Here is a 115,343-nt window from a genome sequence, read left to right as displayed (position 1 = left end):
CCATCATTGCTGCGTAGTTACCTTGGTTATGTGTGACAGATTTTTCTAATCCATAGGCTTTTAAATGATTATTGATCGCTTCTTCACAACCCCATCCCGGATTACAACCGGTTAAATCGGCTTTACCATCACCATTGGCATCAAACAATTTAGCAATTTTAGGATCTTTAAGTTGCTCAATATTCGTAATGTTATATTTCTCTGCCGTTTTCTTATCAATCAAGTAACCTTGAGCGGCATTAACGACATAATCCCCTTTACGATAAAAGGTATTATCACCTCCTGCCGCTGCATATTGTGAATTATGAAGAGGAACCCAACTGACAGCCATAAAGGTGGCATCACCATTGGCGATAGAAGAATAAGCAACGTTATAATCGACTTCTTTAATTGGCTGAACGGTGTAACCTAATTGTTCGAGTGCTTTATTAACGATTAAAGTTTGAAAGGTTTCTTCAGAAATCGTACTTTGCACGGGTTGAACCGAAATCCCTTTTCCAGGTAAATCAGCAGCGGATAACTGAGTGCTTATCAGTGTGGCGGACAATACTGTTGCCCAGATAACTGGATTACGCATAGTTTTTCCTTCTGTTGTTATGGTAGAGATAAATAGCGACAGCGAACTGTTGCCTCTATTTCTTATATTGATTGAACGTGGTGTTCTTTAGTGATTTTTAATTAATAGCAAAAATATTTATTACGATGCTTTTTTGCCAAAGAGTCGACAAATTAAGCCGATAGGCCCTGTCATATACCAGCATCTATTGCCTTTATGACGGCTGTTTTGACCTAAAGATTGTGTTAATCGGTCAAGGATTATGGCGAGGATAACAATACCGGCCCCCCCTACGGCAGCCAGTCCCATATCAAGACGACCTATACCGCGTAATACCATTTGACCTAATCCACCAACGGCAATCATTGATGCAATAACAACCATTGAAAGTGCCAACATTAGTGTTTGGTTTACACCTGCCATAATTGTTGGCATGGCGAGTGGTAATTGTACTTTAAACAGCATTTGACGAGGATTTGCACCAAATGATTGTGCTGCTTCGATTAAATCTTCAGGAACTTGTTTGATCCCTAAAATGGTCAATCTGACAATTGGAGGTAAGGCAAAAATAATAGTGACCACAACACCGGGGACGTTACCAATACCAAATAACATGACGATAGGAACTAAGTAGACAAATGCAGGCGTTGTCTGCATCGCATCGAGTAAAGGCCGAACAATTTTGGATGCTCTATCACTATTAGCCAGCCATATTCCTAATGGAAGCCCGATAATAAGACAAAACAGTAACGAGGTGAGTACCAATGCCAGGGTAACCATAGCTTCAGACCAAGCACCAATTGCACCAATTAATATTAATGAGATAAAAGAAGCGATACCCATAGCTTTGCCTGAAAGCTGCCATGCAATCAGAGAAAACAGAATAATGGCGATAGGTGCTGGCATTGAGGTTAAGAAATTTTCAAAACCACTTAAGACCAAATCGACCGGTACACGGATACCTTGGAAAACAGGGCGAAAATGCAACACAATCCAGTCAATCGCATCAGTAACCCATGAATCTAAGGGGATCAGCGTATTATGAAACGGATCCATTAGATTGAATGAATCAGGTGCTACATCCGTTGGTGTTGCATCTAACCAATCACTGCCAGCGGATGAGGTATCAATATTTTCAGTACCACTGCCAGCACCCCATGGATCGGCATCTGTTGATGAACTGTCAGTACTACTCCAAGGATCACTTTCTGTTGTAGTGGTATCAGTTGCTGCCCAAGGATCATCATTTACGTTATTGGTTGTCTCTGGCGTAGTATCGCTTGTCGCGGTTTCTTGGATATTTGTATCCAAAGCCGTATCTTGGTCTGTTGTATTACTCATTTGGCGTCTCCTTATCCAGTGCTTGTAGTAACATTCCTTTAGAAATTAAGCCGATATAACGGTTTTTTTCATCAATAACAGGAATTGCACAGGGAGATTGTGCAACAGTTGAAATCAGCTCGTTTAGCGGTGTATCACCATTAATGGCACAAGGCTCAGGTAAAATAGCTGACTCAATAGGTTGTTTATTTTTCAGCGCCTCTTCAAGAGATGTGACGGAAACAATGCCAACAAATTTTCTTCCTCGCTCAATGAGATAGCCAAAGTTTCTATCTTCATCTTCGAGTACTTTTAAGGCAGATCGAGGACCAAAACCGGGCGCAATATGCAGTAAGGTTTCAGGGCGACGTTTGGCTATATCTTTTGCACTAAATACGTGGCTAATATCAACACCACGGAAAAACGTACGCACATAATCATTTGCTGGATTATTGAGTATTTCATCTGGTGTACCCGTTTGAACGACAACACCACCTTGCATAATGGCAATTCGGTCGCCAATACGCATAGCTTCATCCAGATCATGGGAGATAAACACAATGGTGCGCTGTTTATCACCTTGTAAGCTTAATAACTCATCTTGCATTTCTGTACGAATTAATGGATCGAGTGCTGAAAAGGCTTCATCCATTAATAAAATATCTGGATCATTAGCAAGTGCACGCGCAAGGCCGATACGTTGACGCATCCCACCAGAAAGCTCATCAGGCCAAGAGTTTGCGTAACTGCCCAAGTTGACTTGCTCTAAAGCATCCATCGCTTTTTTATAACGCTCATCTTTGCTTAATCCCGCGAGATCCATTCCAAATGCAGTGTTATCAAGCACGTTCATATGGGGCATTAATGCAAATGACTGAAACACCATGCTGATTTTTTTACGGCGTACTTGTCGTAACTCCTTATCCGACATGGCGGCAATATTTTCACCATCAATAAGCACTTCTCCCTTTGTTGGAGAGATCAGACGATTGAGAAGGCGGACTAGAGTGGATTTACCTGAACCAGATAATCCCATGATGACAAATATTTCGCCTTCTTCAATTGCCAGATTTGCATTTTGAACGCCCACCGTAAGCCCTGTTTTATCAAAAATTTGATCTTTATTCATACCAGATTCTAATAATTCAAACGCGCGTTTAGGGTGTTCGCCAAATACTTTGTAGAGATTTTTTACTTCGAGTTTAATTGCCATGCAATATATAGTTTCCTATTTAAATATTGAAAGGAATAAATTAAATATTAATTAATAAGTGTTATTATTTTCCTAAATAAGATTTTTAGTAAGGGAATTACCCTACCACAATGATTGAGCCTGACAACCCTATGTTAATTATAATTAATTAAATAATTTGGCTGTATTTACGTTATTTTTAATATGATTAATAATTAAATAAAGTGAAATAAATAAAATTTATTAAAAGATATATTTATCTCTAACCGACTGAAATAACTTTATTTTTAGAGATATTACAAATTTGATTAGGATCTCAATAAAAACGAAAACTTAATATCAAAATAGAAGGGAAATAGAGATGAAAATTAAATGAAAAAAAATCACAATGCATTAGATAAATTAATATTTAATGCCTTATGATAAGGGTTACATACTAGAAATACGCTGGGATAATTCGAAAAAAATTGATTTTTTGACAATATTGAACGGCAAAAATCAATCAATTAGGTTGCTTAGTGAACAAATAAAAATACACCAAAAAATAGTCTATATTTTTCAGTGTATTATGTTTTATATGTGATACATAATTAAATTGAATGTATTGTGTTGTTTCTTTTACCTTCAATTAGGTTAATAAACCTTAAAAATCCCAATCATCATCTTCAGTGTTAATAGTTTTACCAATAACATAAGATGAACCTGAACCAGAGAAAAAATCGTGATTTTCATTTGCATCTGGTGATAATGAAGAAAGAATAGCAGGGCTTACATCGGTTATTTCATCAGGAAATAAAGCTTCATACCCTAAATTCATTAATGCTTTATTCGCATTATAATGAAGAAATTTTTTGACATCTTCTGTCCAGCCTACAGTGTCGTAAAGATCTTCGGTGTATTTCACTTCATTGTCATATAAATCTAATAATAATGAGAAAGAAAAATCTTTAATATCTTGTTTCTCTAATTCAGATTTATTTAATAACTGATTTTGAAATTTATAGCCAATATAATAACCATGAACGGCCTCATCTCTAATAATAAGACGAATTAAATCGGCTGTATTAGTTAATTTTCCTCGGCTTGACCAATACATTGGTAAATAGAATCCTGAATAAAACAAAAAGGATTCTAAAAAGACACTGGCGATTTTTTTCTTTAAAGGATCTTCATCTTGATAATAATGTAAAATAATTTCTGCTTTCTTTTGTAAGTAAGGATTTTCCTCACTCCAACGGTATGCTTCATCGACATCGGTTGTTAAGCAGAGTGTGGAAAATATCGAACTGTAAGAGCGAGCATGAACCGCTTCCATAAAACAGATATTAGATAACACGGCTTCTTCATGAGGCGTGAGTGCATCAGGCATCAAAGTCGGTGCACCTACGGTATTTTGGATCGTATCAAGCAAAGTTAGCCCTGTAAAAACACGGATTGTGAGTTGTTTTTCAGCTTGAGTCAGGGTGCTCCATGAAGGAATGTCATTAGAGAGTGGAATTTTTTCAGGTAACCAAAAATTCATGGTTAAACGATTCCAAACTTCTAAATCTTTTTCATCTTCAATGCGATTCCAATTAATCGCATTAACATGGCTTAATAAAGGTGATGACATGCTATGTTCTCCTTATTGTTATTATTAAAGTGCGCACGAAACACAGCCTTTGATTTCAGTACCTGCTAATGCAGATTGTCGGATACGAATGTAATACAAGGTTTTAATACCTTTACGCCATGCATATATTTGCGCTTTGTTAATATCTCGGGTTGTTGCTTCATCAGAAAAGAATAATGTGAGCGATAAACCTTGGTCGATATGTTGAGAAGCCTCAGCATAAGTATCAATAATTTTTTCAGCCCCAATTTCATATGCATCTTGATAATACTGACGGTTTTCATTAGTCATAAAGGGGGCAGGATAATAAACTCGCCCAATTTTACCTTCTTTTCTAATTTCTATTGGTGCAGCAATAGGATGAATGCTCGATGTAGAGTGGTTAATATAGGAAATAGAGCCCGTTGGTGGTATCGCTTGTAAGTTTTGGTTATAGATCCCATGCGCCATAATAGATTGCTTGAGAGTCTGCCAATCTTCTTGTGTTGGAATATCAACATTAGATTGACTAAATAGCTGGTGGATTTTTTGCGTTTTAGGCAACCATTGTTGTGATACATATTTATTAAAGTATTCACCCGTTGCATATTTTGAATTTTCAAAACCTTTAAAGCGCTGTTTTTTCTCAATCGCTAATTGATTTGAAGCTAACAACGCATAGTAAGTGACGGTATAAAAATAGATATTAGTGAAATCTAACGCTTCTTCAGAGCCGTAATAAATCCCTTCACGCGCTAAGTAGCCATGTAAATTCATTTGTCCTAAACCAATGGCATGGGAAGCGAGATTACCTTTTTCAATAGAAGGAACGGACTCAATTTTTGTCATTTCAGAAACATTGCTTAATGCTCTAATTGCCGTGCTGACGGTATGTGCAAAGTTAGGTGAGTCCATTGCCATAGCAATATTCATAGAGCCTAAGTTACAACTGATATCATGACCGATATGGCGATAGCTTAAGTCTGGGTGATACTCACTGGGGCTGTTGACTTGTAAAATTTCAGAGCAAAGATTGCTCATATTAATTCTACCCGCGATAGGATTGGCACGATTTACAGCATCTTCAAACATGATATAAGGATAGCCAGACTCAAATTGAATTTCGGCAAGTGTTTGGAAAAACTCCCTCGCTTTAATTTTCTTCTTACGAATTTGCGCGTTATTCACCATTTCACTGTATTTTTCGCTAACACTGATTTCCGACATAGGTACGCCATAAACACGTTCTACATCATAAGGTGAGAAGAGATACATATCTTCATTGCGTTTGGCTAATTCAAACGTGATATCAGGGATAACAACGCCTAAAGAGAGGGTTTTTATTCGGACTTTCTCATCTGCATTCTCTCTTTTGGTATCAAGAAAATGATAAATATCAGGATGGTGAGCATGAAGATAAACAGCACCTGCACCTTGTCTTGCACCTAATTGGTTTGCATAAGAAAAAGCATCTTCAAGCATTTTCATAACAGGAACCACACCAGAAGATTGATTTTCTATACGTTTAATCGGTGCGCCTGCTTCACGTAAATTGGTGAGCAAAAATGCAACGCCACCGCCTCGTTTAGAAAGCTGTAACGCGGAATTTACCGAGCGACCGATAGACTCCATATTATCTTCTATACGCAATAGAAAGCAGGAAACCAATTCACCACGTTGTTGTTTTCCACAATTTAAAAAAGTCGGCGTAGCGGGTTGAAAACGACCACTAATAATTTCATCTACAAGATGAATAGCAAGATCAGTATTGCCTTGTGCTAGCGTGAGAGCCACCATACAAACTCGATCTTCATAGCGCTCTAGATAGCGCTCTCCATCAAATGTTTTTAAGGTGTAACTGGTGTAGTACTTAAAAGCGCCAAGGAATGATTGAAAGCGAAATTTTTTACTATAAGCATGTTTAAATAGCTGTTTGATAAAGGCAAATTCATACTGTTCTAACACTTGTGCTTCGTAATAGTGTTGTTGTACTAAGAACTCGAGTTTTTCTTTTAGATCATGAAAAAATACAGTGTTTTGATTTACATGTTGACGAAAAAAATGGTGTGTCGCTAGTTTATCTTTATCAAACTGAATATTACCTTGCTCATCATAGAGATTTAGCATGGCATTCAATGCATGGTAATCCAGTAGTTCTGTTGATTGTGTCATGTTAATTATCTCGTAACGCATTGGTCAGTAAGATTTGACCAAAATGTACTTAAACCTGTTTTTACGCGATATACATCTTCTGGCGTACCTAATAATTCAAATCGATACAAAAAAGGGACTTGGCATTTTTGTGCAATAATATCGCCAGCTAACCCGTAAGCTGCACCGAAATTAGCATTTCCAGAAGCGATGACTCCGCGTATTAATTGACGGTTTTCAGGAATATTTAAAAACTGAATAACCGTCTTAGGAACTGCACCTTTAGTACCACCGCCACCATAAGTTGGGCAAAGCAACACAAAGGGTTGCGTTGCAAGCAATGTTTGATCTTCAATAATTCTGGTCGCATTTAAATTGAGTTTTTGTACAAATCGATGGCAGTTTTCAGAGCGACTTGAAAAATAGAGCAAAGGTGCAGTTTGCATGAGGAGCTCCTTTAGAGCGTGATCTGTCTGATTTTATCAGGACAAAAACCCGACCAATGTTGTTCACCATGAACTACAACAGGTACTTGGCGATATCCCATAGAAACGATATGGGCGAGAGCTTGTGTATCTTTGGTAAGATCGACTGCAACAAACGGAATGTTTTTCTGTTTTAAAGCGCGTTCTGTGGCACTGCATTGAACGCAATTCGGTTTGGTATAGAGGATAACAGACATAAAAATAACCCTTATAAAAATATGGATGCGTCTGTTTTCACATCCATAATGAGAAGTACTTAAATACTATATATAGAGTTATTTATTTTCAACCATACAATATATGGTGGTTTTCATTTTTGATAATGATTATCATTAAAATTAAACAGTTAGTGCACTAATTTTATTTTTAGATCGCTCGATTGATCAATTTTTATTAGATATACGAGTAATTAGATGATTGCTTTATCAATCAAGCATGATTTAATCTGGTTGCTAAAGACAAATCAGCAGAGAAAACATTATGTACCAAGACTATCTCGATGCACCTAAAGGCTTTCCAAAACCCTATATCTCTATCACTGCAAACGAAAAAGGGATCACAAGTCTCTATTTTGTGAATGACAAAGAGGTTGCTGTAAATTCAAGCCCTGTTATTAATCAATGTATAAAACAATTAAAAGAGTATTTTGCAGGTAAACGCACGACATTTTCGGTGCCATTAGCGCCAGAAGGAACGGAATTTCAAAGCCGTGTTTGGAATACATTACAAACCATCCCTTATGGTGAAATTTGGAGTTATAAAAAATTGGCGCTTACATTAGGTTCGGTCAATTATTGCCGAGCGGTAGGAATGGCAAACTCACGCAACCCAATTTCTTTAATTATTCCTTGTCATCGAGTTATTGGTCATAACGGTAAGCTAGTCGGCTATACTGGTGGATTAGATATTAAGCGTTGGCTACTTCAATATGAAAAAGTAGAAGTCGATGAATAGTTCAGATTGTAAGTATTAAGTATTGTTTCTTAAGTGAACTATGCGTTAAGGCATGGGATTTGTCTGAATATTAATCATTTGGCAGAAAAAAAATGTGAGTTTCGTGATCTAGACTGTGGACAGGGAATCATCATTTTTGTTTTACTATAGCTAACGCAAAACGCTTGCGTTTATTTTCTATTTTAAAGGTAAACTTGATGTCTAAATTAAAAGGTAACGTTAAGTGGTTTAACGAAACTAAAGGTTTTGGTTTTATCACTCCAGAAGATGGCAGCAAAGATGTATTTGTACACTTTTCCGCTATTACATCAGAAGGCTTTAAAACCCTTGCTGAAGGTCAAAAAGTAGAGTTTGAAGTTACTGACGGCGCGAAAGGGCCATCTGCTGCAAACGTTGTCGCTATCTAATTAACGACTTCTTTGAGACAAGTAAAAACCCGTTATTTAACGGGTTTTTATGTATCTAGAGCAAAGCCCGTTATTTAACGGGTTTTTATATTCCAAGCATTACATCTCTCGTAGTAACCAAAATGCAAATGCGGTCATTAAAAATGAGCCAGCCAAGTTAGCGCCCATCGTACTTAATGCCCATCCTATCTTCCCCTCAGTTAAGAGTGCGACAACTTCGACAGAAAAGGTTGAAAACGTTGTCAGGCCACCACAAAAGCCTGTAGTTAGCATAATTTTCCAAATAGGATCAATATGTGGTGCTTTGCTAAACCAAGCGATACCAAAGGCAATAATAAAAGCACCAATACAGTTAGCAATAAAGGTACCAGTGGCAAAATGAGGAAAAATAGAATTTAGGCGGTAGCTAATCAGCCAGCGTAATACGCTACCTAAACCACCACCTATAAATACAGCAATTGCAATATTAAACATGAGAGATAAATTGTTATTTAACCTCAATCCCCTGAGCTTGAAGATCAGCATGATAAGACGAGCGAACAAACGGCCCACAAGCTGCATGGGTAAAGCCCATCGCAAGTGCTTGCTCTTTCATATATTCAAACTCGTCAGGACTGACGTAGCGTTGAACAGGAAGATGATGACGGCTTGGCTGTAAATATTGCCCTAATGTCAGCATCGTTACCCCATGTTTACGCAGATCACGCATAACGTCAATAATTTCTTCGTTGGTTTCTCCAAGACCGACCATCAAACCTGATTTTGTTGGAATATCAGGGTGAGCTTGCTTAAAACGCTCTAACAATGTCAGCGACCATTGATAGTTAGCACCTGGACGTACTTGGCGATAAACGCGAGGTACATTCTCTAAGTTATGGTTAAAGACATCTGGTGGAGTGTCAGTGAGGATCTCAAGTGCTTTATCCATACGACCACGGAAATCAGGCACTAATGTTTCAATACGGATTGTTGGGTTTTTTGCACGAATTGCAGCGATACAATCAGCAAAATGTTGAGCTCCACCATCACGTAAATCATCACGGTCTACGGACGTAATTACGACGTAGCGTAATCCCATATCTTTAATGGTTTGAGCGAGTTTTTCTGGCTCTTGAGGGTCGGGAGCATTAGGGCGGCCATGAGCGACATCGCAGAATGGGCAACGGCGTGTACAAATTGCACCCAAGATCATAAAGGTTGCCGTTCCGTGGTTAAAACACTCAGCAAGGTTAGGACAAGAGGCTTCTTCACAGACGGAATGAAGGCCATTTTTACGCATTGCTGCTTTGATACCCTGAATTTTACTTGAGTCAGCGGGTAGCTTTATTTTCATCCAATCAGGTTTGCGTAGCAGTTGTTCACGTTCTGTAGCGACTGTTTTAACAGGAATAAGTGCCATTTTATCGGCGTCGCGATATTTAACTCCGCGTTCCATCTGAATAGGTTTACTCATAATTGTGCCAGTTCCAGTTATCTAGAGTGATTAACACGATGTGACTGAGGTAATCAGGGTTTTAAAAAAATATGACAAATGTTAAAAAAATTATAGCATTTTTATTGCTGTGGTTGAAATCCTAGTTGTGTACAAAAATGCTTAACTAATAACGGTGCTACCTGTGTCGTTGTCGTATTCGGTGCAAAATCAATTAATTGCGTCATTTTTAGATCAGAATAACCACAAGGATTTATTCGAGCAAAAGGAGATAAATCCATATCGATATTGAGTGCAAGTCCATGAAAGGAACAACCTTTACGGATACGCAATCCTAAAGAGCAAATTTTATCCCCCTCCACATAAACGCCGGGTGCATCAGCGCGAGCATAAGCTTCTACATTAAACTCTGCTAGCGTGTCTATAACGGTGTTTTCAAGAGCGGTGACTAATTGACGAACACCGACATGATTGCGTTTTAAATCAATTAAAACATACATTACTTGTTGACCGGGGCCATGATAAGTCACTTGACCGCCACGATCAGATTGAATAACAGGGATAGTCCCCGTATTTAATAAGTGTTCAGCTTTACCAGCTTGGCCTTGGGTAAAAACCTGTTCATGTTGAACGAGCCATATTTCATCAGGTGTGTGACTTTCCCGTTTTTCCGTAAACTGATGCATAGAATCAGAAACCGGTAAATAGGGTTTCACACCTAATTGGCGAATAATGATTGTCTTGTCTTGCACCGTGAAAATCTTCATTTGTAGCGTAATTGTGAAGAGCAGTATAACGCTCCGGTAAATGAACTACCAGATTGAGATGTTTTTTTTCCGAGGTAGAGTGAAAAATGAGGAAATGCAGAATAAGAAAAAGCGCCTTAATGAAAGGCGCTTTTAAAAAGTCATTCGCTAAAAGAAGAGATCACAGAACCATACGTACCAGTTCAAGTTCACCTAATTCTTTATATAATGTTTCTACTTGATCAATATGAGTTGCGTTGATGGTAATAGAAACAGAGTGGTAATTACCTTTACTACTTGGTTTCACTGAAGGTGTGTAATCACCAGGTGCATGGCGTTGAATGACTTCAACGACTTGATCTACTAATTCTGGTTTTGCATGGCCCATCACTTTATAAGTGAAAGAACATGGGAACTCTAACAGTTCATTTAATTTTGTTTTCATCATAATGTAATTCCTTAAGACAACAGGCGCTGTTGTTTTAATATTTATTTCTACACCTAATCTTAGCAAATAAAAAGCGCATTCCTTACATAATAAGGAATGCGATACTGGTAATTAGGGTAAATATGGGAATGGTAAATGTGTTTCTGCCAATATCTGTATGAAAGTTATATGTGGTCACATTTACCTTTTTCAAGCCTTAGCCAAACCAGCGTGAGAATAATAATTTGATATAGTCGATAATACGGCTAAAGAAACCACCTTCTTTTACTTCATTCATTACAACTAGCGGACGCTGTTCAATAACTTGACCATCAAGTTGGAAATTAATGGTTCCCACAACTTGGTTTTTAGTCACAGGTGCATGTAATTCTACATTATCAAGAACATAGCTTGCTTTTAAATCTTTTAAACGACCGCGAGGAATAGTTAAATAAACATCTTTATCTACCCCTAATTGTACTTTATCTGTTTCTCCATACCAGATAGGCTCTGCTGCGAACTCTTTACCTACTTGCAATGGTTTTACGGTTTCAAAGAAACGAAAACCCCAAGTAAGTAATTTTTTACTTTCAGCATCACGACCTTTAGATGAATGACCACCCATGACCGCAGAAATTAAACGCATATCACCTTCAGTTGCAGACGCGACAAGGTTATAACCTGCTGATGCAGTATGACCTGTTTTAATACCATCAACATTTAAACTGGTATCCCACAACAAACCATTTCGGTTAGTTTGGCGGATATTGTTGTAGGTGTACTCTTTTTCTTTATAGATAGCGTATTCGTCAGGTACATCGCGAATTAATGCAGCACCAATTAGTGCCATATCGCGAGCCGAGCTATATTGTCCTGGAGCATCAAGACCATGAACGGTTTGGAATTGTGTATTTTGTAAACCGAGGCGTTTAACGTAATCGTTCATCATGGTGACAAATGTATCTTGGCTACCTGCGACATAAGAGGCCATTGCCACACAAGCATCATTACCTGATTGCAAATTAATGCCACGAGTTAATTGTGCGACAGTAACTTGGTCGCCAGGTTTTAAGAACATTAAAGAGGAGCCACGAAAAACAGGGTTGCCCGTTGCCCATGCTTCTTCACCAATTGGCACGATATCGTTATTAGTAATTTTGCCTGCGCGAATAGACTGTCCAATAACATAGCTGGTCATCATTTTGGTTAAACTTGCAGGATCGCGGCGAACATCAGCATTCATTTCAGCCAGCACTTTCCCAGAATTATAATCAATAAGAATATAAGATTCGGCCTCGATATTAGGAACTGCGGGTATCATTGTTTTTAGTGAATCATCAGCCAAGCTTTGATGCGTTACTGTCAATAAAGCAAAAGTGGCACTTAATAGGCTCGTTCTTAGTAATTTAGCTGGGAGTGTCTGTTTCATTCTGTTTGTTTAATCCGAAAATTCAGGGAAAAATAGGGACTGATAAATAAAATATCAGCAAATCCAGACGATTCTACGCTTGAATTTGCTGATATAAAAAGGATTTTACGTAAAATTATCCTTTATTGGGTAATAATAAACCCAGTGATATCTTTAGCTTGTTTTAGCTTGTTTTTTATCGTTTCAGCTTGATCTTTAGATGAGTAAGGGCCGAGTTGCACTTTATATAATCCATCTATTTTGTTGATCACACCTTGGGTGTTAAATAATGACGATAAATCATTGAGCCAAAACTGTGCATTATTTTCGTTACTGAGAGCACCAACTTGGACATAAAAGCCTTGTGCTATGGAATTTGAGGATAATACAGGTTTTTGTGCTTCCGCCTTTGCAGGAGCTGGTGTTGGAACTGGTGCCGGAATTGGAGTAGGCGCTTTTACTTGCACTGGAGCCGATGGCTCAACAGGCGTAGTGTTATTGATATTGCTTGGCGTTGACGTTGTTAATGGTGCCGGTGTTACTGTTGCTGGCTGAGCATTAAAGTTAGGACGCTCAGGCAATGCGGTTGTTTTCTTCTCTATCTGCGCACCATGTGTACCAATACCGCTCATATGGCCATTTTGGTCAACAACAATTCCTTCAATAAGCAATGGGGTTGTCGGCATTAAACGTAAGCTATCAGAAACCGCTGGAGTGACTTGGATCTGTTTTCCATTAACGTAAGGGCCACGGTCGTTAATACGTACAACCATTGTGCGCCCATTAAGCAAGTTTGTGATTTTCGCATAGCTTGGGATCGGTAATGTAGGATGAGCGACTGCAAACTCATAGGGATTAACGCGTTCACCAATGGTAGTTAAACGACTCATCGCTAAACTATCATAGACAACTGCTTCTCCTCGCTCACTAAAGTTTGCAGGATCAGCCACAATACGGTAAACCACCCCATTTTTTCGGTAATCTTGATTCGCCGTAGGGTGATAAGGCTCGTAACGTGGCTCTGCACCGAGAACACGTTGAGCTGGCACATTGGGTAATGGCGCTGGCTGTTTATTGGTATTCGTTTTATCAATAACACACCCTGACAGTAGCAATGCACTGATACCAATCAAAACCCATTGCAGACGCATAAAAACCTCATTATAAACTTTTTGATAGTAATTTTCGGTGTGTATGAATCGACATCACGATACCAAACCCGGCCATTAATACAATAAGAGCCGAGCCTCCATAACTCATCAGCGGCAATGGAACACCTACAACAGGAAGAATACCACTCACCATTCCTATGTTGACAAAGACATAGACAAAGAAAATTAGCATTAACCCGCCAATCATTACTCTACCAAATGTATTTTGTGCTTTTGTTGCAAGGTAAAGGCCTCGCGCGATTAAGAGTATATAAAGAGTCAATAGTATCAAAACACCAATTAATCCGAGTTCTTCCGCCAATACAGCAAAAATAAAGTCTGTATGGCGCTCTGGTAAGAATTCTAATTGAGATTGAGTGCCTTGTAACCATCCTTTTCCATGTAATCCACCAGAACCAATGGCAATTTTAGATTGGATTATATGATATCCTGCCCCAAGCGGGTCTGATTCAGGGTCGAGAAGCATCATTACCCGTGCTTGCTGGTAATCATGCATGAGGAAAAACCAGAGTATGGGGATAAAGGCAGCAACAAGAATAATAGCCACGGTAATAAGGCGCCAACTCATTCCCGCAAGAAAAAGAACAAATAAACCCGATGCAGCAACAAGAATGGATGTTCCTAAATCGGGCTGTGCGGCGACTAATAAAGTTGGTACAAAAATGAGTACCAGAGCAATAGCCGTATTACGTAATGTAGGGGGGCACACATCGCGATTCATAAATCGAGCGACCATTAAAGGCACTGCTATTTTAGCGATTTCTGAAGGCTGAAAACGAACAATACCTAAATCTAGCCAACGTTGTGCTCCTTTACTGATTTGCCCAAAGACATCAACGAGAATAAGTAAAATAACACAAAAGAAATAGAGATGAGGAGCCCAGCTTTCATAGACTCTTGGTGGGATTTGCGCCATGACTATCATGATCATGAAACCCATAGCAATCTGTCCTAACTTACGTTGCATCATTTCTGGATCTTGCCCGCTGGCACTCCACATAATAAATGCGCTGTATCCTAATAACGCAATAATACAAAGTAAGAATAACGGGTCGATATGGATCCGTGTCCAGAAGGATTTTTTCTTATTATTTTCAGTCATGAGTATTATTCCTCTGAACCACGTGGTGCTGGTGGAGAAGCTGGCAATACAGTGTTGTTATCACCAAGGAGAATGTGGTCAAGAATTTGTCTTGTAATATCACCGACAGAAGGGCCTGCACCACCATTTTCTAAGATAATAGAGATAGCTACAGTTGGCTTATCATAAGGCGCAAAGGCAATCATCAATTTGTGGTCACGAAGATGTTCTGCCAATTGGCTAGCATTATAGGTTTCGTAACTAAATACTTGTGCAGTTCCCGATTTTGCAGCTGCTTTATAAGGTGCATCAGCAAAACTTCGACGACCTGTACCATTCGGGAAGTTAGCCACACCATACATACCGTATTTTGCTAGTTCCCAATAACCTGAGTTGATATCGCCAATTTGGCGGGTTTCAGTATCAACATAAGGCAACATTTCATTGCCTAGTTTGGTACCGTAAAGTAGGTGAGGGGTTTTAACTTGACCGTCATTAATCAATGTCATTAAAGCTTTCGCCATTTGAATTGGCGTCGCTGTCCAATAACCTTGCCCAATACCTACTGGGATCGTGTCACCTTGATACCAAGGCTTTTTATAACGTTGCTGTTTCCACTCACGCGTTGGCATGATGCCATTGCGTTCTTCAGAGAGATCAATACCTGTATATTCGCCATAGCCAAAGCGACCCATCCAAGTTGATATACGATCAATTCCCATATCATAAGCAACTTGATAGAAGAAGGTATCCGCAGATTCTACGATAGATTTTGTGACATTAAGTTTTCCATGTCCCCAACGTTTCCAATCTCGATAACGTTTTTCTGAGCCAGGGAGTTGCCACCAGCCTGGATCATGAATTGTAGTATTGGCTGTGATTACACCTTCACTCAATGCTGCAACAGACATAAAGGGTTTCACAGTTGATGCAGGTGGATAAAGACCCTGAGTTGTTCGGTTGATCAGTGGTCTATCAGGGTTGTTTAGTAACCCTTGATATTCAGTATTTGAAATCCCACCAACAAATAAGTTTGGATCGTAGCTAGGGTTTGATACCAGTGCTAAAATTTCACCATTGCGAGGATCGGTTACTACAACCGCAGCTCGGCTTGTAGTGAGTAATGTTTCAATATAGGTTTGCAGTTCAAGGTCGATGGTAAGATAAATATCTTTACCTGCTTGTGGCGGTTGTTCGTGCAATTGGCGAATAACTCGACCACGGCTATTAACTTCAACCTCTTCATAGCCTGTTGTGCCGTGCAAAGTAGACTCATAATAACGCTCGATGCCTAACTTACCGATATCATGAGTTGCAGCATAGTTAGGTGATAAACCTTCTTTATCAAGACGTTCAACATCTTTATCATTAATTTTTGCGACGTAACCAATCACATGCGTTAATGCTGAACCATAAGGGTAATAACGACGTTGATAGCCTTTGATTTCTAAACCGGGATAGCGATATTGGTTGATAGCGAAACGTGCGACTTGTACTTGGCTTAATGTTGTTTTTAAGGCGATAGAGCTAAATCGACGTGAGCGCTTGCGCTCTTTTTCAAATGCAGCAATATCTTCGTCAGTTAAGTCAACAACATCCCTTAAACTTTCCAGAGTTTCTTGTAAGTTTGCTACCTTTTCAGGCACAATTTCTAATTGGTAGATAGTACGATTGAGCGCAAGAGGGATACCTTTGCGATCATAAATAATGCCTCTGCTGGGAGCAATCGGTACTAATTTAATTCGGTTATCATTTGAACGTGTCTGATAATCATCATGGCGAGCGATCTGTAAGTGATTGAGGTTAAAAACCAAAACACCACTTAATATAATAATTACTGAAAATGCGACAATTACACGTCGGATAAATAGCTTTGATTCCGCAGTATAATCTCGAAACGGGGTACGTTTTTTTCTTTTCATCCCATTTGACTTCACTTACTGACCCGCCAATTTATTGATTATTCACGATGATAAGGATGGTTTGTGGTAATGCTCCATGCTCGATAAAGGCTTTCTGCAACCACAACACGAACAAGGGGATGTGGCATTGTTAAAGGAGATAAAGACCAGCTTTGTTCAGCCGCAGCTTTACAAGCGGGTGCTAATCCTTCCGGGCCACCAATGAGTAAGCTGACATTTCTACCATCAAGCTTCCATCGATCAAGTTGTTCTGCAAGTTTTGGCGTATCCCAGCGAGCGCCAGGAATATCGAGAGTGACGATACGATTTCCTTTACCTACTGCAGCTAACATTTGTTCACCTTCTTTTTCGAGAATACGTTTAATATCCGCATTCTTTCCTCGCTTACCTGCGGGGATCTCGATAAGTTCTAAAGGCATATCTTTGGGGAATCGATTAAGATAATCAATAAAGCCGGTCTGTATCCAGTCCGGCATTTTTGTACCAACGGCAATGAGCTGTAATTTCAAACTCAGCTCCAGAGTTTTTCAAGTTCGTACATACGGCGACTATCTTCTTGCATAACGTGTACCATGGCTTCACCAAGGTCAACGACAATCCAGTCAGAAACTCCTTGTCCTTCAACACCTAAAGGTTGTAATCCCGCTTCGCGGCAATCATCAACGAGATTATCTGCAACTGACATGAGGTGTCTGCTTGATGTACCAGTACAAATAATCATGTAATCAGTTACACTTGATTTTCCGCGGACATCTAATGCAATAATGTCTTGAGCTTTAGAATCTTCAAGTTTATCAATAATAAATTGCTGTAATTCAGAACCTTGCAAAAGGATCACCTATAATCTAATGGGTTGATTTAGTCGAAAAAATAATAAGCGCTATTTTAAAGGAATTTATACCAATAAATCTATTTTACTGGATGATTAATTCTAGTTAGCAATAACAAGAACATAAACCTCATTTTCTTGTTTTTCGACGTTTGATTTAGAAAAATTCATATATGCCCATTAACTGCGTCATAATAAATAACAAAAAGAAGGCAGATAAGAACTTTTCCGTTTAGACGACAGTTTTACCTTACAGTTCCCTTAAGGGAACAGAGGGTGAGAATAACAGCTAAACCTCATCTGTCAATGCTCATGAAACACCTAATTAGGTGTGTTTTTACTTTGTTAGCTTCAGATTATACCGTGTAATGCTCAGACTTTTTAATTGGAGAGAAAAAAATGGAAAGAAAAGTGAATTATCTTGGGATATCTTCAGAAATTATGGGTAACACTAATCACCAATTGCAAGAAAAGTTAGCATTGCTTTGTGATACTGTTCAGGCGGAAAAGATAGGCATTATGCAGGTAGAGGCTCAAAATAGAGATAACCTATTGCCACTTTATGGTTATGTTGGAAAAAAAGGAGACTGCCTTTCCTCTCCCCCGAATTTTACTTTACCTCAATTAAATATTGATCAATTTTTACAACCTATTGTTCTTGACCATTTTCTTACCCGATTTTTCACACTGTTTGATTACCAACAACAGGTTAATCAATCATTAACTAAAGGGGCTTTGGTTAAATTCCATAGCCGATATAAATATTTAATTATGGCTTATTCACAAGTGGCTTATCGAGAGTTGGGGCGTGATATTGCTAATTTTTCTGATGCTATTCCTCTTGAAGAAGTTGCATCAAAATATCAGGGAAAGCTAATGAAGGCATTCAGTGTTGCAGCAAATAGAGAAGGGCAAACTAATGCGTTAATGCATATGGCAGGGTATTTTAAGCGGGATCTAAGCTCACAACAAAAACAAGAAATGGCACAGACAATTTTACAATATCGTCAAGGTATCGTGCCTTTATCTAAACCTTATGATTTACTCAAATATTGGTTAACTGTTTATCCTGATGAGTATTTGAGCCATCAACGCTATTTTTCGCCTTACCCGTTCGCTTTTAATTATTTAAGAGAGCAACTTTAGTCTTAAGTAATTATTTATAGAGTTGTTGTTGGCGAATATAGTCTTCAACAGAGTTAGGTAGTAAATCGTGACAATCTAACCCGGCTTTGTGACGAGCACGAATATCTGTTGCTGATATATTATAAAGAGGCGTATCAGCTAGAAATATTTTACCCGCAGGTAAACAGTGAATATCTTCTTGCTGATGAGTTTGATGTTTGGTTAGCCATGTTTGCATTTGCACTGAGTCAAAATGTGTTTGATAACCAGGGCGGGCGCAAACTAGTAAATGGCATACTTCCAGCAGGTCTTCCCATTGGTGCCATGTATTAATTGAAAGTAATGAATCTTGACCAATAATAAAAGCCAAGGGTTGTTTGTCGCCGATTTCTTTTCTGAAGTCTCTTAATGTCTCAATAGTATAAGAAGGTGTTGGCTTCTCAAGTTCACGAGTATCGACTGTAAATGAAGAATATGGCTCAAGAGCCAGACGTACCATCTTAAGACGTTGTTGAGAAGAGGCCTCTGGTTGAGGGCGATGAGGAGGAATATTGTTAGGTAGCCAAATCACTTCTTTTAAACCAATTAATCCGGAAAGAGCTTCAACAGGACGCAAATGCCCATAATGAATAGGATCAAATGTACCACCATATAAAGCAATGGCTTGGTTAATTAATGATGTTGAGTTATTGATTTTAGACATGACTTACAAATCCTTCCGGCAATGCTTTTCCACAAAGTAATAAACCCAGAGCACTAAGAGAGGGCCAAACTGTCTGTCCATAATCTTGTTTAATAGTAATTTCAATTGTTGCAAGTAACCGTATTGCTGTCAGCAATTGATGTTCAGATAAACGTTGTAGTGCTGCGGTGAATATTGGGCGTCGATTTTGCCAAATTCGATGTTTATCGAAAATCGTTTTTAACGAAGTCGTTTTAGATTCTCGATGTAGCGTAATCAACTGCATTAACTCACGTTGTACAGTTCTGAGTAAAATAACAGGTTCAGAGTCTTCTCTTTTGAGTTGTTGCAAGATATGCCATGCACGTTGTGTTTTCCCGGCCAGTAATGCATCAACCCAGTGATAAGGGGTAAAATGTGACGCATCATTGACCGCCGCTTCTACTCTTGGGAGCGTCAGCTTACCGTCAGGGTATAACAGAGAAAGGCGCTCAATGGCTTGTGCTAGCGCCAATAAATTCCCTTCATAACAGTAGCAAAGTAATTGATTACCTTGTTCATCCAGCGCTAACCCTTTTTGTTTTGCTCGCCGTGCAACCCAATTAGGTAATTTATCAAGCTCAGGTGTCAGACAAGAAACATAGGTTCCATGTTGGCTTAATGTTTTAAACCATTCACTGTTTTCTTGTGCTTTTGTGAGTTTATTGCCACGTAAAATCAACAATAAGTCTTGATGTAATTCTTGAGATAGGCGAGTAAGTTTCTCTGACATCGCTGCATTGGGGCCATTTTCAGGCAAATGTAGTAAAAGAGATTGTCTTTGAGAAAAAAGGCTTAGCGATTGACAAAGCGAGTAAATTTCATTCCAGTCTGTATTATTATCAAGGGTAAATTGATAATGTTCGACAAACCCTTGGGATTTAGCAGCGGATTGAATAGCATCTTGAGACTCTTGGAGTAATAGAGGTTCATTACCCCAGAGTAGGTAACTTTGGCGCAGCCCCTCTTGGAGCTGCGCATTCAGTTGTTCTGGATATAAGCGGATCATTTGGCGGGTGAGATTATCTGTTTTGCCTGCTCAGCTTGTGCGCTCTTTTGGCGTTCTGCATTGTGAACAACCAATAATTTACGCACTAATATTGCTGTCGCTTGTTCACGCATCTCTTGCTTGATAATGTCATTTTCAGCATCTTTCGCTAATGCTTCTAATGGGTTATCGAAGAATGGACGTGAAACCTGTGATGAAATTGGGTAAATCGTACCATCAGGCATAATCACTTGTGCATCAAGCACAAATGTTAATTGACGTTCTGCTGATTTACCGTCTTGATACACAGAAACGGTCTCTTTACTTTCTGATGAACCGACAATTTTTAGAATAGGGATATTTGCCGTTGGATTTTCAACAAGCTGAACACCACTCAGTCTAAGTTGTTGACGCATTACACGAGATAATGGGCCATAAGGGTCACCAGAGCTAAGATAAAGCGTTTTTAATTCTGCTGGAACCTGCGTTTTACCTTGAAGGTGAAAACCACAGCCAGCGGTGATTAACACCGCTAAACCGAAAAATAGCGAAAGTAGATATCGCACTAGGCCTCCTTATCAGCCAACAACGATGTTCAGTAATTTTCCAGGAACATAGATGACTTTACGAATAGTCACATCTTCCAAGTATTTAGCAACACTGTACTCTTTTGTCGCCATTTCCTGAACATATTCTTTTTCTGAATTAGCCGGAACAGTGACTCGACCGCGTACTTTACCATTCACTTGAACGATGATCAGTTTGGTGTCATCAACCATTGCTTCTTCATCAGCAACAGGCCATGGTGCAACATCAACGTCCTCTTTTCCACCTAATGCCTGCCACATAACAAAACAAGCATGAGGGATGATTGGAGAAAGCATACGAACAATGGCTTCTAATGCTTCTTGCATTAAAGCACGATCTTGTTCTGTTTCTTGTGTTGCACGAGTTAATTTATTCATTAACTCCATAATGGCAGCAATTGCGGTATTAAAGGCTAAACGGCGACCTACGTCATCAGATACTTTCGCAATCGTTTTATGTAAGTCACGACGCAAATCTTTTTGTTCTTCTGTTAGTGCAGAAAGATCAAGAGACTGTGTCGCTCCTTTTTGAGTGTGCTCGTGAACTAAACGCCATAAACGACGTAAGAAACGGTTTGCGCCTTCAACGCTAGATTCCTGCCATTCTAGAGTTAATTCTGGTGGTGCTGCAAACATCATAAATAAACGAACGGTATCTGCGCCATAACGTTCAACCATCGTTTGTGGGTCGATACCGTTGTTTTTAGATTTAGACATTTTGCTCATGCCAGCATAAGTCAGTTCATGACCTTCACTGTCAGTTGCTTTAATGATGCGGTTTTTCTCATCGCGTTCAACGATAGCTTCAGCTGGAGATACCCAATGACGAGCACCATCTTCACCAGTGTGGTAGAACGCATCAGCTAATACCATGCCTTGGCACAGTAAGCGTTTTGCTGGTTCATCAGAGTTCACTAAACCTGCATCACGCATCAGTTTATGGAAGAAGCGGAAATACATTAAGTGCATGATGGCGTGTTCAATACCACCAATATACCAGTCAACAGGCAACCAATAATTAGCTGCTTTCGGATCTAACATGCCTTTATCGTAATCTGGGCAGGTATAACGAGCGTAATACCAAGAAGATTCCATAAAGGTGTCGAAAGTATCAGTTTCACGTAGCGCTGGCTGACCATTGATTGTGGTTTTTGCCCACTCTGGATCTGCTTTGATTGGGCTGGTGATCCCGTCCATTTTTACATCTTCTGGCAGGATCACAGGCAGTTGATCTTCAGGGACAGGAACAACAGTACCGTCTTCTAAAGTTGCCATTGGAATTGGCGCACCCCAGTAACGTTGGCGAGAAACACCCCAATCACGTAAACGGTAGTTAACTTTACGCTCACCAACACCCATTTGTGCCAGTTTATCTGCAATTGCGTTAAAGCCAGCTTGGTTGTCTAAACCAGAGAATTCACCAGAGTTAATCAGGCTATTTTTCTCGGTTAATGCACCTTCAGATAAGTCAGGTTGATTACCTTCAGCATCTGCAATAACGGCTTTAATTGGTAAGTTGTATTTAGTTGCAAATTCCCAGTCACGTTCATCATGACCAGGAACCGCCATTACAGCACCCGTGCCGTATTCCATTAATACAAAGTTAGCAACCCAAATGGCGACTTTCTCTTTAGTTAATGGATGAATAGCATAAAGGCCTGTTGCAATCCCTTTTTTCTCCATTGTTGCCATATCGGCTTCTGCCATTTTCATGTTACGGCATTCATCAATGAAATGTTGAACTTCAGGGTTATTTTGAGCAGCTTTTTGCGCTAATGGGTGACCTGCAGCAACTGCAACATAAGTGACACCCATAAATGTGTCTGGACGCGTTGTATAAACGGTCATTGTGTCATCGCTATCAGCAACATCAAATTTAATTTCGACACCTTCTGAGCGACCAATCCAGTTACGTTGCATGGTCTTAACTTGTTCAGGCCACTCATCTAACGTATCTAAATCATTTAACAGCTCTTCAGCATACTCGGTAATTTTGATAAACCACTGTGGAATTTCTTTACGTTCAACAGGGGTATCACAACGCCAGCAACAGCCATCAATAACTTGTTCGTTGGCTAAAACAGTTAAGTCGTGTGGGCACCAGTTAACAGCAGAGGTCTTTTTATAAACTAAGCCTTTTTCATATAACTTAGTAAAGAACCACTGTTCCCAGCGATAATATTCTGGAGTACAAGTAGTAACTTCGCGATCCCAATCGTAACCAAAACCCAGTTTTTTTAACTGGCTTTTCATGTAATTGATATTTTCGTAAGTCCATGGTGCTGGAGCTGTTTTATTTTTTACTGCGGCACCTTCTGCAGGTAAACCGAACGCATCCCAACCAATAGGTTGTAAGACGTTTTTACCTAGCATACGTTGATAACGGGAAATCACGTCACCAATGGTGTAGTTACGGACGTGTCCCATGTGTAGTCGGCCAGAAGGATAAGGTAGCATTGACAGGCAGTAATATTTTTCTTTGTTATTATCTTCTGTCACTTTAAATGTATTGTTCTTTTCCCAGTGTTCCTGGATAGTTTGCTCTATATCTTCGGGACGATATTGTTCTTGCATGGCACCGATAATCCTATGGTGAATTAATGGCTACCGGAGGGTAACCGCTATTATGAAATTAAGACTCGCATAGCATAGCTGATTTTGTCTAATAGCCACAACTATTGATCTCAATGAAAGCCACCGTTTGCATAACTTTTTCAAGACAATTACGAGATATCTTGAAAAGAACTAAAGCAAAAAGACAATAAATGCGTATTTTGTGAAAAAATAATAGTGATATTGCGAGAAAAGAGGATTGCTTGATATTTAATTGCGAGGTTAATCTAAATTATTATTTTGGGCTGACGTGCTAAAAAAGCACGTCAGCAGAGGGGATGTGGAGATTAGTGCAGAATTTTAGCGAGGAAATCTTTTGCTCGCGCTGATTTTGGATTATCAAAAAAGTCATTTTTAGGTCTATCTTCTACAATTCGACCTTCATCCATAAAAATAATACGGTCAGCGACTTTTTTAGCAAAACCCATTTCATGAGTGACTACCATCATCGTCATACCTTCATTTGCCAGCTCTACCATTACATCAAGTACTTCATTAATCATTTCAGGATCAAGTGCTGATGTCGGTTCATCAAACAACATTGCAATAGGATCCATGCATAATGCGCGAGCAATGGCGACACGTTGTTGCTGACCACCTGAAAGTTGAGCCGGGTATTTGTTAGCATGGCTTGTTAATCCCACTCGTTCTAATAGTTTTAACCCTTTCTCTTTTGCGGTAGTTTTCTCTCTATTAAGCACTTTAACTTGTGCCAGTGTAAGATTTTCAATAATAGATAGATGAGGGAAGAGTTCAAAATGTTGGAATACCATACCCACCTTTGCTCGTAATTTAGCAAGATCAGTATGTTTATCATTTACTTTGATTTCATTAACAAGGATCTCGCCTTGTTGTATAGGCTCTAAGCCATTCACTGTTTTGATCAGTGTTGATTTACCTGATCCAGAAGGCCCACAGACAACAACAACTTCCCCCTTTTTAACTTCAGTGGAACATTCAGTCAGTACTTGAAACTGACCATACCATTTGGATACGTCTTTTAGGGAAATCATCTAGGTAGTCCTTTTTTTAAGAAAGTTTACTAACATCGAAGCGGCGAAGCTAATGACAAAATAAACAAAACCAGCAAAGAGGATCATTTCAACTTGTGTTCCATCTCGTTCTCCAATATTTGCCGCTGTTCTGAAAAAGTCAGTAAGACTTAAAACGTAAACTAAGGATGTATCTTGGAATAATACAATTCCTTGAGTCAGTAAAAGCGGGATCATGGCTCGAAAGGCTTGAGGTAAGATCACTAAACGCATTGTTTGTGACTTGGTCATACCTAAAGCAAGTGAGGCTGAAAATTGCCCTTTGCTAACACTTTGAATACCTGCTCTTATAATTTCAGAATAATAAGCCGCTTCAAATAAAGAGAACGCTATCATTGCTGAAATTAAACGGATATCACTTTTCGGTGAAAGACCTAGAACATTTTGTAATATGTTAGGCACAATTAAATAAAACCACAGTAATACCATGACTAATGGAATAGAACGGAAGGTATTAACATAAGCGGCGGCAAACCAGCTAATAGGCTTAAAGGTAGATAAGCGCATAACAGCAAGCACCGTTCCCCATAGAATACCGACCACAATAGCAGTGACAGTGATTTTTAGAGTAATAGCCATTCCATCAACTAAAAATGGTAGGCTTGGAACAACAGAACTCCAGTCAAATTCGTACATTATTGACCTCCTGTTGTGCCAGGTAAACGCACACGTTTTTCAAGCCAATTCATGATTAACATAATGATGACGTTGATAAAAACATAGGCGAGAGTAATTGCTGTGAATGACTCATACGCTTTTGCTGAATAATCGAGTAGTTTGTTTGCTTGTGCAGCCATATCAATTAACCCGATAGTGGAAGCAATCGCTGAGTTTTTTACGAGATTAAGCATTTCGGAGGTCATTGGTGGAATAATGACGCGGTATGCATTGGGTAATAAAACATAACGATAGGTTTGGGGTAAAGTTAAGCCCAATGCTAAGCCTGCAGCTTTTTGACCACGAGGTAATGAGTTTATTGCGGCTCTAACTTGTTCACACATACGCGCTGCGGTAAATAAACCTAAGCAGAGTGCTGATGAGACAAAAAATTGCACATTTGGCGCTAAGTCCATTTTAAACCAGTCGCCAATAGATTGAGGCAATAATTCAGGAATGACGAGATACCACGTAAAGAATTGAACAATAAGTGGTACGTTACGGAATAACTCAACATAAACAGTACCTAAGCTTGAAAGCCAACGATTAGGTACAGTGCGTAAAATTCCAAATAAAGAACCGACAAGAAAGGCGATAACCCAAGCGCATAGAGATAAGGCAATAGTGACTTGAAAGCCAGAAATCAGCCATCCTAAGTATGTGGTGTTTCCGAATGGGGCTTCTTGGAAGAATATCCCCCAATCCCAATCAATCGACATGATTTCACCTCCGGTGAAAAAGAGGGGCAGGGAACGGCTGCCCCAAACTTCACTGATCTGTCTGTCCAACAGATACTTTATAATTATTTATTTTGCATCAACTGCTTATGTGTTTTTAGTTCAATGCTTTATCATTTGGTGATGCAAACAATGTTTTCATTTCATCCGAGATGGTGAATTCTAAGTTAAGATTTTTAGGTGGGATCGGTGCATTAAACCAGCGATTAAATGATTTTTCTGCTTCACCTGATTTTTGTGCTTTAGCGATAGTTTCATCAATTAACGCTTTGAATTGAGCGTCATCTTTACGGAACATACAACCATAAGCTTCTTCAGATTGTGGGGTTCCTACAATTTCCCACTCACCCGGTTTTTTCGCTTTAGCACGTTCACCAGCCAGTAATGCATCATCCATCATAAAGGCAACGGCACGACCTGATTCAAGTGTACGGAATGAGTCTCCATGATCTTTTGCGCTGATAATGCGCATATTCATCTTTTTCTCATCATTTAATTTGTTGAGTAACATTTCAGACGTTGTTCCTGATGTTACAACAACGTTTTTACCTGATAGATCAGCGAAATCTTTAATTCCACTGTCTTTTTTCGCCAGTAAACGTGTACCTACGATGAAAATAGTATTAGAGAAGCTAGCTTGTTGTTGACGAGCTTCATTGTTGGTTGTTGAACCACACTCAAAATCAAATGTGCCATTTTGTAATAATGGAATACGATTCTGAGAAGTAATAGGAATGAGGCGAACTTGTAAGTTTGGTTTGCCTATTTTGTCTTTCACAGCCTGTACAATGAGGTTGGAATAGTCTTGAGAATAACCAACTACTTTTTGTTGATTATCATAGTAAGAGAAAGGAACAGAGGATTCTCTGTGCCCAACGATGATAATATCGTTGTCATTGATTTTCTTTAAGGTTCCAGTGAGTTCTTCTGCTTGCACAGCTACTGCAGCCCCTAAAATCATTAATGATAATGCTAGTTTACGCATCCGCATAATAACTCCTGTCATGGTGATAAGTGATATTTGTGTTTTGCTTTGTGTTACTTTTTTGTTTTAATTTGTTTTGATAATGTTAATAGATAGAACAAATAACATACTGTTGGGAAGTGTAATTTGTGAAATACGAGAGGTATCTCCCAATAAAAGAATGAAATCAAATGTAGTTGATTATTTTTTTGGAAGTTGTTTTCAATATTTAAAATTATTGTAGTAGAAACCTTATAGAAATAAAGGTTAAAGATGAAAAATTGAGATGATGAGAAAAATAAGCTAAGTAGGGATTTGTAAAGTTTGTCTTAAGGAGTTGTTTGTCTGTGGATTACCGTTAAGATAGCGGGTCATATTGATGAGGAACATCTATGAGTAATTGGCGGTCAGGTCGCTGGCTAGTGGTGATAACAGTTTTGCTGATCTTGTGTTGTATTGTTCAGCGTTCATTAGGTGCCCACATCATTAGTGAGCGCTTAGCAACGGCTGTATCTCAAACACAATACCCACTATCAACACCGATTGCCGATGAGAATAGCGTAACAGAGCATACCTATTCGTTGTCTACCTGTGAATTAAGCGCCAAATCATTGCTATCTGTTCCCCCATTAACAATCGAGCCATTTTTCCATTCATGGGCTGTGTTACTATTGCTAAGCATGGCTGCCATTTATGTGTCGCGCCAGCGTAATCAGAAAAAACATCATCATCCACCACCTCCAATCAGACTTCACCTTCATTATTGTATTTTGAGGGATTAGAAATTTCCTTTTAGCTAAAAGATTGCGCGTCTAATTTGGGCGTGGCTCTATGTGTAGCGTTGTAGGAATTTTTAGGGAGTTGTTATGTTTCGTTCTTTTGTTATGGCGTTGATACTAACGCTATTTACTTTATCTACCTCTCAAGCAGCAGATACAGGCTGGCTAACCATGCCTGATAATTCTCATGCACAAGTTAGGGCGACAGCACAAAAGTCCCCAGCAGGTGACGTGAAACTTTTACTTGAGGTACAGCTTGAGTCTGGATGGAAAACGTATTGGCGTTCTCCAGGAGAAGGTGGCGTTGCCCCTGAAATTAATTGGTCGCAAGATGTAAGCGCAATAACTTGGCATTGGCCATCACCTTCAGCTTTTGATGTGGCGGGTATTTATACTCAAGGCTATGACAAACAAGTTGTTTTTCCTATTGAGCTATCCTCTGTTCAGACTGATCGTTTAACAGGAGTTTTAACTCTATCAACATGCAGTAATGTCTGTATTTTGACTGATTACACTTTAGACTTGGATCTTACTGAACCTGTGCCTGCTGATTTTGAATGGCAATATAATCAGGCAATGGCAAAAATTCCTGTTGGAACAGGATTAGTATCATCAGTTTCTTCTGGTTATAACAATAGCCAACTCACAATCTCTTTACAAAGAGAGCAAGGCACTTGGGTTAAACCTAATATTTATCTCGATCCTCCTGAAGGTATGCTTTATGGCATTCCAAAATTAAATCATCAAGATAAAAACCTATTTGTCACCGTTGATGTGACTGATGATTGGGGCGATGCTGCCGGTGATATTTCAGGTAAGGTGCTTTCTTTTGTTATTACTGACCAAGGTTTTTCTCGCCAAGTTAATGACACCATAGGGCATGGAGGAGCGGAGATTGCTCCCGCCGCCAATTCAGGTGTTGGGCTTTGGAGTATTCTCGCTTTTGCTCTATTGGGTGGCTTAATTCTGAATTTGATGCCTTGTGTATTACCTGTACTTGCGATGAAAATGGGATCAATTCTGCATCTTGAAAATCGTGATAAAGGGGTTATTCGCAAGCAATTTTCTGTTTCTGTTCTAGGCATCTTAGTTTCATTTTGGGCGCTAGCTCTGTTTATGACAGGCTTACGTTATAGCCAAGAAGCCTTAGGTTGGGGGATCCAATTCCAAAGTCCTTGGTTTATTGGTTTTATGGTATTAGTTACTGCTATTTTTACTGCAAATCTATTTGGATTATTTGAACTGCGTTTAAGTAGCAATATAAATACTAAAATGGCAACAGCAGGTGGGCAAGGATATAGCCGACACTTTTGGGAAGGTGCATTTGCAACTTTACTCGCAACGCCTTGTTCAGCACCATTTTTAGGAACCGCTGTCGCTTATGCACTTATTGCGCCTCTAAATGAGCTATGGCTTATTTTTACCGCTCTAGGGATTGGAATGAGTTTGCCTTGGATCTTAGTGGCTATATTCCCATCTATTGCCAAAGCGCTACCAAAACCGGGTAAATGGATGAATCGCCTAAGAGTGGTATTAGGCTTTATGATGTTATTGTCCAGTATTTGGTTAATTACATTACTTATTCCACATCTAGGATTACCAATCGTAATGGCTATTTTTATTGCCATTACTCTGCTTTTATTGTTTGCGATAGCACGGCATTATGGCAAAAAAACGGTATTTATTTCGGCTGTTATTGCCCTATTTTTAGGAGGGAGCACCTATCTATTTGTGGAGCAACCAGCAAGCCAAACACTCGCAGGTCAAGATACGATAAATTGGCAACCTTTATCAGAAGAAGCGATACACCAAGCATTAGCAGATAATAAACGTGTATTTGTCGATGTAACAGCAGATTGGTGTGTTACCTGCAAAGCAAACAAATACAATGTATTATTGCGAGAAGAGATTCAGGCTGCACTTTCAGCGCCAGATGTTGTCGCATTAAGAGGGGATTGGACTAAACCCTCTGATAAAATCACTCAGTTTTTAAAACAACGTGGTCAAGTTGCAGTACCATTTAACCAAGTTTATGGGCCTTGCCATAAAGATGGCGTGGTTTTACCCCCTATTTTAAATAAAGATTCAACATTGACAGTTCTTTCAGAGGCTAAAGGAGCCCAATAATGAAAAAAACACTTTCTGCACTGGTTATCTCTTCGTTACTTTTTGGTGCAAATGTGCAAGCTGCGGCATTAAGTGCTGATCAGGAAAAAGAAGTTCGTGCACTGGTTCGTGACACGTTAATTAAAAACCCAGAAATTCTGGAAGAGGCCATCACAGCATTACAGGCACAGAAAGCAGATGAGCAACAAGCTCAGTTCCGTACTGCATTAAAAGCAGAGCATGACGCGTTATATAATGATGCTGCAAGTCCTCGTATTGGTGCAAAGGACGCTAAATTAGTGTTGGTTTCTTTTACTGATTATAACTGCCCTTACTGCAAACGCTTCGATCCATTATTAGAACAAATTACAAAAGATTATCCTGAAGTTGCCGTGGTGATTAAACCATTGCCGTTTAAAGGTGAAAGTTCTGCAAAAGCTTCTCAAGCTGTACTTTCAGTTTGGAAAGAAGATCCAAAAGCATTCTTAGCATTACACCAACGTTTAATGCAGAAGAAAACAATGTTAGATAATGCAAGTATTGATGATGCAATGAAAACAACCAATACTAGCAAAGTGAAATTGACGGATGAAAGCTTAAAAGCGTTACAAAACAACTTGGATCTTTCTCGCAAATTAGGTATTCAAGGTACACCTGCAACTGTCGTTGGCGATATGGTTATTCCGGGTGCCGTTGATTACGCTCAGCTAGAAGTGATTGTAAAAGAACAACTGGATAAAGTGAAAAAATAATGCGTAGTCGCTTACGAAAGTGGAGTAAAGAACTGATTGTTCTGGTTGTCATTTTCGTTATAGCTTCTTTTGCAATGGATTGGTGGCGACAACCTACGCCACCATCCTTAACGAATTTACCTGAGCTTTATACGGTTGATAATAAAGTTGTTTCATTGGCTGAATTGAGTGCTGAAAAGCCCTTATTAATCTATTTTTGGGCAACTTGGTGCGGGGTTTGTAAACTAACAACACCATCAGTAAATTCGTTAGCACAAGATGGTTACAACGTGACATCTGTTGCGATCCGTTCTGGTGATAACGCAAAGTTAGAGCGCGGTATTCAATCTAAAGGTCTGGTTTTTCCTGTCATAAATGATACTCGAGGGGATATTTCTCAACAGTGGGAAATTAGTGCAACACCTTCATTTGTTATTGTTTATAAAGGAGAAATGGTAGGCTTTACAAGTGGTTGGTCATCTTCGTGGGGATTAAAACTACGTTTATGGTGGGCGTCTATCTAAATTAGCTATCAGAATTTTAGTAAAGAAAAAAGGGTGCTGGGTAAGCTGACAATAAAATAGATTATTTCATAAATAATATTTTTACGTCTGCGTTCAATTTTTGCTTCTTGGGTATTTTGGGCAATTAATGCCTTTTCATCGGCAATGCGTTTTGCAGTATTAATATGTATTGGCACAATATTAATAGGAATAACGGGGTCATTATTTTTATTAGCAGGGGTTAATTGAGCTAATGTCCAGCCATATTGATGCTGTTTATCTCTAAACGCATTTTGCTGAATAACATAACCGTAATAATCTTTACGGAAACCCTTTTCTTCGTTATCGCTGGAAATTTTATGGGCATATTGCCAATAAGATTGAATATCTGCGGATGACTGAATTAATTGGGATAGTGCAGATTGGTCAAGTTGAGTGACATTAACGCGTTTAGACTCAGCTTCTTGTTTTTGTTGATCGATAATCGCTGTTTTCCAATGCACAGGTACAATGGTTTTGTCTTCAATAAGTTGGCTAATTGACTCTGGTTTTTTTGACAATACCCAGCCAAATTCATGTTCTTGTTGATTGAACATCTGGCGTTGGATCCATTTATTTTCTTTATCTGTACGAAAGCCCTTTGTTTCATTATCTGTTGATATTTCTTTAGCTCTTTGCCAAATGGCATCGAGAATATGTTCAGGATAATGATCCATGAAAAAGCTCTCTTATTAGAAAAAGCCCAACCTAATTAATATTAACTTAATAGGGTTGGGCTTTATTCATTTTAATTACGGCGTTTAATAAAGGCGATGACAAAAAATAATCCAACCAATATCCACAATGGTGTATTACCCCATTTGTAATAAGGAGTTAGTCCTGTTGTTGGTGTCATTTTTTCCGCTAAAGCACCTTCTTCAAATTGAGGAAGTTGAGAAATTACATCACCGTTGGCTGCAATAAAGGCTGTAATACCGTTATTTGTCGAACGTAATAATGGTCTTCCTAACTCAAGAGAGCGCATTCTTGCCATTTGAAAATGCTGCCAAGGGCCGATTGAATTGCCAAACCACGCATCATTAGAAATCGTTAATAAGAATCGTGTATCAGGTTTGAAATTAGCGCGAACTTGCTCACCTAAGATAATTTCGTAGCAAATAGCTGCGGTTATTTTGGCATCATTAACAGTAAGCTGAGGTTGTACATATTCACCTTGACTTAATGATGACATAGGTAAATTAAAGAAAGGCGCAAGTGGGCGTAATAGTGATTCTAATGGTACATATTCACCAAAAGGAACAAGGTGATGTTTGTTATAGCGATCTGTTGCCGGGTATTGATAAGCATAGTGTTCACCTAATGTGATGACACTATTGTAAAAACGATAGCCTTCTAATGTCGGCCGAGCATCAATAATTCCCGTCATTAAATGGGTATCTTGCTCTCTTAATTGCTTATCTAATTCTGCTAAAAAGTTTTGTTGTTGAATTTCAACATCAGGGATAGCGGATTCAGGCCAAATAATGAGATTTGCATTACCAATAAAAGGGCGACTTAAGGTGAGATAGGTCTTTAATGTGCTCTCTAATGTACCTGGTTCCCATTTTAAAGATTGTGCGATATTACCTTGGACTAATGCAATTTCTTGCGTTTCATCAGGCAAAGGTTGATACCATTGATAGGATTTAAAGCTGATAGGTAATACTAATAAAAGCAGTGCAATCACAAGGCTGTAAATTGATTTACGATAGATTGTAAATGCAATTAATCCACTAATAACGGTTAAAAGCAGCGTTATCATGGTGACACCAAAAATAGGTGCAATACCTTTTAATGGGCCATCAATCTGGCTATAACCAAACTGCAACCAAGGAAAGCCTGATAATACCCAACCTCTTAAAAATTCGGTGATTTGCCATAGCGCAGGAGCAGCAAATACAAATCGCCAGAGTGTTGGTTTGGGGAAAAACTTATTCAGTGATCCTGCAAATAATAGCGTGTAGAGTGATAAATAGAGAGCTAATAAAATCACTAAAAAGATATTTATTGCAAACGGCATACCACCAAAATCAGCGATACTGACGTAAACCCAATTTACACCGCTACCAAATAACCCAAATCCCCAAGCAAAACCAAGGAATGCACCTTGACGAGCTGTGCGGTGAGTGATTATCAGTAATAAGCCAAGTAGTGAAATTAACGCCGCAGGCCAAAAATCAAATGGCGAAAATGCTAATGTGCCAATGGCACCGAAAAAAACCGCCAGAAGGGCACGAACCCACTGGCGGTTTAAGAAAGAGATCTTATTCATTGATATCCTATGCATCATTACCTAGTTCAGGGATTGGTGCATCATCGGGGATATGCACATAAACCTGAATGATCTTACGGCTATCTGCCATAACAACTTTAAATTGGTAATTATCAATGGTAATAGTTTCACCACGAGCAGGAAGGTGACCAAAGGCTTGCATAACTAAACCGCCAATTGTATCAACTTCTTCATCGCTGAAATGTGTACCGAACGCTTCATTGAAATCTTCTATCTGGGTTAAAGCTCGAACTGAGTAAGCGTGACGACTCAACGGACGAATATCAATATCATCCTCATCATCATACTCATCTTCAATTTCGCCTACGATAAGTTCAAGAATATCCTCAATTGTGACGAGCCCAGATACGCCTCCGAATTCATCGATCACAATCGCCATATGATAGCGTTGAGAGCGGAACTCTTTTAATAGGCGATCAACCCGTTTGCTTTCAGGCACAACAACAGCAGAGCGTAAGACTTTATCCATACTAAATGGCTCTGCGTCAGTACGCATAAATGGCAGTAAATCTTTTGCCATTAATAAGCCTTCAATATGATCTTTGTCTTCGCTAATGACAGGGAAACGGGAATGTGCTGAATCAATAATCACATCTAAACATTCATCAAGGGTTTGATTGCGTTTTAGTGTGACGATTTGAGAGCGAGGGATCATTATGTCCCGAACGCGTTGTTCAGCAATATCCATTACCCCTTCAAGCATGTCGCGGGTGTCAGGATCAATTAATTCTTTCTGTTCAGAATCGCGGATAAGCTCCATCAGATCATCACGGTTTTTAGGTTCACCGTGGAACCACTGATTAAGCAGTGTGAGAAACCCTTTCTTAGGACCAGGGTTATCGTTACTCGAAGATTGGTCGTCGCTCATGGCGTTTTAACTACTTTTCCTCATTGAATGGTTAATTAGATATAGTATTTATCATAAAAATAAGAGAACTGTTACTCTTTTTCAATTAAATAGGGATCTGCATAACCTAAATTTTGTAAGATTTCTGTCTCTAAACCTTCCATTTCTTCGGCTTCATCATCTTCAATATGATCATAGCCCAAAAGATGCAGACATCCATGAATAACCATGTGTGCCCAATGCTCTTCAACAGTCTTACTCTGTTCAACCGCCTCTTTTTCTACTACTTGACGGCAAATAATCAAATCACCTAATAGAGGCAATTCTATTTCAGGTGGTGCCTCAAAAGGAAAAGAAAGCACGTTAGTCGGTCTGTCTTTTCCGCGATAAGTGAGGTTCAGTTCGTGACTTTCTGCTTCATCAACAATGCGAATAGTCACTTCACTTACAGGTTGAAACTGCGGTAACACCGCTTCCAACCATGTCATAAATTGGGCTTCAGTAGGAAGCCCTTGCGTATTTTCACTTGCTACTTGTAAATCAAGGATAACTTCATTCATGATTTTCTCTCTGAAGCTTCTCTTTTTCTGCTTTGATTGCTTGGCGGCGTTTTTGATCTTCCGTTTCCCAAGCTTCATAGGCGATAACAATTTTGGCAACCACAGGATGGCGAACAACGTCTTCACTGTGGAAAAAGTTAAAACTTAAATCATTGACATCAGATAAAACTTCAATGGCATGACGTAAGCCTGATTTATTACCTCTTGGCAGGTCAATTTGGGTAATATCCCCAGTGACAACCGCTTTAGAGTTAAAGCCAATACGCGTTAAGAACATTTTCATCTGTTCGATGGTGGTGTTTTGGCTTTCATCAAGAATGATAAAGGCGTCATTTAATGTGCGTCCACGCATATAGGCGAGGGGCGCGACTTCAATGACATTACGCTCTATTAGTTTCTCAACTTTTTCAAAACCTAACATCTCAAATAACGCATCATAAAGTGGTCGTAAATAGGGATCGACTTTTTGACTTAAATCGCCTGGTAAAAAGCCCAGTTTTTCACCAGCTTCAACCGCAGGACGCGTTAATAAAATACGACGCACTTCTTGACGTTCTAGAGCATCAACAGCAGCAGCAACAGCCAGATAAGTTTTCCCTGTCCCCGCAGGCCCAATACCAAAAGTAATATCATGGGTCTGGATATTGGCAATATATTGTGCCTGATTTGGTGTACGAGGTTTTATCACACCCCGCTTAGTTCGAATATTGGTCGATTTTCCAAATTCAGGAACATGCTCATCACTTTGCTCAAGCACACGGCTTTCTTTGATTGCTAGGTGAATTTGTTCAGGGTCGATATCGGGGATCACGCCTTTAATAGGCGAGGTTTCCACATACAGGCGACGTAAAATACCTGCGGCTGCATTGACACACAATGATTTTCCCGTGAGTTTAAAACGGTTATCACGATGATTAATCTCGATACCTAAACGGCGCTCAAGTTGCTTAATATTATCGTCAAATGGGCCACATAGGCTCATTAAACGGGCATTGTCAGCTGGCTCTAAGAAGATTTCTTGGGTCGCTACCTGTGCATGTGCTATTACTGTCACTGATTATCCTTTTGTTAAATCTGATCAATTAAGGTTGGTAAACACCCACCCCTAATTCATCTTCTTTACGTGTACGTGCAATAACGGATTCTGGAGATTCGTGAATACGTAAATCCATTTGATCTTCCGTTCTAACGACTTTACCACGTAGTGAGTTGGCATAAACGTCAACAATCTCAACATCAACGAATTTACCAATCATATCCGGTGTACCTTCAAAGTTAACCACACGGTTGTTCTCAGTACGGCCAGAAAGCTCCATCACATTTTTACGTGAAGGCCCTTCTACCAGAATACGCTGTACAGTATTTAACATTGCACGGCTAAAATTCATCGCTTGCTGATTGATGCGCTGTTGTAGCAGATATAAACGCTGTTTCTTCTCATCTTCACTGACATCATCAGGTAAATCTGCAGCTGGTGTGCCTGGACGTGCTGAATAGATGAAACTAAAGCTCATATCGAAATTAACATCCGCAATTAATTGCATGGTTTTTTCAAAGTCGTCTTGAGTTTCACCCGGGAAACCAATGATAAAGTCTGAACTTATCAGAATATCAGGACGTGCTTTGCGTAGTTTGCGAATAATGCTCTTATATTCAAGTGCAGTATGGTTACGCTTCATTAATGTTAGAATGCGGTCAGAACCACTTTGCACTGGTAAGTGTAAATAGCTGACTAATTCAGGTGTATCTTCATAAACGGCAACAATATCGTCAGTAAATTCGATAGGGTGGCTGGTAGTAAAGCGAACGCGGTCAATACCATCAATTGCGGCAACTAAGCGAATTAATTCAGCAAAACTACAGATTTGACCATCAAAAGTGGCACCACGATAGGCGTTAACGTTTTGACCTAACAAGTTTACTTCGCGCACACCTTGTGCCGCTAATTGAGCAATTTCAAATAACACATCATCACAAGGACGGCTAACTTCTTCACCACGAGTGTAAGGAACTACGCAGAAAGAGCAGTATTTGTTACAGCCTTCCATGATGGAAACGAAAGCAGAAGGGCCTTCAGCACGAGGTTCTGGTAAACGATCAAATTTTTCGATTTCAGGGAAGCTGATATCGACAACAGGGCTTTTAGTGCCTTTAACCTGATTAATCATTTCAGGCAAACGGTGTAAAGTCTGTGGTCCGAAGATAATATCGACACACTGCGCACGTTGACGGATGTATTCACCTTCTTGAGAAGCAACACAACCGCCGACGCCAATGATAATATCGGGTTTATTATCTTTAAAATATTTCCAACGTCCTAACTGATGAAAGACTTTTTCTTGTGCTTTCTCACGGATAGAACAGGTATTTAGCAGTAGAATGTCCGCATCTTCGGCGACATCGGTTAACTGATAACCGTGGGTGCTTTCGAGTAGGTCTGCCATTTTGGATGAATCGTACTCATTCATCTGACAGCCCCAAGTTTTAATGTACAGTTTTTTTATCGTCGACATTGTGTAAATCCGGTATTTTCAGTGAGACAATAGCTAATCATTGGAAAACGTTGCGTGTAATAAGCCAATAAGGCGGTTATTGTAGTCATTTGTGTGGTCAGTGACTAGAGCAAGTCGGCGCTAATTCTCTATGGCGTTTAGTTTAATAGAAATAAACTGAAACAGCGCTTACCTATTATTTAAAGTAATGAGTTATGGCATAACAATGATAAGTAATGTAAAAAACGATTTTGATGCAATCATCGCTGGTGGCGGGATGATTGGCGCTGCTGTTGCAATTGGGCTGGCGCAAGAAGGATTGCGTGTTGCAATGATTGAACGACAGTCTCCAGCACCTTTTGATGCGTCATCTCATCCTGATATCCGTATTTCTGCGATTAGTTGCGCGTCCGTTAGTCTATTAAAACAATTAGGTGCATGGCAACATGTTTTAGCTATGCGTTCTGCGCCTTATCTTACCTTAGAAACATGGGAAGAAGAAAATGCCCATGTGATTTTTGATGCTAAAAGCTTAGGTTTACCTGAATTAGGGTATATGGTTGAAAACCGAATTTTGCAATTAGCTCTTTGGCAAGAGGCTGAACGTTATAGCAATATCACTTTATTATGTCCAAATAGTCTAAGTAAAATGACTTATTTGGATGATAAATGGAAAGTAACGCTTTCTGATGGTCGTGAAGTCACTACAAATTTAGTGGTAGGTGCAGATGGTGCCAATTCTCAAGTGCGCCAATTTGCGGGTATTGGTAGCAATGGCTGGCAATATCGCCAATCTTGTATGCTGATCACGGTGAAAACAGAATTACCTCCTGAAAAGGGTACATGGCAACGCTTTTACCCTTCAGGTCCTCGTGCTTATTTACCGCTTTTTGATAATTGGGCTTGTTTGGTTTGGTATGATTCGCCTGACAGAATTAGAAAACTGCAAAACATGTCGATGGTGCAGTTAGAAAAAGAAATTCAACACGCTTTCCCTGAGCGATTAGGCAAAGCGACACCTATTGCTGCAGGTTCATTTCCATTAACACGTCAGCATGCAAGTCGTTATGTTGATAAAGGGATTGTTTTGTTGGGAGATGCGGCTCACACCATTAATCCATTAGCAGGACAGGGCGTTAACTTAGGTTATCGTGATGTGGATTGTTTCTTGGACTTAGTGGCTGAGGCTAAAAAACATTTCGAGCCTTGGGATTCAATGGCGTTATTGAAAAAATACCAGCGTCGTCGTATGCCTGATAATTTAGTTATGCAAGCGGGTATGGACGTATTTTATCACGCCTTTAGTCACCAACTACCGGGTTTAAAAGTCGTTAGAAATATCGGCCTTTTAGCAGCTCAACATGCAGGAAAAGCGAAAGAAGCAGCATTGCGTTATGCGTTAGGTATTAAATAATTAGAAATGCGATGATCTGAGTTGGATATCAACAATAAGATCATCGCATAATTATTACGCTTTTAAATGCTTGGCATGAAAAGCAATATGCTCGCCAATAAAACTTGCCACAAAATAGTAACTGTGATCGTACCCTTGATGTAAATTCAGTTGATAAGGGAACTGTTTTGTATCGCAAGCTTGTGCAAATAATTCAGGCTTCAGTTGCTCTTGATAGAAAGGATCATCAAGTCCGACATCAACACGCATAGGTAACACACTTTCTGCTTGGTTAATTAATTCAACCGCATCATATTGTTGCCACTGTGTCGTATCATCACCTAAATAAGCGCTAAACGCTTTTTTACCCCAAGGAACAACTGATGGTGCCACAATAGGAGAAAACGCTGACACACTGCTGTAGCGTGTAGAATTTCGCAATGCAATCGTTAATGCACCATGTCCACCCATTGAATGTCCACTAATAGCACATCGATGAGTCACTGGAAAATGTGTTTCTATTAGTGCAGGAAGTTCATCAACAATGTAGTCATACATATTGTAATGAGCATTCCACGGCGATTGTGTTGCATTAAGGTAAAAACCAGCGCCTTGCCCTAAATCATAAGCATTATCATCAGCGACATTTTCACCGCGAGGACTAGTATCAGGTACCACTAAAACAATGCCGTGTTGTGCTGCAAATTGTTGAGCACCTGATTTAGTAATAAAATTTTGCTCGTTGCAGGTTAAGCCTGATAACCAATATAAAACAGGGTATTTTTGCGCTTCTTCCATAGGAGGAAGATAGATGGCAAATTTCATCTCACAATTTAACGTCTTTGATGTATGTTGATAAACTTCTTGCCAACCACCAAAACAGGCGTGACGTTCAATCCTTTCCATTTTGACTCCTTTAAAAACAAAGACAAACCTATGAGACATAGGTTTGAGAATGGTTAATCGAAATGAATAACAGTTCGGATTGATTTACCTTCGTGCATTAAATCAAAAGCTTCATTAATTTTTTCTAATGGCAGTTTATGGGTAACAAAAGGCTTAAGTTCGATATTACCTTTCATTGCATCCTCAACCATACCAGGTAATTGACTACGTCCTTTAACACCGCCAAAAGCAGTACCTTTCCATGAGCGTCCAGTAACTAATTGGAATGGACGGGTTGAGATCTCTTGTCCTGCACCGGCTACACCAATAATAATGGATTGACCCCAACCGCGATGCGCACTTTCTAATGCAGCTCTCATGACATTAACGTTACCAATACATTCAAAAGTATGGTCAACACCCCATTGTGTCATTTCAACAAGTACTTGCTGAATAGGCTTGTCGTAGTCGTTAGGATTTAAGCAGTCAGTTGCACCAAATTGGCGTGCTAAAGCAAATTTTTCAGGATTTGTATCGATAGCAAAAATACGACCAGCTTTGGCTTGTCTTGCACCTTGAAGAACGGCAAGACCAATACCGCCTAAACCAAACACAGCTACAGAGTCACCTTCTTGCACTTTTGCTGTATTGTGAACCGCGCCAATACCTGTTGTTACACCACAGCCTAATAAGCAAACTTCTTCGTGATTGGCTTCTGGATTGATTTTTGCCAAAGAAACTTCAGCCACCACAGTGTATTCGCTAAAAGTAGAGCATCCCATATAGTGATAAATAGGCTGTCCGTTGTAAGAAAAACGTGTTGTCCCATCTGGCATTAAACCTTTACCTTGCGTTGCTCTGACTGCAACACATAAGTTTGTTTTGCCTGATTTACAAAATAAGCATTCGCCACATTCAGCTGTGTACAGAGGAATAACGTGATCGCCCGGTTTAACACTGGTGACACCTTCACCGACTTCGACAACCACACCTGCGCCTTCATGACCAAGAATAGCAGGGAATACACCTTCAGGATCATCACCAGAAAGCGTAAAAGCGTCTGTATGGCAAACGCCCGTGTGGCTGATTTTTATGAGTACTTCACCTGCTTTTGGTGGCATCACATCAACTTCAACGATTTTTAAAGGTTCTCCTGGTCCAAATGCGACCGCAGCACGAGATTTCATGGTGTATCCTTTTTTGTTATTAACGCAGGTAAGTGCGGATAAGTGAAATGGCATCATCAACGGAATTTTTTTGATCTTCAGGAGAAGCGACGGCATCCATAAGACCTTCACGTAAATGACTTTCGAGCACACCAGCCATCAGGCCGTTGATAGCACCTCTGATGGCAGCAATTTGTTGTAATACCTGACCGCATTCGTTTTCATTTTCAAGGGCAGTTTCTAATGCAAGAAGTTGCCCTTTAATTTTTCTTACACGAGTTAACGCGGCTTTTTTTTCTGCTGGTGAGTGTGGCATACATAATCCTTAAATATACTATAGGGGAGTATAGTATTTAGGGCGGTATATGTACAGAGGGAGCAATAATGTGTGGAATGATGAGAATAAATAAAAATGTTGGTGTGGAGCTTATTGGTCTTTGAGATCAGGAGGATAAAAAAAGATGTAGAAGAAATGATATTTAGATAGCAGATAGGGAAAACGCTAGAGACAGAAACAAAAAAGACCCGCTATGCGAGTCTTATCTGTTGATTCGTGATAAACACGTTAGTAATCAATGGTGCGGGAGGCGAGACTTGAACTCGCACACCTTGCGGCGCCAGAACCTAAATCTGGTGCGTCTACCAATTTCGCCACTCCCGCAACAACTTGGAGAAAAAAAGACTCGCTCAGCGAGTCTCTCTTTCAAAATATGGCTGGGATACCAGGATTCGAACCTGGGAATGCCAGGATCAAAACCTGGTGCCTTACCGCTTGGCGATATCCCAAAAAATGGTGGCTATGACGGGATTCGAACCTGTGACCCCAACATTATGAGTGTTGTGCTCTAACCAGCTGAGCTACATAGCCGTATTGAATCTAGCTATCTTTCTTTTGAAAGATGGCTGGGGTACCAGGATTCGAACCTGGGAATGCCAGGATCAAAACCTGGTGCCTTACCGCTTGGCGATACCCCATCCGCTAATTCAATTGTCAACACACTTATTTATCAGAAATATGGCTGGGATACCAGGATTCGAACCTGGGAATGCCAGGATCAAAACCTGGTGCCTTACCGCTTGGCGATATCCCAACTGATAAATTCTTGACGAGGTTAAAATGGTGCGGGAGGCGAGACTTGAACTCGCACACCTTGCGGCGCCAGAACCTAAATCTGGTGCGTCTACCAATTTCGCCACTCCCGCAAAAAGATGGTGGCTATGACGGGATTCGAACCTGTGACCCCAACATTATGAGTGTTGTGCTCTAACCAGCTGAGCTACATAGCCATCTTTTTTTGCATAACCTTCGTCGGCGTTGCGGGGCGCATTATGCGTATTACAGACAAATCCGTCAACTGCTTTTTGCATTAATTTTCGAGAAACGTGTCCGTTTGCTCGATGGTTAATCATTTTGTCGAAAAAAGATCCAAAAAACAACCTTGTTGATGAAAAATATCTCAAAGAATAAGGCTAGATAGAGTGTGAATAAAAAGAAAAAACAAAGCAGTAAGAGAAATGATATTAAGTCAAAGAGGGAAAAGATGGAGAACAATGGGTATAAAAAAAGAAATGAGGTGAAAAACTCACGCTACATTTCTTTTTCTTTGAATATTACTGATTGAATTTTAGACTTATTTTACAATGAAGATCAGAAAAGTACACATTCAACGTAAAAAGTATAATTTATCAACGATAAATTACTTTTCTAACAGCTGTTGAAGCAATTCTCCGTTAAGCATCGCACGTTTAGTCAAGGCAAAAGCCCCTATGGCAGAACGATGGTCAAGCTCAGATGTGACGACAGGAAGCTCTTCTCTGAATTCTTTTAATACTTGTGTATTAATGCAACTTTGAATTGAGGGAAGTAAAACTTCAGCTGCTTCAGTCAATTCACCCGCTAAAACTACTTTTTGTGGGTTAAATAGGTTAATGGCAATCGCAATAGCTTTACCTAAGTGTAAACCCACTTGTTTGATGGTTTCGACTGCTAGCGGGTCATTTTTAACCGCGGCTCGACAAATATCTTGGATTTGGCACTGTGTTGGTGATAAATACTGGCTTGGATAGCCTTGCTCTAATTGATAGCGTACTTTGGCTTCGATAGCTGTATTGGATGCAATCGTTTCTAAACAACCAAAGTTACCACAATGGCAACGCTCACCTAGAGGATCGATTTGAATATGACCAATCTCGCCTAAGTTACCACGTTGATTGAGCAGAATTTTATTATTAATAATAACACCAGCACCTGCACCACGATGGATCCGGACTAGTAATGAGTCTTCACAATCTCTTGTAGCACCAAAATAGTTTTCAGCTAGTGCAAGGCTACGAATATCATGCCCAGCATAGCAAGGCAGACTAAAACGTTTTTCTAAGCTATTCACCAAGGCCCAATTATCCACTTTCATATGAGGCATATAACGAACAATGCCTTTATTTGGATCAACAAGACCGGGTAAGATCACAGAAATTGAAATAAGCTCACGAATACGACGCTGATTTTGTTTAATAAAATCATCAATTGCATTGATAAGTAGAGCTTCAACTTCATTTTGAGTACTTTGCTCTAAAGGGTAGTGTTGCTCAATGATGACTTTTCCACTTAGATCATAAAGAGCAACAGTGGCATCATTACGCCCTAATCGCACACTGACGGTATTAAAATTGCGGTGTTCAACAATAATAGAAATTGCGCGACGTCCACCAGTTGATGCTTGTTGATCAACTTCTTTAATTAAGCCTCGTTCAAGCAACTGACGAGTAATTTTAGTCACACTGGCTGGCGCTAGTTGGCTTTGTTCGGCTATTTGAATACGGGAAATTGGCCCGTGTTGATCAATCAGCCGATACACAATCGCACTGTTAAGTTGTTTAACAAGATCGATATTGCCAATTTGCGTTTCAGTGTTGTTATGACTCATCAGCATATACATCCATTAGTTATTCAGTTATTTCAATACCATTGACAAACGTTGTACAAAGGTTGAAGTCCTTATCAAAAGAAGCGAGGTTAGCAATTTTTCCAGCTTCAATTGTTCCCAATTCTTTTTCCATTCCAATTGCACGAGCAGGATACAGTGTTGCCATCCGCAATGTTTCATCTAATGGAATACCTACATGGATCACGCTATTTTTAATTGCACCAATCATGGTTAGTGATGATCCGCTTAATGTACCATCTGCATCGACACAAAGGCCATTACGATAATATATGGTTTTACCAGCAAAAACGAAGCTATCCATCTCATTTTTGCTAGGATCAAGCCCCGCTGGCGCAGTTGCGTCTGTGACTAAAAGTAATTTTTCACCTTTCAAACGCTTACTGTTACGAATATTTGCCCATGAAACATGTAAACCATCAGCAATGATACCAGCATAAACTTCAGGTGTATCATAAATGGCACCTACAAGCCCTGGGCCTCTGCCTGTAATATAAGGCATTGCGTTGTAAAGGTGGGTCGATAATGAGATTCCATTACGGAATCCTTTACGTGCTTCTTCATAAGTTGAATTAGAATGACCCGCAGAAACAATGATACCTGCTTTGATTAATTGACGAACATACTTTTCATCAACCATTTCTGGTGCAAGGGTGATTTTGGCGATGACATCAGCGTTATCGCACAAATAGCTAATCATCTGAGCACTCGGTTGACGAATAAATTGTGGATCATGAGTCCCTTTTTTAATCACATTGATATATGGGCCTTCTAAATGTAATCCCAATACTTTATTTTCATGTTTCTTCATATAAGCACGCGTTGCTTCAATGCCTATTTTCATCAATTCATCAGAACAGGTAATTAACGTTGGCAAATAGCTAGTGCAACCTAAGCGTTCATTCGCTTTTTGCATAATTTCTAACGTTTCAACAGTGACATTTTCAGGCGTGTCATTAAATTGCACACCACCACAACCATTTACCTGTAAATCAATAAAACCGGGAGAGACAATTGCACCTTTCATATCACGAATAGTGATATCTTTTGGCAGTTGATCCTGTGGGCAAACCTGCTCAATACAGGAGCCGTTAATAATAATGGCGTGGTTTTCTAAACGGTCGTAACCTGTATAAATAACAGCATTTGTTAAGGCGAACATACCTTTGTCTCCTGATAAGGGAAGTCAATCTAAAAAGCCGATATCAGCCAGCAAATTCTGGCTGATAAGTAAGAGAGCTTAGCCTTTTCCGCTACTTAATCAGTAGGTACTTATTTTACTAAACTTAGTCTTGGTATTTCTGACACTCTTGCGCTTCAATCTGTTGGAAGTAACGCAATGTTTTTACACGTAATTCCATTGTTGCAGGATCATCACACACTAAAATTGCTTTAGGGTGAAGTTGAACACAGGAAATCGTCCATAAATGGTTAACAGCGCCTTCTGTTGCTGCATGTACTGCTTGCGCTTTATTAAAACCGGTTGCCAAAATCATTAATTCTTCAGCATCTAATAATGTGCCTACACCAACAGTCAGTGCATATTTAGGAACATGATTAACATTATTGTCGAAGAAACGTGAATTTGCTAAGCGTGTATCTTCAGTTAGCGTTTTCATTCGAGTGCGTGAAGAGAGTGATGACGCAGGTTCATTAAATGCAATGTGACCGTCGTTACCTACACCGCCCATAAACAGATTAATTTTGCCATAAGACTTGATTTTAGCTTCATAGCGTTCGCATTCTGCTTGTGGATCTTCAGCATTACCATTTAATAAATTGATATTTTCATCTTTAATATCAATATGATTAAAGAAGTTTTCGTACATAAAAGTACGATAACTTTGTGAATGATCTGATGGAATGCCAACATATTCATCCATATTGAACGTCACAACGTGTTGGAAGCTGACTTTTCCTGCACGATGTAATTCAATTAACTCTTTATATGTCGCCAATGGCGTACCACCAGTCGGTAAACCAAGTACGAAAGGGCGCTCTGCAGTTGGATTAAACGCGTTGATTTTCTCAACGATGTAATTTGCAGACCACTTACCAACTTGTTTTGCCGTGGATAGGGGGATTAACCTCATAGTAACCTCATAGAAAAAAGACAAATCTGATAACTCAGTAACGTGTTATTTCATCGTGTGATTATCAGTGGCTCATCTATAACACGAATTTCTTTTCATTTTTAGCTGATGATCGAAATGTCCCGCCAAAAGATATTTTTAATCATAAAATAAGCTTTCTGACTTAGCCAGCATTTCAGCTAAAAATTATACGATATTAGTGACTCTAATCACAAATTATGACTAATTAATTTGCGATACGAAATAATTTTTTTAGACTAAAAATGGAATTAAATAATTAGCTCATCAATTTATTATAAAATATGAATGAGTATGAATAAGATCCCGCATAGGGGCTATCCAAGGGGGAGTTTGTGAATATTTTAAGTTATCTGCAGAAGATAGGACGGGCACTAATGGTGCCTGTTGCTACATTACCTGCAGCAGCAATTCTGATGGGGATTGGCTACTGGATTGACCCAGTAGGCTGGGGTGGCGATAACGCGCTTGCTGCCTTACTTATCAAATCTGGTGCTGCCATCATCGACAATATGTCAGTCTTGTTTGCTATTGGTGTTGCTTATGGTATGTCGAAAGACAAAGACGGAGCTGCCGCTTTAACAGGATTTGTAGGGTTTTTAGTCGTGACAACGCTTTGCTCTCCAGCAGCAGTGTCAATGATCAAAGGCCTGCCTTTAGAAGAGGTTCCAGTTGCTTTTGGTAAAATAAATAACCAGTTTGTTGGGATCTTGGTTGGTGTACTTTCTGCCGAGCTTTATAATCGCTTTAGTAGCGTTGAACTGCCTCGCGCACTGTCATTCTTTAGTGGCCGTCGTTTAGTTCCTATTCTAACCTCATTTTTAATGATCATCGTCGCCTTTATTCTGATGTATATCTGGCCTGTGATTTATGGCGGATTAGTCAGTTTCGGTGAAAGCATTAAAGATATGGGGGCATTAGGTGCGGGTATCTACGCATTCTTTAACCGTTTATTAATTCCAGTCGGTCTACATCATGCGTTGAACTCTGTATTCTGGTTTGACGTTGCAGGCATTAACGATATTCCTAACTTCCTAGCAGGTCAGCAAGCTATCGATTCTGGCTTAGCAACTGTGGGTGTAACCGGTCGTTATCAAGCTGGTTTCTTCCCAGTAATGATGTTTGGTTTACCGGGGGCGGCTCTTGCGATCTATCACTGTGCTCGTAAAGAGAACAAAGCAAAAGTTGCTGGTATCATGATTGCAGGTGCATTTGCTGCCTTCTTCACAGGTATTACTGAACCGCTTGAATTCTCCTTTATGTTCGTGGCACCTGTGCTCTATGTTATTCACGCATTCTTAATGGCGATTTCTGTTTATATAGCTGCAAGCATGGAGTGGATTTCAGGATTCGGCTTTAGTGCAGGTTTAGTGGATATGTTCTTATCTTCACGTAACCCACTTGCTGTTCATTGGTACATGCTGATTGTTCAAGGTATTGTTTTCTTCTTTATCTATTACGGTATTTTCCGTTTCACTATCACCAAATTCAACTTGAAAACTCCGGGTCGTGAAGATGATGTGATTGGTGATGAAACAGCTGATGGTTATGATGAAGATATCAAAACAGCGCCAGCAAATAGTAAAGAAGGTATTCAACAAGAAGCTCGTCAATATATTGCGGCTATCGGTGGTTCTGATAACTTAACTGGTATTGATGCTTGTATTACCCGTTTACGCTTAAATGTAAAAGATGCCACAGTTGTTAATGATGCCTATGCAAAACGTTTAGGTGCATCAGGTGTTATTCGCTTAAACAAACAAAGTGTTCAAGTGATTGTGGGTACACGAGCTGAATTAATCGCTAACGCTATGCGTGATGTATTAACACAAGGCCCAGTTGCCGCTTATGAAGGTACATCTGCTTCAACTGTGTCTACTGAAAAAACACCGGTAAAACAAGCTAATGCTAATGCAAAAGTGTTACTTGAAATGATTGCGCCTTTTGATGGTGAAGTTGTGGCATTGAAAGATGTACCAGATGAAGCGTTCTCTAGTGGTGTTGTTGGGGATGGTATAGCAATCAAACCAACCTCTAATATCGTGATGGCGCCTGCGACAGGTACTGTTGTTAAGATTTTTGATACAAACCATGCATTTTGTATCGAGACTGACAATGGCGTCGAAATCATTGTGCACATGGGAATTGATACCGTTGCGTTAGGTGGCAAAGGCTTCAAGCGTTTAGTTGAAGAAGGTGCAGATGTTAAAGTCGGTCAACCTATCTTAGAATTAGATCTTGAATATCTGAACGCTAATGCCAAATCGATGATAAGTCCTATCATTGTTAGCAATATCGATGATTTTGATAAGATTGCTGAACAAGTTGCCGGTGTTGTGGTAGGAAATAAAACGGTTATCTACAACGTGTTAAAATAAATTCTATCTAGATATTTAATCCTCTATAAAGAGATGGTTAAATAAGACGATAAAACGGGGAGTCTTTCGAACTTCCCGTTTTTTTATCTCTATTTTGATAAATATCTCAGGGGTGTATTTAGCTAAGGTATTTATGAAACCTGCTTATTGGATTATAGTGGGTTAATTATGCGTTTTGCTTTGAGGAAAAAATGACCATGAATGAGGCAGATGCCCGCCCAACGAACTTTATTCGTCAAATTATTGACGAAGATCTGGCTACTGGGAAACATAATAGCGTTCAAACGCGTTTCCCACCTGAACCTAATGGCTATCTTCATATCGGCCATGCGAAATCAATTTGCCTGAATTTTGGTATTGCTAAAGATTATCAGGGAAAATGTAATCTACGTTTTGATGATACCAATCCAGTAAAAGAAGATATTGAGTACATCAACTCAATTCAAAAAGATGTTCAGTGGTTAGGTTTCCAATGGGAAGGTAGCATTCATTACTCCTCAGATTATTTTGATCAACTTTATCAATATGCGATTGAGCTGATTAATAAAGGCTTAGCTTACGTTGATGAGTTAAGTGCTGAAGAAATTCGTGAATACCGCGGTACATTAAAAGAGCCAGGTAAAAACAGCCCTTATCGCTCACGTAGCGTAGAAGAGAACTTAGCTCTGTTTGAAAAAATGCGTGCTGGTGGCTTTGAAGAAGGTAAAGCGTGTTTGCGTGCGAAAATTGATATGGCATCACCCTTTATTGTTATGCGTGATCCTGTGCTTTATCGTATTAAATTCGCTGAACACCACCAAACTGGAAACAAATGGTGCATTTATCCAATGTATGATTTTACCCACTGTATCTCTGATGCACTGGAAAATATCACACATTCTTTATGTACTTTAGAATTCCAAGATAACCGCCGTTTATATGATTGGGTGCTGGATAATATCACTATCCCTTGTCATCCTCGTCAATATGAATTCTCACGCCTTAACCTTGAGTACACAGTGATGTCAAAACGTAAGCTGAATCAGCTTGTGACAGAAAACATTGTGGATGGTTGGGACGATCCTCGTATGCCAACAATTTCAGGCTTACGTCGCCGTGGTTATACCGCAGAATCTATCCGTGAATTTTGTCTACGTATTGGTGTGACGAAACAAGAAAACAACGTTGAAATGGCAGCTCTGGAATCTTGTATTCGTGATGACTTAAACGAAAATGCACCACGCGCAATGGCAGTTATCGATCCTGTTCGTTTAGTGATTGAAAATATGCCAGAAGGCGAAGAAATTCTTGTTGCACCAAATCACCCGAATAAACCAGAAATGGGAACGCGTGAAGTACCATTTAGCCGTGAAATCTATATTGATCGCGCTGACTTCAAAGAAGAAGCAAATCGTCAATATAAACGTCTGGTGCTAGGTAAAGAAGTACGTTTACGTAATGCTTATGTTATTAAAGCGGAACGTGTTGAAAAAGACGAACAAGGCGAAATTACGGCCATTTATTGTACCTATGATGCAGAGACTTTAAATAAAGATCCTGCTGATGGACGTAAAGTAAAAGGCGTTATTCACTGGGTAAGCATTCCACATGCCATTCCTGCTGAAATCCGCCTTTATGACCGTCTGTTTAGCGTACCAAACCCAGCAGCAGAAGATGATTTCTTATCAACAATTAACCCTGAATCATTAGTTATTCGTGAAGGTTTTGTTGAACGTAGCTTAAAAGATGCGGCTATCGAGAAAGCGTATCAGTTTGAACGTGAAGGCTACTTCTGTGCTGATAAACTTTCAACAGCGGATAAACTTGTGTTTAACCGTACTGTGGGCTTACGTGACACTTGGGCGAAGATTTCTCAACAAGGTTAATTTGACGTGCTTTAAGTCACATTAGTATCTTAATGAATAAAATGCTCGGTAATTATTTATCGAGCATTTTTTTATCTGTTTTACCGCTTATCTTGACTGATTTTTCATCTATTGATATTAAATATTTACTATTCTTACTTTAATTAGTCTCTCGTTTTCTCTTTTTTAGGTGATAAATTTCTATTTGTTTCGTTTGAAATAGTTTATTCACTATCGCTTTATTCTTTTGTTTTTTCAGATCATCACGCTAAATAAGCCTGTAATAAGAAAAATGTGATTCATACCTCATATTTTACATCGTTAAAAAAGATTATTTATAAATACTACTTATTATTCCTTTCTATAAAAACGAAATCTTATATCATTTAAAGATTGATTTGTAAAATATAATTAAATCAATCAATTATATTCATTTTTAATCAATCCTTATAAAAGTAAGAAAATGAAACGATCATTTAGTTATGTGCCCTTTGTCATATTTTGATAAAAATTCTTTTTTTTGGGTTGATAATTCGCGTCGCGAAAAATATGCTGTTTCTAACCTAATTTAGGTTTTTTCCCCACTTGGGGTTTTATATTTGGAAATAGGCGTTGTGCTTATTTCTTTTTTAGTCAAAGTCAAAGAGGAAACAATGCTATGGTTATGCAACATGCTAAACCAGGCAGGGTGGCACTTGCCGTTATGGGCGCATTGCTTGTAACTGCACTACCTGCAAAAATGTCTCATGCTGAAGGGTTTATTGATGACTCAACCTTAACAGGCGGTCTTTTTTATTGGCAACGTGACCGTGATAGAAAAGAGTTAACACCAAATAGCCCTGATTACGGCAAATACAAAGCTAACTTACACCATTCTACTTTCAATGCTAATCTAGATTTTTCATCAGGTTACCTTGGTGATTTTATTGGTATTGATTTAGCAGCCTTTGGTGCGGCTGAATTGAATAACAGTGGTCCTGCAGCACCTAACGAAATCGGTTTTAGTGATGCAAAAAGTCGCTGGGATGAAAAATGGACTGGCGATCGCAGTGGCATGAGCGTTTATAAAGCGGCTGCGAAATTCAAATTAGGCAACTTCTGGGCTCAAGGTGGATATATTCAACCTAAAGGCCAAAGCTTATTGCGTCCACACTGGAGTTTCTTACCGGGAACTTACCGCGGAGCTGAAGCGGGTGCTGTCTTTGATTTCGATAAAAGTGGTGAATTATCTTTCTCCTATATGTGGACAGATGAATACAAAGCACCATGGTACCGTAATATGTACAATTTCCGTAAAGCTGATCTAGAAACGAATATCAGCTATCTTCACTCTTTCGGCGCCAAATATGATTTTAAAAACAGCCTAGTATTAGAAGCTGCATTTGGTCAGGCGGATGGTTATATCGATCAGTATTTTGGTAAAGTTTCTTATGATTTCCCAATTGCTGACAATGCATTAAGAACGTCTTACCAATTCTACGGCGCTAAAGATAAAGTTACCGGTGGTGGTGTTAATGACGTTTATGATGGGCTGGCATGGTTACAAGCACTGACTTTGGGTTATACCTACAATGTATTTGACTTCAAAGTAGAAGGAACGTGGGTTAAAGCTGAAGGTAATCAAGGTTATTTCTTACAACGTATGACTCCGGGCTGGGCAACCTCTAATGGTCGTCTTGATGTTTGGTGGGATGGCCGTTCTGACTTTAACGCCAATGGAGAAAAAGCACTCTATGCTGGCGTGATGTATGATCTGAAAAACTGGGATCTGTCTGGCTGGGCGGTGGGTACTTCTTATGTTTACGCATGGGATGCTAAGCCAAGTGGTAAAGCCATTTATGACCAAGGTCAGCGTATCAGAGAGAGTGCATGGAATGCGGATATTATGTATACAGTTCAAGAAGGTCGCGCTAAAGGCACTCTCTTTAAACTTCACTATACCCGTTATGATAACCACTCTGACATTCCTAGTTATGAAGGCGGTTTTGGTAATATTTTCCAAGATGAAAAAGACGTTAAGTTTAACGTGATAATGCCATTCACTATTTTCTAATATCAGCATAAGGATAAAGTGTATTAATTGCACTTTATCCTGAATAAAACTAAAAAAGCTAAATACGATTACGATAAGTAAAAATAAGTAGTAGAAAGGTAGGGATGCGGTAATTAAAAAGAGCTTTATAAATAAGCCTTGTTAATAAAGTGAAGTTGTCAGCAGTAGTAAGAAGTAGAGAAGTAGAAATAAAAGAGTTGAAGTAAAAAGTAGTAAAGAGTCGTTTTAAAATCGCAGTATGTAGTAAAAGTAATGAAGTAAAGTCGTCATGTCGTCTGAGATAAATGTGAGTGGGTTATGTTTATCTCCAGAGCTTCAGTTATTTCGCAGAATTTGCGTAAGGTATTTACCCTAAGTAAAGGCAGTCAGAGTGGGTATCGTAGTGGGGGGTAAATACCTTTATTTTTTCATTCCTTTCTTTTTCGTCCTTGTAGGTTTTTTTATTCTATGGCAAATTTCTTGCCATTCATTTTATCTCCCCCTTATTTATTATTCTGCATTGAATGCTGTTTGATAATGCGAGTTTTCAGGAAGAAGCATGTTAAAGCTATTGGACGATTTTTTATTAGAACCACCATTGAAGCCCTTTAAAGGTATAAAACGATTTATTGTTGAATTTCTTTTTTTTGGTGTAAAAGAGGCGCGTTCTTGTTTATTTGCCGGGTTTTTCTTTTTTATTTTATTTGCAACGCCAAGTAAAGGTGTCTTTGGGATACCTCGTTATGATGTGCTTCTTATTCTCGCTATCGCTTTTCAATTATGGATGGTGTGGGGAAAGTTAGAAACATGGGATGAATTAAAAGCGATCTGCTTTTTCCATATTGTTGGTTTTGTGATGGAGTTATTTAAAACATCAGCGGCAATTGGTTCATGGAAATACCCTGATTTTGCTTACACGAAATTGTGGGAAGTTCCTTTATTTACCGGATTTATGTATTCCGCGGTAGGAAGTTATTTAATTCAAGCATGGCGTTTTTTAAAAGTCCGAATAGATAATTATCCGCCTTATTGGCTGGCAACATTAGTTGCACTTGCGATTTATATTAATTTCTTTTCTCATCACTTTATTGGTGATTATCGCTGGTATTTAACTGCCTTTATTTTAGGTCTTTATGCCCGTAGTGTGGTTTATTTTACGCCTTATGATACAGAGCGAAAAATGCCCTTATTACTTGCTTTTGTTCTGATAGGTTTCTTTATTTGGCTTGCTGAGAATTTCGGTACATTTTTTGGTGTTTGGCAATATCCTAACCAAATTGGTGCTTGGTCTGCCGTACATGCAGGGAAATGGGGCTCTTGGTCACTATTGGTTATTGTTACATTTACTATTGTGGTTCATTTAAAACATATTAAACACAGTATCAGTGTGGCTAAGTAGAGTTATCCTCGGATTTTAGGCAATAAAAAAGGAACTGTGAACAGTTCCTTTTTTTTACTGAGAGATTATCCAGAATGAATTATTTCTCATCATGTGCGTGGCTATCTTCTTTACAATTGCCTTCAGCGCAGTGGCCATATAAATAAAGGCTATGATTGGAAAGCTTGATACCATGACGTTCAGCGATGTTTCTTTGGCGTAATTCAATTGCATCGTCTGTAAACTCGATAACTTTACCACAATCAAGACAAATTAAATGGTCATGATGGTGTTGTTGAGTTAATTCAAATACTGATTTACCACCTTCAAAATTATGTCGGGTAACAATACCAGCATCATCAAATTGGTTTAAGACGCGATACACTGTTGCCAGACCAATCTCTTCACCGATATCGATGAGTTTTTTGTAGAGATCTTCTGCACTGACATGATGGCACTCAGGATCCTGGAGCACTTCCAAGATCTTTAAGCGAGGAAGTGTAACTTTTAACCCAGCATTTTTTAACGCTTTATTATTGTCGGTCATGCGGATTTAATCCTGTTGCTAATGGTGAATTTAATTTTTGTGCTCACAAATAGGTTTTATTCATTAATGCTCGGGTGAATAAATAACCTCATTGATTATAGGCATGATATTTAAAAATAAACACCCCTACCTATCACACTATCTTAGCACACCATTGAATAATTATCATTCTCAATATTGAGTATTTATTTTATCCCAGAATTTCGTCTAGGCTCATTTCTTCTTTGATTTGAGCAACCCAAGCGTCAACACGCTCTTCGGTTAATTCTGGTTGGCGGTCTTCATCAATGGCAAGACCGATAAAATGATTATCATCTGCAAGCCCTTTAGAGGCTTCGAAATGATAACCTTCTGTTGGCCAATGACCTACGATAACAGCACCACGAGGCTCAATAATATCGCGGATAGTCCCCATTGCATCACAGAAATATTCTGCGTAATCCTCTTGGTCACCACAACCAAAGAGTGCAACAAGCTTACCATTGAAATCAATATCTTCTAGTGTTGGGAAAAAATCATCCCAATCACATTGTGCTTCACCATAATACCAAGTAGGAATACCCAGTAACAGAATATCGAACGCTTCGATGTCTTCTTGACTGGATTTTGCAATATCATGAACTTCGGCATTATCAGCGCCCAGTCTTTCTTGAAGCATTTTGGCAATATTTTCAGTGTTGCCAGTATCACTGCCGAAGAATATTCCTATGATTGCCATAAAGTGAGATAACCTCTTTTATTCTAAATTCGTTATATTTCAAATTGTAGCGTTATTGACTACGTATATTTTCACTAGTCACATACTACTTGCATGTTTCTAGTGACTCATTCACTTGTCGCCTAGCTACACTTCAAAATATTTAGAGTATATTTGTCTGTGTTTGAACAATTACTAGTGAAAGATAAGCATTGTGTTTTCATAGTAGAAAACTAAAAATGTATTTTGACGAAAATAGCAGGCTAATTCTGTCGAATTTGTGTGGTTTATCTGCTAGCTATTCTTGTTTTGATGCATTTTTAAGGCGTGATTTTGCGCCAATTGCTCAAGTAATATTTCTTCAATAAGCTCACTACGACTGACGTTTCTTTCTGTCGCCAACTCATTGAGAGCATTTACAGCATCTTCATTTAATTTTAACTCAACTCGACGTAAGCCATTAACTCTGTCACGTCTTAATTGATTACGTTTATTAATTCTAAGCTGTTCATCCCGAGAAAGCGGGTTTGTTTTGGGTCGCCCAGGTCTGCGTTCATCTGCGAACAAATCCAGTGTGGTGCGATCAGTTTGTTCTTTTGCCATAAATTTTGCTGTGAAAGGGCGTATACCAATGACTAAATTGCGAAACGCCCAATAATACCCCACATAGTGATGTCTCGCCACTGCTTCCTGACTTTAACCTATTGTGATTTGGTCTTTTTATCAACAGATACTGTTTTTAAGTACAATAATTATACATTCTACTAAATTATCATTTTTTCAGTGGCAATATTTTAAGTCGTTAAGTTTATTAACTAAGATTTCTCTAAAAAGCGGCGAATTGCCTTAATAACGGTATCTGGTTTTTCTGAATGAACCCAATGTCCAGTGTTTGCAACAACAAAAGCGGTCGCGAGAGGAAATTGGCGAGCTATATTTTCACGATATTCATCTAAGATATAAGGTGATAAACCGCCTCGAATAAATAATACAGGATGATGCCAAGTAGGCACCTCTTGCCAGCCAATAATGTCTGAATAGGCATTTTTTATTGCAGGTAAATTAAATAGCCACTCACCATTTTTGAATGATTTTAGTAAAAATTGGATCACACCTTCTTCTTCAATAAAAGGACGCATGATTTCCACCGCATCTTGACGGCGTGTAACTTGAGCTTTTGTGACGGCTTCAAGTGCAGCAAAAATTTTATCATGGCGACGAACGTTATAAGCAACAGGTGACATATCAATCACAACAATATTGGCGATTCGCTCAGGGGCTAATGCTGTCATCGCCATCGCAATTTTGCCTCCCATTGAGTGACCAATAATAATGGCTTTTGAGACATTTAAACTATCAAGTAATGTGAGCACATCTTGCGCCATATCTTGATAATTCATACTTTCACTGTGAGGAGAATGCCCATGATTACGCACATCGATTTGTATCACGGTATTATCTTGGCGAAGTGCGCGACCTAAAACGCCTAAATTATTCAGATCACCAAAAAGGCCGTGGATCAAGACGATAGGTAAATTGGATGCAGGTGTCGTTTCAGGTTGGTGTAATTGATAATTTAATAATGTATTGAGTTTCATGTTAATGACCAAAATAATTGCGATTTTCTTCTATGATGACATGCACAAGGTGCTAAGCCAACTTGTCGTAATAATATGAAAGAGTGATGAAGTTCAGAAATAATTGATAATGGAAGGTTATAAAAAACCATAAAAACACCATTATATAGATATATATTCTAAATTTATTTAAAAACTTGAAATCTTGACATTACTCAAAAATAAATAATTAGAATTTTATATTATTTGGGGGCTGGGGTGGTGTGATATAGCGGAATTTAAAGCTGACTTTGTGCGAATAAGTTCAAAGAATAGAAGATGATACCGAGATAAACAATAGGATAAATACCGAGCTTAGCCTTTAAAACGGTAGGATCTTGAATAAATCCTCTTTAAGTTATTGAAATTTTACCTATTTTGTTTTTAAAGATTATATCTTATAATCCTAATTACTTTTTTTTGAAAACAGTACTGGGTAGCAATGAAAAAGATAGAAATTGATGACGAACTTTACCGCTATATTGCTAGCGAAACTAGACATATCGGTGAAAGCGCTTCAGATATTTTAAGGCGTCTACTGAAGCTCGATGCCAAACAGCCCGCACAACCAGTCGTTGTCACTGAGTCAGTACAATCACCTGTTATTAAACAGGAAGCTGAACCTAAATCGATTACACCAGCAAAAAATCCGATCCGTGAAATGCGAGAGCTGCTGTTATCTGACAGTTATGCAGAAAAAACAAAATCAGTTGATCGCTTTTTACAGATCCTTTCTACGTTATATAGCCTAGATAGCGCTACTTTTACTCAATCTGCAGAAACAGTACATGGACGAACACGTATCTATTTTGCTGGTGATGAACAAACACTACTCGATAGTGGACGTCATACAAAACCGCGCCATATTTCAGGCACGCCGTTTTGGGTTATCACTAACTCGAATACAGAGCGTAAGAGAACGATGGTACAAAGCATCATGCAGGATATGCAATTTCCTGCCAATGAGATTGATAAGGTGTGTGGAACTATCTAACCACTATTGTTAATTGATGCATTGCAAAGGCTTTTGTTTAAAGCGTGATTGTGATGTCAAATAGGAGAAGATTTGTGGCAATTCATCCAAGAGCAGGGCAGCATACTCGTCAAAGTGATCTGATTAATGTGGCGCAATTAACGTCTCAATATTATTCACTTAAACCACAAGCTAGCAATAACGCTCATCGTGTGAAATTTGGTACATCTGGTCATCGCGGAAGTGCAAATCGCCATAGCTTCAATGAAGCACATATTTTGGCAATTGCACAAGCTATTGCTGAAGTACGTGCTAAAAATGGAGTAACAGGGCCATGTTACGTGGGTAAAGATACTCATGGACTGTCAGAACCTGCATTTATTTCTGTTTTAGAAGTACTAGCTGCCAATAAAGTTAAAGTGATTATTCAAGAAAATAATGGCTATACACCAACACCGGCAGTCTCTTTTTCTATTTTGACATACAACGAAGCACATCAAGATATTGCTGATGGTATCGTGATCACTCCATCTCACAATCCGCCTGAAGATGGTGGTATTAAATATAATCCATCAAATGGTGGTCCTGCTGATACAGATTTAACTTCAGTTATTGAGAAACGTGCCAATGAACTGCTTGAAAACAATTTAGCGGGCATCAAACGTCTTTCTTATGATGAAGCATTAGCAAGTGGTTATATTCAAGCTCAAGACTTAATTATGCCTTATGTCAAAGCGTTAGGTGACGTTGTCGATATGGAAGCAATTAAGAAAGCAGGCTTAAAATTGGGTGTTGATCCGTTAGGTGGCTCTGGTATCGAATACTGGAAATGCATCGGTGAGTATTATGGCCTTGATCTTGAATTAGTTAACGATCAAGTTGATCAGACCTTCCGTTTTATGACCTTGGATCATGATGGCGTTATTCGTATGGACTGTTCATCACCTTGGGCAATGGAAGGACTATTACAATTGCGTGATAAATTCGATTTAGCTTTTGCTAACGATCCTGATTACGATCGTCATGGTATTGTGACTCCATCTGGTTTAATGAATCCTAACCACTATTTAGCGGCTGCAATTAACTATCTTTTCCGTCATCGCCCACAATGGGCTAAAGATGTAAAAGTGGGTAAAACACTGGTTTCAAGTGCAATGATTGACCGTGTTGTAGCAGATTTAGGTCGTGAACTTGTAGAAGTACCAGTTGGCTTCAAATGGTTTGTTCAAGGTTTATTTAGTGGTGAGTTTGGCTTTGGTGGTGAGGAAAGTGCAGGGGCATCTTTCTTACGCTTTAATGGCAAACCATGGTCAACCGATAAAGACGGCATCATTTTATGTCTGTTAGCTGCTGAAATGAAAGCGGTAACAGGCAAAGATCCGCAAGAGCATTACAACGAATTAGCACAACGCTTTGGTTCACCAAGCTATAATCGTATTCAAGCATCAGCAACTCATGAGCAAAAAGCGCTGTTGTCACGCTTATCACCTGAAATGGTGACTGCAAGCACATTAGCAGGCGATCCGATTACTGCACGTTTAACACATGCATCAGGTAATGGCGCATCTATTGGTGGCTTAAAAGTGATGACTGATTACGGTTGGTTTGCGGCTCGTCCTTCTGGCACTGAAGAAGCATATAAGATTTACTGCGAAAGCTTCCGAGGCCCTGAGCATCGTGAATTAATTGAAAAAGAAGCGATTGAAATAGTAAATAATGTTTTTGCTAACAAATAAGTTAGTGCAATAAACTATTTATATAGAATACACTCTACCCAAAGGTAGAGTGTATTTTTTTAATTATTGAATATTTTTAGATCACAGCATTGATATCCATCATTGAGGTTGATTTAGAATTAAAAATAGAGTGGATAATCAATACAATGCAAAATAATTTTGTTTTACGAAGTGTACGTTACATGCTGGACCTAAGTGATGCACATGTTGTTGAAATCATGAAATTGGCTGATTTCACAGTTACAAAAGAGTTAGTAAATAGCTGGCTGAAAAAAGACGATGAACCTGAGTTTGTCGAATGTGACGACAATGCAATGGGGCATTTTTTAAATGGTCTAATTTTTTATCGTCGTGGAAAAGATGAAAACTTCCCAGCACCTGAAGTTGAAAAGCGCATGACAAATAACATTATCCTAAAAAAACTGCGTGTTGCTTTTGAATTAAAAGATGTGGATATTCTAAAGATCTATGAACTTGCAGACTTCCGTGTTTCTAAGCCCGAATTAAGCGCAGTATTCCGTAAGCCTGGACATAAAAACTATCGTAACTGTGGCGATCAGCTTGTGAGATACTTCCTGAAAGGGTTAACCGAAACCCTACGCGGTAAAGGTAAAGCAGTTAAGAAATAAATTTATTGAATGAAAAGAAAGCCTCCTATTTATTGGAGGCTTTCTCATTAACGACATTTTTTCCCCGCAGCTTCATAGTAAGGTGCTTTAGGTAAATTATGAATAGCTGGTGCTGCTGCTATTAATATTGCTAATGCTTGTTCAGGTGTGAGCTTTAATGATTTATTCGCTTGTTTGTTATAGATATCATTTATATGGGGTATAGTATTTAAGTCTTCAGATAATTTAGTTATCATTTTTCGTCTCCTATATTGATAATGTTTTTCATGTTAGTATCAGATTTAATTAATTCATCATGTTTTATTTTTTATTAAGATTAATATCGTTTTACTGTGTATATTAATGCTAAGTACCAATTTGTTAATTCTTTTAAAGAAATAAAAAGTATACTTCCATCTTTATGAATATCACTAAATCCAAAAGTATTTATATAATAGTTTTTTAATTTTTTCATTAACAGGATTAATTAAGTATATACCATTACCCTCTATTCTTGTTAAAAATAATGTGATTAGTGAATACTTCATTATGTTTCCATTTATAATGCTATTACTTCTAGCAAAACTTTGTATTATTTCAATAGAAATGCAGTTATCAAATATATTGTAAGTACATATACATGTAGATTCAGGTTTGTTTATGATGCTGTTGTTAGGTAATGTTATGTATTTAAAACAAAAAATATAGCACTTATCATCATTTAAATAGTGTTCATAATTATTCCATGCTAAACAATATTGACTAATCATAGATCGAAAATGACATATTTTTAAATCATAATTATTCATTTTATTTATAAAAATAGGTCTGCTGGTTTTATTAAAGAAGTAATTTGTATCATTAATTGCTTTTTCACCTGCTTCTTTAACTGTAAGCTTTTTTCTTACCCTCACATATTTTTCCTTTGGTGAAATTAACTGAGGATTTATTATGCATAAATTAAATAAGGTATTTTTTGTTAAATATTTTTTCTATGTTGGTATTCAGTATTTATTTTTTGTAAATTTAGCCGAATTCATTTTTATTTTAACTCTAATCACATTTATTTTTTTAATTTAATACAATAAGAATTAAATTATTAATATTTACAGGTAAGAATGGAGTGATATGATTTTCTTCGATGATTTAAAAGCTTCTTTAGAAGCAGCTGTAAAAATGGCGATAAAAAGGTATCGAGAGTGACTCACTTTAATGTTGCTGATGTAAAAGAGATTAGAGAGTTGCTTAGCGTTTCACAAAGTGAGTTTGTAATTGATAAAAACCCGCATTCTTGAATATTCTTCTTCTCTTATTTGATTTTTTCTTTTTTGATAATTTATCCTCGAAATTATTTACTACAACTTTCATTTAGTAAAAATACCGATCTAAATTTGTTAATAATTGTGTTATTTATGTTTTGTTTTTGTTTCTGTTCTGAAATTTAATTACATATCAAGCAAAATAAAGGTGATTTTTCGCACGAATTGAGTGGTCTGATCAGTAGTAAAATTTCATCAAATGAGGTAAAATTTCAGTTATCAAATTAATCTCTATACAGGAGAGCACTATGCCAGCTTATAACGAATATACAAAAAAACATGTTTTAGCCCGTCGTACTGGTGCTGTTGCGCTAGGTGTTGTGGCATTTCCTGTTATGATTTTCCATCCTAAACGCGCACAATTTTATAGCTATATACACCGTGTATGGTCTAAAACAAGTGATAAACCAGTTTGGCTGGCAAAATCGGAAGTGGCGCTAAATAGTCACAAATAACAGAATATTAAGATAACGCCTACAAAAGTAGGCGTTATTTTTATCCCTTTTTAAGCACTTTTCTGATGCGACCTTCTTGTTTTTTCTTATCCTCAAATAATCTTCAATTTTTACGTTACAATAAACAATAATGAGTCATTTAAACGAATGCCATTAACCTATTGCTATTTATCTTATTGTTATATAAATAGTGGCATTCGTGATAACAGGGAAATAAATGAAATGAAGAATACTGATCTGGAATTAGTGATTAATGAGAAGTTAAGTATTGAGAACTTTCAAGATTATGCGCCTAATGGACTTCAAGTCGAAGGCCGCCCTCATATTCAAAAAATAGTAACGGGTGTGACTGCAAGCCAAGCATTACTTGATGAAGCTGTGCGATTAAACGCTGATGCAATTTTAGTACACCACGGTTACTTTTGGAAAAATGAGCCCGTTGTTATTCGTTCAATGAAGCGCAACCGCTTAAAGACATTACTTTGTAATGACATTAATCTTTTTGGTTATCACCTGCCGTTAGATGCTCACCCTATTTTAGGTAACAATGCTCAATTAGCGTTAAAAATGGGCGTTAAAGTTGAAGGTGAAATATTACCGTTAGTACCTAAAGGTGTGTTTGATTTACCTTTAACGCCAACTGAATTAAAAGAACGTTTAGAAAAAGCGTTACAACGCAATGTATTGCATTGCGGTGATAATGCTCCTGAAACTATTCGTAATATTGCTTGGTGTACGGGCGGCGGACAGGGCTTTATTCAAGATGCTGCAGAGCAAGGTGTAGATGCTTTTGTGACAGGTGAAGTCTCAGAACAGACTATTCATATCGCAAGAGAAATGGGCGTTCATTTCTTTGCAGCTGGTCATCATGCAACAGAGCGTTATGGTATTAAAGCATTAGGTGAATGGCTTGCTCAAACACATCACTTCGATGTGACATTTGTTGATATTGATAATCCAGCGTAAGCCTACTTATTCTTATTTTATAAGCTATCTCTCTAATTAAAGAGAGATAGCTTTTTTTGTATATATAAATCCCTCGGCTATGCTGGGGGATATTTATTACTCATTAAGCTGAATAGGCAATGGGCTTTGTAATTGTTGCAGATTATCGCATAGCCAAATTAACTGTAATAAAGCTTGAGAGTCACGAGTAGTTAATGCCAGGTAACGAGCTAATTGGTTGGCAATTAATGTCATTCCTAAATCGTCAGCAGTATGCTTGCTTATTTCTAACTGCTCTTTTTGCATTTCAGAAAGTAATTCCCGCCCAGTACATGCTTGGGCTTCTAATACAGACAAAATAGGGCGACAGAACTTTTGTGCTAATGTCGGTTCACTGTGATGCATTGCCGTTTGTTGCTTACGCTTAGCCATATATTCTTGAATACGACTAATAAATCCTGATTGTTTTTTCTTTCGTGGAAATTGGTCAAAATCGAGATAAAACATTTCAATGCCTTTTTCCGTTTTGAGCCAAAGAGTCGTTGGCAATAAATCCATATTTAAATCACGTCGAACAGGCTGAACAGTAACTGCTACTATCTCTAATTCTCGCTTAGTGAGATAACGTAATTCTTCCAGATTATTTTGCATTGTTCCTTCCCAATAAAGACGTAAGAAGGCTGAATTATCATGATTATCTGAAACATCCCAAATAACGCATTGCTCTATTTCATACCAAATTAATGGCTTATAGCTTTTGATATGTAAGACGAGAGGGGAAAGAAATCCTTCAGGTTGATTAGCAAAATAGTCTGGTAACTCTTGCCAATTGTTGATCCCTAATTCAGTTTGTAGATTGTGATAATCGGTAATATCAAGAAAATCAGCTTGGCTTTGTGCGAAGCTTTCGCCAATAGTTGCCAGTTTTCCTTCATCAGAAATACGTGGCTCTTGTAATACAAAAGGGCGACGCATTAATTTATCGGATGTTTGTTTCCATAACGACAAACTATTCCAAACACTATAACGATTAAATAGAGTATCAAGTTGATTAGGGCGTGCTTGAGTCGTTTGTAAGAGCTGTTTCTCTTCTTTATCCCAAAAGGTAAAGGTTGCTCCTAATGCACCACTTTGTGCCGTCCACCAATTTGCACCAACAGGGATAAGAGAGAGGCTGGTTTTTTTATCATCATATTGACGACGAAGTTGACCTCGTAACGCTTTTAACTGTTCTGGCGTCGCATTGGATAATTGAAATAGATAGGCTGAAATATGAGCCAGCAAGCGCAAGACATTGCTTTCATCCATAGTGAAATGTCTTTCTGCTAATAGTTTGACTTGAGTGCTTAATGTTCGTAAATAAGACGCTAAACGAGGTAAGCCTTCTGCTCGAGCGGACATATTCAATAAGTGCAATTGAGTGGCGCTGCTTAAGCTGATATGTGATAGCCCTTGGCGTAATAAATCATAAATAAATTGTTCAATCGTCGTAATTAACGCGGTTTCTTCTTCATTGAGAGGGCGCTTTGAAGATTGCACAATGATTAAATCTTCAGGCCAACTCCATAGTTGAGCATGTTGTTCAAATATTTTAGCCACAATAGCAAGGTGGAATGCTTTTTTCTGTGAGTCAGAAAAAGGTGATAACATGCCATCGTAGCCACTACCTTGTAAGAAAATAACAGGCTCATCAACATCAGGAAGTTGAATTTTTAATTGTGTCCCTGTGTCTTCTAAATTCAATGTTAGTGTTTCCCACTGCTCAACTAATTTAATCGCCATACGACAGGCTGGTTTTCCTGCTTTTTTGATTAATGCTTCAGGATCAAGAGTAAATAGCGTGGGTAACAGAGGTGCTATTTCAATGGGCTCCGCAATAGCTTCTGATGATGTTTCATCACTATTATCGTTACTTGAATTATCAGCATTATTATTAGCTTGTAGCCATAAAACAGCGGCTAAAATATGTTTGCAACAACCTGATGCAGAACAATCGCAACTAGCTTGTTGAATTCCCGCTTCGTGTAAAATAACATTTTGTCCATCACTACTAAATTGCCCAGTATTGGCATCAGTGAGAGAAACTTTTTCGTTATCAACATCTTTTTTGGCGCGTCTTAATAATCCTGCATTAGCAAATACAGTGAGCGCATCTTCATCGTAATGAAAGTAAACAGTTTGCCAACTCATTGCATTACCTCTGCCAACCATTGTGCGAAATGTTCAGGTGTTAACGCTGCAACTTGCATGCCTCTATCTGCAAGCTTTTGTGCAATTGCGGAGTCATAAGCAGGTTGAGCCTCATCATCAAGTGCTGCTAGACCTAATAATTTAACTTGTTGGCCATTAAGGCGTTGCGTGCAATCTAATAAGCGGTTTAATGAGCCACCTTCTTCAAAGTCACTGATAAGTGAAATAACCGTGCGTTTAGGGTTTTTGACCAAACTTTCACAGTATTGCATTGCGCCTGCAATATTAGTACCGCCACCCAATTGTACGGTCATTAAAACTTCAACGGGATCGTCTGCTAAATGCGATAAATCAACAACTTGGGTATCAAAAACCACTAAAGAGACATTAACCGCAGGCAAAGAGGCTAAAATGCTGGCACAAACAGCCGCATACATAATTGAGCTAGACATTGACGCACTTTGGTCAACACAAAGTATGACATCCCACGGAAAATGTTGTTGCATCCGTGAATTGAAGTAAGGAGTTTCAATCACTAAACGGCGATTTTTAGTATCGTAATGTTTTAAGTTTGCAGCGATGGTGGCACGCCAATCAAAGTTGCGACTATTAGGCACTAAAGAGCGTCTAAAACGATTACGGCGACCTGTTAATGATTGGCGAAAGTTATTGCGAATTTGACGCAAAATATCATCGACCACTTTACGAATAATCGTTTTAACCGCATCTCGCGTTTCTTCACTCATGCGTCCACGTAAACTTAATAATGTTTTCGCTAACACTTTTGTTGGCTCCATCGCTTTTAACGTATTGGGATCTTTAAGAAAACTACTGATTTGGTAACGTTCAATAGCCTGTGATTGCATACGTTCAAAGGTGCTATTAGGGAATAGCTTACGCGCTTGATTTAGCCAGTTTACCGCAGTAAGTTGCGATGCATCGAGTGATCCATGACGCCCTCGTTCTTGGCGAAGACCTCGGCGCTGATATTCACGGCGATAGAGAAAGTCGAGTGTACGCTCAACTTTTAAATCATCAGCATTAAAAGTCGCTTGCCCAAGAGCATCATCAGCATATTGACCTAAAATCAGGCGCCAGCGTTTTGCTTGTTTCATTTTATCTTCAGGCACATCGTCATTATGCTGGCTCATGATTTATATCTCCTTTCTCTATTTTCTTAGCATCAAACCAAGAAATCATGCCTTGTTCCATTATTCGCTGTTGTAATTTTTGGTTGAGTTTAGTGGCTTCAAGCATCTGTTTAGCACTAAATTCTGACTGCCATAAGGATAATGCTTGCGTATCTAAACCAATATCGTTGGCAATATATTGCGCAAGCTCTGCATTTTGTTTGGGATTAAGTTGGCTAAAGGCAAAACGCAGATCAGGCAAGATCTGAATAAATCGTTCTTCATCCCATTGCTGTAACAAGGTATTTAAGTGATCAACCAATAACGGAAGGCGGATAACTAGCTCAGGTGCTGTTCGCATCATACCAACGAAATAGCCAATGGCATGTTCAGGAGAACTGCCGGTGCTAAAGGTTGTATTTAGCGTGGTAACTAACGTATTTTCATCAATATATGAACCTAAATAACGTAAGGCATCTACTGCACCTTTTAATAAAGGTACTGTATCTAATTGACCATCAAGGCGATTGAGTTGCTGATAGAAATCACTTTTATAATCATGCTGATTATTGAGCGATGGCATAAATTCAATCAATTCCCGTAAAGAGAGCAGGGCTTGTAAATTGCTTTCTTGTTGTTGTTCATCACCTTGAGCCAGTTGTTCTAAACAAAAGAAAGCTTGTGGAATAACTTGATGTAGGCGATTTTCAAGTGAAAGCTCATCAGTAATATCAAGATATTGGCGACCTCGCCATAAATGGATCAGTTTATGTCCGCACTGAGTTAGTGACTCAAGACGAAAATCTTGCTGAATATAGCTATCTAACAGTTTAAAGAGTGATGGAATGCGTTGGTGGAGTCCAATTAGTGCTGCTTGGATTAATAACGTAACCGCACTCTGGCTCGAACGGCTTTGCCCTTGCTCTTCAAGCTGTTTCTCCATAGATAGCAGCTTATTTAGAGCGATAGCTTCAAGTTGAGAGCCTTTCTCTGATAATGAAATCAGTTCACCTTCTACATTAGGTGTCCAGGCGTATTGCCACTCTTCAAATAATAGATCTAATTGATGACCAGAAAGAAAATCAGGACCATTTACACGGTGTGCAAAATGGATCTCCAAGAAAGCCAATAAATGTAAAAAACGACTTCTTAAGCGATGCTGCGGGTTACGATAAACATCGCATTTAGTTGTTTTTGCTAAAGTATCATCAAGTTTGAAACGAAAAGCTCTAGCTCGTTCATAGGTTTCATTAACTAAAGGAGGCGTTGCTGTACCTAATGGGATTTTACCTAAGAGATAACCAGAGAAACAGGTTTTGATTTCAGCCCATAATTCACTTTGGCTATCATCTAAGCTGCCTTTAATAAAGGCACTTTGTAAACCATCGAGCAAATCATAGCGACCTGTACCTGCGTGATCTCTTAATAAAGCAAGGCGTAAACTCTGTTCGGCTGCGAGTTTTACAGCTAAATAACTCGGTGGATTATCAAATTGTTTTTCTCTAATTGCCTGAGCCACTGAGCTTAGAAAAGCAATCCCCATTTTATTACGATAAACTTGAGTTGGCTGTTTGGCGACATCATTATTTTCCAATTTATCATGATGTTGTTGCATCAAACTTTGCCAAGCTTGTTGATAAAATGCAGGAGAAGGCATGCCAGAAGCATAACCATTAAGTGCATCTAGTCTGTCAAAACTGTAGCGAATAAGCCAAGCTTGCTCATTTTCACCCATTTTTTGCATTTTAGTGAACTGCTTTTGTTCTGTGCTAGAAATGGCGAAAGATTGAGATTGTGAATTAGCTAGGCCTTCAATTAGTGCAAGGGTATGGAATCCCCCTGTGACGATTACAATTTTGGCATTGGGTTCTTGCTGTTTGATGATTTGAATATGAGCGAGCATATGTGCTTCACGTTGTGAAGATCCTTCAGATTCAAGCACTTCAGGCTCATAATCAAGACGTGCAAGTGCGCACCAAATAAAGGTGTCATTAAAAAGTGTTTGCCAATCAGCTAAGGCTTCAATACTACGTAATTCAAAAAGATGCTCCCAAACATCATCATGATCACGACAGTGGCATTTTTTAGCTAATTGCGCGATAAACTGGCTATGCGCTAAATAACGTTCTTTTTGTAAGCTTCGACTTTGCGAGTCGCTATACTCTTCGTTATTAACTTGTGCAGCCCAAGGCAAATCAATAAAACGTGTTTTAGCATTGATGCGCAAACCACCCCGCAAAGCTTGCCATTCAGGCGAATATTCACAAAATGGAAAATAGGCAGAATGCAGTGATTTCTCACGCTCTTCTTGGTTACCATCATTATGCAAATACTCAGCTTGCCCCATAATCGCAACGGGAGGCAGGGTATCTTTATCTGTTAGGCTAGGAATAAGTGAATTAAAGGTATCTGGGCCTTCAATTAAAATATAGTCAGGTTTTACAGAATCAATTAATGATAAAACCGCATAAGCACAAGCAGGGCTATGGTGGCGTACAGGGGCAAAATAGAGATGTTGTTGCTGTAACGACGTCCATTTCAGTCGTGCTTGGTCAATTCTTTCTGGCAAAGGTATTGAAGGTAACGTCACCGTGTCGATCCCTTTTCTGGGTGAAAAGGCAGAGTAAGTTAACTCTGCCTTTAATAGATAAATAACGTATTTTAGTGCGTAGCCACGAGTTTTAGCGTTTTATTGCCAAAACTCTTTTGATGCATCAAAGAAAGCTTTCCATTCTTTACTGTTTCTTGCTCTCTCTCTAGCTACGTTGTCCATGTAATAACGAATACGCTTGATATCATCAGCATTGTCTTTTAATACAACACCGATTAATTGGCGGGCAATTGCGCCTGCATTCATCACTCCATCGCCTAAATAATGCGCTTCTAAGGCACAAGCGTAAGCAATATTCACAGCTTCTGCGGTTGACATAACCGCATCTGGTGTTTTGATATTACCGCCATCTTTCGTATTACCTGAGCGCAACTCTTGGAATGTTGTGACCAGTAATTCCACAACATCTGCTGGTACAGTGACTTCATTGGCTAAAGAGCCTAGTTCGTTCTCAAGCTGCGATTGGATCAGGCTGATTTCAAATGCAGGATCACGAATAGGTTTCACGGTTTCAAAGTTAAAACGGCGCTTTAGTGCAGCCGACATTTCATGAACACCGCGATCACGTAAGTTTGCTGTACCGATAAGGTTAAACCCCGGTTTTGCACTAATACGCGCACCATCACCCATTTCAGGGATCATCAATTGTTTCTCTGACATCAAAGAAACCAGCACATCCTGAATTTCAGGAGGACAACGAGTTATCTCTTCAAAGCGAACAATTTTGCCTTGTAACATACCTTGATAAAGCGGCGATCCCACTAAAGCGCGTTCTGTTGGGCCTTCTGCTAATAGCAATGCATAGTTCCAAGAATACTTAATGTGATCTTCTGTTGTGCCAGCAGTTCCTTGGATGGTTAATCCTGAATCACCACTGATGGCAGCAGCGAAAAGCTCTGAGAGCATCGATTTTGCCGTACCCGGTTCACCAACCAGCATTAAACCTTGTTTACCCAATAATGTGACAATTGCACGATCAACCAACGCATCATCGCCGAAAAACTTAGGTGTGATGCTTAATGCATCATCACCTAAAATAAATTGGCGTACAGCACGAGGAGAGCGAAGCCATCCTTGTGGTTTAGGATTATTAACATCAGCTTTTGTTAAACGCTCTAGCTCTTGAGCAAATCGAACCTCAGCACTTTCCCTAATTGCTTGTTGATCTGCGGGTGCTTTTTTAGCCATATTCTTTCCTAATTATCCCTATCTTTTACCAAGGTGTTTTCTTTTCCCATTCAGGATCAAATCCTGCGCAAGCTTCAGCGACTTTTAGATAATCCGCATAGCTTTCTGCTAATAGAATCGGTGGTACATTTTTTAGCTCAACATTATTGCGATCCCAGTAATTCTGCTGATTTTTCTCAAAGCTTAAATCAAATAATACAGCTGGAATATTTTCTTCTGGAACATAGCTACCACTGAAACCGATATTGACGTAGTAGTTTAAACTAGAGAAGAATTTGTAATAATGAGAGAACGAGCCACCATCTTCTGCTGGGCCTCGTTGATAACCCATTTTGGTTAAAATACCGCGTAAAGTGAAGGTGTCTGTGATCCAACCTTTTCTATCTTCCACTTCAGTTTGTTTCAGATCTAATTCTGGGATCTTATGCTCCATTTGAGAGAACAAGAATTTCACTTTGTAATCTTTAAAGTGAGCGATCCATGCCTTACGTTCATCTTCATTGACCAATGCTGCGTGAGCAAGTTGGATCAACGAATCGTTTTGTAAAGTCACTTCATCATCTTCAAGATCAAGCAATGCACCGTCATCAGAAGGGCGGAATGTATTGATAACCTTGCCATCTTTCACTTCTTGCCAAACCAGTTGTTCAATCAGTTTATGCATGATTGGATGAGCTAAGATATATTCTTGCCAATCCGCGCTTAACCACTGACGTTGAGCACACATGGCTTCATATAAGCGTACACTTTGCAATTCAATAACTTGTTTGAGTTCTTTTTTACTTGAAGTGAAAAGTTTTTTCGCTTCTTTAATCAGCTCCGCATCATCATTTTTGCGCGCTGCAGGTAACGCTTTAACTTCTTTGCCTTCTGGATTAAACAGAACAAGTTTTTGTTTTGCATCCATTTTTGCAGTGAAAATACGTTCACCATATTCCAACACTAATGTTCCGGTATCATCAAAACCTGCGGTTGGAATAGTTCTATCGGCTAATTCATCTGCACTCCAGCCATTACGCTCCGCGATTTGCGTGACTAAATTACGAGCTTTTTCCTGAACAGATGCCGTGCGATAACGGCGTGATAGTGAAAGAAGAAGCTGAATGATAATTGGATCATTGCTTGATGCTACAGCATCAATCATGGCTTCAATTTGAGCTCGGCGCTGATAGTGATCACGCATATAGTTACGTAATACAGATACTGCAACATGACCTTCAATGCCGCAGATAAGCGCTAACATACCTTTATCACTGATTGCAGAGCCTAAATAACGACGTAATACCTCATTTTTAATCTCTTCAATCACTTGTTCTAATGTGAAGTTTTCATATTTAGCATAATATTCAGGATAACGTTTAGCCCAGTTTTGATAATTACTTAAACGCCCCGGCGCTTCACGTTGTGCTTCTACCATTGCTTCTTCCAGTGATGGACCTTTAATATCCTGAGCAACAAAGGTATGCAGAATAAAGCTTGAAAGTTTATGTTGGCTATCTGTAGAAAGTAGGCCGATATAACGTTGTAATAGCGCGTTGCCTCCAGGCATTTTTAGTTTTACTGCCAGAATAATCCACCAACGAATAATCGCTGGATCAACCGCTTTCTTGTTTTCCCATGTTAATGCAGGGATTGTCTCAAAATTAAACCAAGCAAGGCTCGCTGGTGCTTTGGCTTTAAGGCCTTTTTCAGCTTCTGCTAATAACGTTTTTGGCGATAAGTAGATCGAAATATCTTCGCCTAACTGCTCTAATGCAGTGAGTAAAGAGGCTCGTACTACTTCGCGTTTCTCTTTTTTCAATAAGGCATTAAGCGCAGGTAAGGAGTCCGGATTATTTAAGCGAGCTAACCATTCAATGGCTGTAACACGGATCTCTTGTTTACTTGAGGTTAATCCTTCTTGTGCACTTAAATGAATATTAGGCAGTGTTTCTAATAATTTTTGTGCGGAAACGCGGTGCGTTTTATTTTCACCTAATGCCAATTCCATGATGCGCGGAACAAATTGTGCAGGAATTGTTGGGAAACGTCCTAATACTTCAATTCCTTGTGAAATCTCAAATTGGCGATAGCGATGTTCGCTTTGGTTTGGCATTAAGTTTAGTGCTTCTGCGATATAATCAGTATGTTGAGAAAAGAAAGGCCAAACTTGTTCCGGTTTACGAAAACGGCGTAAGCCATCTTGATAAGATTCTAAGCATAGTGCTGCTGTGACACGGGCTGCGCGTTTGAAGCTACATCTTTCTAATACATTTTCAACTTGTCGTAATTCAATATCACTAAATAAACGCTCTGGAATATCACCATTAAAGTAGTGAGAGGAGAAGTGATCGGCATGTTGGCGGTTGTTGGTTATCACACGTACAGCATGGAAGAATGTGTATTCTGGCAAATTAGGAATACGATTTTTGTGTTTAATAATTTGGATTTCATTCGACTGAATAGTGCCTTGCCCACTGTTGAGCTTATCAACTAATGCACGACATTGTTTTTCATTAATCTTAGATAAATCTTTATAATGACGCTGTGCCCAATTATAAGAGTGCTTCGATGTTTTATTTTCTTCAATTTCGCGTTCAGCATTTTCTTTCGCTTTAGCTAACATCTCATTGAAGTTATTGACCATAATATCACGGGCACTATCGGGTAATGGTGTATCTTCTAATGGTGTAAAATCAGGTGCTTCGATGGCATCAACGGTGTTTGCGTTATCAGCAACGCTAAAACGTTGTAGAGCACTTTCAATGCTCTTGATGACCGCTTTTGAGGTTTCATGTTTTAACGCTTCTTCAAGTACATCACGGTTTTCACCTTGGCGAGCAAATAAATCAGCCGCTTGTGTACGTTGTTTTGGTGTACCGTTCATTAAAACATGGGTTAAATTTTCTTTTACAATTTCAGCCGGTAAGGTATTCAAAATAGGTTCTGCGGCTTTTTTCACTGTTTTTAAACTGCTGGTGGCAAGTAAAACAATAATATCTGCAAAAGTATCGCGTAATATCGTATTTTTGTTTAGATAGTTAATTAGCTCAACTAAACCATTTGCTGACAGTTTTTCAACTAATTCCGTTCTAATAAATTCTTGATGTGAAAGTAGATAATCTTTTAAATCATGAAGTTCATAAATACGCTTAAGATTAGAAGCATAATATTCAGAGATATCTTTTCTATCGAATACTGCGAATAATGCATTTTCGCCTGGAATATTGGCCTCTGCTTCGACCATATTAGCGATAAATTCCATACTCCAATGTTTACGATGTTCTAAATTAAGATTACGTGCATTATCATAAGTGGTGTAAAACGCATCAACTAACAGGTAAATAACCCAAGTTGGCACTTCAGTTGTTGTCACTTTGATATTGATATCTTGGCATGCAGCTGCAATGACTTTTGCATAACGAGCGACTTGTTCTAAAGAAAAGCTTTCGCCAATTTTAGAGTAAAGCTTATGACGGGCATTCAGACCTTGGGTGATAACTTTACTATATTTTCCTGTATCAACATTACTGGCATACCACCATTCTAATGTTCCTGCGCGATGAAAATAAACGGCTGCTTTTGCTGCATCCAGTTTATTTAATTCAAAAAGAATTTCAGGGTTTTTACCTGTAAGTATATAATTTAATGTACGTTTAGGTAACTCTTCATCAAATATAGCAAGCAGTACAAGAGATTCTTGGAGATATTTCTCAGTAATATCGACGTCTTTTTTCCCAAAAATAGGGAAAATGTCTAAGATTTTTTTTATCACGCCAGTTCCTTAAGCTATGTATGGATAAACAGTTTTTTTTACCATGAAATAGCGAAACGAACAATTTGATTATCACTGTTGGAAACGAAGGTAAGATATATCATTTGTTAAATTTATAGATATAAACGCTAAAAAAGCTAACCTAGCTTTATTAATATTCAATTCTGCAATATATAAAACGCTATATTAGGAAAAAGTGCTGAAAATGAAGAAGTGATAATAAAGGCGTTTTTTGTGGTATTTGAAAAATTTAAGAATTGTCTGTTTAAGAAAATAGGTATTAACCCTTAGCTAAATTGATTGAAAAATTAACAGCAAAAAGAGCAAAAAAAAGAGCCCACATTAAACATAAGGAGCTCTTTTAGATTTATTATTTTGTCGTTTGACGAGAAAAAGAGAGTAGCAATGAACCTAGACTACAAATTAGTAAAGTGATTGCTAAACTTTGTCCCCATCCAGCAAGTGCAAGCCCGCCACCAATTAACAAATAGTAGAATAAGCCTAATAATGCTCCCGCAGTACCTAAACGATCTTTATACCGTGCTAATGCTGTGGCTAAGATATTTGGAATAGCAATGCCATAAGCAATAACACTCGTCATCATTGGGATAATAAAGCTAATGTGGTCACGTAAAAAATAAACACCCGCAGCACTAACTAATGCAATAAAGCTGGCAAGTAAAACTAATTTTCCACATGACCAATGATGATTTAATAATGCTTTATTAATATAAGAGCCAATACCGACACCTATTGCTAACACAATGCCACTATATCCAAAGGTGCTTGCGCTATATCCTTGTTTATCAAACATAAAAGGAGCTAATTGATAATAAGCAAAAAGGCTGATATTAAAAAAGGCAATTAATAATACAGTTTTAGCAATTTGCTTATCCTTAAGCATTTTTATTGCAGTTTCTCCTAACGGTGCTGTTTTTATTGTTTCAGGGCGGCTTTCAGGTAAAGCAAAAGCACTCCATAACAGTAAAATCACAGCCAAGAGAGCTAGGCCACTAAATACTCCTTGATAACCTGTATAGCTGACTAACAATGAACCACTTAACATACCTATTGCTGGGCTTAATGCGATAGCGGCTCCCATCACTGAGAATACTTTTGCTAACTCATCACCACTATAGACATCACGCATAATGGTTTGTGTACCTACTGATCCTACCGCAGCACCAAAAGCGGAAAGCATACGCAATCCAAGTAATATTGAAAAATCTTGTGTCATGAAAACACCAAGACAAGCAATAGCGTAAATAAACAATCCAGCTAACATTGTCGGACGACGACCAATGACATCACATAACCGACCCCATATAATGACCCCCAATGCAAACGCAAAGAAATAGAGCGAAAGTGTTTGCCCAGCCTCGTTTGCACTGACATGAAAGCCGTTTGCAATATCAGTAAGTGCTGGGCTATAAATGGTTTCTGCAATTTGTGGAAACATCATTAACGCAATTGCTAACCATAAAGAGAGTTTTTTGTTCATCTTTTTATCCTACATCCTTAAATCTTGATGAGCAGAATACAGAGATAATGAATGTCTTGTTATAAACATAAAGACATATTATTTTTCAAATAGGACAAGTGATGGCTTGGCTTAATCAATACGACCACTTTGTGCCAGAAGAGCATCTTGCATCAGTTGTGGGTATTGCAGCAGAAATGGGAAAGCACGATTCAGGATTTCATTCTCATGATAGAGGGCAATTATTATTTACGCAGTCAGGATGTATGCGAATTACTATAGCCTCTCGGGTCTCTGTTTTACCCCCTATGAGAATTGCGTGGATCCCCGCAAAATTGGAACATCGAGTCGAAATGTATGCATCTGTGGGATATCGCTCTGTTTATATTTCCGATAAATATCATGATAAATTTCCAAGTGAGAGTGAGATATTTACGCTTTCTCCTCTTTTGCGAGAAATTCTTGAGCGTATTTCAGTGGCTGATTTTGATACACAATGGGAAGAAGGGCGTTATGCGAATCTATTAGCTGTTTTCTTTGATGAAATCACGCAGGCTCAGCGACAACCCAATCATTTATTTATGCCGAAAGATAGGCGATTAAAGCGTTTATCATTTGATGATTTGCCTCCACCGTTACAAGAAATGGCGAAATATGTGGGAGCGAGTGAAAAAACGATCACGCGTTTATTTTATAAAGAAACAGGCTTAAGTTATCAGCAATGGCGTCAACAGTGGCGATTAATGAAAGCCATTGAATTATTAGCTACCCATCATCGCTATATTGATATTAGCCAGGTATTAGGATTTGCCAGTGATAGTGCCTTTATTACCTTTTTTAAAAAAATGACAGGGCAAACACCGCAAGAATATTTGAAAAGTTGATTGAATTTTATCGATAACTTTAAAATATAAAGCCCCGATTTAAGCGGGGCTTATTAAGATAAATAATTAATAAAATTCAATTATTTCTTTTTAATTTCACTTTTGAAATTGCGCTCATCATAACCAGTATAAAGCTGACGAGGACGCGCAATTTTCAGACCATCTTCGTGCATTTCATTCCAGTGAGCAATCCAGCCAATTGTACGTGCAATAGCAAAAATAACAGTAAACATATTGGATGGAATACCTAACGCTTTAAGGATAATACCAGAGTAGAAGTCAACGTTAGGGTACAGTTTTTTCTCAATAAAATACGGGTCGTTTAAGGCAATACGTTCTAATTCCATTGCCACTTCAAGTAAGCTGTCGTTGAGGTTTAATTCTTTTAACACTTCATGACAGGTTTCACGCATTACTGTTGCACGAGGATCGTAGTTTTTGTAAACACGGTGACCAAAGCCCATTAAACGGAAGGAATCATTTTTATCTTTTGCACGTTTAATAAATTCAGGAATGTGTTCAACCGTTTTAATTTCTTCCAACATACGTAGACAAGCTTCGTTAGCACCACCGTGCGCTGGTCCCCAAAGTGACGCGATACCCGCTGCAATACATGCAAATGGGTTTGCACCAGAAGAACCCGCAGTACGTACAGTTGAGGTTGACGCATTTTGTTCGTGATCGGCGTGAAGGATGAAAATTCTATCCATTGCGCGTTCAAGTACTGGGTTAACGACATACTCTTCGCATGGTGTTGCAAACATCATATGCAAGAAGTTACCTGCATAGGAAAGGTCATTTCTTGGATAAACGAAAGGTTGACCAATCGAGTATTTGTAACACATCGCTGCCACTGTTGGCATTTTTGATAGTAGGCGATAAGCCGTTATATCGCGGTGAACTGGATTACTAACATCCAATGCATCGTGATAGAACGCAGCTAAAGCCCCTGTAACACCACACAGTACTGCCATTGGGTGTGAGTCACGACGGAAACCATTGAACAGTCGGGTAATTTGTTCATGGATCATGGTGTGACGAGTTACAGTGGTTTTAAATTTATCGTATTGCTCCTGTGTTGGTGCTTCACCGTACAGAAGGATATAACAGACTTCCAAGTATGTTGATTCAGTCGCTAATTGTCCGATAGGGAAACCACGGTGAAGTAAGATACCGTTATCACCATCAATAAAAGTGATTTTTGACTCACAAGAGGCGGTTGAGGTAAAGCCGGGATCATAGGTGTAATAACCTTTGGAGCCGAGAGTACGAATATCAATAACTTTGGAACCGAGTGTAGGGGATAGAACGTCCAAGTCTACAGATGTTTCAGCAATCGTTAGCTTAGCTTTGTTATCAGCCATTTATAATCTCCTTAGCGCTTATATGTCTCCTAACAAAGTCGAGGGTATCTTCATAAAGATGCACTTCGATAGTGAAACTATAGTTGATGTAAGGTACCCAGCCGAGTTTTATTTAATGCCCGTAATGTCTAGGTCTATAGTGTGTCACTTATGTTAAGGAGCTTTTGATGTTATGTTTTTTAGGTGCTTTTTTATGCAATGCACTTAGAATTAGTACTGCTATCACTTTTACATAAGTTTGAGGTTTCTGGAAGCGTGTTTGCGCACAAAAAAAACATAAACATTAAAATAATGCAGTAAATGTAAGAAAAATGTTGTGTATGTGTCAAAAATGATAATCATTTTTGCATCGGATGTATTAAATAGTGATCCCTCTCACTGTTCGAGGCAAATGTCGGGCACACAAGTTGTGTGGTAATTGTAATAAGTTTGTGAAGCACTTATACTGCGCGCAGGTCTCCGGAACCGTTGTTGTATGGAGAACCAGCGTAACGAATCCACACTTTTTGTAAAATAGACGGATTTAACATTTTACTTAAAATGTGCCTTTGTACCCCATTCGCTGTTTGATTTCCATCCAGGTCCGGAGGAAGGAAAAATTATAAAAGCTGTGTGGGCATAAATTGTGAAAAAACAAAGACCTGTCAATCTGGATTTACAGACGATACAGTTTCCACTCCCTGCTATCGCATCGATCTTGCATCGTGTCTCTGGGGTTATCATGTTAGTCGCAGTTGGCATCTTACTGTGGTTACTTGGCACCTCTCTCTCCTCTCCTGAAGGATTTCAGCAAGCTGCTGAAATTATGACTGGCTTCTTCGCGAAATTTATTTTGTGGGGCATCCTAACAGCATTGGCGTATCACATTTGTGGTGGTATTCGTCATATGTTAATGGACTTCGGCTTTATTGATGAAACCTTGATTGTAGGTCGCAATTCAGCGGCAGCATCAATGGTTATTACAGTAATTTTATCAATATTGGCGGGGGTATTAGTATGGTAAGTAATTCTTCTACTTTAGGCCGTACTGGCATACAGGATTGGTTATTCCTTCGTGCCTCAGCCATTATTATCGTTTTATACGTTCTTTATCTTGTGGGATTTATTGCTACAACAGAAATAACCTATGAGGTATGGCGCGGATTCTTTAGCTCATCCTTAACCAAAGTGTTCACCATCTTGACTCTGCTTTCTATTCTTATTCACGCGTGGATCGGAATGTGGCAAGTGTTAACGGACTATATTAAACCGCTGGCATTACGTCTGACTTTACAACTGATTATTGTTGTTGCGCTGTTGGTTTATCTTATTTATGGAACAATTGTGGTGTGGGGTGTGTAATGAATCTGCCAGTAAGAGAGTTTGATGCTGTTGTTATTGGTGCGGGTGGCGCAGGTATGCGTGCCGCTTTACAGATTTCTCAAATGGGTCTGTCTTGTGCACTGATTTCTAAAGTTTTTCCTACTCGTTCTCATACTGTTTCCGCTCAAGGTGGTATCACTGTTGCACTCGGTAATACCCATGAGGATAACTGGGAATGGCACATGTACGATACGGTAAAAGGTTCCGACTATATTGGTGACCAAGACGCTATCGAATATATGTGTAAAACCGGCCCTGAAGCAATTTTAGAGCTGGAACATATGGGACTCCCATTTTCTCGTCTAGATGATGGCCGTATTTATCAACGTCCATTTGGTGGTCAGTCAAAAAACTTTGGTGGTGAACAAGCTGCACGTACAGCTGCTGCCGCTGACCGTACTGGGCATGCATTGTTACATACCCTTTATCAGCAAAATTTAAAAAATCACACAACCATCTTTTCAGAGTGGTATTCACTGGATTTAGTGAAAAACCAAGATGGCGATATTGTCGGTTGTACTGCAATCTGCATCGAAACGGGTGAAGTCGTTTATTTCAAAGCAAACGCCACGATTTTAGCGACTGGCGGTGCGGGGCGTATTTACCAGTCAACTACAAATGCGCATATCAACACCGGTGATGGTGTAGGCATGGCGGTTCGCGCAGGTGTTCCTCTGCAAGATATGGAAATGTGGCAATTCCACCCAACTGGTATTGCGGGTGCAGGTGTGTTAGTGACTGAAGGTTGTCGTGGTGAAGGCGGATATCTGTTGAATAAAGACGGTGAACGCTTTATGGAACGTTATGCACCAAACGCCAAAGACCTTGCTGGTCGTGATGTGGTTGCACGTTCAATCATGATTGAAATTCGTGAAGGTCGTGGTTGTGATGGCCCTTGGGGTCCTCATGCGAAATTGAAACTCGACCATCTGGGTAAAGAAGTTCTTGAGTCTCGTTTACCGGGTATTCTTGATCTTTCTCGTACTTTCGCACACGTTGACCCAGTTAAAGAGCCAATCCCTGTTATACCTACATGTCACTATATGATGGGTGGTATTCCAACAAAAGTAACGGGTCAAGCTATTCGTGTGAACGAGAAAGGCGAGGACGTTGTTATTCCTGGATTGTTCGCAGTCGGTGAAATTGCTTGTGTATCTGTTCATGGTGCAAACCGCTTAGGTGGTAACTCACTGTTAGACCTCGTGGTATTTGGTCGTTCAGCAGGGGTTCACTTAAAAGAGTCATTAATGGAACAAGGTACTATGCGTGATGCGAGCGATTCTGATGTTGAAGCGGCATTAACGCGCTTAAATCGCTGGGAAAACAACCGTTCTGGTGAAGATCCAGTTGAGATCCGTAAAGCACTGCAATCTTGTATGCAACATAACTTCTCGGTATTCCGTGAAGGTGATGCAATGGCTAAAGGCTTAGAAGAACTGAAAGTTATTCGTGAGCGCTTACAAAATGCACGACTGGATGATAATTCAAGTGAGTTTAATACACAGCGTATTGAGTGCTTAGAATTAGACAACCTGATGGAAACTGCTTATGCCACTGCGGTGTCTGCAAACTTCCGTACAGAAAGTCGTGGAGCTCATAGCCGTTTCGATTTCCCAGAGCGTGATGATGCGAACTGGTTATGTCATACATTATATCAACCGCAAACCGAAACAATGACACGACGTGAAGTCAATATGCAGCCAAAACTGCGTGAAGCCTTCCCACCAAAAGTGCGTACATATTAATTAGCGGTGTTATTGAAGTTGCGGAGACTTAAATATGAAACTTGAATTTTCGATTTATCGTTACAATCCCGACGTTGATAATGCGCCGCATATGCAAGATTACACCCTCGAAGTTCCTGAAGGGCGTGACATGATGCTGTTGGATGCATTAATTCAGCTAAAGGAAAAAGATCCTACCTTATCGTTCCGTCGTTCTTGTCGTGAAGGTGTTTGCGGCTCTGATGGCGTGAACATGAATGGTAAAAATGGTTTGGCTTGTATCACACCTATTTCATCTTTACAGAAAGGAAGTAAGAAAATTGTGATCAGACCGTTACCCGGTTTACCAGTAATTCGTGATTTAATAGTGGATATGACTCAGTTCTATACACAGTATGAGAAAATTCGTCCGTATTTAATTAATAATGGCAAAAATCCTCCTGCTCGTGAGAACTTACAGTCACCAGAACAGCGTGAAAAGCTTGATGGGCTTTACGATTGTATCCTTTGTGCTTGTTGTTCAACCTCTTGCCCATCATTCTGGTGGAATCCAGATAAGTTTATCGGGCCTGCTGGATTGCTAGCGGCTTATCGTTTCTTGATTGATAGTCGCGATACAGAAACTGAATCTCGTCTTGATGATCTTAACGATGCGTTCAGTGTGTTCCGTTGTCACGGCATCATGAACTGTGTCAGCGTATGTCCTAAAGGACTCAATCCAACAAAAGCGATTGGTCATATTAAGTCAATGTTGTTAAAACGTAGTGCATAAAATAATAACCGCCCTAAAATAGTTAGGGCGGTTAATGGAAAAACTAAGTTAGACGTTTGCGGTAAAAATAGTAAGGCACCTTTAAACACTGTAAGACAGTGCTTAAAGGTTCCTTGAGAGCTAAAGCTCCATATTTAAAGAACCTGCGAGATAGCGGGTCATAAGAGAACCTTGCAATCGACACCGTTTAATCACGGTATTAGTTATCCACGGCGAACTAAAGCTGTATAGCTTAAGGGATCATAATGCAGAACGGCGCAATGAAGGACTGGCTAGAATCAACTTTTCTAGCAGGAGAGAATCAGTCTTACATAGAAGATATCTATGAAGATTACCTAACTGACCCAAACTCTGTTGACGAAAGTTGGAGAGAGATTTTTCAACAACTGCCCGCAAGTCAAGGCATAGAACAGTCGCATTCTCAAACCCGCGACTACTTCAGACGCCTCGCAAAAGAATCCACTCGATATCATACCTCGGTAAGCGATCCGGCAATGGACTCAAAACAAGTTAAAGTTTTGCAGCTCATAAATGCCTTCCGTTTTCGTGGTCACCAAAACGCTAATCTCGACCCGCTTGGTTTATGGAAACAAGAATCTGTTCCAGATTTAGATCCTGCTTTCCATAATCTAACTAAAGAAGACTTTGAAGAAACCTTCAACGTCGGTTCTTTTGCTATCGGCAAAGAAACGATGAAATTAGGTGATTTATATGAAGCACTGAAGCGCATTTACTGTGGTTCAATTGGTGCTGAATATATGCATATCACTAATACTGAAGAAAAACGTTGGCTACAACAACGTTTAGAATCAGTAAATGTTGCAGATCAATTCACTAAAGAAGAAAAGTTACGCTTCCTGACAGAGCTAACGGCAGCTGAAGGTTTAGAGCGCTATTTAGGTGCAAAATTCCCGGGTGCAAAACGCTTCTCTTTAGAAGGTGGTGATGCATTAGTTCCGATGTTAAAAGATTTAATTCGCCATGCAGGTAAACAAGACACTCGTGAAGTGGTTCTTGGTATGGCGCACCGCGGACGTTTAAACGTTCTGGTTAATATCCTAGGTAAAAAACCAGCTGATTTATTTGATGAATTTGCGGGTATTCATAAAGAACATTTGGGAACCGGTGACGTTAAATATCACCAAGGTTTCTCATCTGACTTTGCGACTGAAGGGGCTCAAGTCCACCTCGCATTAGCCTTTAACCCATCTCACCTAGAGATTGTTAGCCCAGTTGTAATTGGTTCTGTGCGTGCTCGTCGTGATCGCTTAGATGAAGCGCGTAGCAATATGGTTCTTCCTATCACTATTCATGGTGATGCGGCAGTAACAGGTCAAGGTGTTGTACAAGAAACCTTGAACATGTCTCAAGCGCGCGGTTATGAAGTAGGTGGTACAGTTCGTATTGTTATCAATAACCAAGTTGGTTTTACGACTTCAAATCCAAAAGATGCCCGTTCAACACAATATTGTACTGATATTGTGAAAATGGTTCAGGCTCCAATTTTCCACGTTAATGCAGATGATCCTGAAGCGGTAGCTTTTGTGACTCGCTTAGCATTGGATTTCCGTAATACCTTTAAACGCGATGTTATGATTGATCTCGTTTGTTACCGTCGTCATGGTCATAACGAAGCGGATGAACCAAATGCAACTCAGCCTCTGATGTATCAAAAAATCAAAAAACATCCAACACCACGTAAAATTTATGCGGATAAACTGGTTGCTCAATCACTGCTTGATGCCAATGATGTGACTGAACTGGTTAATCTTTATCGTGATGCGCTGGATCGTGGTGACTGTGTTGTTGAAGAGTACCGTCCAATGGGTCTGCATTCTTACACATGGGAACCGTATTTGAATCATGAATGGAATGAAGAATACCCACATAAAGTAGAAAAAGCGCGTTTACAAGATTTAGCGCGTCGAGTGAGTACCGTTCCTTCAGAAATCGTGATGCAATCTCGTGTTGAGAAAATTTATGCTGACCGTGCTGTTATGGCTGAAGGTGAGAAACTACTCGATTGGGGTGCCGCAGAAACATTAGCGTATGCGACTTTAGTTGACCAAGGTATCACCATTCGTCTTTCTGGCGAAGATGCGGGACGAGGTACATTCTTCCATCGTCATGCGGTTATTCATAACCAAACAAATGGTTCTGTTTATGTACCATTAGCCAATGTTCATAATGCTCAAGGACAATTTAATGTCTGGGACTCTGTATTAACAGAGGAAGCTGTACTTGCGTTTGAATATGGTTATGCCACAACAGAACCTCGCGGTTTAACAATTTGGGAAGCACAATTTGGTGACTTCGCAAACGTTGCCCAAGTAGTTATCGACCAATTTATTAGCTCTGGTGAGCAAAAATGGGGTCGTATGTGTGGGTTAGTCATGCTGTTACCGCACGGCTATGAAGGCCAAGGCCCAGAGCACTCCTCTGCACGCTTAGAACGTTATCTGCAACTGTGTGCAGAACAAAATATGCAGGTTTGTGTGCCATCAACTCCGGCTCAGGTTTACCATATGTTACGCCGTCAAGCGTTACGTGGTATGCGTCGCCCACTTATCGTAATGTCACCAAAATCACTGTTACGTCATCCATTAGCGGTTTCTGAATTGGATGAATTAGCAAATGGTAAATTCTTACCTGTCATTGGTGAAATGGATGATTTAAAACCTGCTGATGTGAAACGTGTTGTGATGTGTTCAGGTAAGGTTTACTACGATTTATTAGAACAGCGTCGTGCTAATGAGCAAAATAACGTTGCTATTATTCGTATTGAACAACTGTATCCATTCCCACACGAAGATATGGCGCAAATTCTCGCACCTTATGCTCATGTAAAAGAGTTTATTTGGTGCCAAGAAGAGCCTCTGAATCAAGGTGCTTGGTACTGTAGTCAGCATAACTTCCGTGATGCTATTCCAGCAGGCGCAACATTACGTTATGCAGGACGCCCTGCATCAGCCTCTCCAGCAGTTGGTTATACCTCTGTTCATCAGGAGCAACAAAAAGCTCTGGTTGAAGACGCACTGAAAGTTGAATAAATAAGGATAGAAAATGAGTAGTGTAGATATTCTAGTACCGGATCTCCCTGAATCAGTTGCTGACGCATCGGTCGCAACTTGGCATAAAAAACCTGGTGATAGCATTCAACGCGATGAAGTGCTGGTTGAAATCGAAACAGATAAAGTTGTTTTAGAAGTACCTGCAAGTGAAGCAGGTGTTTTAGAGAGTATTCTTGAAGAAGAAGGCGCTACTGTTGGTTCACGCCAATTACTAGGTCGCATTCGTTTAGGTGATAGCACAGGCATTCCTGCTGATGTGAAACCAGCTCAAGATAGCACTCCAGCACAGCGTCAAAGTGCTGATATTGCTGAAAAAGGCAATAACGATGCATTAAGTCCAACTGCGCGTCGCTTAGTGGCTGAACACGATATTAACCCTGCGGATGTGAAAGGCAGTGGTGTAGGCGGACGTTTAACTCGCCAAGATATCGAAGGTCATGTTGCGAATAAATCAACTACACAACCAGTAGCAGAAGTTCCTCAAGCACTGTTATCTCACCGTAGCGAAAAACGTGTACCAATGACACGTTTACGTAAACGTGTAGCAGAGCGCTTACTAGAAGCGAAAAACACCACTGCAATGTTGACAACGTTTAACGAAATCAACATGCAGCCAATCAAAGATTTACGTGCTCAGTATGGTGAAGCATTCGAAAAACGCCACGGTGTACGTTTAGGCTTTATGTCTTTCTACATTAAAGCTGTTGTTGAAGCACTGAAGCGCTATCCAGAAGTGAATGCTTCTATTGATGGCACTGATGTGGTTTATCACAACTACTTTGATATCAGTATTGCAGTATCAACACCTCGTGGTCTGGTAACGCCAGTATTACGTGATGCAGATGCTATGAGCATGGCGGATATTGAGAAGAACATCAAAGCGTTAGCTGTAAAAGGTCGTGACGGTAAGTTAACTGTTGAAGACTTAACAGGTGGTAACTTCACTATCACAAATGGCGGTGTTTTCGGTTCATTAATGTCAACTCCGATTATCAACCCACCACAAAGTGCCATTTTAGGGATGCATGCAATTAAAGATCGCCCAATGGCAGTAGACGGTCAGGTTGTTATTCTACCAATGATGTATCTGGCTCTGTCTTATGACCACCGTTTAATTGATGGTCGTGAGTCTGTCGGTTTCTTAGTAACCGTTAAAGAGATGCTAGAAGATCCAGCTCGTTTATTACTGGATGTATAGGTAATAAATATCGCTTTTAGGCAGGAGATGCTCCTCCTGCCTACTTAGCAACAGACACAAGCATCAAAGAAGTACAGTGTGTTCGTGAAGCCAGATCCTTCTGGCTTATAGTCAAAAAAATAAGAAAGCCCGACTTTCAACAAGATTATGGATAGAACATCATGAATTTACACGAGTATCAGGCAAAACAGCTTTTCACACGGTATGGATTACCAGCACCTGCTGGTTTCGCCTGCTCCACACCGCGCGAGGCAGAAGAAGCTGCATCAAAAATCGGTCAAGGCCCTTGGGTCGTGAAATGTCAGGTTCACGCGGGTGGACGTGGTAAAGCGGGCGGCGTAAAAGTCGTTAAATCTAAAGAAGAGATCCGCGCATTTGCTGAACAATGGTTAGGCAAACGTTTAGTCACTTATCAAACAGACGCTAACGGTCAGCCTGTTACACAGATTTTGGTTGAAGCAGCCACCGATATCGCTAAAGAGCTTTATCTTGGTGCAGTTGTTGACCGTGGCACCCGTCGCATTGTCTTTATGGCATCAACAGAAGGCGGCGTTGAAATTGAGAAAGTGGCTGAAGAAACACCTGAGCTTATTCATCGCGCAATTATTGATCCACTGACTGGCCCAATGCCTTATCAGGGAAGAGAATTAGCATTTAAATTGGGTTTAAAAGGCAAGCAAGTTAGTCAATTTGCTAAAATCTTTATGGGATTAGCCTCTATTTTCTTAGAGCGTGATCTCGCTTTAATCGAAATTAACCCACTGGTTATTACTAAAGAAGACGATTTGATTTGTCTTGATGGCAAATTAGGCGTAGATAGCAACGCGTTATATCGTCAGCCAGAAATGCGTGAAATGCACGATCCTTCACAAGAAGATCCTCGTGAAGCACAAGCGGCACAATGGGAACTGAACTACGTTGCATTAGATGGCAATATTGGTTGTATGGTTAATGGTGCTGGTTTAGCGATGGGTACAATGGATATCGTTAAACTTCACGGTGGCGAGCCTGCAAACTTCCTCGATGTAGGTGGTGGTGCAACAAAAGAGCGCGTAACTGAAGCATTTAAGATTATTTTGTCAGATGAAAATGTCAGCGCTGTATTAGTCAACATTTTCGGCGGTATTGTTCGTTGTGACTTAATCGCAGATGGTATTATTGGCGCAGTTGAAGAAGTTGGCGTTAATGTTCCTGTGGTTGTTCGTCTTGAAGGAAACAATGCAGAGTTAGGCACCAAAAAATTAGCAGATAGTGGATTAAATATTATCGCTGCTAAAAGCTTAACGGATGCCGCGAAACAAGTTGTTGCAGCAGCGGAGGCAAAATAATGTCTATTTTAATTGATAAGAATACCAAAGTAATTTGCCAAGGCTTCACTGGTAGCCAAGGAACATTCCACTCTGAACAAGCTATTGCTTATGGTACGCAAATGGTCGGTGGTGTTACGCCGGGTAAAGGCGGTACTACGCACTTAGGTTTACCTGTATTCAATACAGTTCGTGAAGCAGTTGAAGCAACAGGTGCGACTGCGACAGTTATCTATGTACCCGCACCATTTTGTAAAGATTCAATCTTAGAAGCGATTGATGCAGGTATCAAACTAATTATTACTATTACAGAAGGTATTCCTACACTGGATATGCTGACTGTTAAAGTTAAATTAGATGAAGCTGGCGTACGTATGATTGGCCCTAACTGTCCGGGTGTTATCACTCCGGGTGAATGTAAGATTGGCATTATGCCAGGTCATATTCACTTACCAGGTAAAGTTGGTATTGTATCTCGTTCAGGTACATTAACTTATGAAGCTGTTAAGCAAACAACGGATGTTGGTTTAGGTCAATCAACCTGTGTTGGTATTGGTGGAGACCCAATTCCGGGTTCTAACTTTATTGATATTCTTAAGCTATTCCAAGAAGATCCACAAACAGAAGCGATTGTGATGATCGGCGAAATTGGTGGTACAGCGGAAGAAGAAGCGGCTGCTTATATCAAAGATCACGTCACTAAGCCTGTAGTCGGTTATATCGCAGGTGTAACAGCGCCTAAAGGCAAACGTATGGGACATGCGGGTGCAATTATTGCTGGTGGTAAAGGCACTGCGGATGAGAAATTCGCTGCCCTTGAAGCTGCAGGTGTTAAAACAGTTCGTAGCTTAGCCGATATCGGTGAAGCGATTAAATCACTGATCAAATAAGTAACAATTCTGTTAATAATTTCAGATTGATACTATCTCGAATGCCAGTTTCTAAAAAAAGAGCTGGCATTTTTTATTTTTAGTTTCATTTAAAAAGCTATATCAATAGCTAATATTGTAATTAACACATCAATACCCCACCTAAATTTATTCTAACAAACTGTTTTATATTGTTTTTTTAAAGTTGATCTGTGTGTGCGAAATATTATTTCTCTATTTATTAACTTTCTTGTGGTGCCTAAAAGTAATGATATAAGCAATGAATAGATACCCAGGATTGTTAAAAATAATATTTTAAATGCATGTTTTAGTAAAAAAGAATATTAGCAGAAAAAATGAACCTCTATTTTATGCTGTTCGCAATATAGGTACTTCTATCAATATAGTAATAATTAGCTTTAAACCTGTACTAGGATCACGCTGTAACACTGATTTTCACTAAGGAAATGGGCTTTTAAACATGTTAATGAATGAGTAAGGAGTAGGGGAGATAAGGTCTTTAATAGCAAAAAATATCTTTTCATTATGTTAGAACATCAAAATGACGATTAAAGGGGAATTATGATCTCCTTATTACTATAAGAATTGATAATAAGAAGTTGGTTAGTATCTTGAAAATCACTTTGTTTGAATACGAAAACACAATGAAAGCTTTTTTTATTTTTTCTTGCAATTTTTCAATAAATGACTTGTTTTTGTTTTCTATCTATTTGATTTTAAAAGTTATTTTTTATTGCATTAATGGCGATTTTACGTTCTATTTGTTAGATACAGATTTATTGCACTTAATTTATCTAGAATAAAAGAGAAACTAAAAAATAAATAATATTAAAAATTGATAATCCATATTGGACTTTTTATATATCTTGATTAGATAAAATAATAGAGTGATTTTTTTATATTTACATTTTTGTAAATTTCAACTTATTAATTAATAGATTATTTTTTTAAAATATTTATTATTTACCTGCAAAAAAATGAAATTGATATTAAAATTAATAAAACACAATTAAAAGTGTTTATTTTTAAGTCTTTTATGAAAATAAAAAGTTAATTTTATTATGGAAAATATAAGGAGGTAAATTACACTTAAAAATAAAAACAACATTGCATTAACACAATGGTAACTATTGGGTAATTTATTCGCAACTAGTTAACATTAAAGTGTTTTTTTGATGTGGGTCAAGTTATTAATTGTGGCAAAAATTTCTGAATATGCTTAAATTGGCACACGATCAAATATGCTATTACAAACCTAAAAGTCGTATTGTTGACCTAAGCTCAGAATTCAAATCTGGGTCACGCAAAATATATTTATTATATGTAAATATAAGCGTACTATTTGTAAGGTATTGTGTTTTTGGTCTTTAATATTCGTTGTTGTTTTTAGAGGCATTTATTGCTGGTAGTTATGAGGCTTTATAATTTAATAAAGTCGGGTTGCCGCAAGTCGGTGTCTTCCTGCTAGGAGCAAGGAGTCAAGATGTTTGATATTGTCGAACTGTCACGGTTACAGTTTGCCTTAACAGCAATGTATCACTTCCTGTTTGTCCCATTAACGCTGGGTATGGCGTTTATGCTGGCAATAATGGAAACGATATATGTCCTGTCGGGTAAACAAGTTTACAAAGATATGACAAAGTTCTGGGGTAAGTTATTTGGTATTAACTTTGCTCTGGGTGTCGCAACTGGGTTGACCATGGAGTTCCAATTTGGTACTAACTGGTCATATTTCTCTCATTACGTCGGTGATATCTTCGGTGCGCCTTTAGCAATCGAAGGTTTGATGGCGTTCTTCTTAGAATCAACTTTCGTCGGATTGTTCTTCTTTGGCTGGGATCGCTTAGGTAAGAAGCAGCACTTGATGGTAACTTGGTTAGTTGCTTTCGGTTCTAACTTCTCTGCTCTGTGGATCCTTGTTGCGAATGGTTGGATGCAAAACCCTGTCGCTGCAGACTTCAACTTTGAAACCATGCGAATGGAAATGTTGAGTTTTGCTGATCTGGTTTTAAACCCTGTCGCTCAAGTTAAATTTGTTCACACCGTTGCTGCTGGTTACTGTACTGGTGCATTCTTTGTTCTGGGTATCAGCTCTTATTACCTACTCAAAGGTCGTGATATCGGTTTTGCAAAACGTTCTTTCGCAGTTGCTGCTACTTTTGGTATCGCAGCTGTATTATCTGTTATCGTACTGGGTGATGAATCTGGTTACGAAATGGGTGACGTACAAAAAACTAAACTGGCTGCAATTGAAGGTGAATGGCATACAGAAGCAGCTCCAGCTGCATTTAATCTGATCGCATTCCCTAATCAAGAAAAAATGGAAAACTCGTTTGCATTACAAATCCCTTATGTCATGGGTATTATTGCAACGCGTTCTTTCGATACACCTGTTTTAGGTCTTAACGATCTGATGGGTCAGCATGAAGTTCGTATTCGTAACGGTATGAAAGCTTACGAATTATTAAGCGAATTACGCGCAGGTAATACTGATCCTGCTATTCGTGCTGCATTTAATGACGCTAAACAAGATTTAGGCTACGGCTTATTACTGAAGCGTTATACTGATAAAGTTGTTGATGCAACAGAAGAACAAATCAAAGCTGCTGCAAAAGACACTATTCCTAATGTCGCACCACTGTTCTGGTCATTCCGTATCATGGTTGCCGCAGGCTTCCTGATGTTACTGGTTGTTGCGATTTCCTTCTGGACAGTTCTGTCTAACCGTATTGGTAACTATAAATGGTTACTACGTGCTGCTCTGTTTAGTATCCCATTACCGTGGATCGCAGTTGAAGCAGGTTGGTTTGTTGCAGAATATGGACGTCAACCATGGGCGATTGGTGAAATCCTGCCTACGGCTGTAGCAACTTCTTCACTGACACAGGCTGATATCCTAGTATCTATGGGTCTTATCTGTGGTCTGTACACACTGTTCCTAGTTGCTGAAATGTTCCTGATGTTCAAATTTGGTCGCCTTGGGCCGAGTAGCCTGAAGACGGGTCGCTATCACTTTGAACAGAAGAATGCATCTTCTGCACAAAGTAAGTAACACAGGAGTCCACTATGTTTGATTATGAAGTATTGCGGTTTGTTTGGTGGCTACTGATTGGTATCTTACTGATTGGCTTCGCGGTCACTGATGGTTTTGATATGGGTGTCGGTGTGTTACTACGCGTTATCGCGAAAGATGACACTGAACGTCGTATTTTAATTAACTCTGTTGCACCTCACTGGGATGGTAACCAAGTCTGGTTAATCACAGCAGGTGGTGCATTATTCGCTGCATGGCCAATGGTATATGCTGCGGCATTCTCTGGTTTCTATTTCGGTATGATCTTCGTACTGGCGGCATTATTCTTCCGTCCAGTAGGTTTTGACTACCGTTCTAAATTAGAATCACCAAAATGGCGTGGTATGTGGGATTGGGGTATCTTTATTGGTAGCTTCGTTCCACCATTAGTTATCGGTGTTGCTTTTGGTAACCTATTACAAGGTGTTCCATTAGAAGTCGATAGCATGCAACGTGTATCTTATAATGGTACAACTAACGCGCTTATCAACCTATTAAGCTTATTAAACCCATACGGTTTATTAGCAGGTGTTGTTAGCTTAATGATGATTGTTGCACATGGTGCAAGCTATCTTCAAATGCGTACTACGGGTGAGTTACACGAACGTACTCGTAAAACAACTTACATTACCTCTTTAATCACTTTCGTTGCTTTTGCATTAGCAGGCGTGTGGTTAATTTATGGTATTGATGGTTTCGTTATTACAAGTGCTATTGATACTGCAGGTCCTTCATCTCCACTACTAAAAACAGTTTCTCACGAAGCTGGTGCATGGATGATTAACTACAACAACTATCCAGTATTATGGGCTCTGCCTGCATTAGGTCTGTTATGTCCTTTACTGGCGATTGTTGCAACTAAAGCAAATAAAGGTGGTTGGGCATTCCTGTTCACTTCACTGACAATTGCTTGTGTTATCCTGACTTGTGGTGTGACTATGTTCCCATTTGTGATGCCTTCGAGCACTTTCCCAGATGTGAGCTTAACAATGTGGGATGCAACTTCTAGCCTGTTTACTCTTCAGGTAATGACAGTTGTTGCGATTATCTTCGTACCTATCGTTCTCCTTTACACCATCTGGTGTTACTGGAAAATGCATGGTCGCCTCGATAAGAAATTTATCGAAGGCAATAATCATACTCTGTACTAAGGAGCATAGAGAATGTGGTATTTTGCATGGCTTCTCGGAACGCTCTTCGCTTGTAGTATTGCGGTGATCGCAGGACTGGCTTTCGAGCACGCTGAAGCGAAAAAAACTTCAGAAAGTGAAGAATAATGTTGGATAAAAGCTACCAACTACTAGACAAGGGCCCTATTAGGGCTCTTGTTTTAATCATGGCGTTGGTAATGGCATTTTGTGTCATGTGGGACCCTAGCCGATTTGCAGCGAACACCAGTTCACTAGCAATTTGGCAAGGGATCCTTCTTATTTGGTCTGTGTGTGCTGGTGCAACTTTTGGTTTAGCATTTCGCCCTAAACATGTTGTCGCAAAATGTTTATTACATCCAATCCCTGCAATTATTATTTTAGTTGTTGGGTTAAGTTACTTTTTCTTCTAAGAAAATACCTTATTTCTGCTCAGTATATGAGAAAGAAATAAGGTATTTTATCTCCTAACTATTTCCTCTATATTCCCTCTAAATTTCCTCTCGCATCTAGCGTTATAGCTGGATATTTTCTTTTAAGTAATCAATAAAGAGACGCGTTTTTCTTGGAATATATTCGCTATAAGGGAAAATAATATTAACGGATTGCGTTAACAGGGAAACATCAGGAAATAGTACGACTAATTTTTTTTCTAATAATTCTTGTTGAATGTACCAATGCGGTAAAATAGTCATCCCAGAGTGCGTGAGTACCATTTTTTTTAATGCCGCAATAGTATTGGTTTCAAAATAAGCATCTTGAGCTAATTGAGAGAGTAGGGTATTAAATTCTGAAGATGATGAAAGTTTACTTTGACGTAAATTACTATTTGCTAAATAAGGAATAGCGCTCAAATCGTCGATAGCTTTTATTGAGAACTTCTGCAATAAATCAGGAGAGATAACCAAACTTATCTTATAATCAGCCAGCTTTGTAGATCGGTAATTGCTGTCTTTCAATGTGCCAAGGCGGATCGCGAGATCAAGTTTATGATTTATTAAGTCTTCAATAGAAGAATTAAACGCATACTGCACTTTTAGCTTTGGATGTAATTGCATAAATTGATTAAGTAACGGCAAAATATAGTGTTCACCAAATTCTGCAGTCGAACTTAATCGCAACGATCCCTGTAATTCTTGTTGTCCTAATCGTGCCTTATCCAATGTTTGTTCTAACTGACTTAACACGAGGCGGAAATCTTGATAAAGCATTTCACCTGTTTCAGTGAGTGAGAATCGTCGTGTATTACGATTGAGTAATGACACATCCAATTCTGTTTCTAATGCTTTGATATGAATACTTACCATCGATTTACTTAGGCGTAAATATTTTGCTGCTTGAGTAAATGATCCGGTATCAACAACCGCAATAAAAGAGCGAATTCGATCAATTTGGTTTTGCATGATTGTTTACTCTGATTAAACAATAAATTCTATTTTGTCAGATAGACGAAATTCGTCAATCTTCCGTACTCTATGCACGGAGGATTTTTATGACTTACCGCTATCGAATTGCATCTATATTTCTGCTGGGCTTCTTTATAGATTGTATTAATATTTTTATGTCAGCCATTGCATTACCTGCAATGGCTGATGATATGCAGATCTCTATCGTTTCTGTTACATGGGTTTCAAATAGTTATATTTTGGGATTAACGTTAATTATTCCATTAAGCCACTGGTTATCCCAACGTTTTGGAATTACAGCATTGATGGTAACGTCAATGTTGATGTTTAGTCTATCCGTTGCATTAGTGGGATACTCTCACTCTTTTAGCGAACTTATTTTTTGGCGTTTCATTCAGGGCGTGAGTGGTGGATTGCTAATCCCAATTGGGCAAGCATTAACCTTTCAATATTTTCAAGGACATGAGAGAAGTAAAATATCTACACTGATTATGGCAATAGCCTTAATTGCACCTGCAATATCGCCGACATTAGGTGGGTTTATTGTTGATGTTGTTTCGTGGCGTTGGGTTTTTTATAGCAATATTCCATTCTCATTGTTAACTGCGTTTCTAGCTTTTGTCTGGGTAAAAGAGCCTTTACCTAAAGAAAACGCTATGCCTGATATTAAAGGTATCATTCTTATTAGTCTGATCATCGTATCTGGATTGTTCGCGTTATCTGCTTATGGTGAATACCACTCAACATTACTTGCTTTAGTGATTGCCGTATTCTCAATAATTTTTGCTGTACTTTATTATTACCATTATCGACGCCATTCATCACCGGTTATTAATTTAGCATTATTAAAAAATAGAAATCTATCACTCTCTATTTTTATTTATTACTGTATTCCCGGTGTTTTTACTGGAGTAAATATTCTCGCTATTTTTTATTTACAACAATATTTAAAATTTACCGGTCAAGGTACAGGTGTTTTTATGTTGTTGTATGCACTAGGTGCTTTTATTTCAATGACAATAAGTGGTGCGCTGTATAATAAATTAGGAATGAAACGCTTATTTATTATTGCATTGCTATTACATAGTATTGGTATTTCTTTATTAACATTTGTAAATAGCAGTAGCGATATTACATTACTTATTGTTGCTTATCTAATTATCGGTGTGGGTGGCGGGATTGGTGCTAACACCGCACAAACTACGGCGTTATATGATTTCGGCGCACAAAAATTAGTTCAAGCAAGTGTTATTTGGAATATTAATAGACAAGTTGTTTTTAGTGTCGGGGCAACTATGGTTGCTATGTTGTTTAATATTCTTTCTCTTTTTTGTTTACCACAAACAGCTTATAGCATGACTTTTTTAATATGCGCATTAATAGGCATATTACCTCTCACTTTATTATTTACACTAAAGAAAAAAATTATTACACAGGAAATACAAGATGAATTTTAATACTGACTCAATTATAGAAAGCATTAAATCTTTGCATGACGAGATTGAAACGGTTTTTACGCAATATCCCCTATCAGTCGATACCATTACAAAAATAGAAAATTTTTTATCTCAAGAGTTTTCAATGGTAGGGATCAGTGGAAAAGCAGTGAGTTATAATGACGTTATCGCGATGTTCAGACAAAATGCAGGAAAAAGAAGTGGCCTGAAAATAAAAACGGGCGATTATAAAATAATTTACCAGTCCGATTGTTTGGCGCTTGTCAGATATCAAGAAATACACAGTGAAAATGAGAAAATTCTTATGCGTGAATCTGTGGTGTTATTGAGACGCAATTCTCATGATGAGTGTTGGCAATGGCACTATCTTCATGAAACACCAATCTCAAATAATTGATTGATTTATATGAAAAACCAGTTTTTAAACTGGTTTTTTTCTGTCATTAAAAATAATACTACTAAATAAGACAATCTATGAATTTCTAATTAGCAAGCATTTTTATGTTGTCTTAATAAAAATATTTTTTCTATTCAGAGCACAAAGCATATTGCGTGTTGCAAAGAAGAGTTTATGATTGGCGCCTGAAAACTGCGTTTTCTATTCTTTACGTTACTACGATTCCCTTAGAGCGACCTCTTAAGTATAGTTAGGTAACTTATAACTACATTCTTTATGGACTTAACTCGGGAAATGTAAGGGAGGTAATATGCAGTTTCTTTGGCCTGTTCGTGTTTATTATGAAGATACTGATGCCGGTGGTGTTGTTTATCATGCCAGTTATCTGAAGTATTTTGAACGTGCTAGAACTGAACTACTCAGAGAAAAAGGTTTTCATCAGCATGATTTACGGGAGTATGATCATGTTGTATTTGTTGTACGTAAATTATCAATAGAATATATTGCGCCAGCTCGACTTGATAATCTTTTGCAAATAGAAAGTGAAATTACCACATTGCGTGGTGCTTCAATGACATTTTCTCAAAAGATTATTAATGAAGATGGTTGTGTATTGTGTAGCGCAGAAGTGCTCGTTGTCTGCGTAGATTCATCAAAAATGAAGCCAGTAGCGCTTCCTAAGTCCATTATCGCGGAGTTTAAGTAGTGGCTGACATGAATGTTATCGATCTCTTCCTAAAAGCAGGGCTTTTAGTCAAGTTGATCATGTTGCTTTTAATCGGATTTTCTATTGCATCTTGGGCGATTATTATTCAGCGAACTAAAGTTTTGAATGCCGCCGATCGTGAAGCTGCAGATTTTGAAGATAAATTCTGGTCAGGTACTGATTTGGCACGTTTATATAAAGATAGCCAAGCTCGTCGTGATGAGTTATCTGGCTCAGAGCAGATTTTTCATTCTGGCTTTAAAGAATTTGCACGTTTGCATCAAGCAAGCGTTCATGCTCCTGATGCGGTTGTTAATGGTGCATCAAGGGCAATGCGTGTCTCTTTCAATCGTGAATTAGAATCTTTAGAAAATCATATTCCTTTCCTTGGTACTGTCGGTTCTATCAGCCCATATATTGGTCTGTTCGGTACAGTCTGGGGGATCATGCACGCATTTATTGCATTAGGTAGTGTTAAACAAGCAACATTACAAATGGTCGCACCCGGCATTGCTGAAGCTCTGATTGCAACAGCTATCGGTTTATTTGCGGCAATCCCCGCAGTTATGGCTTATAACCGGTTTACGCAACGTGTAAATAAACTGGAACAAAGTTACGATAACTTTATGGAAGAGTTCCTGACGATTTTACATCGCCAAGCTTTTGCCTCCGCAGAAAAGAAATAGTTAACGCAGAAGGAGAGAGCTGATGGCACGGGGTCGCAGTAGCCGCCGAGGCGTAAAATCAGAGATTAACATTGTTCCTTTGCTAGACGTATTATTGGTACTGTTACTTATTTTTATGGCAACAGCACCTATTATCTCGCAAAGTGTTGAGGTTGATCTTCCTGAAGCAACAGAGACACAAACTGTTTCAAGTAGCGATAACCCTCCTGTGATTGTCGAAGTTGCAGGTGTTGGGCAATACAACATTCGTGTTGATCAGGAAGTATTAGAATTATTACCACAAGAACAGATTATGGCTGAAGCCAAACGACAATTGGAAAAAAATCCGAAAGTTGTATTTCTTATTGGCGGTGCTAAAGATGTTCCTTATGATGAGATAATTAAAGCGCTCAACATGTTACGTCAAGCAGGTGTTAAATCTGTAGGTTTAATGACTCAACCTATGTAATTAGGTTGAAATAAGTTTGGATGATAGCGTGGGAAAGAAGACGAAACCAATCCGAAGTAAATTGAGCGGTTCAGTTATCTTGTCTACCGCCTTGCATTTACTCGTTATCGCATTGCTTATCTGGGGGTCATTAACTCAGAAATGGGATTTAGGTGGTGGCGGTGGAGAAGACGGGCAAGTTATTGATGCTATTATGGTCGATCCTAATGCTGTGGTACAACAGTATAATCAGCAGAAAGCGCAACAAGCTAACGTCCAAAAAGCCGAGCAAGTGCGTAAAGAGCGTGCAGAGCAACAAGAAGAAGAGTTGCGTCAGCAGCAAATGAAAGAACAAGAACGTTTGAAAACGTTAGAAGTTGAACGTTTACAAGCGAAAGAGGCGGCAGAAGCTCAAAAACGTGAAGCTGCATTAGCCGCTGCGAAAGCAAAAGAAGAACAAAAAGTTGCAGAAGAAGCAGCTGCGCAAGCGAAAGCAGAGCGTGATCGCATCTTAAAAGAACAAGCGGATGCTAAACAACAAGCTGAAGCCGAAGCAAAAAAACAAGCTGAGTTAGCAGCGAAACAAAAAGCGGAAGAGGCAAAAGCTAAAGCCGAGGCTGATGCTAAAGCCAAAGCAGAGGCCGATGCAAAAGCGAAAGCTGAAGCAGATGCTAAAGCAAAAGCAGCCGCAGAGGCAAAAGCCAAAGCTGCTGCAGAGGCTAAAGCAAAAGCCGCAGCACAACAGCAAAGTAAAGCGGTAGATAGTTTACTTGATGGCTTAATGGCTGATGGTAGTAAACAAAGTGGTGCTTCAGCAGCGGGGCAAGGCGGTGGAAATCGCACTGGTGCTAATAATGCAGGTGTTGCTACTTATATTGGACAAGTGAAAACGGCTATTGAGCAGAAGTTTATTGACCCTGAGTTGTATAAAGGGCGAACTTGTGAACTAAAAGTCAGTATTGCACCTGATGGCTTGCTAATCAGTGCGAAGGTTGTAGGGGGGGATCCTTCTTTATGTCAAGTGGCATTAAGAGCAGCGAATACCGCTAAATTACCTAAGCCACCGAAAGATGTTTATGAACAAGTAAAATCATCAGTAATTGAGTTTAAACCATAAAACTGTCTGATTGTAGGAAAACATACACTAATTTATAGCTATTTTAGAATGTTATTGATGCGTTGTATGGTGTTGTTGAAAAGCGTTTGTTACTATTCTGTGCGTTATTGCGTAATAACCGCAATAATAAAAGGGAGACATGATGAAGCAGGCATTAAATGTTATTTTCGGACTTTTAATATTATGCGTAACCACTCTGGCTAACGCTGAGGTCCGAATTGAAATTACACAAGGGGTGAATACTGCACGCCCTATCGGTGTCGTTCCTTTTAAATGGGAAGGTACTGGTCAAATGCCAGAAGATGTTGCTGGCATCATTGCAGCTGATTTACGTAATAGCGGAAAATTCAATCCGATTGATGTATCTCGTATACCTCAACAACCGGTTACTGCTTCTGAAGTCCAGCCTGCACTTTGGACTGCATTAGGCATTGATTCTGTTGTTGTGGGACGTGTGCAACCATCAGCGGATGGTCAATATTTAGTTAGCTATCAGTTAGTGGATGTTGCAGGCTCACCGGGTGCAGTTTTATCTCAAAGTGAGTTTAAAGTGCCATCGAAATGGTTACGTTACTCTGCACATACTGCTAGTGATGAAGTTTTTGAAAAACTGACTGGTATTCGTGGTGCATTCCGTACACGTATTGCTTATGTTGTTGTGACAAATGGTGGCGCATATCCTTATGAATTGCGCGTTTCAGATTATGATGGATTTAACCAAGATCGTGTTTATCGTTCATCACAGCCATTAATGTCACCAGCATGGTCGCCAGATGGTGCTAAACTTGCATATGTGACCTTTGAAAGTGGTCAATCTGCTTTAGTGGTACAAACATTAGCAACAGGTGAAATTCGCCAAATTGCATCATTCCCAAGACATAATGGTGCACCTTCATTTTCACCTGATGGTTCTAAACTTGCATTTGCTCTTTCTAAGAGCGGTAGCTTAAATCTGTATGTTATGGATTTAGCGAGTGGGAATATGACACAGGTAACCAATGGTAGAAGTAATAATACCGAGCCAACTTGGATGCCAGATGGACAAACTTTGGTCTATACTTCAGATCAAGGTGGAAATCCTCAGATTTATAAGGTTAATATTAACGGTGGAACACCAGAGCGCATTACTTGGGAAGGTAAACAAAACCAGAACCCAGCAGTAAGCCCAGATGGTAGTTTCTTAGTTATGGTGAGTTCTGAAAGCGGTAGGCAACATATCGCTAAGCAGGATCTGGAAACGAATTCCGTACAATATCTAACAGATACGTTTCTGGATGAAACGCCAAGCATCGCGCCTAACGGCACAATGGTTATTTATAGCTCTACACAAGGCTTAGGCACCATTTTGCAGCTAGTATCGACTGATGGACGTTTCAAAGCGCGTCTTCCGGCGACTGATGGTCAGGTTAAAGCACCTGCCTGGTCACCGTTTATGTGATGCATAAAAATTATGTATGGCAAACAAATAAAGGAACAAATAGAGATGCAATTAAACAAAGTGTTTAAAGGGTTGATGTTAGCATTACCACTCGTTGCTGTTGCAGCATGTAGCTCAAACAAAAACGACGAACAAGCTGATACAAACAATGTACCAGTTGTTGAACAAGGTCCTACTGCTGAAGAATTAGCACGTCAGCAATTAGAACAACTGAAACAGCAAAACATCGTTTACTTCGGTTTCGACAAATATGACATTAACTCAGACTACGCTAACCTGTTAGATGCACACGCAGCATTCCTGCGTGCAAATCCATCAGTACGTATCACTGTAGAAGGTCATGCTGACGAACGCGGTACTCCAGAATACAACATCGCTCTGGGCGAACGTCGTGCTAACGCTGTGAAAATGTACCTGCAAGGTAAAGGCGTATCAGCTGATCAACTGTCAATCGTTTCTTACGGTAAAGAAAAACCAGCTGTACTGGGTCATGACGAAGCCGCTTACGCGAAAAACCGTCGTGCAGTACTGGATTACTAAGAGAACGGCATGAACAACAGTAACTTCAGACCTTTCTTGATGAGTCTGTTGTTACTGGTTGGCGTAGCGGCTCCTGTAGCCGCTATTGCCCAAGCGCCAATCAGTAATATCGGTTCAGGTTCGACCGATGAACGACTCGCCCAACTTGAGCGTTTTTCAAATGCTCACAGCCAGCTTTTGACCCAATTACAGCAACAACTCGCTGATTCTCAGCGTGATATTGATATGTTACGTGGTCAAATTCAGGAAAATCAATACCAGTTAAATCAAGTTGTTGAACGCCAACGCAATATCTATCAACAATTAGATAGCCTTGGTGGCGGAGCTTCAACATCAACAGAAGCCACTCAACCTGATAATACTGCTTCTTCAGCATCTCCTGCTGCAACTAGCTCAGGGCAAGGTGATGAGAAGGCCGATTATAATGCAGCAATTGATATCGTATTGAATTCTAAAGATTACGATAAGGCAATTGTTGAATTAAACAACTTTATCAATAACTATCCAAAGTCTAGCTATCAATCAAATGCACAATTTTGGTTGGGTCAGATGTATTATCTAAAGGGTAATAAGGATCAGGCTGCAAGCACGTTTGCTATCGTTGTTAAAAATTATCCAAAATCTCAAAAAGCAAGTGAAGCCTTTTATAAAATTGGTTTGATCATGCAAGAGAAAGGGCAAAAGGATAATGCTAAAGCTGTTTACCAACAAGTGATTAAGCAATATCCAAATAGCGCTGGCGCTAAATTAGCGCAAAAGCAGCTAGGAACACTTTAATTATTGACCCCGTAATGTAAATGTTGCATTTTCGGGGTTAAATGATTGTTTTTTCAACGGTTGAACTTTTTTTTGAAAAAAAACGTTGCACAAAAACATTAAATCAGTATTATTACCCGCCGTTGCCACAGAGAATGTGGCGAGTTCGAAAAAGGGTCGTTAGCTCAGTCGGTAGAGCAGTTGACTTTTAATCAATTGGTCGGGCGTTCGAATCGCCCACGACCCACCATTTTCGAATACTAATCCGTTTTTATTGAAATGGGTCGTTAGCTCAGTCGGTAGAGCAGTTGACTTTTAATCAATTGGTCGGGCGTTCGAATCGCCCACGACCCACCATTTCAAACCTCTTCCTGTATATTTATTATTCCCTAAACTATCATTCCATAAATAATAAACAAACACTTAGCTTTCTGTTTCTGATAGTGTAATTTATCGCTTTATTAAACAATGAAGATAGTTTTCTCAAAATGGAAAAAACTACCTAACCTTAATCTAAAATGACATTCAAATCAGTAATGACAAATAATTGATGACGTGATTTGACTGTATTCATTTTCAGTCAAAAATTCATTATCGATTAACCAATCACTGACCAATTCTTGCGTTTTTATTGCTGTATCAATAGGGTGATTGAGGCGTTTCGATGCATCAAGAAAAAATGCCATCATAATTGAAAGTGTTGCTGCTGATTCATAGGGGGTACTCATTGCAAGAGTACTTTCCAATGAACGCAATGAATAAAATTTAGGTAGCCATTCTTTTAAGTTTTTCCCTTGATACCACACATCTTGTGTTGGCGCATTGTGTAACGCAACTTGTTCAAGTAACGCCATCAGCCATTCACGCATATCATGTATACGATAATTTGCAGACCAAAATTCATGGCGTAGAATGGCTATAGCGACTTGTGTCGCCTCAAACCAGAATTCTTGAGCATTATTACATGCTTGCTCTTTTGAAAGCGTAGGGGGTGTTATAGTGCCAATTTCAGGAAGCCCGTCACATAAACTCGTTTTATCAAGTAAGATTTGATACCCACGCTGGTAAATTGGGCTAAGCCCTTCAGTTTTCATGTTAAAAATACGCTCAGGCTCTGCCATCATAATGTCTATTTTGCGACCTTGAGCTAAAACATGTAAATAAATAGGCCAAAACTTACTTTTGGGATCTTCACACTCCAACTGTAAGCTGACAAGAGCATCACCGAATTGTGATAACCAATGTTGGTTTTTTGCGAGCTCTGTCGCACCATAACCGATAAGCTCTATATCAATATCAGAATAACTGTCTATCTTTCTATTGCGTCCTAACGATCCTGTTAGTACTACCGCCTCAATTCTAGGATCAAGGAGTGCAAAAGATAGCATGCGATCGATTAAACGTGTTGTTGGCTCCATATTTCTCTCTAATAAGTAAAATGTAATAAAGTTATTTGTCGTTTTTATTGTTTAAAAAGTAAAATTAGAATATTTTGTTTAATATATAAAACATTTGTTTGTTGTTTTTCTAAATCAGAAACACAATGTTTAATATTAGAAACTAAGTACCATTATAAATATGAATTTATAATATATCTTTACTACTTTGCAAAGATGTCGCAATAACCCATATTTTCTTTGTTTTTTCTATGATTAAGTCGGGGTTGTAAAATGGATGTGATGAGTTGGTTTAGTATCAATAATATTTTAGTCAATATCCCACTCGGAGACGGTGGATATCCACTCTCATGGATTGAAGCTGTTGGCACCATCGCTGGTTTATTGTGTATTTGGCTTGCAAGCCAGGAAAAAATTATCAACTATTTATTTGGACTTATTAATGTCACTTTGTTTGCCATTATTTTTTTCCAAATTCAGCTATACGCAAGCTTACTCCTTCAAATATTTTTCTTTGCCGCTAATATTTATGGATGGTATGCATGGAGCAGAGTGAATGACTTTGAGCAAGCTACGCTAAGAATACGTTGGTTAAAATCGAGTCATCGTCTATTCTTAATCGTTGTTTCGATAGCTGCCATTGCTGCTCTTACTTTCAATATTGATACTGTATTTGGTTATTTAGCTGTTGTTGCTGTTGATATATTAAATGTCTTTGGTGCAAGTTTAGCTACACCAGTTCTTGAACCTGATGCTTACCCATTCTGGGACTCTACAATGACGGTTCTTTCCATTGTGGCAATGATCTTAATGACGCGGAAATTAGTTGAAAACTGGCTAGTTTGGTCAGTTATTAATGTGATTAGTATTGTTATATTCTACAAACAAGGCGTTTATGCAATGTCTGTTGAATATATCATTTTACTGGCTATCGCTATCAATGGTTCTCGTTTGTGGATCAAAACAGCAAAACGCTCTAGCAAAAATAATTATCTCTCCTAATAAAAAAGGCTGGTAGAGTTATCTTTTTCTCCAGCCTTACTATTCGTTGTCTTTATTCTTATTTTTACCGCAATTTTGAATCATTATTTCGCTTAAATGCGCTATTTCCCTTTATATTGAAATTTTTAGAAAGGTGACTATAGATGCTTTAGGTTGAAAGGGTGTTTACAGATAGAAAATGAATGGTTAGATTGGAAAAGCAATAATAACATTGACTAGATAACATAGAGTGGATACACGGGAATGAATTATCAAAATGATGACCTTAAAATAACACAAATTAATGAACTCTTACCGCCAGTTGCTTTATTGGAAAAGTTTCCAGCAACTGATAACGCGGCTTTTACAGTTCGTCATGCCCGTGAAGCTATTCATCAAATCCTCGCTGGAAAAGATGATCGTCTATTAGTGGTAATTGGACCTTGTTCTATTCATGATCCGAAAGCTGCATTGGAGTATGCGCAACGTTTAAGTCTCATCAGAGAAGAGCTTAAAGATAAACTTGAAATTGTTATGCGTGTTTATTTTGAAAAACCACGCACAACAGTAGGCTGGAAAGGCTTAATTAATGATCCTCATATGGATCATACCTTTGATATTAATGAAGGCTTGCGTATTGCTCGTAATCTTTTATTAACTATCAACGATAGTGGCTTGCCAACTGCTGGCGAGTTTTTAGATATGATAACACCTCAATACGTTGCTGATTTAATGAGTTGGGGTGCTATTGGTGCTCGTACTACTGAATCTCAGGTACACCGTGAGTTATCTTCAGGTTTATCTTGTCCTGTTGGTTTTAAAAATGGTACAGATGGAACTATTAAAGTTGCTATTGATGCAATTAATGCCGCAGGATCGCCACACTGTTTTCTTTCTGTCACTAAATGGGGTCATTCAGCCATTGTGCGCACAGCGGGTAATGGCGATTGCCATATTATTTTACGTGGTGGTAAAGAGCCAAATTACAGCGCTGAACATGTTGCAGTGGTAAAAGAAGGGCTTAAAAAAGCAGGTTTACCACAAAATGTGATGGTTGACTTCAGCCACGCCAATAGTTGCAAGAAATTTGAGAAACAAATGGAAGTTGGTGCCGATATTTGCCAACAAATTAGCGCAGGCGAAAAAGCATTAATTGGTGTTATGGTTGAAAGTCATTTAGAAGAAGGTAATCAATCATTAGAAAGTGGTGAACCTCTGGTTTATGGCAAAAGCATCACTGATGCCTGTATTGGCTGGGATGACACCGAAACGCTGTTACGCCAATTAGCAGATGCAGTTGTAGCACGTCGTAATAAAGCGTAATAATTAAATTTAAGTATAAAAATGCCACTTTTAAAAGTGGCATTTTTTATATAACTCAAAATAACAGTAAAATTACTTGGCTTTACCTTGGTTAGCAACAGCGGCTGCTTTTGCTGCGATTTCGTCAGCATTACCTAAGTAGTAACGTTTGATTGGTTTCATGTTTTCATCAAATTCGTAAACTAAAGGTACTGCTGTTGGGATATTCAGCTCAAGAATTTCATCTTCACTCATGTTGTCTAGGTATTTAACCAGAGCACGCAGTGAGTTACCGTGAGCTGCAATAATAACTTTCTCACCAGAAGCAACACGTGGTTTGATAACTTCTTCCCAGTATGGTGTTACACGGTCGATAGTTAATGCTAGGCTTTCTGTTAATGGCAGTTCTGCCGCAGTTAAAGATGCATAACGAGGATCTTTACCTGGGAAACGTTCATCGTCTTTAGTTAATTCTGGTGGAGTGATAGCAAAACCACGACGCCATTGTTTAACTTGCTCGTCACCGTATTTTTCAGCAGTTTCAGCTTTGTTTAAGCCTTGCAGAGCACCGTAATGACGTTCGTTTAATTTCCAGCATTTTTCAACTGGCAGCCATTGTTGATCAACTTGATCAAGAATGTTCCACAGGGTGTGAATTGCGCGTTTCAGAACAGAAGTATATGCATAGTCAAAAACGAAACCTTCAGCTTTCAGCAGTTTACCTGCTTCTTGCGCTTCATTACGGCCTTTTTCGGACAGCTCAACGTCAGTCCAGCCTGTAAAACGGTTTTCTTTGTTCCATACACTTTCACCGTGTCGAACTAGCACAAGCTTAGTTACTGCCATAGTTTAGACTCCTATAATTACTTTCTTAATATAAGTTTAAAATTAGCACTTCAATCATTATATGGATCATCGACAAGAACGCCAAACATAAGTGACAAAACAAGGGGGATTAAGTCAAAAATGTCGTTTGTTCGATGAATTATTGCACAGTTGTCACACCTTTTGCTTAATCGTTCAAGCTATTAATCTAGCGGGATCGGCGTAAAAAAACAAAATATCCGTTTTGTATAAAAAATAGACGAAAATAGCGCCTGTAAAAACGACACATTCTTTATTTATTATTGTTCAAATAATAAGCAAGAAAATGTCGATTTAAATAAAAATTCAGACCTAAGTTTAGCGTTAATTTCTAAAATCATTGCCCTGATTATGACAGTAAAAATGAACATTTAACAAATTTCTTGCTGGTAACGATAAATTTCGCCTTCTTTAATAAAAGTCAATCGATGAGTAATACACGATGGCGCATCTTCTTGATGGTGGCTCACAAACAAAAGTTGCGTATTACTGTGGCTTATCATGATATCAATAAAACGCTGTACTAAGAGCCGGTTCGTTGTGTCTAATCCTTGCAATGGCTCATCAAGAATAAGTAAGGTAGGGTGTTTAACTAATGCTCTAACAATTAACACTAAGCGTTGCTGACCCCAAGATAAGGCATGAAATGGATGATTAGCATGTGCAGTTAAACCAATTAACGCTAACCATTCATTAGCAAGTTTTAGCTGTTTATCTGTAATCGCTTGATAAATGCCAATAGAGTCATGGAAACCTGAAATAATGACATTTTTTACCGTTGAAGAAACACGGTAACTCTGATGTAAGGCATTACTGACATAACCAATATGGCGTTTAATTTCCCATACTGTTTCACCACTTCCTCTTTTACGACCAAATAGCGTTAAGTCATTGCTGTAGCCTTGAGGGTGATCGCCCGTAATTAAACTTAATAATGTCGATTTTCCTGCACCATTAGGGCCTAAAATCTGCCAATGTTGCTGAGGTTTTACCTCCCAGCTTAAATGGTGAAGAACAGGTTTATCGTTATAGCTCACTACTCCATCTTTTAGCACGATAGGGGAAAGTGTCGGTGATAATTGAGGAATGGCATCAGGCGAATCTTGTTCAGGTAATGTGAGATTTTCAAGAGTTTCACTGTGAGATAATTGCCCAATAACAGAGTCAGATAAAACCTGCTCTTTCTCACCGTTGGCGACTAATTCGCAATTAATGAGTAGACCTGCATACTGAATAAAATCAGGAATATCATTAAAACGATTTAGAATGAGTACGATAGTCAGATTTTGTTGATGTAATAGTGTTAACAATTCATTTAAAGCACGGCGAGAATCAACATCTAATCCATCAAAAGGCTCATCTAAAATAATTAAATCAGGTTTATTCATTAAAAGTTGAATAAGCAATATTTTTCGAGATTCACCTGTAGATAGATATTTAAAACGTCTTGATAAAAGGTATTCAACACCAAATTGCTTTGCTAATAAAAAGCATCTGTCATCATCTTTTACCTGCATTTGAATAACTTGAGCAACGGTTAAGCCAGTATCGTCTTCACCTTCACTTAATAAATCTGTGTTATTACGACGCCACTCTTCTTCAATCATTTTTTGCAGTTTTTCAAAAGAGAGACTAATTGGACGAGAAAATGTGCTGATAAACTCACCAGAGAGCAAAATACCTTCTTGGCATAATGCATTTGCTAAGGCGGTTTTGCCACTTCCATTACTGCCTACAAATGCCCAACTTTCACCTTCATTTATGGCTAAATTGTCAATTTGTAAACAGAGTTTATCGCTTAAGCGAAATTGTGTTTTGTTGAGTTGTAAGTGTTTCATTATTATTAGCCTTATTTTTTTAATGTAAGCTAAGTGCAAGTTAAGTATCTAGCAATATAGGGTTAATAGAAACTTGTCAATATTTGCTGAAAGAACTTTTTTCCAAAAGTCTTATACACCTACTATTTAATGATAACCTTTAAAATGCGTTTCCTATGTAAATATATAAACATCTCTTTAAGGATGACTTATATATGCATAAATTTAAAAAAATAAACTTATTCTTCTTTATATTTTTACTCGTTAGCAAAAATAGTTTTTCTTTGAATAATAAAAATGTAAATAGTAATTGCTTTCTTATTGATAAAGTTGACCTTACAGGAAATACTTTATTAGATGATAGACAGAAATCTAAAGTAATTTCACCGTACCTGCAACAATGTCTAACATTAAATGATATGCAAGAGGTGGCTAAATCAATTACTAATAATTATATTGAAAAAGGTTATGTTACTTCACAAGCTATTATTCCAGAGCAAGATCTCTCTAATAATAAGTTAGTAATAAGGATTATTGAAGGCAGAATAAAAAATATTTCTATCAATGGTATTTCATCTAGATTAGTTGATATTATTTTTCCTTCCTCAAAGGGGAAAGTTTTAAATTTACGAGATTTAGAACATGGATTAGAACAGCTTAATCGGTTAACAACAGCACAATATACCTTGGATATTCAACCAAGCGATAGTGTGGGATATTCATCTGTAACCATTAATCGAAAAGTTAAAAAGTTTCCTTTAAAAAATCAATTAACAATTGATAATTCAGGATCAGAAACAACAGGAAAGATCTTACTTACTAACACGACAACAATAGATTCTTTATTTGGCTTGGGTGAGCAGTGGATTTTTTCACTAAAAACAAATACAGATTTCCCTCATGCTCACTATTCTCGTGCTTATACTGCAAGTATGAATATCCCTTATGGCTATTGGTTTTATCAATACCAGTTATCTCATAGTAGTTCATCTTATTCCTTCCAAAATAATCACAAATATATTTATAAAAACAAAAATAAAGATCAGCAATTTGATACTAGTCGTTTAGTCTATCGAGATAATAAACAACGAGTAACACTAAAGGGAGCGTTAAAGCATAAGAAAGCAAAAACGCAGTTAGCACAACAAAAATTATTAATAAATAGTCCCACATTGACTTCTTTATCATTTAGCCCTGAATATACCTTAAGTTTACATAATGGATATTTAATCATTAATCCAACTGCTGAGTTTGGGATCTCTCTTTTTGGTGCGACACCTGATTATATTGCTGACAATTCACCTCGTAGTCATTATCGAAAATTAAGTTTAAATTTAAGCTATCAATATTTATTCACTGATCAGTTTTCCTATCTTACTTCATTTCATAGTCAATATACGCCTGATAATCTTTATGGTTCGGAAAAAATAGCAATAGATGGAATAAAAGCTGTTCGTGGATATAAAGAAATAAATTTTAATGCTAATAGTGGGTTTTATTGGCGCAATGAAATAAATATATTACCAATAACTTCATTTTTAAGTAAGTGGAATTTTATTTTTGCACTTGATTATGGTGTCGCCCATTCAGATCAATATGAAACAGAAAAGAATAAAATAATTGGAAGTGCAATAGGTGCTTCTTTTTATCATTCCACTTTTTCTTCTCAAATTTTAATTAATAAACCTGTGTTTTATCCCAAATCATTAAAGCCAGATTGCTGGTCTTTTTATTGGTCCATTTCTCTTTCTATTTAAATGTTAGGAGTTTTTATGTGTGAAAAGGATATTTCTTGGAAACAACGTTTAATAAGTTATAGCATAGCTTATGTAATTGCTATTTATCCATTACATCCAGCTTGGAGTTTAGCAATTACGCCATCCGATAAAACGATTAAAGTTAATCAACAAAATACTGTTCCAATTATTAATATTTCAACACCTAATAATCTTGGTATTTCTCATAATAAGTTTCATTCGTTCAATGTTAGCAAGCAAGGTGTTGTACTTAATAATGCGACAACTTCTGTTAACACACAATTAGCCAAACAAGTGAATGCCAATACTCATTTAAAAGGTAGTGCTGCTCATTTAATTATTAATGAAGTGGTGGGAAATGGGCGCTCACAATTACAAGGAAAACTGGAAGTTGCAGGAGAACAAGCGAAAGTTGTTATTGCTAATCCAAATGGCATTACGTGTGATGGCTGTTCGTTTATAAATACCCCAGCAATTACGCTCACAACAGGAAAACCTCTTTTTAACCCTCAAGGCGCCTATTCGGCAATAGAAGTGAAAAAAGGCGGTGTTGTTATTGGTACGCAAGGTATAGATCTCCAAACTCAGGATTATGCCGACATTATCAGCCGTAGTATTGAATTAAATGGAAAAATTAACGCTAAAACCCTTTCTTTAATGCAAGGAAATAACCGTATTGATTTTGATAAAGGTACAGTAAATAGCATTAATGGTGAAGGCGTTAAACCTACGCTATCTATTGATACAAAAGCGTTAGGTGGAATGTATGCTAATCAAATACGTCTAGTTAGCACAGAAAAAGGTGTTGGTGTTAATTTAAGTCATATTAAAACAAACCAAAACAGTGTGAATTTAACCGTTGATGGAAAAATTACCTTTAATGGCAATATTCAATCTGATCAAGATATTAATGTTAGTAGTAAAGAACTACAAATTAATAGTAATGCAAAATTAAAAGCAAAAAGAGATATTACTTTAGCAACTAATACGCTGATTAATAATAGTGAAGTTATCTCAGAGAAAGATATGCGTTTATTCGCAGATAAACTCACGAATAAAGGCGAAAAAGCGATTATTCAAGCGAAAGATAATTTATGGATACAGAGAAATGCGCAGGGTGATCCAAGTACTTTAATTGAAAATCAATCAGCCACGATAAAAACAGAAAAGGGTGATTTGATTATTCGAACTAAGAAATTAGTTAATACATCTTTAAATGAATTACCAACTTTTTTAAATGTCGAAGCAAACTCTACTGCTAGAAAAAGTTTTGTTGCATCATATTGGGGAAATAGCCAAGGCGTTGTTTCTATAAATACATATTATCCTGTGTTGGAAAATTTTCCATATGAAAAATGGTTTGGTTACCTAGATTTAACAAGTACAGATATTATTAATACAGAAAGATATAAATATAATTATAGTGATTTTATAGGACATATTGATTCAGGAAAAAATATTTACATTAATGCTAATGAATTGGTTAATAACCTAGGTGTGATACATAGTAATGAAAATACTATTTTGACAGGAAGTAATGCTGTTATTTCAAATTTAATTCCTGGAGAGTTAAATTTATGGTATAGGTATAAGACTTCATATAAAGATCTCGGTGTATATGTAGATGAAGAGGATGACGATGGTAATTATGATATTCTTTATGTAAGGGAGCCGTTGAAATTTGAACTACTTAATAAGTTTTATTCTTGGTCACCTGATAGAAAAAGTTTTTCTACGATATTATCGAAAGGTAATTTGGTTTTAGATTTTAAAAATAGTATTAATATAGAAACGAATCCCCCATCTAAGTATTTACCAATAAAAAAATCAATAAACAAGTTACACTCAGGTTATAATATTTTAGCTAATAATATATTGATTAACTCTAATTCTATTAATATATCTTCAAATATAAATTCAAACAATGATCTATCTGTTATCTCTAGTGGAGATATTATTGTAAAAGATTCACATCTCTCATCTAAAAAATCATTAAACTTAATTTCAAATAAAAATATAGAGCTTAACCAAGTAGATCTAACAGCAAAAGACGGTGTTGTTCTTGCTAAGAATGGAAAGATTGATTATACATTAAATCCCATTTCTGCATTTAATGAAAATGATGTTTTAACTCCACCGGTTATTAATGTCTCTGATTCTATTTTATTTCAATCTGGACAAGGTATAACTTTTAATAATATTGAAATTAATAATGCTAACTTTTTAAGCTTAATTTCACATGGTGATATAAAAATTCAGAGAAATGAATCAGAACTTTTTAAGATATTACCATATTTTCATTTGTATAATAAAGAGCCTGTATTATCAAAAACGGAAAGCTGGAAAACGCGAGGTGATATTACATTTACGGCTGGTAAAGATATTATTAGTCAAGGAATAAAATATAATAGTGATAAAGGAATAACCTTTAATGCAGGGCAGGATATTTTCCTTGCCTCAAAATCAATAAAAGAAGCCGATCCTTTCTTTAGTGATATTTATTATCCTCAATTACAATCTAAGTTATTTTCAGACGATAACCTTATCTTAAATGCAGCGCGTGATGTTGATTTAAGTTCAACAGTATTAAATTCAAAAGATAAAGTCATTGTATTAGCTGGTAGGAATATAAAGCTGGGTGCAAATGCTTATTCTGCCATCAAAGACCCCCACGAAGATGCTCAAGACATTCAGTATAGCACAGCGGCTATTATAGGAAATAAAGGTATTTCTATTGCGTCATCAGGTGTGTTAATAACAGAAGGAAGCTCATTCAAATCAGATGGTGACATTACGATATCCAGTGGTGGTAATATTCAATTGGGATCGGTAAAAACACATTTTCGTAAAGAGTCGGGCTCTAAGTTAGAAGAAATTCACAAACAAGTTAGTACTGAAATTAATAGTGGCAATAATTTAACTCTATTATCTGAAGGCAGTATTTTATTTCAAGCATCAAAATTGACTGCCAATAAAGAGATAGATATTGCTGCTAAAGGTGGATTTCTTTACGCACAAGCGATGGAAGAATCGAGTTATTACGAAGAAGAGAAGAAAAAATGTAATCGATGGACTTTATGTACTACCAAAAAGAAATACACGAAAAAACGTCATAATACAAATAATAAAGTTACCGAGTTTATCGCTAATGGCGATATTAATTTATTTGCTAAAGATGATATTACCTTAGAAGCGAGCAAACTAGAAACAGCGAAGAATGCAAAATTAACCAGTAAAACAGGAAAAGTTAATTTTAAAGCAGTTAAAAATACAGCATTTAAGCAAGTTATTACTAATTCAAAAGATATTTATATTACTCATCGCGATCAGGGATATATAAAAGAGAGTTGGGCATTACCGACACTTTATATTGGTGGAAAACTGACTATTGATGCTCCTAAAGGAATATCTGCTGATATTAAAGCTCAAAAAGGACAATCACTAGAACAAGCATTAACAGTTTTAGGTAACACTCCAGAATATGCATGGCTTAAAGATCTTCAACATCATCAAAACGTCAATTGGAATTTAGTTAAAGATACCTATTCTGATTGGGATGATAAAACAAAACAATTAAATCCTGTTGTTGGTGCGGTTATCGCTATTGCAGTGGGAGTTGCCACTTACGGTACAGCAACCGCGGCGACTATTGGTGGAATGGCAAGTAAAGCAACCATTGCGGCGGGTGCTTCAGCAAGCGTGGCTTCAACGGCATCGGTTGCAGCACAAGCAGGTTTTGCCTCTTTAGTTTCGCAAGCGGCGGTCTCTTTAGCTGAAAACCAAGGCAACATCTCTAAAACACTTGAATCACTGGGGCGTAGCGACACGGTCAAGTCTGTGGTGACGAGTATGGTGGTTGCGGGGGCACTTCAGGGCCTTGACCAATTTATGGGGTGGGATCAAGCAATCCAAGGTGGAACATTACCTTCAACAGGCAAGTTACTTGCGACCGATAGCGCAACATGGAATCAAGTTGCACAACGCGTAGCCTCTCATTCAGTCGTCAGTTCAACATTGGGCACTGCCATTCAAGGTGGCAGTTTTATTGATAATTTTAAAACGGCGCTATTAAGCAATATTGGTAGTCAGCTTCATGCCGAAGGCGCCAATTTAATTGGTGATAATGGCGCTGTATTAGGTCATGCAGGAAAGGTTTTAAGTCATTCGGTAGTAGCAGGTGTTAGTGCAGAAATTGCAGGAGGTAGTGTTACAGGTGCGGTTGCTGGTGCGTTGGCGGCAGAGATAGCGGCGATATCGCTACAAAGTAAATTATTTGAGCCTCAATTTGAAAGCGAATCAAATAAACAACTATATGAATTTAATAAATTTCTTAAAAGTAATTCTGAATTTAATCCCCAGATTGTTAGATTTATTGGTGGGCTAGCAGGTGCTCTAGCCACTAATAAACCAGAAGGTGCATATAGTGGAGCCAATAGTGCGGAGACTGTTTATCGATTTAATGACGAAACACATTATATAAGCCCATCTGATATAGAAGCAGGTGAAGATTTATATCTCGCAATGCGAGGTGATAAAGAGGCACAAAAAAGAGTTGATGCACGAAAAGAAGCATTAACTTTTTCATTAACAGTTGGTGCTCTTGGTTATTCAGTTCTTTATGTAGGAACATATGTAATTGCCGTTGCTCCTCAATCATTAGCAACAGTTAAAACGATAATTAGTACTTGCAAAGAAGCACCTTTGATTTGTTTTAATAATACCTCTGTTCACCTATATAACGTTGTTGGAGCAGAAGCAACGGTAGCGGCACCTGCCGCAACTACAGGTTCATTTTATATTGCCTCCAAAAATGCGCATGAAATAAAAAATGTGCTTCATCAGGCGGAAGAACTTGTTACTACGTTTAATGAAGTTGCTAAGGTTGATGCTAAAGGTGCTAAAGAGGTTCTTAGATATACAGCGCAAGAGCTACGAAATGCAACTATAGCTGGAAAACCTGTGTTAACCAATTATCGAGTATTTGATTTAAGTAAACTTGATGAGCCTGCATTAGATGTTAATAATATTAGAGATAAAATATCTATTCACTTAAAAGCTAAAAATCAAAATGATAAAAGTCCTGCAACAGTAGCTATTGCATCTATTATAGAAAATAAAGAAAAAGTATATTTCTTAGCTGTTAGTGGGAATGCATGGAAAGGAAAAACTCCAACATCATTAAATATCAATGGAATAAGTTATAAAATTATTTCTAAAGACGATAATAGTATCGAAAGTACTATTATTTCCTCTTCAAGAAGCAATTTCAATCATGCAGAGAAAAAAATATTTAGTTATATTAATAAGCATTATAGTAATAAAGATATTGATATTACTATTTCAATACAAAATAATTCTAGTAGTAATCCGGGTATGTGTGTAGGATGTAATGAATCAAGCTTAATTTTTTCTAGGCTAAATCCAACATTTAATTTAACCATATATCATGGAACAACAGGTATAAGACCATGAATAAAGATATTTTAATTAAACTATTAAATTCTTATTGCAAAAATATATCAATTGATAGCAAATTTGTATCTGGATATGCAGATGATGAGATAAAAAAAATTGAACGTCTTTATGATATTAAAGTAACTGATCAACTTTATGATTTTTTGAATTGTATTGGGCGTTGTAGTGGTGGTTTTTTTGGGGATGATCCTCTCATTTTTTACAAAGAATGGTTTATACGAGGGCATGTTCTATTCCAATACGGCTTAAGAGAGGAGTTATATAATCTGGAGTTGTGGGATATGTTAGAGCAAAAGCCATTTTTTATTTCAATAGAATCAGAAACTCAATATTATTTTCTGTTAACGTACTCAGATCAGCCTAACTTAGTTTATCATTATGATGAAAATGAAGATAAGGTAAGAGCGTTAGATAAGAATTTTAATGAATATCTAGGACATATAATTAGCTCTTATAACGAAAGTTTTATAACTCCTACACCAGTTTATTTTTCAGGTGATTTGTTGAGATTATAAAAAATTAGCTTTGATATTGAGTGTAAATCACAAATAACATCTTATGTATGGATCATTGGGGCGGTAAGGGAATACCTGATAGTGCAATTATTACATTAAAAAGCAATTGTAGTAATGAGGTTTTAGGTGCCTCAAAAAAGAAGCATTTACGCGTTGTATTAGTTGTGAAATTTAATTATTCGGGATTAAATTCGTAATTATTTATATTATCTACATACTAATGGATTGATTGTTAATGAATAAAAATGAAATATATATAGATATGATGTATTGGATTTTACCTCAATTAAGAAATATTCAATCTAGAGGAATGATAGCAAAAGCAAAAGATAAATCTTGTTATTATGAATTACAGTTAATTCATAATTTACCTAAAAAAATACTTAATCAAGATTTTGATGAAAGTGATATTTCATTTTTAAATTTTCAAGCTAAAACATATACTGAGAAATGTAGTTCAAAAATAAGTATATTGTATGATGGCAATGTAAAGCATATCAAAATGTTATTTGATTTGGTTCCTAATGAATTACGTAACCGATTACGATGGGATGGACCTGTTATCTAGAATTTTTTATAATGTTATTCATAAATTAAATGGAAAAAGATGATAGATTCTAACTTTAAAATCGACTTTTTAAGTGACAATAAATATGAGAATATTACT

98 protein-coding genes and 9 tRNA genes (1 of these 107 running past the window's edge) are annotated in these 115,343 nt (G+C 38.4%); 47 read left to right on the top strand and 60 right to left on the bottom strand.

Annotated elements, in window-relative coordinates:
• The 7 genes from proX to nrdH form a co-directional block, all read right to left on the bottom strand.
• A protein-coding gene (gene proX, locus GWJ01_RS14780; protein ID WP_075671542.1) for a glycine betaine/L-proline ABC transporter substrate-binding protein ProX crosses the window boundary here: on the bottom strand, positions 1 to 577 show its 5' portion. 419 nt of this gene lie to the left of the window's left edge; the window shows 577 of its 996 coding nt (coding positions 1-577); it begins with the start codon at positions 575 to 577; the stop codon falls past the left edge of the window.
• 120 nt (positions 578 to 697) lie between these two features.
• Positions 698 to 1,897 carry a glycine betaine/L-proline ABC transporter permease ProW gene (gene proW / locus GWJ01_RS14775; protein WP_109402203.1) on the bottom strand — a complete coding sequence of 400 codons (1,200 nt, stop codon included), beginning with the start codon at positions 1,895 to 1,897 and terminating at the stop codon, positions 698 to 700.
• Positions 1,890 to 3,089, bottom strand: coding sequence for a glycine betaine/L-proline ABC transporter ATP-binding protein ProV (proV, locus tag GWJ01_RS14770; RefSeq protein ID WP_109402204.1), 1,200 nt, complete (start codon positions 3,087 to 3,089; stop codon positions 1,890 to 1,892). Before proV ends, proW begins: the two co-directional genes overlap by 8 nt.
• Positions 3,090 to 3,711: 622 nt before the next feature.
• Positions 3,712 to 4,680, bottom strand: coding sequence for a class 1b ribonucleoside-diphosphate reductase subunit beta (gene nrdF, locus GWJ01_RS14765; protein ID WP_109393402.1), 969 nt, complete (start codon positions 4,678 to 4,680; stop codon positions 3,712 to 3,714).
• Positions 4,681 to 4,704: 24 nt separating this feature from the next.
• The gene (gene nrdE, locus GWJ01_RS14760) at positions 4,705 to 6,831 is read right to left on the bottom strand and encodes a class 1b ribonucleoside-diphosphate reductase subunit alpha (protein WP_109402205.1); all 2,127 of its coding nucleotides are present in this window, start codon (positions 6,829 to 6,831) and stop codon (positions 4,705 to 4,707) included.
• A gap of 5 nt (positions 6,832 to 6,836) precedes the next feature.
• Positions 6,837 to 7,256, bottom strand: coding sequence for a class Ib ribonucleoside-diphosphate reductase assembly flavoprotein NrdI (gene nrdI, locus GWJ01_RS14755; RefSeq protein ID WP_109393404.1), 420 nt, complete (start codon positions 7,254 to 7,256; stop codon positions 6,837 to 6,839).
• Positions 7,257 to 7,267: 11 nt separating this feature from the next.
• On the bottom strand, positions 7,268 to 7,492 hold the full coding sequence (gene nrdH / locus GWJ01_RS14750) for a glutaredoxin-like protein NrdH (RefSeq protein ID WP_023581131.1): 225 nt from the start codon (positions 7,490 to 7,492) through the stop codon (positions 7,268 to 7,270).
• Positions 7,493 to 7,775: 283 nt separating this feature from the next.
• Here nrdH and GWJ01_RS14745 point away from each other — a divergent pair, with 283 nt between their 5' ends.
• On the top strand, positions 7,776 to 8,249 hold the full coding sequence (locus GWJ01_RS14745) for a methylated-DNA--[protein]-cysteine S-methyltransferase (RefSeq protein WP_109393405.1): 474 nt from the start codon (positions 7,776 to 7,778) through the stop codon (positions 8,247 to 8,249).
• A 197-nt stretch (positions 8,250 to 8,446) separates the two neighbouring features.
• Positions 8,447 to 8,656 (top strand): transcription antiterminator/RNA stability regulator CspE, encoded by a 210-nt coding sequence (gene cspE, locus GWJ01_RS14740; protein WP_023581133.1) that lies wholly within the window; start codon positions 8,447 to 8,449, stop codon positions 8,654 to 8,656.
• Positions 8,657 to 8,755: 99 nt separating this feature from the next.
• Here cspE and crcB read toward each other — a convergent pair whose 3' ends face one another.
• The 10 genes from crcB to rsfS all read right to left on the bottom strand — a co-directional run bounded on the left by crcB (position 8,756) and on the right by rsfS (position 17,682).
• A complete protein-coding gene (crcB, locus tag GWJ01_RS14735; protein WP_109393406.1) occupies positions 8,756 to 9,130 on the bottom strand; it encodes a fluoride efflux transporter CrcB in 375 nt (124 codons plus the stop codon).
• 13 nt (positions 9,131 to 9,143) lie between these two features.
• Complete coding sequence (gene lipA, locus GWJ01_RS14730) at positions 9,144 to 10,109, bottom strand: lipoyl synthase (protein ID WP_075671558.1); 966 nt, start codon at positions 10,107 to 10,109, stop codon at positions 9,144 to 9,146.
• Between the two features lie 101 nt (positions 10,110 to 10,210).
• Positions 10,211 to 10,855 (bottom strand): lipoyl(octanoyl) transferase LipB, encoded by a 645-nt coding sequence (lipB, locus tag GWJ01_RS14725; RefSeq protein WP_109393407.1) that lies wholly within the window; start codon positions 10,853 to 10,855, stop codon positions 10,211 to 10,213.
• Between the two features lie 160 nt (positions 10,856 to 11,015).
• Positions 11,016 to 11,279, bottom strand: a complete 264-nt coding sequence (gene ybeD / locus GWJ01_RS14720) for a DUF493 family protein YbeD (protein WP_036912266.1) — start codon at positions 11,277 to 11,279, stop codon at positions 11,016 to 11,018.
• A 199-nt stretch (positions 11,280 to 11,478) separates the two neighbouring features.
• The gene (gene dacA, locus GWJ01_RS14715; protein ID WP_109393408.1) at positions 11,479 to 12,690 is read right to left on the bottom strand and encodes a D-alanyl-D-alanine carboxypeptidase DacA; all 1,212 of its coding nucleotides are present in this window, start codon (positions 12,688 to 12,690) and stop codon (positions 11,479 to 11,481) included.
• Positions 12,691 to 12,812: 122 nt separating this feature from the next.
• Complete coding sequence (gene rlpA, locus GWJ01_RS14710) at positions 12,813 to 13,820, bottom strand: endolytic peptidoglycan transglycosylase RlpA (RefSeq protein ID WP_109402207.1); 1,008 nt, start codon at positions 13,818 to 13,820, stop codon at positions 12,813 to 12,815.
• A 10-nt stretch (positions 13,821 to 13,830) separates the two neighbouring features.
• The gene (gene mrdB, locus GWJ01_RS14705) at positions 13,831 to 14,943 is read right to left on the bottom strand and encodes a peptidoglycan glycosyltransferase MrdB (RefSeq protein ID WP_099075876.1); all 1,113 of its coding nucleotides are present in this window, start codon (positions 14,941 to 14,943) and stop codon (positions 13,831 to 13,833) included.
• A gap of 5 nt (positions 14,944 to 14,948) precedes the next feature.
• Positions 14,949 to 16,844: a peptidoglycan DD-transpeptidase MrdA gene (mrdA, locus tag GWJ01_RS14700; protein ID WP_109393410.1), complete on the bottom strand. Its 1,896-nt coding sequence runs from the start codon at positions 16,842 to 16,844 to the stop codon at positions 14,949 to 14,951.
• 38 nt (positions 16,845 to 16,882) lie between these two features.
• The gene (gene rlmH, locus GWJ01_RS14695; protein ID WP_109393411.1) at positions 16,883 to 17,353 is read right to left on the bottom strand and encodes a 23S rRNA (pseudouridine(1915)-N(3))-methyltransferase RlmH; all 471 of its coding nucleotides are present in this window, start codon (positions 17,351 to 17,353) and stop codon (positions 16,883 to 16,885) included.
• Positions 17,354 to 17,355: 2 nt separating this feature from the next.
• The gene (rsfS, locus tag GWJ01_RS14690; RefSeq protein WP_006537732.1) at positions 17,356 to 17,682 is read right to left on the bottom strand and encodes a ribosome silencing factor; all 327 of its coding nucleotides are present in this window, start codon (positions 17,680 to 17,682) and stop codon (positions 17,356 to 17,358) included.
• Between the two features lie 390 nt (positions 17,683 to 18,072).
• Between rsfS and GWJ01_RS14685 the strand changes: the two genes are divergently transcribed.
• Positions 18,073 to 18,819 (top strand): YbgA family protein, encoded by a 747-nt coding sequence (locus GWJ01_RS14685; protein WP_109393412.1) that lies wholly within the window; start codon positions 18,073 to 18,075, stop codon positions 18,817 to 18,819.
• Positions 18,820 to 18,829: 10 nt separating this feature from the next.
• On the opposite strand, the gene nadD is transcribed toward GWJ01_RS14685, so the two are convergent.
• The 8 genes from nadD to GWJ01_RS14645 form a co-directional block, all read right to left on the bottom strand.
• Positions 18,830 to 19,501, bottom strand: a complete 672-nt coding sequence (gene nadD / locus GWJ01_RS14680) for a nicotinate-nucleotide adenylyltransferase (protein WP_109393413.1) — start codon at positions 19,499 to 19,501, stop codon at positions 18,830 to 18,832.
• A complete protein-coding gene (holA, locus tag GWJ01_RS14675; RefSeq protein WP_109393414.1) occupies positions 19,494 to 20,528 on the bottom strand; it encodes a DNA polymerase III subunit delta in 1,035 nt (344 codons plus the stop codon). Before holA ends, nadD begins: the two co-directional genes overlap by 8 nt.
• Positions 20,525 to 21,073, bottom strand: a complete 549-nt coding sequence (gene lptE / locus GWJ01_RS14670; RefSeq protein ID WP_075671576.1) for an LPS assembly lipoprotein LptE — start codon at positions 21,071 to 21,073, stop codon at positions 20,525 to 20,527. Before lptE ends, holA begins: the two co-directional genes overlap by 4 nt.
• A 12-nt stretch (positions 21,074 to 21,085) precedes the next feature.
• Positions 21,086 to 23,668: a leucine--tRNA ligase gene (leuS, locus tag GWJ01_RS14665; RefSeq protein ID WP_109393416.1), complete on the bottom strand. Its 2,583-nt coding sequence runs from the start codon at positions 23,666 to 23,668 to the stop codon at positions 21,086 to 21,088.
• Between the two features lie 326 nt (positions 23,669 to 23,994).
• Positions 23,995 to 24,720, bottom strand: coding sequence for an amino acid ABC transporter ATP-binding protein (locus tag GWJ01_RS14660; protein ID WP_161711245.1), 726 nt, complete (start codon positions 24,718 to 24,720; stop codon positions 23,995 to 23,997).
• On the bottom strand, positions 24,721 to 25,395 hold the full coding sequence (gene gltK, locus GWJ01_RS14655; RefSeq protein ID WP_109393418.1) for a glutamate/aspartate ABC transporter permease GltK: 675 nt from the start codon (positions 25,393 to 25,395) through the stop codon (positions 24,721 to 24,723).
• Positions 25,395 to 26,135, bottom strand: coding sequence for an amino acid ABC transporter permease (locus GWJ01_RS14650; protein WP_109393419.1), 741 nt, complete (start codon positions 26,133 to 26,135; stop codon positions 25,395 to 25,397). Before GWJ01_RS14650 ends, gltK begins: the two co-directional genes overlap by 1 nt.
• Before the next feature lie 115 nt (positions 26,136 to 26,250).
• A complete protein-coding gene (locus GWJ01_RS14645) occupies positions 26,251 to 27,144 on the bottom strand; it encodes a glutamate/aspartate ABC transporter substrate-binding protein (RefSeq protein ID WP_109393420.1) in 894 nt (297 codons plus the stop codon).
• 365 nt (positions 27,145 to 27,509) lie between these two features.
• Here GWJ01_RS14645 and GWJ01_RS14640 point away from each other — a divergent pair, with 365 nt between their 5' ends.
• The 4 genes from GWJ01_RS14640 to GWJ01_RS14625 all read left to right on the top strand — a co-directional run bounded on the left by GWJ01_RS14640 (position 27,510) and on the right by GWJ01_RS14625 (position 31,257).
• Positions 27,510 to 27,899, top strand: coding sequence for a metal resistance protein (locus GWJ01_RS14640; RefSeq protein WP_109393421.1), 390 nt, complete (start codon positions 27,510 to 27,512; stop codon positions 27,897 to 27,899).
• 84 nt (positions 27,900 to 27,983) lie between these two features.
• Positions 27,984 to 30,023, top strand: coding sequence for a protein-disulfide reductase DsbD family protein (locus tag GWJ01_RS14635; RefSeq protein WP_161711244.1), 2,040 nt, complete (start codon positions 27,984 to 27,986; stop codon positions 30,021 to 30,023).
• Complete coding sequence (locus GWJ01_RS14630) at positions 30,023 to 30,754, top strand: DsbA family protein (protein WP_161711243.1); 732 nt, start codon at positions 30,023 to 30,025, stop codon at positions 30,752 to 30,754. Before GWJ01_RS14635 ends, GWJ01_RS14630 begins: the two co-directional genes overlap by 1 nt.
• Positions 30,754 to 31,257: a protein disulfide oxidoreductase gene (locus GWJ01_RS14625; protein ID WP_161711242.1), complete on the top strand. Its 504-nt coding sequence runs from the start codon at positions 30,754 to 30,756 to the stop codon at positions 31,255 to 31,257. Before GWJ01_RS14630 ends, GWJ01_RS14625 begins: the two co-directional genes overlap by 1 nt.
• A gap of 8 nt (positions 31,258 to 31,265) precedes the next feature.
• Here the strand turns inward: GWJ01_RS14625 and GWJ01_RS14620 are convergent, their stop codons facing one another.
• The 6 genes from GWJ01_RS14620 to miaB all read right to left on the bottom strand — a co-directional run bounded on the left by GWJ01_RS14620 (position 31,266) and on the right by miaB (position 37,488).
• Positions 31,266 to 31,952 carry a hypothetical protein gene (locus GWJ01_RS14620; RefSeq protein WP_161711241.1) on the bottom strand — a complete coding sequence of 229 codons (687 nt, stop codon included), beginning with the start codon at positions 31,950 to 31,952 and terminating at the stop codon, positions 31,266 to 31,268.
• Between the two features lie 71 nt (positions 31,953 to 32,023).
• Positions 32,024 to 33,547: an apolipoprotein N-acyltransferase gene (gene lnt / locus GWJ01_RS14615; protein ID WP_161711240.1), complete on the bottom strand. Its 1,524-nt coding sequence runs from the start codon at positions 33,545 to 33,547 to the stop codon at positions 32,024 to 32,026.
• A gap of 7 nt (positions 33,548 to 33,554) precedes the next feature.
• Entirely contained in the window at positions 33,555 to 34,436 is an 882-nt protein-coding gene (gene corC / locus GWJ01_RS14610; protein WP_023581153.1) for a CNNM family magnesium/cobalt transport protein CorC, read from the bottom strand.
• Positions 34,437 to 34,507: 71 nt separating this feature from the next.
• Positions 34,508 to 34,975, bottom strand: a complete 468-nt coding sequence (ybeY, locus tag GWJ01_RS14605) for an rRNA maturation RNase YbeY (protein ID WP_109393425.1) — start codon at positions 34,973 to 34,975, stop codon at positions 34,508 to 34,510.
• On the bottom strand, positions 34,968 to 36,029 hold the full coding sequence (locus GWJ01_RS14600) for a PhoH family protein (RefSeq protein WP_036912056.1): 1,062 nt from the start codon (positions 36,027 to 36,029) through the stop codon (positions 34,968 to 34,970). Before GWJ01_RS14600 ends, ybeY begins: the two co-directional genes overlap by 8 nt.
• A 28-nt stretch (positions 36,030 to 36,057) precedes the next feature.
• Entirely contained in the window at positions 36,058 to 37,488 is a 1,431-nt protein-coding gene (gene miaB, locus GWJ01_RS14595) for a tRNA (N6-isopentenyl adenosine(37)-C2)-methylthiotransferase MiaB (RefSeq protein WP_109393427.1), read from the bottom strand.
• A gap of 205 nt (positions 37,489 to 37,693) precedes the next feature.
• Between miaB and ubiF the strand changes: the two genes are divergently transcribed.
• Positions 37,694 to 38,881 (top strand): 3-demethoxyubiquinol 3-hydroxylase, encoded by a 1,188-nt coding sequence (ubiF, locus tag GWJ01_RS14590; protein ID WP_161711239.1) that lies wholly within the window; start codon positions 37,694 to 37,696, stop codon positions 38,879 to 38,881.
• A gap of 54 nt (positions 38,882 to 38,935) precedes the next feature.
• On the opposite strand, the gene fghA is transcribed toward ubiF, so the two are convergent.
• The 13 genes from fghA to nagB all read right to left on the bottom strand — a co-directional run bounded on the left by fghA (position 38,936) and on the right by nagB (position 45,946).
• The gene (fghA, locus tag GWJ01_RS14585; RefSeq protein WP_109402215.1) at positions 38,936 to 39,766 is read right to left on the bottom strand and encodes an S-formylglutathione hydrolase; all 831 of its coding nucleotides are present in this window, start codon (positions 39,764 to 39,766) and stop codon (positions 38,936 to 38,938) included.
• Positions 39,767 to 39,819: 53 nt separating this feature from the next.
• Positions 39,820 to 40,932: an S-(hydroxymethyl)glutathione dehydrogenase/class III alcohol dehydrogenase gene (locus GWJ01_RS14580; RefSeq protein ID WP_100159431.1), complete on the bottom strand. Its 1,113-nt coding sequence runs from the start codon at positions 40,930 to 40,932 to the stop codon at positions 39,820 to 39,822.
• A 19-nt stretch (positions 40,933 to 40,951) separates the two neighbouring features.
• On the bottom strand, positions 40,952 to 41,227 hold the full coding sequence (locus tag GWJ01_RS14575; RefSeq protein WP_036938507.1) for a metal-sensing transcriptional repressor: 276 nt from the start codon (positions 41,225 to 41,227) through the stop codon (positions 40,952 to 40,954).
• Between the two features lie 260 nt (positions 41,228 to 41,487).
• Positions 41,488 to 41,572, bottom strand: a tRNA-Leu gene (locus GWJ01_RS14570).
• 50 nt (positions 41,573 to 41,622) lie between these two features.
• A tRNA-Gln gene (locus GWJ01_RS14565) sits at positions 41,623 to 41,697 on the bottom strand.
• Between the two features lie 5 nt (positions 41,698 to 41,702).
• Positions 41,703 to 41,779, bottom strand: a tRNA-Met gene (locus GWJ01_RS14560).
• A gap of 32 nt (positions 41,780 to 41,811) precedes the next feature.
• A tRNA-Gln gene (locus GWJ01_RS14555) sits at positions 41,812 to 41,886 on the bottom strand.
• A gap of 41 nt (positions 41,887 to 41,927) precedes the next feature.
• Positions 41,928 to 42,002 (bottom strand) — tRNA-Gln (locus GWJ01_RS14550).
• A gap of 27 nt (positions 42,003 to 42,029) precedes the next feature.
• A tRNA-Leu gene (locus GWJ01_RS14545) sits at positions 42,030 to 42,114 on the bottom strand.
• A gap of 7 nt (positions 42,115 to 42,121) precedes the next feature.
• A tRNA-Met gene (locus GWJ01_RS14540) sits at positions 42,122 to 42,198 on the bottom strand.
• A 410-nt stretch (positions 42,199 to 42,608) separates the two neighbouring features.
• Positions 42,609 to 43,841 carry a DNA-binding transcriptional regulator NagC gene (nagC, locus tag GWJ01_RS14535; RefSeq protein ID WP_088493435.1) on the bottom strand — a complete coding sequence of 411 codons (1,233 nt, stop codon included), beginning with the start codon at positions 43,839 to 43,841 and terminating at the stop codon, positions 42,609 to 42,611.
• A gap of 13 nt (positions 43,842 to 43,854) precedes the next feature.
• On the bottom strand, positions 43,855 to 45,015 hold the full coding sequence (gene nagA, locus GWJ01_RS14530; RefSeq protein WP_109393430.1) for an N-acetylglucosamine-6-phosphate deacetylase: 1,161 nt from the start codon (positions 45,013 to 45,015) through the stop codon (positions 43,855 to 43,857).
• 124 nt (positions 45,016 to 45,139) lie between these two features.
• The gene (gene nagB, locus GWJ01_RS14525; protein ID WP_075671607.1) at positions 45,140 to 45,946 is read right to left on the bottom strand and encodes a glucosamine-6-phosphate deaminase; all 807 of its coding nucleotides are present in this window, start codon (positions 45,944 to 45,946) and stop codon (positions 45,140 to 45,142) included.
• Positions 45,947 to 46,299: 353 nt separating this feature from the next.
• Here nagB and nagE point away from each other — a divergent pair, with 353 nt between their 5' ends.
• From nagE to GWJ01_RS14505, 4 genes are all read left to right on the top strand, one after another.
• On the top strand, positions 46,300 to 48,342 hold the full coding sequence (nagE, locus tag GWJ01_RS14520) for an N-acetylglucosamine-specific PTS transporter subunit IIBC (protein ID WP_109402217.1): 2,043 nt from the start codon (positions 46,300 to 46,302) through the stop codon (positions 48,340 to 48,342).
• 197 nt (positions 48,343 to 48,539) lie between these two features.
• Positions 48,540 to 50,207 carry a glutamine--tRNA ligase gene (glnS, locus tag GWJ01_RS14515; protein WP_109393432.1) on the top strand — a complete coding sequence of 556 codons (1,668 nt, stop codon included), beginning with the start codon at positions 48,540 to 48,542 and terminating at the stop codon, positions 50,205 to 50,207.
• 637 nt (positions 50,208 to 50,844) lie between these two features.
• Positions 50,845 to 52,239 carry a chitoporin ChiP gene (gene chiP / locus GWJ01_RS14510; protein ID WP_109402219.1) on the top strand — a complete coding sequence of 465 codons (1,395 nt, stop codon included), beginning with the start codon at positions 50,845 to 50,847 and terminating at the stop codon, positions 52,237 to 52,239.
• A 538-nt stretch (positions 52,240 to 52,777) separates the two neighbouring features.
• Positions 52,778 to 53,617 carry a DUF817 domain-containing protein gene (locus GWJ01_RS14505; protein ID WP_109402220.1) on the top strand — a complete coding sequence of 280 codons (840 nt, stop codon included), beginning with the start codon at positions 52,778 to 52,780 and terminating at the stop codon, positions 53,615 to 53,617.
• A gap of 79 nt (positions 53,618 to 53,696) precedes the next feature.
• On the opposite strand, the gene fur is transcribed toward GWJ01_RS14505, so the two are convergent.
• From fur to ybfF, 4 genes are all read right to left on the bottom strand, one after another.
• Complete coding sequence (fur, locus tag GWJ01_RS14500) at positions 53,697 to 54,143, bottom strand: ferric iron uptake transcriptional regulator (protein WP_023581171.1); 447 nt, start codon at positions 54,141 to 54,143, stop codon at positions 53,697 to 53,699.
• A gap of 190 nt (positions 54,144 to 54,333) precedes the next feature.
• Positions 54,334 to 54,861: a flavodoxin FldA gene (gene fldA / locus GWJ01_RS14495; protein ID WP_004244384.1), complete on the bottom strand. Its 528-nt coding sequence runs from the start codon at positions 54,859 to 54,861 to the stop codon at positions 54,334 to 54,336.
• A gap of 273 nt (positions 54,862 to 55,134) precedes the next feature.
• A complete protein-coding gene (gene ybfE / locus GWJ01_RS14490) occupies positions 55,135 to 55,443 on the bottom strand; it encodes a LexA regulated protein (RefSeq protein ID WP_036912278.1) in 309 nt (102 codons plus the stop codon).
• Between the two features lie 212 nt (positions 55,444 to 55,655).
• The gene (ybfF, locus tag GWJ01_RS14485) at positions 55,656 to 56,438 is read right to left on the bottom strand and encodes an esterase (RefSeq protein ID WP_109402221.1); all 783 of its coding nucleotides are present in this window, start codon (positions 56,436 to 56,438) and stop codon (positions 55,656 to 55,658) included.
• A gap of 460 nt (positions 56,439 to 56,898) precedes the next feature.
• Between ybfF and seqA the strand changes: the two genes are divergently transcribed.
• From seqA to GWJ01_RS14470, 3 genes are all read left to right on the top strand, one after another.
• Positions 56,899 to 57,450, top strand: a complete 552-nt coding sequence (gene seqA / locus GWJ01_RS14480; protein WP_109402222.1) for a replication initiation negative regulator SeqA — start codon at positions 56,899 to 56,901, stop codon at positions 57,448 to 57,450.
• Between the two features lie 74 nt (positions 57,451 to 57,524).
• Positions 57,525 to 59,165, top strand: a complete 1,641-nt coding sequence (gene pgm, locus GWJ01_RS14475; protein ID WP_109402223.1) for a phosphoglucomutase (alpha-D-glucose-1,6-bisphosphate-dependent) — start codon at positions 57,525 to 57,527, stop codon at positions 59,163 to 59,165.
• Between the two features lie 146 nt (positions 59,166 to 59,311).
• Positions 59,312 to 59,794: a DUF1456 family protein gene (locus tag GWJ01_RS14470; RefSeq protein ID WP_109393437.1), complete on the top strand. Its 483-nt coding sequence runs from the start codon at positions 59,312 to 59,314 to the stop codon at positions 59,792 to 59,794.
• A 47-nt stretch (positions 59,795 to 59,841) separates the two neighbouring features.
• Here GWJ01_RS14470 and GWJ01_RS14465 read toward each other — a convergent pair whose 3' ends face one another.
• Positions 59,842 to 60,030, bottom strand: a complete 189-nt coding sequence (locus GWJ01_RS14465; protein ID WP_109402224.1) for a hypothetical protein — start codon at positions 60,028 to 60,030, stop codon at positions 59,842 to 59,844.
• A gap of 1,310 nt (positions 60,031 to 61,340) precedes the next feature.
• Between GWJ01_RS14465 and GWJ01_RS14460 the strand changes: the two genes are divergently transcribed.
• Together GWJ01_RS14460 and GWJ01_RS14455 are read left to right on the top strand one after the other, a co-directional pair.
• Entirely contained in the window at positions 61,341 to 61,547 is a 207-nt protein-coding gene (locus tag GWJ01_RS14460) for a YbfA family protein (protein WP_036912074.1), read from the top strand.
• 222 nt (positions 61,548 to 61,769) lie between these two features.
• On the top strand, positions 61,770 to 62,513 hold the full coding sequence (locus tag GWJ01_RS14455; protein WP_075671627.1) for a type 2 GTP cyclohydrolase I: 744 nt from the start codon (positions 61,770 to 61,772) through the stop codon (positions 62,511 to 62,513).
• Between the two features lie 96 nt (positions 62,514 to 62,609).
• Here the strand turns inward: GWJ01_RS14455 and GWJ01_RS14450 are convergent, their stop codons facing one another.
• The 6 genes from GWJ01_RS14450 to GWJ01_RS14425 all read right to left on the bottom strand — a co-directional run bounded on the left by GWJ01_RS14450 (position 62,610) and on the right by GWJ01_RS14425 (position 74,866).
• Complete coding sequence (locus GWJ01_RS14450; protein ID WP_109402226.1) at positions 62,610 to 64,682, bottom strand: SWIM zinc finger family protein; 2,073 nt, start codon at positions 64,680 to 64,682, stop codon at positions 62,610 to 62,612.
• Entirely contained in the window at positions 64,679 to 65,833 is a 1,155-nt protein-coding gene (locus GWJ01_RS14445; protein WP_161711238.1) for a VWA domain-containing protein, read from the bottom strand. The genes GWJ01_RS14450 and GWJ01_RS14445 overlap by 4 nt, the downstream gene beginning before the upstream one ends.
• Positions 65,820 to 68,402, bottom strand: a complete 2,583-nt coding sequence (locus tag GWJ01_RS14440) for a DUF5682 family protein (protein WP_109393442.1) — start codon at positions 68,400 to 68,402, stop codon at positions 65,820 to 65,822. Before GWJ01_RS14440 ends, GWJ01_RS14445 begins: the two co-directional genes overlap by 14 nt.
• A gap of 99 nt (positions 68,403 to 68,501) precedes the next feature.
• Positions 68,502 to 69,611 carry an ATP-binding protein gene (locus GWJ01_RS14435; RefSeq protein ID WP_109393443.1) on the bottom strand — a complete coding sequence of 370 codons (1,110 nt, stop codon included), beginning with the start codon at positions 69,609 to 69,611 and terminating at the stop codon, positions 68,502 to 68,504.
• Positions 69,612 to 69,636: 25 nt separating this feature from the next.
• Positions 69,637 to 73,365, bottom strand: coding sequence for a DUF4132 domain-containing protein (locus GWJ01_RS14430; protein ID WP_161711237.1), 3,729 nt, complete (start codon positions 73,363 to 73,365; stop codon positions 69,637 to 69,639).
• Between the two features lie 370 nt (positions 73,366 to 73,735).
• On the bottom strand, positions 73,736 to 74,866 hold the full coding sequence (locus GWJ01_RS14425) for a multidrug effflux MFS transporter (RefSeq protein WP_109402231.1): 1,131 nt from the start codon (positions 74,864 to 74,866) through the stop codon (positions 73,736 to 73,738).
• A gap of 101 nt (positions 74,867 to 74,967) precedes the next feature.
• Between GWJ01_RS14425 and GWJ01_RS14420 the strand changes: the two genes are divergently transcribed.
• Entirely contained in the window at positions 74,968 to 75,729 is a 762-nt protein-coding gene (locus GWJ01_RS14420) for an AraC family transcriptional regulator (RefSeq protein WP_109393446.1), read from the top strand.
• Between the two features lie 80 nt (positions 75,730 to 75,809).
• Here GWJ01_RS14420 and GWJ01_RS14415 read toward each other — a convergent pair whose 3' ends face one another.
• The gene (locus GWJ01_RS14415) at positions 75,810 to 77,093 is read right to left on the bottom strand and encodes a citrate synthase (protein ID WP_109393447.1); all 1,284 of its coding nucleotides are present in this window, start codon (positions 77,091 to 77,093) and stop codon (positions 75,810 to 75,812) included.
• A 622-nt stretch (positions 77,094 to 77,715) separates the two neighbouring features.
• Here GWJ01_RS14415 and sdhC point away from each other — a divergent pair.
• The 12 genes from sdhC (at position 77,716) to ybgE (ending at position 92,051) form a co-directional block, all read left to right on the top strand.
• Positions 77,716 to 78,096 (top strand): succinate dehydrogenase cytochrome b556 subunit, encoded by a 381-nt coding sequence (gene sdhC, locus GWJ01_RS14410; RefSeq protein ID WP_129586864.1) that lies wholly within the window; start codon positions 77,716 to 77,718, stop codon positions 78,094 to 78,096.
• Positions 78,090 to 78,434, top strand: coding sequence for a succinate dehydrogenase membrane anchor subunit (sdhD, locus tag GWJ01_RS14405; RefSeq protein ID WP_006537664.1), 345 nt, complete (start codon positions 78,090 to 78,092; stop codon positions 78,432 to 78,434). The genes sdhC and sdhD overlap by 7 nt, the downstream gene beginning before the upstream one ends.
• Complete coding sequence (gene sdhA / locus GWJ01_RS14400; protein WP_023581183.1) at positions 78,434 to 80,200, top strand: succinate dehydrogenase flavoprotein subunit; 1,767 nt, start codon at positions 78,434 to 78,436, stop codon at positions 80,198 to 80,200. Before sdhD ends, sdhA begins: the two co-directional genes overlap by 1 nt.
• Positions 80,201 to 80,234: 34 nt before the next feature.
• Complete coding sequence (locus tag GWJ01_RS14395) at positions 80,235 to 80,951, top strand: succinate dehydrogenase iron-sulfur subunit (protein WP_006537662.1); 717 nt, start codon at positions 80,235 to 80,237, stop codon at positions 80,949 to 80,951.
• Positions 80,952 to 81,196: 245 nt separating this feature from the next.
• Complete coding sequence (gene sucA, locus GWJ01_RS14390) at positions 81,197 to 84,001, top strand: 2-oxoglutarate dehydrogenase E1 component (protein WP_109393448.1); 2,805 nt, start codon at positions 81,197 to 81,199, stop codon at positions 83,999 to 84,001.
• A 13-nt stretch (positions 84,002 to 84,014) separates the two neighbouring features.
• Positions 84,015 to 85,220 (top strand): 2-oxoglutarate dehydrogenase complex dihydrolipoyllysine-residue succinyltransferase, encoded by a 1,206-nt coding sequence (odhB, locus tag GWJ01_RS14385; protein ID WP_088493413.1) that lies wholly within the window; start codon positions 84,015 to 84,017, stop codon positions 85,218 to 85,220.
• Between the two features lie 161 nt (positions 85,221 to 85,381).
• Positions 85,382 to 86,548 (top strand): ADP-forming succinate--CoA ligase subunit beta, encoded by a 1,167-nt coding sequence (gene sucC / locus GWJ01_RS14380; protein ID WP_109402232.1) that lies wholly within the window; start codon positions 85,382 to 85,384, stop codon positions 86,546 to 86,548.
• On the top strand, positions 86,548 to 87,417 hold the full coding sequence (sucD, locus tag GWJ01_RS14375; RefSeq protein ID WP_006537657.1) for a succinate--CoA ligase subunit alpha: 870 nt from the start codon (positions 86,548 to 86,550) through the stop codon (positions 87,415 to 87,417). Before sucC ends, sucD begins: the two co-directional genes overlap by 1 nt.
• Before the next feature lie 1,483 nt (positions 87,418 to 88,900).
• Positions 88,901 to 90,469, top strand: a complete 1,569-nt coding sequence (gene cydA, locus GWJ01_RS14370; RefSeq protein ID WP_098943856.1) for a cytochrome ubiquinol oxidase subunit I — start codon at positions 88,901 to 88,903, stop codon at positions 90,467 to 90,469.
• 14 nt (positions 90,470 to 90,483) lie between these two features.
• Positions 90,484 to 91,641 carry a cytochrome d ubiquinol oxidase subunit II gene (gene cydB / locus GWJ01_RS14365; protein ID WP_098943855.1) on the top strand — a complete coding sequence of 386 codons (1,158 nt, stop codon included), beginning with the start codon at positions 90,484 to 90,486 and terminating at the stop codon, positions 91,639 to 91,641.
• Positions 91,642 to 91,653: 12 nt separating this feature from the next.
• The gene (cydX, locus tag GWJ01_RS14360; protein ID WP_066751769.1) at positions 91,654 to 91,767 is read left to right on the top strand and encodes a cytochrome bd-I oxidase subunit CydX; all 114 of its coding nucleotides are present in this window, start codon (positions 91,654 to 91,656) and stop codon (positions 91,765 to 91,767) included.
• On the top strand, positions 91,767 to 92,051 hold the full coding sequence (gene ybgE, locus GWJ01_RS14355; RefSeq protein ID WP_075672722.1) for a cyd operon protein YbgE: 285 nt from the start codon (positions 91,767 to 91,769) through the stop codon (positions 92,049 to 92,051). The genes cydX and ybgE overlap by 1 nt, the downstream gene beginning before the upstream one ends.
• A 102-nt stretch (positions 92,052 to 92,153) precedes the next feature.
• Here the strand turns inward: ybgE and GWJ01_RS14350 are convergent, their stop codons facing one another.
• A complete protein-coding gene (locus tag GWJ01_RS14350; protein WP_109393450.1) occupies positions 92,154 to 93,041 on the bottom strand; it encodes a LysR family transcriptional regulator in 888 nt (295 codons plus the stop codon).
• An 89-nt stretch (positions 93,042 to 93,130) separates the two neighbouring features.
• Here GWJ01_RS14350 and GWJ01_RS14345 point away from each other — a divergent pair, with 89 nt between their 5' ends.
• From GWJ01_RS14345 to GWJ01_RS14295, 11 genes are all read left to right on the top strand, one after another.
• Positions 93,131 to 94,501, top strand: a complete 1,371-nt coding sequence (locus GWJ01_RS14345; RefSeq protein WP_161711236.1) for an MFS transporter — start codon at positions 93,131 to 93,133, stop codon at positions 94,499 to 94,501.
• Positions 94,491 to 94,898, top strand: coding sequence for a hypothetical protein (locus GWJ01_RS14340; protein WP_161711235.1), 408 nt, complete (start codon positions 94,491 to 94,493; stop codon positions 94,896 to 94,898). The genes GWJ01_RS14345 and GWJ01_RS14340 overlap by 11 nt, the downstream gene beginning before the upstream one ends.
• Positions 94,899 to 95,208: 310 nt before the next feature.
• Complete coding sequence (gene ybgC, locus GWJ01_RS14335; RefSeq protein WP_069370103.1) at positions 95,209 to 95,604, top strand: tol-pal system-associated acyl-CoA thioesterase; 396 nt, start codon at positions 95,209 to 95,211, stop codon at positions 95,602 to 95,604.
• Positions 95,604 to 96,290 (top strand): Tol-Pal system protein TolQ, encoded by a 687-nt coding sequence (tolQ, locus tag GWJ01_RS14330; protein ID WP_075672726.1) that lies wholly within the window; start codon positions 95,604 to 95,606, stop codon positions 96,288 to 96,290. The genes ybgC and tolQ overlap by 1 nt, the downstream gene beginning before the upstream one ends.
• A gap of 22 nt (positions 96,291 to 96,312) precedes the next feature.
• The gene (gene tolR, locus GWJ01_RS14325; RefSeq protein WP_023581195.1) at positions 96,313 to 96,738 is read left to right on the top strand and encodes a colicin uptake protein TolR; all 426 of its coding nucleotides are present in this window, start codon (positions 96,313 to 96,315) and stop codon (positions 96,736 to 96,738) included.
• Between the two features lie 28 nt (positions 96,739 to 96,766).
• Complete coding sequence (gene tolA, locus GWJ01_RS14320) at positions 96,767 to 97,834, top strand: cell envelope integrity protein TolA (RefSeq protein ID WP_109402236.1); 1,068 nt, start codon at positions 96,767 to 96,769, stop codon at positions 97,832 to 97,834.
• A gap of 142 nt (positions 97,835 to 97,976) precedes the next feature.
• The gene (tolB, locus tag GWJ01_RS14315; protein WP_075672728.1) at positions 97,977 to 99,272 is read left to right on the top strand and encodes a Tol-Pal system beta propeller repeat protein TolB; all 1,296 of its coding nucleotides are present in this window, start codon (positions 97,977 to 97,979) and stop codon (positions 99,270 to 99,272) included.
• A gap of 45 nt (positions 99,273 to 99,317) precedes the next feature.
• Positions 99,318 to 99,812, top strand: coding sequence for a peptidoglycan-associated lipoprotein Pal (gene pal, locus GWJ01_RS14310; RefSeq protein WP_109393454.1), 495 nt, complete (start codon positions 99,318 to 99,320; stop codon positions 99,810 to 99,812).
• Between the two features lie 39 nt (positions 99,813 to 99,851).
• The gene (gene ybgF, locus GWJ01_RS14305; RefSeq protein WP_193528599.1) at positions 99,852 to 100,589 is read left to right on the top strand and encodes a tol-pal system protein YbgF; all 738 of its coding nucleotides are present in this window, start codon (positions 99,852 to 99,854) and stop codon (positions 100,587 to 100,589) included.
• 153 nt (positions 100,590 to 100,742) lie between these two features.
• Positions 100,743 to 100,818: transfer RNA gene (locus tag GWJ01_RS14300), tRNA-Lys, on the top strand.
• A gap of 31 nt (positions 100,819 to 100,849) precedes the next feature.
• Positions 100,850 to 100,925: transfer RNA gene (locus tag GWJ01_RS14295), tRNA-Lys, on the top strand.
• A gap of 173 nt (positions 100,926 to 101,098) precedes the next feature.
• Here GWJ01_RS14295 and GWJ01_RS14290 read toward each other — a convergent pair.
• Positions 101,099 to 101,986, bottom strand: coding sequence for an aminoglycoside 6-adenylyltransferase (locus tag GWJ01_RS14290; RefSeq protein ID WP_109393456.1), 888 nt, complete (start codon positions 101,984 to 101,986; stop codon positions 101,099 to 101,101).
• A 252-nt stretch (positions 101,987 to 102,238) separates the two neighbouring features.
• Here GWJ01_RS14290 and pnuC point away from each other — a divergent pair, with 252 nt between their 5' ends.
• Positions 102,239 to 102,967, top strand: coding sequence for a nicotinamide riboside transporter PnuC (gene pnuC, locus GWJ01_RS14285; protein ID WP_109393457.1), 729 nt, complete (start codon positions 102,239 to 102,241; stop codon positions 102,965 to 102,967).
• Positions 102,968 to 103,210: 243 nt separating this feature from the next.
• Positions 103,211 to 104,269, top strand: coding sequence for a 3-deoxy-7-phosphoheptulonate synthase AroG (aroG, locus tag GWJ01_RS14280; RefSeq protein ID WP_109393458.1), 1,059 nt, complete (start codon positions 103,211 to 103,213; stop codon positions 104,267 to 104,269).
• A gap of 72 nt (positions 104,270 to 104,341) precedes the next feature.
• Here the strand turns inward: aroG and gpmA are convergent, their stop codons facing one another.
• Together gpmA and modF are read right to left on the bottom strand one after the other, a co-directional pair.
• Positions 104,342 to 105,094 (bottom strand): 2,3-diphosphoglycerate-dependent phosphoglycerate mutase, encoded by a 753-nt coding sequence (gene gpmA, locus GWJ01_RS14275; RefSeq protein WP_036938379.1) that lies wholly within the window; start codon positions 105,092 to 105,094, stop codon positions 104,342 to 104,344.
• A gap of 389 nt (positions 105,095 to 105,483) precedes the next feature.
• The gene (gene modF, locus GWJ01_RS14270) at positions 105,484 to 106,950 is read right to left on the bottom strand and encodes a molybdate ABC transporter ATP-binding protein ModF (protein ID WP_161711234.1); all 1,467 of its coding nucleotides are present in this window, start codon (positions 106,948 to 106,950) and stop codon (positions 105,484 to 105,486) included.
• Positions 106,951 to 107,144: 194 nt separating this feature from the next.
• On the opposite strand from modF, the gene GWJ01_RS14265 reads away from it, so the two are divergent.
• The 4 genes from GWJ01_RS14265 to GWJ01_RS14250 all read left to right on the top strand — a co-directional run bounded on the left by GWJ01_RS14265 (position 107,145) and on the right by GWJ01_RS14250 (position 115,244).
• On the top strand, positions 107,145 to 108,686 hold the full coding sequence (locus tag GWJ01_RS14265) for a ShlB/FhaC/HecB family hemolysin secretion/activation protein (protein ID WP_161711233.1): 1,542 nt from the start codon (positions 107,145 to 107,147) through the stop codon (positions 108,684 to 108,686).
• Positions 108,687 to 108,701: 15 nt separating this feature from the next.
• Positions 108,702 to 114,158 (top strand): DUF637 domain-containing protein, encoded by a 5,457-nt coding sequence (locus GWJ01_RS14260; RefSeq protein ID WP_161711232.1) that lies wholly within the window; start codon positions 108,702 to 108,704, stop codon positions 114,156 to 114,158.
• Complete coding sequence (locus GWJ01_RS14255) at positions 114,155 to 114,676, top strand: SMI1/KNR4 family protein (RefSeq protein ID WP_161711231.1); 522 nt, start codon at positions 114,155 to 114,157, stop codon at positions 114,674 to 114,676. The genes GWJ01_RS14260 and GWJ01_RS14255 overlap by 4 nt, the downstream gene beginning before the upstream one ends.
• Before the next feature lie 235 nt (positions 114,677 to 114,911).
• On the top strand, positions 114,912 to 115,244 hold the full coding sequence (locus tag GWJ01_RS14250; RefSeq protein WP_161711230.1) for a zinc ABC transporter substrate-binding protein: 333 nt from the start codon (positions 114,912 to 114,914) through the stop codon (positions 115,242 to 115,244).
• Positions 115,245 to 115,343: the final 99 nt, after the last annotated feature.

The organism is Proteus sp. G2618 (genome assembly GCF_009915995.1).
Lineage (GTDB): Bacteria > Pseudomonadota > Gammaproteobacteria > Enterobacterales > Enterobacteriaceae > Proteus > Proteus terrae.
Note: the sequence above shows the minus strand (reverse complement) of the source record. Positions and strands in the feature narration are given on the sequence as shown.

What these genes read in the sequence shown, in the direction of transcription:
- mrdA (WP_109393410.1), bottom strand. Translation starts at nt 16,844, where the DNA reads ATGAAAAGAAAAAAACGTACCCCGTTTCGAGATTATACTGCGGAATCA.
- ybgE (WP_075672722.1), top strand. Translation starts at nt 91,767, where the DNA reads ATGTTGGATAAAAGCTACCAACTACTAGACAAGGGCCCTATTAGGGCT.
- nagA (WP_109393430.1), bottom strand. Translation starts at nt 45,015, where the DNA reads ATGTTCGCCTTAACAAATGCTGTTATTTATACAGGTTACGACCGTTTA.
- rlpA (WP_109402207.1), bottom strand. Translation starts at nt 13,820, where the DNA reads ATGCGTCTGCAATGGGTTTTGATTGGTATCAGTGCATTGCTACTGTCA.
- GWJ01_RS14505 (WP_109402220.1), top strand. Translation starts at nt 52,778, where the DNA reads ATGTTAAAGCTATTGGACGATTTTTTATTAGAACCACCATTGAAGCCC.
- gpmA (WP_036938379.1), bottom strand. Translation starts at nt 105,094, where the DNA reads ATGGCAGTAACTAAGCTTGTGCTAGTTCGACACGGTGAAAGTGTATGG.
- tolB (WP_075672728.1), top strand. Translation starts at nt 97,977, where the DNA reads ATGAAGCAGGCATTAAATGTTATTTTCGGACTTTTAATATTATGCGTA.
- GWJ01_RS14455 (WP_075671627.1), top strand. Translation starts at nt 61,770, where the DNA reads ATGAAGAATACTGATCTGGAATTAGTGATTAATGAGAAGTTAAGTATT.
- proV (WP_109402204.1), bottom strand. Translation starts at nt 3,089, where the DNA reads ATGGCAATTAAACTCGAAGTAAAAAATCTCTACAAAGTATTTGGCGAA.
- GWJ01_RS14635 (WP_161711244.1), top strand. Translation starts at nt 27,984, where the DNA reads ATGTTTCGTTCTTTTGTTATGGCGTTGATACTAACGCTATTTACTTTA.
- GWJ01_RS14250 (WP_161711230.1), top strand. Translation starts at nt 114,912, where the DNA reads ATGAATAAAAATGAAATATATATAGATATGATGTATTGGATTTTACCT.
- holA (WP_109393414.1), bottom strand. Translation starts at nt 20,528, where the DNA reads ATGATCCGCTTATATCCAGAACAACTGAATGCGCAGCTCCAAGAGGGG.
- cspE (WP_023581133.1), top strand. Translation starts at nt 8,447, where the DNA reads ATGTCTAAATTAAAAGGTAACGTTAAGTGGTTTAACGAAACTAAAGGT.
- GWJ01_RS14290 (WP_109393456.1), bottom strand. Translation starts at nt 101,986, where the DNA reads ATGGAGCCAACAACACGTTTAATCGATCGCATGCTATCTTTTGCACTC.
- lipA (WP_075671558.1), bottom strand. Translation starts at nt 10,109, where the DNA reads ATGAGTAAACCTATTCAGATGGAACGCGGAGTTAAATATCGCGACGCC.
- sucA (WP_109393448.1), top strand. Translation starts at nt 81,197, where the DNA reads ATGCAGAACGGCGCAATGAAGGACTGGCTAGAATCAACTTTTCTAGCA.
- mrdB (WP_099075876.1), bottom strand. Translation starts at nt 14,943, where the DNA reads ATGACTGAAAATAATAAGAAAAAATCCTTCTGGACACGGATCCATATC.
- nrdE (WP_109402205.1), bottom strand. Translation starts at nt 6,831, where the DNA reads ATGACACAATCAACAGAACTACTGGATTACCATGCATTGAATGCCATG.
- GWJ01_RS14575 (WP_036938507.1), bottom strand. Translation starts at nt 41,227, where the DNA reads ATGCCACACTCACCAGCAGAAAAAAAAGCCGCGTTAACTCGTGTAAGA.
- sucD (WP_006537657.1), top strand. Translation starts at nt 86,548, where the DNA reads ATGTCTATTTTAATTGATAAGAATACCAAAGTAATTTGCCAAGGCTTC.
- GWJ01_RS14460 (WP_036912074.1), top strand. Translation starts at nt 61,341, where the DNA reads ATGCCAGCTTATAACGAATATACAAAAAAACATGTTTTAGCCCGTCGT.
- GWJ01_RS14425 (WP_109402231.1), bottom strand. Translation starts at nt 74,866, where the DNA reads ATGAACAAAAAACTCTCTTTATGGTTAGCAATTGCGTTAATGATGTTT.
- glnS (WP_109393432.1), top strand. Translation starts at nt 48,540, where the DNA reads ATGAATGAGGCAGATGCCCGCCCAACGAACTTTATTCGTCAAATTATT.
- GWJ01_RS14445 (WP_161711238.1), bottom strand. Translation starts at nt 65,833, where the DNA reads ATGAGCCAGCATAATGACGATGTGCCTGAAGATAAAATGAAACAAGCA.
- dacA (WP_109393408.1), bottom strand. Translation starts at nt 12,690, where the DNA reads ATGAAACAGACACTCCCAGCTAAATTACTAAGAACGAGCCTATTAAGT.
- GWJ01_RS14630 (WP_161711243.1), top strand. Translation starts at nt 30,023, where the DNA reads ATGAAAAAAACACTTTCTGCACTGGTTATCTCTTCGTTACTTTTTGGT.
- GWJ01_RS14450 (WP_109402226.1), bottom strand. Translation starts at nt 64,682, where the DNA reads ATGAGTTGGCAAACTGTTTACTTTCATTACGATGAAGATGCGCTCACT.
- nagB (WP_075671607.1), bottom strand. Translation starts at nt 45,946, where the DNA reads ATGAGGTTAATCCCCCTATCCACGGCAAAACAAGTTGGTAAGTGGTCT.
- GWJ01_RS14640 (WP_109393421.1), top strand. Translation starts at nt 27,510, where the DNA reads ATGAGTAATTGGCGGTCAGGTCGCTGGCTAGTGGTGATAACAGTTTTG.
- chiP (WP_109402219.1), top strand. Translation starts at nt 50,845, where the DNA reads ATGGTTATGCAACATGCTAAACCAGGCAGGGTGGCACTTGCCGTTATG.
- seqA (WP_109402222.1), top strand. Translation starts at nt 56,899, where the DNA reads ATGAAAAAGATAGAAATTGATGACGAACTTTACCGCTATATTGCTAGC.
- GWJ01_RS14350 (WP_109393450.1), bottom strand. Translation starts at nt 93,041, where the DNA reads ATGCAAAACCAAATTGATCGAATTCGCTCTTTTATTGCGGTTGTTGAT.
- GWJ01_RS14260 (WP_161711232.1), top strand. Translation starts at nt 108,702, where the DNA reads ATGTGTGAAAAGGATATTTCTTGGAAACAACGTTTAATAAGTTATAGC.
- GWJ01_RS14420 (WP_109393446.1), top strand. Translation starts at nt 74,968, where the DNA reads ATGGCTTGGCTTAATCAATACGACCACTTTGTGCCAGAAGAGCATCTT.
- pal (WP_109393454.1), top strand. Translation starts at nt 99,318, where the DNA reads ATGCAATTAAACAAAGTGTTTAAAGGGTTGATGTTAGCATTACCACTC.
- cydA (WP_098943856.1), top strand. Translation starts at nt 88,901, where the DNA reads ATGTTTGATATTGTCGAACTGTCACGGTTACAGTTTGCCTTAACAGCA.
- modF (WP_161711234.1), bottom strand. Translation starts at nt 106,950, where the DNA reads ATGAAACACTTACAACTCAACAAAACACAATTTCGCTTAAGCGATAAA.
- GWJ01_RS14345 (WP_161711236.1), top strand. Translation starts at nt 93,131, where the DNA reads ATGACTTACCGCTATCGAATTGCATCTATATTTCTGCTGGGCTTCTTT.
- sdhA (WP_023581183.1), top strand. Translation starts at nt 78,434, where the DNA reads ATGAATCTGCCAGTAAGAGAGTTTGATGCTGTTGTTATTGGTGCGGGT.
- cydB (WP_098943855.1), top strand. Translation starts at nt 90,484, where the DNA reads ATGTTTGATTATGAAGTATTGCGGTTTGTTTGGTGGCTACTGATTGGT.
- ybeY (WP_109393425.1), bottom strand. Translation starts at nt 34,975, where the DNA reads ATGAATGAAGTTATCCTTGATTTACAAGTAGCAAGTGAAAATACGCAA.
- aroG (WP_109393458.1), top strand. Translation starts at nt 103,211, where the DNA reads ATGAATTATCAAAATGATGACCTTAAAATAACACAAATTAATGAACTC.
- gltK (WP_109393418.1), bottom strand. Translation starts at nt 25,395, where the DNA reads ATGTACGAATTTGACTGGAGTTCTGTTGTTCCAAGCCTACCATTTTTA.
- GWJ01_RS14465 (WP_109402224.1), bottom strand. Translation starts at nt 60,030, where the DNA reads ATGATAACTAAATTATCTGAAGACTTAAATACTATACCCCATATAAAT.
- sdhD (WP_006537664.1), top strand. Translation starts at nt 78,090, where the DNA reads ATGGTAAGTAATTCTTCTACTTTAGGCCGTACTGGCATACAGGATTGG.
- ybfE (WP_036912278.1), bottom strand. Translation starts at nt 55,443, where the DNA reads ATGGCAAAAGAACAAACTGATCGCACCACACTGGATTTGTTCGCAGAT.
- corC (WP_023581153.1), bottom strand. Translation starts at nt 34,436, where the DNA reads ATGAGCGACGACCAATCTTCGAGTAACGATAACCCTGGTCCTAAGAAA.
- ybfF (WP_109402221.1), bottom strand. Translation starts at nt 56,438, where the DNA reads ATGAAACTCAATACATTATTAAATTATCAATTACACCAACCTGAAACG.
- nrdH (WP_023581131.1), bottom strand. Translation starts at nt 7,492, where the DNA reads ATGTCTGTTATCCTCTATACCAAACCGAATTGCGTTCAATGCAGTGCC.
- proW (WP_109402203.1), bottom strand. Translation starts at nt 1,897, where the DNA reads ATGAGTAATACAACAGACCAAGATACGGCTTTGGATACAAATATCCAA.
- GWJ01_RS14415 (WP_109393447.1), bottom strand. Translation starts at nt 77,093, where the DNA reads ATGGCTGATAACAAAGCTAAGCTAACGATTGCTGAAACATCTGTAGAC.
- GWJ01_RS14265 (WP_161711233.1), top strand. Translation starts at nt 107,145, where the DNA reads ATGCATAAATTTAAAAAAATAAACTTATTCTTCTTTATATTTTTACTC.
- nadD (WP_109393413.1), bottom strand. Translation starts at nt 19,501, where the DNA reads ATGTCTAAAATCAATAACTCAACATCATTAATTAACCAAGCCATTGCT.
- pnuC (WP_109393457.1), top strand. Translation starts at nt 102,239, where the DNA reads ATGGATGTGATGAGTTGGTTTAGTATCAATAATATTTTAGTCAATATC.
- GWJ01_RS14645 (WP_109393420.1), bottom strand. Translation starts at nt 27,144, where the DNA reads ATGCGGATGCGTAAACTAGCATTATCATTAATGATTTTAGGGGCTGCA.
- cydX (WP_066751769.1), top strand. Translation starts at nt 91,654, where the DNA reads ATGTGGTATTTTGCATGGCTTCTCGGAACGCTCTTCGCTTGTAGTATT.
- miaB (WP_109393427.1), bottom strand. Translation starts at nt 37,488, where the DNA reads ATGTCGACGATAAAAAAACTGTACATTAAAACTTGGGGCTGTCAGATG.
- fur (WP_023581171.1), bottom strand. Translation starts at nt 54,143, where the DNA reads ATGACCGACAATAATAAAGCGTTAAAAAATGCTGGGTTAAAAGTTACA.
- fldA (WP_004244384.1), bottom strand. Translation starts at nt 54,861, where the DNA reads ATGGCAATCATAGGAATATTCTTCGGCAGTGATACTGGCAACACTGAA.
- GWJ01_RS14580 (WP_100159431.1), bottom strand. Translation starts at nt 40,932, where the DNA reads ATGAAATCTCGTGCTGCGGTCGCATTTGGACCAGGAGAACCTTTAAAA.
- nrdI (WP_109393404.1), bottom strand. Translation starts at nt 7,256, where the DNA reads ATGCAAACTGCACCTTTGCTCTATTTTTCAAGTCGCTCTGAAAACTGC.
- GWJ01_RS14650 (WP_109393419.1), bottom strand. Translation starts at nt 26,135, where the DNA reads ATGTCGATTGATTGGGATTGGGGGATATTCTTCCAAGAAGCCCCATTC.
- GWJ01_RS14625 (WP_161711242.1), top strand. Translation starts at nt 30,754, where the DNA reads ATGCGTAGTCGCTTACGAAAGTGGAGTAAAGAACTGATTGTTCTGGTT.
- ybgC (WP_069370103.1), top strand. Translation starts at nt 95,209, where the DNA reads ATGCAGTTTCTTTGGCCTGTTCGTGTTTATTATGAAGATACTGATGCC.
- tolR (WP_023581195.1), top strand. Translation starts at nt 96,313, where the DNA reads ATGGCACGGGGTCGCAGTAGCCGCCGAGGCGTAAAATCAGAGATTAAC.
- crcB (WP_109393406.1), bottom strand. Translation starts at nt 9,130, where the DNA reads ATGTTTAATATTGCAATTGCTGTATTTATAGGTGGTGGTTTAGGTAGC.
- GWJ01_RS14620 (WP_161711241.1), bottom strand. Translation starts at nt 31,952, where the DNA reads ATGGATCATTATCCTGAACATATTCTCGATGCCATTTGGCAAAGAGCT.
- GWJ01_RS14470 (WP_109393437.1), top strand. Translation starts at nt 59,312, where the DNA reads ATGCAAAATAATTTTGTTTTACGAAGTGTACGTTACATGCTGGACCTA.
- ubiF (WP_161711239.1), top strand. Translation starts at nt 37,694, where the DNA reads ATGATAAGTAATGTAAAAAACGATTTTGATGCAATCATCGCTGGTGGC.
- GWJ01_RS14745 (WP_109393405.1), top strand. Translation starts at nt 7,776, where the DNA reads ATGTACCAAGACTATCTCGATGCACCTAAAGGCTTTCCAAAACCCTAT.
- GWJ01_RS14685 (WP_109393412.1), top strand. Translation starts at nt 18,073, where the DNA reads ATGGAAAGAAAAGTGAATTATCTTGGGATATCTTCAGAAATTATGGGT.
- GWJ01_RS14340 (WP_161711235.1), top strand. Translation starts at nt 94,491, where the DNA reads ATGAATTTTAATACTGACTCAATTATAGAAAGCATTAAATCTTTGCAT.
- nagC (WP_088493435.1), bottom strand. Translation starts at nt 43,841, where the DNA reads ATGCTGATGAGTCATAACAACACTGAAACGCAAATTGGCAATATCGAT.
- nrdF (WP_109393402.1), bottom strand. Translation starts at nt 4,680, where the DNA reads ATGTCATCACCTTTATTAAGCCATGTTAATGCGATTAATTGGAATCGC.
- sucC (WP_109402232.1), top strand. Translation starts at nt 85,382, where the DNA reads ATGAATTTACACGAGTATCAGGCAAAACAGCTTTTCACACGGTATGGA.
- ybeD (WP_036912266.1), bottom strand. Translation starts at nt 11,279, where the DNA reads ATGAAAACAAAATTAAATGAACTGTTAGAGTTCCCATGTTCTTTCACT.
- GWJ01_RS14660 (WP_161711245.1), bottom strand. Translation starts at nt 24,720, where the DNA reads ATGATTTCCCTAAAAGACGTATCCAAATGGTATGGTCAGTTTCAAGTA.
- fghA (WP_109402215.1), bottom strand. Translation starts at nt 39,766, where the DNA reads ATGGAAAGGATTGAACGTCACGCCTGTTTTGGTGGTTGGCAAGAAGTT.
- odhB (WP_088493413.1), top strand. Translation starts at nt 84,015, where the DNA reads ATGAGTAGTGTAGATATTCTAGTACCGGATCTCCCTGAATCAGTTGCT.
- lipB (WP_109393407.1), bottom strand. Translation starts at nt 10,855, where the DNA reads ATGAAGATTTTCACGGTGCAAGACAAGACAATCATTATTCGCCAATTA.
- lnt (WP_161711240.1), bottom strand. Translation starts at nt 33,547, where the DNA reads ATGAATAAGATCTCTTTCTTAAACCGCCAGTGGGTTCGTGCCCTTCTG.
- leuS (WP_109393416.1), bottom strand. Translation starts at nt 23,668, where the DNA reads ATGCAAGAACAATATCGTCCCGAAGATATAGAGCAAACTATCCAGGAA.
- GWJ01_RS14395 (WP_006537662.1), top strand. Translation starts at nt 80,235, where the DNA reads ATGAAACTTGAATTTTCGATTTATCGTTACAATCCCGACGTTGATAAT.
- GWJ01_RS14255 (WP_161711231.1), top strand. Translation starts at nt 114,155, where the DNA reads ATGAATAAAGATATTTTAATTAAACTATTAAATTCTTATTGCAAAAAT.
- ybgF (WP_193528599.1), top strand. Translation starts at nt 99,852, where the DNA reads ATGAGTCTGTTGTTACTGGTTGGCGTAGCGGCTCCTGTAGCCGCTATT.
- GWJ01_RS14435 (WP_109393443.1), bottom strand. Translation starts at nt 69,611, where the DNA reads ATGGCTAAAAAAGCACCCGCAGATCAACAAGCAATTAGGGAAAGTGCT.